Genomic DNA, 113,888 nt, shown 5'->3' on the forward strand with positions numbered 1-113,888 from the left:
CAAGTCACGGGGCAAGAAGGCACAGCCGAAAGGAGAAACAATACCGTCGACGTTAGACTTATCCACAATCGAGTAGCCCGGCTACTCCACCAAAGGTGGGGTCAAAATTAAATGAAAAACCGGGGTCAGGATTTAGTGGAAATCAACAGCAAGGGGCGTACCGCCACCTTGACGGTCTCGTAGCAGCCCGCAAAGCCGCGCTGGCTGCTCAGCTCCTGGTACAGAATGCGCGCGGAGTAATTCACCTGCGCGGCTCGCTGCTCCAGCCAGGGCAGGTGTGCATCGAGCTCGCGCACTCGCTTGACTGAACGCCGGTAAGGCTGCCAGGCCTTCTGCGCCAGCACTGCCCTGACGGTCTTGCGGTCCAGCTCGAACTCCCGCGCGATGGCGGAGATCGCCACCCTCGCGGCCCGCCGCGCATGCACCGCCGTCCACCTCTGTTGGTCTACCACGCATTCCTCCGTGTCGGGTTTGAAACCTTCCACGGTAACCCCCGTCGTGCTGTCGCAGCCCTTGGGCTGCCGCGTGACGCGCTGATCGCTCTTCTTCATTTCCTCTTCCATCTCTGTTTCCTTGGTAAAGATGGGTGGGGAATATTCAAATACCATAACTGGGGATTATTGGATTACCGATGACAAGGACGGCAGTCGCCGAGATGCTCGGTTCTTCATGACGTCTTCGATTGCCTACCGCGCTGTCAGAAGCATCAGTCGCACTCAGCAAACTCTGTGGAAGTGCCGTCCTGACAGGCCTTCGCCAAAAGCAAAAATACTCTGTAATTCAATGACTTAAGAAAGTTTGCTGCTCGTGATTGCGCACTATTTTCGCCAAATTGCTCAAAATTTGCAGGTCGATTTCGTTGGTTTACCGCCTAATTTGATTGAATATTTATCGACTTGCGCTTAAAATTCGAGAGGATTGATTGTTCATTTGCCTGAATTGATTGTTTTGATCGTAAACTTTTGTTGGTTTGCCGAATGATTGATGGCTACAAAGCGGTCAATTCTGGTATCAACTCGATCCGTGCCCGCAAAAAATCGCGAAACGCGCTCATCCTTAAAGCCGGGCACCACTTACTGATCTGGCGGCGGCGACACACTCCTTTTTGTTGGACTGGGGGAGCGTGCGCTGATATGTCTCTATGTCGGACTCTCTCCATTGGCGGCGCCTTTTTCCGTTCTCGATGGGTTTGGGAAAGCCCTTCTTAAAGTACTTATGCCCATCCTTGAATGAATAGGCCAAGGCTGTCATGCTCATGTTTAGTCGACTTATTACTTCTCTGCTGTTTAAAAGGATTTCACCAGATTGCAATTCAGGCGACGAAGAAGCAGCGCCTCTGTCTTGACTCAGATCGCCAATATTGCATTTAAGGTTCTCTATAACTGCTGACGTCACTTGATCCCAAAAAACGTTGGTCCGGTCGAGTAATTCGAGAACTTGATGTCGTTTTATAAACAGACAATCCGCGTTCAATTTTATTGGATGAGGTTTACCTTGGTAGTAAGTTGAAAGATATGAGTTAGCTCCATTGAGCTCACCAACAGAGTCATATGGGGAATAATAAGGAAAGAATATTTTTGAGAAGATGCCAATATAAGCTTCGCCGCTGCGCTGGATACTACGGCAGGCATCTTTATCCAAGTCTAGAAGCTGCAGGTCAGTGTTGTTGTTTGGCTTGGCATTTTCATCCTGTTTCCCGATTCGCTTGACCTCAATACCCCACGGTGCAAGCGTGACGAAAGCCAGTTTTTCTAATTGCTTCAATTCCAGAACGTGATTAACAGTGCACTCCGGGTGATTAAGTTTAATAAGTTCGGCCGCCCGATCAAGTCGTATGTACCCGTCATTCAGAAGTCGCGTTATCGAGTCTTTTGTAATTGTCAGATCGTGCTCTGCTGGTGTTGCAATCAGCTCTGGTATCTTGGCAACTAGTGCGTAAAGATCGTGGCAGGTCAAGGTCAAGTGTGCAGGTTGAAGGCCGTCGAATATTTTCCAGGCCGTGCCAGCAGGCAGTCCACTGCGTTCATCTTGGGGACCGATGCGCTTGTGTTCGCCGTAAAGATCGGTGATGTAGCCCGCTGAAAATTCAGCTATTGCGGCACTGTCTTCTTTATAGATAGTCAAGCAGTCCGCCGTGGTCAATTCTAAAAATTGCGGCCGCAAGAAGTACTCGACCCCGCTATTAAAATCTTGAATGAATGAGCTTCGGACTGTCGCCCCCGGCGGAATAAAACCGAACAGTGGTACGTTTCTTTGTATGGCATGCCGAAGTAAATCCACTGGCGCACAATCCGGTACGCTCGATGAAATCATCTTGAGCGACTGAAAATGCTTTGTTGCCAGCTGGGCTGCCGTGTTTTGGACAATCACTTGTTGCTGGAATCGGCTGACTTTGTCATCGACGCGCAATCTGACTCGTTCGGCAAACAGTAGAAGCTCGCTGTGAGTGATGAGCAGGTCGGCAACAGTAATTGGAATTTCGACAGCCGAACCATCCTTAACGGTTTGCCAACCAACGTGCGACCAATTATTCACGTGATAATTTGGTATCACTTCAACGTGCTGGCCAATCGGACTTGTCCAATAACCTCTCGGAAATAAATTTGAATGGATCAGGCCGTTGCGCTCTATCAAGTCGCAAGCTGAGGGATGTAGCAACAGTAAGTGCGGTCTGCGCTCTTGTAGATATTGCTGTGGGCTGTAGTGCGATGGATGAACCGACACGTCGGGTGGGACTCGCACTACAAAACTGACATCGCCTTGAAAGCCGTGGTTCAGAAGGTTTTCCCGGCTGAATTCTGGGAATTTGGATCTGATGAATCTGAGCGATTCGGCAAACGAGTAGTGCGTTTTGGTCATTAAGGGCGGGGAGCCTGTGTGACCGGTTTTCAATGGCAATTGCGCGGGCGCCTGATCCTGTGTTGCCTGCTTGGACATTCGGGGGCGCAGCATTTTATTCATGGTTGCTCATTACGGGGTACGCGGGCACGTGTCGCTGACGAGTATTTGAGCGAGGTGCCGTTTACGCTTGAGGGCCTAATTTCTCGTTAGCAGTGCGAATCGAGATGATGTCAGGTCGATTTTGGAGGGGTCGGTAAATCCGATGAGGTCTAGGCATAGCCCCAGCCATTCGGTGCTGATTTCTTCTCTAAGGCACCAGTTCAGAAAACCAACCGGCACGATTTCGGTGGAATGATCGCCCGCATCTTCCTGCCACTCGTGCCAGTCCCGCAAAATGCGGCGAGCCTCGGAAAACCGACTATCGCTTGGGTGCAGTGACTTACCATCCAATCCAACCCCTTGATCGGGGATCGCAGTGCAGTCCTGCGGCGCGTCGATGCCTGAAATAAGCAGGGCGCCCATGGCAGGCGTCCATGTCGTTAATTCCAGGAAGTAACGAAGACGGTCATTGATCAGGCTGCCCTGGACGATGGCGTCTGCCAAACTCCGGGGCTTGGAGCCTTGCTGAGGTTTCACATGTGCATTGGCAGGTTTGAATGAACGGTTACCGGGCGCATCGGCTTTCTTTGCCGGCTTTTGGGCCTCAGTTGACCCCGTAGGCGAGGCACCTTGCCTGGCAACGGAGTCCGCGCGGCGAGCGGAGGGGCTCTTTTTGGATGGTGAGCCATTCCTGCCTTTGGCTGCGAGCGCCTGCTGCCACTTCTCAAAGTCTGACAGGAACCACCCGACGGCCCCTCCGTCCAAGCCGAAGCATTTCGGAAAATCCTTGGCGTAACGTGGAGAATTTTTGTCCATCCGATCATAAATTGCTGACTTCGATAGGCCGGTTAGAATTTTTACCGCGTCGAGTCGAATAATCGGTCCTGCCATCCTTAAGCTCCCTTAATTGCGCCAACGGTTACTGCATTTAACCGCGCCACCGTCAGTAGTCCCTGGCTAACGTACCACTAAAAAGACCCGCCGCATTCTTCGCGGTCGCAATGGCTCCCCGTACTTGGTCATTGGTCAGATCAAGCACACGCAGTTTTCCGCCCGCCTCTGCGACAGACTCAATGCGTCCGTAGGCATTGGCGTGAGTTTCGGCGTACAGAGCAAGCCCCTGCAGCTTAGGTAACGCATCAGCCAGGTGGAGGCCATGCGGATCGACAATATTGGCAACCACCGTTCCATCCTCCAGTGTAGAAAAGAAGATGAAGTCCGGGCGAACAATCCCATACTGATCTTCAGAGAGGTAAGCAATACCCAGCGATGACTGTCCAGGTTGTTGGGGGTTGCGATACCAGAAACTGAAGCCTTCTCGCTTCATCTCGGATTCCACCACCTTCATTTCCCAGCTGTTCAGTTCCGCGGGATAGTTGCCCTGCGCATCGCATAACAGGTGGTTTTTATAGGTGGGAAGGGCGGTCTCTGTTTCATTTTCACGGGCCTTCGTCGGTTCGAACCTGCTTTCCGGCTTCACCAGATCCACATCCTGGGGCTCGGCGCTCATCTCCCGGATCTGGCGGTAGGACTCCTGCCGATCGTGCGACAACCCCTTGATGGCACCGTTGTAAGTCGCCAGCCAATCCTTAGCCACTATGTCCGCCTGAGCATCGAAGATGGCCTGCACTTCTGTCACCATGCCAAGTGCCGCGACTGAAACACGAGCTTCGACAAGGGCCTCTTCGAACTCATCAGCATTTTCCGGAGCCGCTTCCCGGTAAGCTATTGCATCGACGTAGGTACGGGATATGTCAGGACTGAATATGCGCGACGCTCGCCGGTAGGCGTCATCAATTACCGCAATGTCGGCTTCCTCCCAGAATTCATCAAAGCTCTTGGATTTGCCTTTCAGGTCGGCCACCAGCGTCTTTCCGTCAACCGTCATCACGGCCTTCCGCTTTGCCTCGATCTTTGCCTTTTCACTTTCCTGGAACTTGTCCAGCACAGCGTGCATGGCTGCATGCGCTTTTTTCCCCGCACCTGCGAGAATGTCATCTGATGCCAGTTCGTGTGCCAACGCCGTCAAGCGTTTAGCGGGTTTGGCCCCGCGTTGCGGGCGGGTCTGCGAGGGGAGAGATTCGAACTTGTCCCACACTACTTGTGGCGCCTTGGGATTCGACTTCATCTCTACAGGGTTGACGAGTACGCGCCCCGTGGGCGCCGGCAAGGTGTCATCGCCTCTCATCAAGGCATCTACTACCTCTCCCACAGTCTTGGCATTGAACTTTGGTAAAAGGCAATCCACTGTATTCAGGCGGTCGTTGCCAGGAATCCGGCGGGCCAGCGGTGAACGCACCATGCGCCCCAGCAGTTGCGTGATATGGGTACGGTCGGTCGCAGTCCGGAATGAAATCATCACTTCTGCGCGAGGGCAGTCCCAACCGGTACTGATCGCGTCCTTGGCAATCAGAACACGCACCCACGTCGATTCCTGCACGCGCTCCGGCGCGATATGGGGAACTTGGCGGCTGCCGAACTGCTGCGTGCTGTGATCTCCAAGGACGTGCGCTACGGCACCACTGGGCAAGGCGGGCCATTGTTGATAAATAGTGTCCAAAGCACGACCGATCTCGTTCGGATCGGGCGTATTTGGTACTTGCAAAACCATCAGCGGAATAACCGTCTGAGGCTCTTCCTGCTGCAGGGCATACTCGGCCCACGCCTCGGTAGACTCCTTCAACTTGTCGGTGGCACGACGCACCAGCACAGTGTCGAAATCTCCGACTTCATTCGGCATGTCCAGGATGATCGTGTCCTTAATCAGCCCTGATTCTTGAACCTTGGCCGAATCCACCACCACATCAGGCAAAGTGATGCGCTTCTGGGCGCCTTCCATGGCCTTCTTAAACCGCTCCACGGTCGCGGAGATGCCCCACACCACCGGAATGCCCGGGACTCCATGCGCCCCGTTGATGAGCCGCTGAACAATGGTGCTCTTGGCGCTTTGGTTCGCGGCACTGAGGTTTCCCATTCCACGATGCGCTTCGTCCAACACCAAATACAGGGTCAGATCAGGGTCCTCAATGGTGTTTCGTATGGTGTCCCAGATCGTGTGCGAGCGTAGGTCGGGCCGCGTTTCCGGCAACAGCGTACCAGCCTTGGCTTCTAACACTTCGGGGTCATGGCCGCGCACAAGCAGGCTGTTCTTGCCCAGCTTCTGCGTATTGAGGAAGTAGACCTTCCCGGCCGCGAATTTGGATTGGTTAAAAGTGGTTTCCACCGGCATTAAGTCGGTGTGGCGAATGCGGTCACTGGCTTCCATCAGGCGAAAACGGGTCTGTTCGTTTAATGAAGGATCGTCGCTGAACCAAATCACCACAGCACCGGGGTCGGCATCAAAGTCGTACTCGTCGTCGCCGTGGAACAGCGCCTCGAAGGCGGCGGCAGCCATCACTGTCTTGCCCGCACCAGTGACAGCGGTCAGTGAAAACGCACTCCTATAGGCGCCGTCATGCCAATCCTTGCGTCCCTTCTTCAAATTGGACAAAGCATCGCGGACTGCATCGCCCTGATAGTCTTTCAACGTGAACTTCATCCCTCATCCCCCTTGTTATTCACCATTGGTGAAGCTGAAATTGCTCAGGTACGACTCGTATAGCCGAACCGGTTCCACCCCAGCTGGAAGGCGGCGGGCGATTGCCTGAAATCGGCGATCATCGTCGGTGACTATGTAGGCGAGACTTAGCTCCTTGACCTTGTTCAAGGCCTTGATGAATGGAGTGGCTGAATCGACTTCCACCAGCAGCCCATATGCCTCCACCACAGCCCATCCCTCGACGGGTAACTTATCGATGCGCTGGCCACGGCTGCCCGCACGCAGCCACAGCAACGGCGCGATGCGCTCGAAGGCGCGGTTGTGGCTGATCGAAACCGGCGTTTCGTAACTCAGGGTGAAGAACTCGGCGTTTTCCTCAAAGCCATCAGCCATCGGGAATTCGTCGGTGAACTTGTAGTCACCCTTGATAGGCTTGCCGTCTAATGTTTTGCCAGTAATCGCCGTGGCTACACGCGGTTTGGTGATGTAATCGCAAATACCGAGCTTTTCCCAATCGGCATCGCCGGGACGAAGGTTTTTCTTACGCAGCGTCTCCTGTTCGCCCGCTGCGACCTCGTTGTTGGTGACGGAAATGCACTGCCGGCGCCCGCCGTCCTGGTGATTCAGACGCATGATGGCGTGAGCAGTGGTGCCGGAGCCAGAGAAGAAATCAAGAATCACAGCTTCCGGCTTTCCCACGACAAAGAAGCGAAGCGCATCTTCGACCGCATATAACGATTTAGGGTATGGAAATTCTCGTCCCGGCAGGAATGAGTCATCCAAAAGGCGAGTTCCATACTGAGTAGCGTCGTGTGAGGTTATTCGCCACTGAGTCGATGGGATTGCTCGGACTGAGTTTCCCTCGTCTTGGCCCTCCACGATGAGGGAACCATCGACACCATAACCAGTAACTTCAACTTCCCCACTCTTAATTTTGTTGTACTCGCCTGGCTTGAGTATTGAAACGGTAAAGCCCTTGGCAATCGACCCTGAAATCCTCACCCGACCTTCTGCAAGCCGTGACTTTAAGGTTGCTGGAGTCCACTGCCAACGGCCCTCGGAAGTATCCTTGCGGATAGGCAGTACGGCTACGGTACCTGGAACGTTCTTCGGCACTGAGATATCATTCGGAAGGGCTTCGCCGATTTTTGCGACCTTCGGTCCTTCGGGATCGATATAGATTGGATAAAAGCAGCCGGGCGAATCTTTTCGGCTAGAGCCTTTTTTTCCAGAACGCTTGAGCAAATCCCATCTAACTACTACATTGTGAGTGCGCCCCTTTGCTGAAACCCACTCGCGGTTAAGTTCTACTCGCTTTGGTCCCGCGCTGCCAAACTTAGCAAAATAGATGTATTCGTCGCTTCGTCCGAAGGCACCAGCACGAGCGACCGCCGCTGGGTTGATTTGCGAACTCACCATTTGAATTCCAGCTTCTGGAAAAGTCTGCTCAAGCAATAAACCGAGCCTGAGATACTCTTTTTCATCAATCGTGACGATGAGCACCGAATCCGCCGGATTCAGCAACTGCTTCGCCACCAGGAACCGCCGCTCCATCATTGCCAGCCATTTGCTGTGACGATACTGGTCATCCCTCTCTACGTAATCGTTGTTGTATTTCCAGTCCTTCGCGCCTGAGTTATATGGCGGGTCTATATAGATCGCATCCACCTTACCGCGGTGCGTGTAGGTCAGCGCCTTCAGGACGTGATAGTTCTCACCATTGATGACAGTGTGGTGCGGCTTTTCACCCCCGCGTTGCACCTTGCCGGTGCTCACCAGACCCGGGTAGATCGTGTCCCGGAACTCAGCCACTACCACGAGGTCAGCCAGCGCTACAGCCTGCGTTTCCACTTCCGCAGCGTGCAGAAGCTCCAGGTCCGCCAATTTGCCGTCATCTGTTTTACGGATATTCTTGACCTGCCACAGCCGCGGGTCGCCTTTCTTCGTCGCTCCCCGTGGCGGCAGCACGCGCACCTTGTCGCCCTTGCGAATGACCCGCTGAGGTAGTTCTACCACCTCCGGGCTGTGGCGTTCAAAGTTCAAACCAAAAGGTAGACGGGACGACAGTACCTTGAACTCGCGGTCCAGATCGGCACCCATTTGCGGATCTCTAGCCTTGGCCTGAGCAATCAAGTCGGTAAGTCGGGACACTTAGGCTCCAATTTTTTATTGTGAATGGCTCAGATCGTCGTCAGCAGAAGATGGTCCTCTCCCGCTTCGACCCTACCTAATGATCTTAACGGTGTATCTACAGACTCTTTGATCGAGGCGAATGGACGCTGAAGGATGCAAACATCAAACCCGAGCTTCAAGGATCGCCATTGACATGTTCCCAGTCCTGTTGCGAAGCGGACGCCATTCGAAAGTTGACAATCGGTCTGACACCTTCATGAATGGCTAGCGTCAGCGCCTCAGATTTCAACCACTTCATTCATTGGTAGAGGCGATGGTAGAAGAAATGAAAAAGCGCCCCGAAAGGCGCTTGTTCATTGACTATCTGGCGGAAAGGGCGGGATTCGAACCCGCGGTGGGTATAACCCCACGCACGCTTTCCAGGCGTGTGACTTAAACCGCTCATCCACCTTTCCGCGAAGCCTCACATTGTAGCAGTGCGCGGCACGTCAGATGGCACTGATCAGTGAAGCGCGCTGTGAAATCGGTGTTTTTCCAGTTGCGCCCGTGTCACGAACTCCAGTGCCTTGAGGTGAGTGGACTCCAGAATCACGGGTGGCGCAAAGCCGGCTTCGAGGGCCTCGCGCCAGCGGTTGGCGCACAGGCACCAGCGGTCGCCGGGCTTGAGACCGGCAAAGCGGTACTCGGGCCGCGGTGTCACCAGGTCGTTGCCCCTGGCTGCTGAAAACGCCAGAAAGTCGCTGGTCACCTTGACGCAGACGAGGTGCGAACCCGAGTCAGACTCGTCGGTGTTGCAGCAGCCGTCGCGGAAATAACCGGTCAGCGGGTCGTAGGAGCAGGGGACCAGCTCCGTGCCGAGGACGTTCATGGCGCTCATGCGTGTGCCTTCTGGGGATGCGGATCAAGCGGCCCGGGTGGACTGCACCATGGTCATGGCCGAGGTGATCAGGGCCGAGACCTCGGTCATGTTGCTGGGAACAATCAGGGTGGTCTTGGCATCGGCGGCCACGCGCGAGTAGGCTTCGACGGCTTTTTCGGCGACCTTGAGCTGTACCGCCATTTCACCGCCGGGCTGGCGGATCGAGGCGGCAATACGTTCGATGGCTTGGGCGGTGGCGTCTGCCACAGCAGTGATGGCGGCGGCCTCACCCTGCGCATTGTTGATGGCGGCGAGTTTTTCACCTTCGGAGCGGGCGATAAAGGCCTCGCGTTCACCGGTGGCGATGTTGATCTGTTCCTGGCGGCGGCCTTCGGAGGCGGCGATCAGGGCGCGTTTTTCACGTTCGGCGGTGATCTGCGACTGCATGGCATGCAGGATTTCCTTCGGCGGCGTCAGGTCCTTGATCTCGTAACGCAGCACCTTGACACCCCAGTTCAGCGCGGCCTCGTCGATGGCGGCCACGACCTGGGCGTTGATGATGTCGCGTTCCTCGAAGGTCTTGTCGAGTTCGAGCTTGCCGATCACGCTGCGCAGCGAGGTCTGGGCCAGTTGCGTGACGGCCACGATGTAGTTGGACGAGCCGTAGCTGGCGCGCATCGGGTCGGTGACCTGGAAATACAGGATGCCATCCACCTGCAGCTGGGTGTTGTCGCGCGTGATGCAGACCTGGCTGGGAACATCGAGCGGAATCTCCTTGAGCGAGTGTTTGTAGGCCACGCGGTCAATGAAAGGGATCAGGAAATTGAGACCCGGTGTCAGGCTGGCGTGGTATTTGCCCAGGCGCTCGACCACCCATGAGTTTTGTTGGGGCACGACCTTGATGCTGCGCGCGATAAAAATGACGGCAATCACCAGGATGACGAGTGCAATTTCCATGAGTTTCTCCGTAAAAAACAAAAACAGGGGCAGCATCAGCTGCCGGGCATCAGACCGTGCACTTTCTCACAGTTTGCCGACCACCAGGCGGTTGCCGTTGAGTTTTCTGACCTTGAAGAGGCCGGGCTGGGGCGCTGCATCATGGTCGGCGAGCTCCACCGTCCATTGGGCGCCGCGGTATTTCACGGTGGCGGTGGCATCGTCGTTCCATTGCTCCACATGCACGGTTTCGCCAATATCCATCTGCACATCCCGGTTGGCATTGGCCTGGGCGGGTTTGGGGCTCTTGCTGCGTTTCCAGTGCCAGGCCACCACGGCGCCGCCGCCGACCACGGCAGCGACCACGATCTGCACCATGACGGAAGCACCCAGATGGGCCGCCAGCGCCGCTGCCGTCATGCCAACGGCCAGCATCAGCAGGTAAAACGTACCTGTGACCAGCTCCAGCGCCACGGCGGCACCCGCCAGCAGCCACCAAATCGTCGAATCGGCCATGGTTGTCATGTCACGTTTCCTTCGTTTCCTAAAAGCTACATTTTGGGCCACAAACATCCCCGGCGAGCATAGAACAGGTTCTTAAACCCGACGGGAAAGGCCAAGCGGACGCCGCTGGCCGCAAATATCCTTACACTTCGGCCCTGATTCGTTTTTTTTGGCAGCTCCAGGCAAAGGCCTTTTGATGAAATTCCGTTTTCCCATCGTCATCATTGACGAAGACTTCCGCTCCGAAAACACCTCCGGTCTGGGCATTCGCGCACTGGCGCAAGCCATAGAAACCGAGGGTTTTGAGGTGCTGGGCGTGACAAGCTACGGCGACCTGTCGCAGTTTGCGCAGCAGCAAAGCCGTGCCAGCGCCTTCATTTTGTCGATTGACGACGAAGAATTCACGCCCGGCCCGGATCTGGACCCCGCGGTGGTGAACCTGCGCCACTTCATCGAGGAAGTGCGGCGCAAGAACCTGGATGTGCCGATCTACGTGTATGGCGAGACCAAGACCTCGCGCCACATCCCCAATGACATCCTGCGCGAACTGCATGGTTTCATCCACATGTTCGAGGACACGCCCGAGTTCGTGGCGCGCCACATCATCCGCGAGGCCAAGAGTTACCTCGAGGGCGTGCAGCCGCCGTTTTTCAAGGCGCTGCTCGACTACGCAGAAGACGGTTCCTACTCCTGGCACTGCCCGGGGCATTCCGGCGGCGTGGCTTTCCTGAAGAGCCCGGTCGGGCAGATGTTCCACCAGTTTTTCGGCGAGAACATGCTGCGCGCCGACGTCTGCAATGCGGTCGAGGAACTCGGCCAGCTGCTGGACCATGACGGCCCGGTGGGCGCCTCGGAGCGCAATGCCGCCCGTATTTTCAATGCCGACCACTGCTTTTTCGTGACCAATGGCACGTCCACCTCGAACAAGATGGTCTGGCACCATACCGTGGCGCCCGGCGACGTGGTGGTGGTGGACCGCAACTGTCACAAGTCCATCCTGCACGCGATCATCATGACCGGCTCGATTCCGGTGTTCCTCAAGCCGACGCGCAACCACTTCGGCATCATCGGGCCGATTCCGAAGGAAGAGTTCGAGCCGGCCTCCATCCAGGCCAAGATCAAGGCCAACCCGCTGCTCAAGGGCGTGGACGCCAAGAAGGTCAAGCCGCGTGTGCTGACCATCACCCAGTCCACCTACGACGGTGTGCTGTACAACACCGAAACCATCAAGGGCATGCTCGACGGCTATGTCGAGAACCTGCATTTCGACGAGGCCTGGTTGCCGCACGCGGCCTTCCACCCGTTTTACGGCAGCTACCACGCGATGGGGAAAAAACGCGTACGGCCCAAGCAGGCCATGGTGTATGCCACGCAGTCCATCCACAAGCTGCTGGCCGGCATCAGCCAGGCCAGCCACGTGCTGGTGCAGGACTCGCAGACCGTCAAGCTCGACAGGCACCTCTTCAACGAGGCCTACCTGATGCACACCAGTACCAGTCCGCAGTACAGCATCATCGCCAGCTGCGACGTGGCCGCGGCCATGATGGAACCGCCCGGCGGCACCGCCCTGGTCGAGGAAAGCATTGCCGAGGCGCTGGACTTCCGCCGCGCGATGCGCAAGGTCGATGAGGAATACGGCGACGACTGGTGGTTCAAGGTCTGGGGCCCCGAGAAGCTGGTGGACGAGGGCATTGGCCGCTCGGATGACTGGATCATCAAGGGCGAGTCCAAGAATGCCAAGGCCGGCGTCAACTGGCACGGCTTCGGCAAGATGGCGACCGGCTTTAACATGCTGGACCCGATCAAGTCCACCGTTGTCACACCCGGCATGGACCTGAACGGCAAGTTCGCCAAAACCGGGATTCCGGCCAGCATCGTGACCAAGTTCCTGGCCGAGCACGGCGTGGTGGTGGAGAAGACCGGTCTCTACAGCTTTTTCATCATGTTCACCATCGGCATCACCAAGGGCCGCTGGAACAGCATGCTGACGGCGCTGCAGCAGTTCAAGGACGACTACGCCAAGAACCAGCCGATGTGGCGCATCCTGCCGGAGTTCTGCCAGAAGTACCCGCGGTACGAAAAAATGGGCCTGGCCGACCTGTGCCAGCACATCCACGCGCTTTACGCCAAGTACGACATCGCGCGCCTGACGACCGACATGTACCTGAGCGACCTGACGCCGGCCATGAAGCCCAGCGACGCCTACGCGCACATCGCGCTGCACAAGACCGAGCGGGTGGAAATCGACCACCTCGAAGGCCGCATCACGGTCGGGCTGGTCACGCCTTACCCGCCGGGCATTCCGCTGCTGATTCCCGGAGAGGTGTTCAACAAGAAGATCGTCGATTACCTGAAGTTCTCACGCGAGTTCAACGCGCAGTGCCCGGGTTTCGAGACCGACATTCATGGCCTGGTTGAAATCGAAGACGCCGACGGCAAGAAGCACTACTACGCCGACTGCGTGAAGGAGTAGGCAAGGCGCCGCCCGCTGCAGCGGCATTCAGGGCCGGGCCGGCGCCATGTCCTCCCGGACCCGCAGGAAGCTCGCAAAGCGCGGCACACCGCTGTCGTTCAGGCCGCGAAAGCGGTAGGTGACGATGCTGCCCAAGGGCGGCGGCTGGCGCCGCTGTTCGTCGCTGAAGCCGGTGCCCAGCTTGAAGCGTTTACCCGGGCGGCTGTTGTCCGCGCCCACGGTTTCGACCAGCAGCGCGCCCAGGGCCGCCGCATGTTTGCCCTGGCCCGGCAGGTGGGCCAGCACGCGGGCTTCCGCATCTTCATGGGTCTTGACCTTGAGCAGGTCGTCATTGCGCAGGCCCTGGTAAAGCGAGGCGCCGCGGTGCAACATCAGTCCTTCACCACCCAGTTTGACGGTTTTGGCCAGCAGGCGCTGGAGTTCCGCATGGCTGGCCACCCGGGACTGCGCCACCGCCTGCACCCAGGGCTGGTCGATGCGGCTGACCACCCCATGGAGCACCGGGATCCGCTCGGAAAAAGTCCCGGCCTGGGTGGGCAGGTCGAACACCATGAAACGCATGGCACGCCACGCGGCGTCGTCCGGGCTTTGCTGGCGCACGGTGGAAACCGCTTTGGAAAATTGGCCCCGGCCGGCCCACAACTCGCCGTCCAGCGGCTGCCTGGGCCAGCCCGCGGTGAACCAGGCCGGGGCGGCGATGCGTTCGCCGCCGCGGGTGAGCAGTTTTTCCCCATTCCAGTAACCACGCACACCGTCGAGTTTTTCACTGACCCAGTAGTCCTGCAGCGCGATGCCGGGGTGGTAGACATTGGCGAGCATCAGCGACGGGCTGGTGCCGGCCGAGGCCGTCAGGGCAGGGGCCAGCAGGGCCGCCCCAGCCAGCAACGCGGGCAGCGCAAAGCGGCGAAGGAAAACGCTGCGCGCGCGGGAGAAGGTGAAGCTGGGGTGTGAAGGTGCCATCATGTCGCTGGATTTACTGCATGATTCATGCCGCTGGCGCCCGAAGCCAGGGCGCGGGCAGCTATCAAAAGTCGTATTGGGGCTTTCCGTTTTTTGTTTCCGGAGGGCGGCTGACGATTGTGCTGCCGGGTCCGGGTTGGGGGCAAGTCTGAACCACTACAAACGCCATTCATGAACACCCTTGATGTTGCTTCCATAGAACAGGCCACCCTGGCCGCCGTGGCGCCCGATACCGTGGAGGCGCACGAAGGCTGGCTGTTGCCGGTCGACCACGGCACCATACGTCGCGCCCGAAGCGCCGTGCCGCTGCAGCATGCACACGCCGAGCCGGGCGTGCTCGGCCGCATCGAGGCGTATTACGCGGCGCACGGCCTTTAGGCAGTGTTTCGGCTGACCACCGCCGACTGTTTTGACAGCCTGCGCCATGAACTGCGCCAGCGCGGCTACAGCGCCGACCAGCCCACGCTGGTGCAGATCGGCACGGTGCCACGTATGCGCGAGGTCTCGTCCCAACCACCCGCAGAGATCGCCATGGCGCCGGATGCCGCCTGGACCGCGCTTTTCCTCGGAGCGGGCTTCGACCCGGTGGACGGCGCCTGCCGGGTCCGGGCACTGGGTCGGGCGCAGGGCTCGGTGTATGCCAGCGTTCGTGAGGGCGGCCAGGTGCTCGCGGGCGGTGTGGCGGCGTTTGGCCACGGCTGGGTCAGCGTCCACGGCATGCGCACCGCCGCAGGCAGCCGCGGGCGCGGACTGGCCGGCCGGGTGCTGGCCGGGCTGGCGGACGCCGCGCAGGCAAGGGGCATGGCGCGGGTCTTTCTGCAGGTGGAGGCAGGCAACACCGCCGCACGCGCACTGTACCGGCGCGCGGGCTTTGACACCGCGTGGACGTATGAGTACTGGCGCCGCGCCTGAGCCGCGGGTTCAGGCCCCGCATGCTCACTTTTGGATAGCTGCTGGCGCCCGTGTATCAAGGGCCCGGGCCGTGTTTGGCTTCAAAAAAGCAGCTTGGGCGTGTGCGGCCGCTGTGTGGCCCCTGGGCCGGTTCAGCTCGCCTCGGGCTCGCGGCCGATGCCGGCCGTGTGGCTGAAGCCGCCGTCCACATAGGTGATTTCGGCGGTCACGCCGGATGCCAGGTCGGACAGCAGGAAGGCGGCCACATTGCCCACGTCCTCGATGGTGACATTGCGCCGTAGCGGCGAGGCCGCAGCCACCATGCCCAGCAACTTGCCGAAGTCCTTGATGCCGCTGGCCGCCAGTGTCTTGATCGGGCCGGCGCTGATGCCGTTGACGCGCATGCCTTTGGGGCCCAGCGACTCGGCCAGGTAACGCACGCTGGCTTCCAGGCTGGCCTTGGCCAGGCCCATGGTGTTGTAGTTGGGAATGGTGCGCTGGGCGCCCAGGTAGGTCAGGGTCAGCAGGGCCGACTTGGGGTTGAGGTGGGGCAGGGCGGCCTTGGCCATGGCCGGAAAACTGTAGGCGCTGATGTCGTGGGCAATCTTGAAGCCCTCGCGTGTCAGGCCTTCGAGGAAATCCCCCGCGATCGCTTCGCGCGGCGCGAAACCGATGCTGTGCACAAAGCCGTCAAAGGTCGGCCAGGTCTTGGACAGGTCCGCAAACAAGGCGGCGATCTGCGCATCGTCACCGACGTCACAGTCAAAAATCAGCTTGGAGTCGAAGTCGGCGGCAAATTCGGTGATGCGGTCCTTGAAACGTTCACCCACATAGCTGAAGGCCAGTTCGGCCCCCTGGGCATGGCAGGCCTTGGCAATGCCGTAAGCGATGGACCGGTTGGACAGGACGCCCGTGATCAACAGTTTTTTGCCGGTGAGAAATCCCGTGGGTGTGCCCATGCGTTGTGCTCCAGTAAGTGCGAGTGAACTGGCCAAGGGCGCGCTGCGTGCATGGCGCTCTTTGCCAACTTAAGTAGTGCAGAATTGTCGCATGCGGGATTTGTTGTTTTTGCGGGCCTTGATGATGGCCGTTCTGGTCTGCCTGGCGCCGGCGTCCTGGGCGGCCCACGCCTACGCGCAGTTCGGCGACATCAAGTACCCGCCGGGCTTCACCCACTTCGATTACGTCAACCCCGCCGCACCCAAGGGGGGAGAGATCCGCATGGTGCCGCCGACCCGGCCCACCAACTTCGACAAGTTCAACCCCTTCACGCTGCGCGGCACCGCGCCCTACGGCATCGGCATGCTGATGATCGAGAGCCTGTTGACCGGCAACGCCGAGGAGCCGACCACCGCCTACGGGCTGCTGGCCGACGACGTCGCGGTGGCGCCGGACCGGCTGTCGGCCACCTTCCGCCTGCATCCCAAGGCGCGTTTTCAGGACGGCTCGCCGGTGCTGGCAGCCGATGTGCTGCATTCGTTCACCCAGTTGACCGGCAAGCTGGCCGCGCCGCAATACCGCAGTATTTATGCCGAGGTCAAGGGCGTGCAGGTGCTCTCCGAACGACTGGTGCGTTTTGATTTTGCGGTGCCCAACCCCGAGTTGCCGCTGGTCGTCGGCGGCATGCCGGTGTTCAGCCGTGCCTGGGGCGGCGGCAAGCCGTTTGACAAAATTGTGTCCGACCTGCCGATAGGCTCCGGCCCCTACAAACCCGCCAGCACGGCCATGGGGCGCGATATCACCTATGTCCGCGACCCGGCCTACTGGGGCGCCGACTTGCCCAGCCGCAAGGGGCAGTTCAACTTCGACCGCATCACCTTCAAGATCTACCTCGACGAAACCTCGCGTTTTGAGGGCCTGAAAGCCGGTGAATACGACTTCATGCGCGAGTTCATCTCACGCAACTGGGCGCGCCAGTACACCGGCAAGCAGTTCACCTCGGGCGAACTCGTCAAGCGTGCTTTCGAAAACCGCAATCCCGGCGACTTCCAGGGCTATGTGTTCAACCTGCGCAAGGAAAAATTCCAGGATGTGCGCGTGCGCCAGGCGATCGGGCTGGCCATGGACTTCGAATGGATGAACCGCCAGCTGTTCTACGGCATCTACAAACGTGTCAACGGCTATTTCCCGAACAGCGAGTTTCATGCCGAGGGGTTGCCCAAGCCCGACGAACTGGCGCTGCTGGAGCCGCTGCGCGCCAGGCTCAGCCCCGCAGTGTTTGGCGCCGTGCCGGTGGCGCCCACCACCACGCCACCGGGCAGCCTGCGGCAGAACCTGCGTCAGGCCCAGGCGCTGCTGCGCGAAGCCGGCTGGACCTACCGGGATGGCGCGCTGCGCAATGCCAAAGGCGAGGCCTTCACGATGGAGTTCCTCAACGACCAGCCCTCGCTGGCGCGCATCGTCGGGCCTTTCCAGAAGGCGCTGGAAAAGCTGGGCATCACCATGACTTACCGGGTGGTCGACTTCTCCCTGTCCAAGCAGAAGATGGACGCGTTCGATTTCGAGGTCACGACCTTGCGGTTGCCGGGCTCGACCGCGCCGGGCAGTGAGCTGCTGGAGCGTTTCGGCTCGGAGGCGGCGAAGACGCCGGGCTCCTCGAATGTCTGGGGCATTGCCGACCCGGCGGTCGATGCCTTGCTGCAAAAGGTGGTCACCGCCAGAACCCGGCCCGAACTGGGCGCCGCCATGCGTGCGCTGGACCGGGTGCTGACACACGGCTTTTACTCGGTGCCACAGTACTACGGCGATGCTTTCCTGATCGGCTACCGGCCTGCGCCTTTTGTTCTTCCTCCCGTGATTCCGCCTTATTACCAGGCCGACACCTGGGCCATGAGCACCTGGTGGGCTTCCAGCACGAACAAATAATGGCCAGCTACATCCTCAAACGCCTGCTGCTGATGATTCCCACCCTGCTGGGGGTGCTGCTGCTGACCTTCGCCATGGTGCAGTTCGTGCCCGGCGGCCCGGTCGAGCAGATGGTGGCGCAACTGCAGGGGCGCGATTCGGGCGGCGAGCGGGCGGCGGCCACCGGCTCCGGCTACCGCGGGCGCCAGGGCCTGGACGCGCAGCGCATCGAGGAAATCAGGGCGCTGTACGGCTTTGACAAACCCGTGCACGAGCGCTTTTTCCAGATGCTGGGGCAGTTCGCGCGGTTTGACCTCGGCAAGAGTTTTTACCAGCACAAGGACGTCTGGCAGCTGGTCAAGGAAAAGCTGCCGGTGTCCATCAGCCTCGGTCTTTGGACCTTTTTCATCAGCTACCTGATCGCCGTGCCGCTCGGCGTGGCCAAGGCGGTGCGTGCCGGCTCGCGTTTTGACTTCGTCACCACGCTGATCGTGCTGGTCGGTTACGCCATTCCCGGCTTTGTGCTGGGCGTGGCGCTGCTCGTGATTTTTGGCGGGCAGCTGCAGTGGTTTCCCTTGCGCGGGCTGACCTCGTCGAACTGGGAAACCTTGAGCTGGGGCGCGCGCATTACCGACTACCTGTGGCACATCACCTTGCCGGTCACGGCCATGGTGCTGGGCAGTTTTGCGGTCACGGCGGTGCTGACCAAAAACTCCTTTCTCGAGGAAATCCGCAAGCAGTACGTGCTGACGGCCCGGGCCAAAGGCCTGTCCGAGCGCCAGGTGCTCTGGAAACACGTGTTCCGCAATGCGCTGATCCCCATCATCACCGGTTTCCCGTCGGCCTTCATCGGCGCCTTTTTCACCGGGTCGCTGCTGATCGAAACCCTGTTTTCGCTCGACGGCCTGGGCCTGCTGAGTTACGAAAGCGTGATCCGGCGCGACTACCCGGTGGTGCTGGGCACGCTGTACCTGTTCACGCTGATCGGTCTGCTGACCAAGCTGGTCTCCGATCTCTGTTATGTCTGGGTTGATCCCCGCGTGAAGTTTGATTGAGTCATGACGGTCCCTGCCTCGCCCCTTTCCGCATCGCCCTCCAGACGGGCCTGGCAGCGCTTCCGGCGCAACAAGCTGGGCTACCGCAGCCTGGTGATTTTCTGCGTGCTGGTGGTGCTGAGCCTGTTTGCCGAGGTCTTGTCCAACGACAGGCCGCTGCTGGTGCGTTACGAGGGGGCGTTCTACTTCCCGCTGGTCCGGGACTATTCGGAGAAAACCTTTGGCGGGGATTTCGACACCCCGACCGATTACCTCGATCCCTTTGTCCGCGCCAAACTCAGGGAAGGGGGCAACTGGTCGGTTTATCCGCTCAATCCCTACGGCCCGCGCACCATCAACTATTTTGCGAAAGAGCCCAATCCGTCGGCGCCGTCGCGCGACAACCTGTTCGGCACCGACGACCGCGGGCGCGACCTGCTGGCCCAGCTGATCTACGGTTTCCGCCTCAGCGTGCTGTTCGGGTTGGCGCTGACGCTGATCGGTGTGGTGGTCGGCATCATCACTGGAGCGGTGCAGGGTTATGTGGGTGGCAAAACCGACCTGGCCTTCCAGCGTTTCATCGAAATCTGGGGCTCCATGCCCGAGCTGTACCTCCTGATCATTTTCAGCGCGATTTTTGCGCCCAGCGTGGCCGTGCTCCTGCTCCTGCTGAGCCTGTTCGGCTGGATGGGCCTGTCCGACTATGTACGCGCCGAGTTTCTGCGCAACCGCCAGATGGACTACGTGCGCGCGGCGCGCGCGCTGGGCGTCGGCAACCTGCAGATCATGTGGCGCCACATCCTGCCCAACAGCCTGACACCGGTGGTCACCTTTCTGCCTTTTCGCATGAGCGCCGCGATTCTGGCGCTGACCTCGCTCGATTTCCTGGGCCTGGGCGTGCCGCCCGGTACACCCTCGCTGGGCGAGTTGCTGAACCAGGGCAAGGCCAACATCGACGCCTGGTGGATATCCCTGTCGACTTTCGCGGTGCTGGTGCTGACCCTGCTGCTGCTGACCTTCATGGGCGATGCGCTGCGGGATGCGCTGGACCCCCGGAAGGCAGATAAATGACGGCCCCCACGCTCCGCACTGACGTGTCGTCGCTGCCCCCCGAGGAGGCTGAACTTGCTCGGGGCGGCCCTTCGCTGCGTTCGACGGCCCCCACGCCGGGCACGGACGTGTCCTGTCTTCTTGAGGTCAACAACCTGCGCGTGTCTTTTGCGGGCAAGGAGGTCATGCGTGGCATCGATTTTTCCATCCAGCCCGGGGAAAAACTCGCGCTGGTCGGGGAGTCGGGCTCCGGAAAAACCGTCACCGCGCTGAGCCTGCTGCGCCTCGTGCAGAACGCTGCCATCAGTGGCGAGGCGGCTTTCGCCGCGCAGGAGGGGCCGGTGGACTTGCTGTCCCTGCCCGAGCGGGCCTTGCGCGGCATCCGCGGCCAGGACATCGCGATGATCTTCCAGGAGCCGATGACGGCCCTGAACCCGCTGTTCACCGTGGGTGAGCAGATCGCCGAAGTCTTGCAGCTGAAAAAGGCCATGACGCCCGTCGAATCTGCGCAGGCAGCTATCAAATTGCTAGCGGATACCGGCATCCCCGAGGCCGCCCGGCGTGCTGGTTCCTACCCGCACCAGCTGTCGGGCGGCCAGCGCCAGCGCGCCATGATTGCCATGGCGCTGGCCTGCCAGCCCAAACTGCTGCTGGCCGACGAGCCGACCACGGCACTGGACGTGACGCTGCGCACGCAGATCCTGGACCTGCTGACCGGGCTGCAGCAGCGCAATGGCATGGCGGTCCTCCTGATCACCCACGACCTGAACCTGGTGCGGCGCTTTGCCGACCGCATTGCGGTGATGGAGGACGGACGCATTGTGGAGACCGGGCCGGTGGCGCAGGTGTTCGACCAGCCGCAGCATGCCTACACCCGCAAGCTGATCGACAGCCGGCCGGTCCGCGACGTGGCGCAGGGCCGGGTCGATCCTGCTGCCGCCGCCGTCCTGCAGGCCAGCGACCTGCGGGTGACGTACCCGCTGCCGATTCGCGGGGTGCGCGGCTGGTTTCGCAAGGGCGAGTTTGTGGCCCTCCATGGCGCCAGTTTCCAGATTCCCGCCGGCCAGACCCTGGGGGTGATCGGTGAGTCCGGGTCCGGCAAATCCACGCTGGCCCTGGCCGCGCTGGGCCTGCATCCGCACCAGGGGCAGTTGCTGGCGGCGGGCCAGGCATGGAGCAAGGATGCCGCCAGCAACAAACGCATCCGCCGCGCGGTGCAGGTGGTGTTCCAGGACCCGTTTTCCTCGCTGTCGCCGCGCATGACGGTCGAGGAAATCGTCGGTGAAGGCCTGCGCGTGCACGAGCCGGGGCTGTCCGCCGGCCAGCGGCGCGCGCAGGTGCTGCAGTCGCTGGCGGAAGTGGGCATGAGCGAAGCGCAGTTCCCGGGGTTACTGCAGCGCTACCCGCATGAGTTTTCAGGCGGGCAACGCCAGCGGCTGGCCATTGCCCGGGCCCTGATCATCCAGCCCCAGTTGCTGGTGCTGGACGAACCGACCAGCGCCCTGGACGTGACCATCCAGAAACAGGTGCTCCAGCTGCTGCAAAAACTCCAGCGCGAGCGTGGCCTGAGCTACCTGTTGATCACCCACGACGTGGACGTGATCCGGGCCATGGCGCACCAGGTCATGGTGCTCAAGGACGGCGAGGTGCTGGAAGCCGGCAGCGTGGACGAGGTGCTGGAGCGGCCGCAACACCCTTACACCCAGACCCTGGTGGCAGCGCAAGTCTGACGGGAATGGACGTCCATCCAGGCTCTTTTTGCTGATTTCGGCGCTTTTTCCGGAATTCGCGGACACCGGCCAAGCGGGCAACGCGTGCGGGTAGGGGCCCCGGCATGTAAACTGCTTGCACAGGCGCCGCCAGCAGGATACAATATGCGCTTCACGACCAAATGGGCGGGTTTTCACCGCCCATTTTTTTTGGGCGTTTGTTTTTGCAACCCCTGATTTTTACGAAGCTGCTTTTTTAGAACTGAATGGCATTACACGAGACGATTGAGCAAACAGTCACGGGACTGGGTTACGAGCTGGTGGACATCGAGCGTACCGCCGGTGGTTTGCTGCGCGTGACGATTGACCAGCCTTATGTCCAGGGTGCCGAGCAGTTCATCAACGCGGAAGACTGCGAAAAGGTCACGCGCCAGCTGCAGTTTGTGCTGGAAGTGGAGGGTGCGGCGTATTCCCGGCTCGAGGTGAGCTCGCCGGGCATCGACCGGCCCTTGCGCAGCGAAAAGGATTTCGAGCGCTTTGCCGGCGAGTTGATCGACCTCACGCTGAAGGCGCCCATCGGGGCGGCAGCGGCGGCCGGATCAGGCGTGTCGGCCAGCCGAAAAAAATTCCGCGGCACGCTTGAACGTGCGGCCTCCGGATGGCAGATTGTGTGGAGCGAAGAGCCCGCCGTCAAACCCGGGCAAAAGGTAAGCAAGAAGAGGATTCCCGCACCGCTGCAGGCGTTGGGTTTCACGCTGGATGAAATAGTGCAGGCGCGTCTGGCGCCCGTTGTTGACTTCAAGGGGCGCCGGCCGAAAAGCGCACCCGCCACAGAGATATAAAAGAAAGGCAGGCTTGTGAAATGAATCGCGAACTGTTGATGTTGGTTGATGCCATATCGCGTGAGAAAAATGTTGAACGTGACGTCGTCTTTGGCGCGGTCGAGCTCGCGCTCGCCTCGGCCACAAAAAAGGTGTACGCAGACGGTGTAGACATCCGCGTGGTGGTGGACCGCGATAGCGGCAACTACGAAACCTTCCGCCGCTGGCTGGTGGTGCCTGACGAAGCCGGCCTGCAAAATCCCGAAGCCGAAGAGCTGGTCAGCGATGCGCGCGACGAGATTGCCGACATCGAAGAAGGCGACTACATCGAAAAGCCGGTCGAAAGCCTGCCGATCGGCCGTATTGGCGCGCAAGCGGCCAAACAGGTCATCCTGCAGAAAATCCGCGACGCCGAGCGCGAGATGCTGCTCAACGACTTCATGTCGCGCGGCGAGAAGATTTTTGTCGGCACCGTCAAGCGCATGGACAAGGGCGACATCATTGTCGAATCCGGCCGCGTTGAAGGCCGCCTGCGTCGCAGCGACATGATTCCGAAGGAGAACCTGCGCTCCGGTGACCGCGTTCGCGCCATGATCATGGAAGTCGACAACACCCTGCGTGGTGCGCCCATCATCCTGTCGCGCACCGCGCCCGAGTTCATGATCGAGCTGTTCCGCCAGGAAGTGCCCGAGATCGAGCAGGGCCTGCTGGAGATCAAGTCCTGCGCCCGCGACCCCGGTTCGCGCGCCAAGATTGCCGTGCTGTCGCATGACAAACGCGTCGATCCGATCGGCACCTGCGTCGGCGTGCGCGGTACCCGTGTCAACGGCGTGACCAACGAGCTTGCCGGCGAACGTGTCGACATCGTGCTGTGGAGCGAGGATCCGGCCCAGTTCGTGATTGGCGCGCTGGCCCCGGCCAACGTGTCATCCATCGTTGTGGACGAAGAGCGCCACGCCATGGATGTCGTGGTGGACGAGGAAAACCTCGCCATCTCGATCGGTCGTGGCGGCCAGAACGTGCGGCTCGCCGCCGAGCTGACCGGCTGGAAGATCAACATCATGACGGCCGACGAGTCCGCTGAAAAGCAGGCGACCGAGACAGACACCAGCCGCAAGCTGTTCATGGAAAAACTCGATGTGGACGAGGAAATCGCCGACATCCTGATCTCCGAAGGCTTCACCAGCCTGGAAGAAGTCGCCTATGTGCCGCTGCAGGAGATGCTGGAGATCGAGTCCTTCGATGAAGACACGGTCAACGAACTGCGCACGCGAGCCAAGGATGCCTTGCTGACGATGGAAATCGCCAGGGAAGAAGACGTCGAAGGCGTTTCGCAGAACCTGCGCGATGTCGAAGGCCTGACGCCCGAACTGATTGCCAAATTGACCGATGCGGGTGTGAGCACCCGTGACGACCTGGCCGATCTGGCCGTCGACGAATTAACCGATATCACCGGCCAGTCTGCGGACGAGGCCAAAGCCCTGATCATGACCGCGCGCGCGCATTGGTTTACCGATGAGGCTGCAGAGCCCGCCGCGCCGGCAACGGCCCAAGAGCAATGATCATGGAGGCCAGCAGGAAAAAAACATATGTCCAGTACCACTACCGTCGCTGAATTCGCAGCTGAACTGAATAAACCCACCGCCACCCTGATCGAGCAATTGACCAGTGCCGGTGTTGCCAAGGCGCAGGCCACGGATCCCCTGTCAGAGGCCGACAAGCAGAAATTGCTGAGTTATCTGCAGGCGGCCCATGGCACCGCCAGTGCCGAGCGCAAGAAAATCACGCTGGTCAAGAAATCGACCACCGAAATCAAGCAGGCCGATGCCACCGGCCGCGCCCGCACCATCCAGGTCGAGGTTCGCAAAAAGCGCACCTTCATCAAGCGCGACGAAGGCTCTGAGCAACCTGTCGAAGAGGTTGCCGCGCCGGTTGCCGCCCCTGAGGTGCCGGTGATCGACAACGCCGAGCTGGTTCGCCGCGAGGAAGAAGCCAGCCGCCATGCCGAGCTGCTGCGCCGCCAGGAAGAAGAACTCTCGGAAAAACGCCGCCTGCGCGAAGAGCAGGATGCCAGGGACCAGGCCCTTGAAAACGAGCGCCAGGCTGCAGAGCAGAGTGCGCTGGTTGCTGCGCAAGCCGCCGAAGCTGCCAAAAAAGTGGAAAAACCCACCATTGGCAAAATCATTCCTGCCGCCAAGGCTGTGCCGGCACCAGCCGAGCCGGACAGCGCCGCTGCGGCGCTGGCGGCTTCAAAAGCGGCTGAGGCCAGTGCCGCCCAGGCGGCCGCCAAGGCCAAGGCCACCGCCGAATTCCAGGCCGACGCCGTGAAGGCGCAGGACCTGCAGGACAGGCGCAAGAAAGCCGAGGCGGAAGCCGCCGGCATTCGCGCCATGATGAATGCGCCCAAGCGTGTTCTGGTGCCCCACGTCGACCCGAAAGCCGTCATCAAGGGCACGCTGCACAAGCCGGCCGTCGTGCCGGGTGCCGCGAAACCGGCAGCGCCGGGCGCCGTGGCAGGGGCTGCGGGCAAGAAGGAAGTCAAGTCGGAGAACCTGTCTTCGACCTGGAAGGACGACGCCGCCAAGAAAAAAGGCGAGATCAAGACCCGCGGCGCGCCTGTCGTGCCGGGTCGCGGCAACTTCCGTGGCGGTCCGCGCGGCCGTCGCAGTTCGGACCGCGATTCGCGTTCCGAGTCCACTTTTGTGGCGCCGACCGAGTTCAAGGTCATCGAGGTGCATGTGCCGGAGACCATCACGGTCGCCGAGCTTGCCCACAAGATGAGCGTGAAGTCCTCCGAGGTGATCAAACACCTGATGAAGCTGGGCCAGATGGTCACCATCAACCAGCCGCTGGACCAGGACACCGCGATGATCGTGGTGGAAGAAATGGGCCACAAGGCGGTCACTGCGTCGCTGGACGATCCGGAGGCTTTTGCCGACGAGGACGTGCAAGGCCAGCAGGCCGAGTTGCTGCCGCGCGCACCGGTCGTGACCGTCATGGGTCACGTTGACCACGGCAAGACCTCGCTGCTCGACTACATCCGCCGCGCCAAGGTGGCCTCCGGTGAAGCCGGCGGCATCACCCAGCACATTGGCGCTTACCACGTGGAAACGCCACGCGGCATGGTGTCCTTCCTGGACACGCCGGGTCACGAGGCGTTCACTGCCATGCGTGCCCGTGGCGCGCAGGCGACCGACATCGTGATCCTGGTGGTGGCCGCCGACGACGGCGTCATGCCGCAGACCAAGGAAGCCATCAAGCATGCGAAAGCGGCCGGGGTGCCCATCGTCGTGGCGATCAACAAGATCGACAAGCCGGGTATCAACATGGAGCGCGTCAAGGGCGAGCTGGTCACTGAAGAAGTGATTCCCGAAGAGTTCGGTGGCGACGTGCCCTTTGTCGGCGTGTCGGCCCATACCGGCGCCGGCATCGATGCCCTGCTCGAGCAGGTGCTGTTGCAGGCCGAGGTACTGGAGCTCAAGGCACCGGTCGATGCGCTGGCCAAGGGTCTGGTGATTGAAGCCCGTCTCGACAAGGGTCGCGGCCCGGTCGCGACCGTGCTGGTGCAGGCGGGTACGCTGAAAGCCGGCGACGTGGTGCTGGCCGGTTCGACCTTTGGCCGCGTGCGCGCCATGCTGGACGAAAACGGCAAGCCGATCAAGACGGCCGGTCCGTCGATTCCGGTGGAAATCCAGGGTCTGACGGAAGTGCCGCAGGCTGGTGATGAGTTCATGGTCATGCTCGACGAACGTCGCGCCCGTGAAATCGCCACCTACCGTGCCGGCAAGTTCCGCAACACCAAGCTGGCCAAGCAGCAGGCTGCCAAGCTGGAGAACATGTTCTCCGACATCGGCGCCGGCGAGGTCAAGATGCTGCCAATCATCATCAAGGCCGACGTGCAGGGTTCGCAGGAAGCACTGGCCCAGTCGCTGCTCAAGCTCTCGACCGACGAGGTCAAGGTGCAGCTGGTGTACTCCGGTGTCGGTGGTATTTCCGAGTCCGACGTCAATCTGGCGATCGCCTCCAAGGCCGTGGTGATCGGGTTCAACACCCGCGCCGATGCCCAGGCCCGCAAGCTGGCAGAAAACAACGGCGTGGACCTTCGCTACTACAACATCATTTACGATGCGGTGGACGAACTGCGCGCCGCGATGTCGGGCATGCTGACGCCGGACAAGAAGGAAGAAGTCATCGGTACGGCCGAGATTCGCCAGGTGTTCAAGGTCAGCAAGATCGGCTCGATCGCCGGCTGTATGGTCACCGCCGGTGTGGTTCGCCGCAACGCGCGCCTGCGGCTGCTGCGCGAAAACATCGTCATCTTTACGGGTGAACTCGACTCGCTCAAGCGTTTCAAGGACGATGCCAAAGAGGTCAAGGAAGGCTTCGAGTGCGGCTTGAACGTCAAGGGCTACAACGACATCCAGGTTGGCGACATGCTGGAGTTCTTTGAGATCCGTGAAGTGGCCAGGACGCTGGAGGCCTGAAGACCCTAAGACTGCCTTGCGGCTGGCGCTTCACGGTGCCGGCCGCCACAAGTCCCCCTATTTTGTATGCGTAAAAAATCATCCACCCCGAATCGCGGTTTTCGCGTCGCCGATCAGATCCAGCGCGATCTGACGGAGCTGATCGCGCGCGAACTGAAAGACCCGCGGGTCGGGATGGTGACCATCCAGGCCGTCGAGGTGACGCCGGACTATGCACATGCGAAAGTGTTTTTCAGCGTGCTGATCGGCGACCCGAAAGAGTGCGAAACAGCACTGAACCAGGCTGCAGGCTTTCTGCGCAACGGCCTGTTCAAGAAGCTGATGATCCACACGGTGCCGACCCTGCATTTCCAGTTCGACCGCACGACCGAACGTGCAGCCGACATGAACGCCCTGATTGCCAAGGCGGTTTCCTCCCGCGCCCAGGACGACTGAGTTCGCGCCGTTTCCCTTGATGACAGGTTCAGGGACAACGGTGCCAACGAAACGCCGGGTCCGCCCGCGCGTTGAGCCTGTCGGAATTTATGACGCAAACTTCTCCTCATCGCCAAAAGATACAGCGACGTCCCGTGCACGGCGTGCTGCTGCTCGACAAGCCGCTGGGCCTGTCGAGCAATCAGGCCTTGCAGAAGGCCAAATGGCTGCTGCGTGCTGACAAGGCCGGCCATACCGGCACGCTCGATCCGCTGGCCACCGGCGTGCTGCCCCTGTGTTTCGGGGCGGCCACCAAGTTCAGCCAGCTGCAGCTCGACGCCGACAAGACCTACGAAGCCGTGCTGCTGCTGGGCCAGAAAACCAGCACCGCCGACGCCGAGGGCGATGTCATCGAGACGCGCCCGGTGCCGGCCATCACGCCCGAACTGCTGGCCGACCTGACGCGCCGCTTCACCGGCCCGCTGGCGCAGGTGCCGCCCATGTATTCGGCCCTGAAGAAAGATGGCAAGGCGCTGTACGAGTACGCGCGCAAGGGCGAGGAAGTCGAGCGGGACGCCCGCCACATCACCATTTACAAGCTGGAAATGGCTCCAGCCCAGGATCCACGGGTGCTGGCAGCTATCAAAATAGTAGTGTCGTGCAGCAAAGGTACCTACATCCGCACGCTCGGTGAAGACATCGGCGAGGCCATCGGCTGCGGTGCCCACCTTGGCTCGCTGCGGCGCCTGGAGACCGGCGGTTATACCGACCGCCAGTGTGTGAGCCTGCCGGCGCTCGAAGCCATGAGCGAGGCGGAACGTGAGGCCTGCCTGTTGCCGGTGCAGTCGCTGGTGGCCGCCTTTCCTTCTGTCACATTGGGCGCCGATGATGCAGGGCGGTTCCTGAGCGGCTTGCGTCGCCGCGGCAGCCCGGGCCAATGGGGGCCGGACAGCGCGATGGTGCAGGTCTATGGCGCCAACCCGCCGGCCTTTCTGGGCTCGGCCCATGTGACCGCCGATGAATTGATCCCCGGGCGCCTGCTCAGCCCGATTGAAATCCAGGACATGCTGCTTGCCAGCCCGTCCCTTGCTTCCAGCCCTGCGGCACCTGCCGCATTGGCCCATTAACCAGTCACCGAATTGAAGTTTTTAGAAAGCGAACCATGAGCCACAAGCAAATCCGAAACATCGCCATCATCGCCCACGTTGACCACGGCAAGACCACCATGGTCGACCAGCTGCTGCGCCAGTCCGGCACCTTTGCCGAACACGAAAAAGTGGTCGACACCGTGATGGACAACAACGCCATCGAAAAAGAGCGTGGCATCACCATCCTGGCCAAGAACTGCGCCGTGACCTGGGAAGGCACGCACATCAACATCGTCGATACCCCCGGTCACGCCGACTTCGGTGGTGAAGTCGAGCGCGCGCTGTCCATGGTCGATGGCGTGGTGCTGCTGATCGACGCGCAGGAAGGCCCGATGCCGCAGACGCGTTTCGTGACCAAGAAGGCGCTGGCACTGGGCCTCAAGCCCATCCTGGTGGTCAACAAGGTGGACAAGCCTGGTGCGCGTCCCGACTACGTGGTCAACGCCGCTTTCGACCTGTTCGACAAGCTCGGCGCCACCGACGAACAGCTCGATTTCCCGGTGGTTTACGCTTCCGGCATCAACGGCTGGTCGTCGATGGAAGAGGGCGCGCCCGGTGAGCAGTGGGGTCCCGACATGTCGGCCCTGTTCAATACCGTGCTCAAGCATGTGCCGCATCAGGAAGGTGATCCTGCAGCGCCGCTGCAGCTGCAGATTTCCGCGCTCGACTTCTCGACCTTTGTCGGCCGTATCGGTGTGGGCCGTATCAGCCAGGGCACGATCAGGCCGATGATGGACGTGGTGGTGATGGAAGGTCCGGACGGCAAGGCCGTCAAGGGCCGCATCAACCAGGTGCTGACTTTCCAGGGCCTGGAACGCGTGCAGACCACGGAAGCCGGCCCCGGCGAAATCGTGCTGATCAACGGCCTGACCGACATCGGTATCGGCGTGACCATCACCGACCCGGTCACACCGATGCCGCTGCCCATGCTCAAGGTCGATGAGCCGACCCTGACCATGAACTTCTGCGTCAACACCAGCCCGCTGGCCGGCCGTGAAGGCAAGTTCGTCACCAGCCGCCAGATCTGGGACCGCCTGCAGAAAGAGCTGCAACACAACGTGGCGCTGCGCGTCAAGGAAACCGACGAAGAAGGCATCTTTGAAGTCATGGGCCGCGGCGAGCTGCACCTGACCATCCTGCTGGAAAACATGCGCCGCGAAGGTTTCGAGCTGGCCGTGTCCAAACCCCGCGTGGTGTACCGGGACATCGATGGCGTGCGCCACGAGCCGATCGAGCTGGTGACGGCCGACATCGAGGAAACCCACCAGGGCGGCGTGATGCAGGCCCTCGGTGAGCGCAAGGGCGATCTGGTCAACATGGAATCCGATGGCCGCGGCCGCGTGCGCCTCGAGTACCGCATTCCGGCGCGTGGCCTGATCGGTTTCACCAATGAATTCCTGAACCTGACGCGTGGTTCCGGCCTGATCTCCAACATCTTCGATAGCTACGAGCCGCACAAGGGCGAGATCGGCGGACGCAAGAACGGCGTGCTGATTTCCATGGACGATGGTGAAATCTTCACCTACGCCCTGGGCAAGCTGGACGACCGCGGCCGCATGTTCGTCAAGGCCAACGATCCGGTGTACGAAGGCATGATCGTCGGTATCCACAGCCGTGACAACGATCTCGTGGTGAATGCCACCCGTACCAAGCAGCTGACCAACTTCCGCGTGTCCGGCAAGGAAGACGCGATCAAGATCACGCCGCCTATCGAATTGACGCTGGAATACGGCGTCGAGTTCATCGAGGACGACGAGTTGGTCGAGATCACGCCCAAGTCGGTCCGCCTGCGCAAGCGTTACCTCAAAGAGAGCGACCGCAAGCGCGCCGGCCGCTAAAAAATCAAAAGGCGGTGCGGGCACTCTAGTGCCTGCCCGCCTTTTTTCTTTTTTTGGGACACCATGAAACTGACACACAGCCGCGCCGTACTTCTGATGATCGCGATCACGCTGATGTGGTCTATTGCCGGCGTGGTGACGCGCCATCTTGAATCGGCCCGCAGTTTTGAAGTGACCTTCTGGCGCAGCTTTTTCACGCTGCTGTCGTTGCTGGTCCTTCTGCCGCTGTTTCAGGGGCGCGCGGTGTTTTCCAGGATCCGCCATGCGGGCCGCTTCCTGTGGCTGTCGGGGGTCTGCTGGAGCATCATGTTCACCGCCTTCATGCTGGCGCTGACCATGACCAGCGTGGCCAATGTGCTGGTGACCATGGCGGTCGGGCCGTTCATCACTGCCCTGGTGGCGCGGGTTTTCATCGGCCACCGCATTCCTCCCCGGACCTGGGTGGCCATTGCCGTGGCGGGTGTGGGCATTGCCTGGATGCACGGCAGCCAGGTGAGCCTGGGCGCCAGCGCGGGGCAACTCGCCGGCACGCTGGTGGCCCTGCTGGTGCCCATGGCCGCGGCCGTGAACTGGACCGTGGTGCAGCGCAGCCAGGCGCATGGCGAAAAAATCGACCTGGTGCCGGCCGTGCTGGTGGGCGCGGCGATTTCCTCGCTGCTCACGCTGCCGCTGGCGTTTCCGTTTGTCGCGACGCCGCATGACATCGGCCTGCTGGCCCTGCTGGGCCTGGTCCAGCTGGCGATCCCCTGCGTGTTGTCGGTGGTTTGTGCCCGCGTGCTGAAAGCGCCCGAGATGGCGCTGCTGGCGCTGCTGGAGATCATTTTCGGCATTCTGCTGGCCTGGGCCGGCGCGGGCGAAGTGCCTGCAGCCAGTGTGCTGACCGGCGGCCTGCTGGTGATCGGGGCGCTGGTCGCCAATGAATTGATGGGATGGAGACAGAGAGCATGAACCAGACAACAACAACACACGTACCGGCCCACAGCGACATCCTGACCGAGGTGCGCGGGGGCGTCGGCTTCATCACGCTGAACCGGCCCAAGGCGCTCAATGCGCTGTCGCTGTCCATGGTGCGCGACCTGTCGGCAGCGCTGACGGCGTGGCGCGACGACGCGGCGGTAGCGGCGGTGGCCATTCGGGGCACCAACAAGGCGGGACGTCCCGGCACGCCGGAAAGCCTGTTCGGCGGCTTTTGCGCCGGCGGCGACATCCGCTTTTTCCACCAGGCCGCGCTGGCCGGTGACCCGGACCTGGACGCGTTTTTCACCGAGGAATACAGGCTCAACCACCTTATCCACAACTATCCCAAACCCTACATTGCCTTCATGGACGGCGTGGTGATGGGCGGGGGCCTGGGGATCAGTGTCGGGGCCAAGGTCCGCATCGTGACCGAACACACCAAGCTGGCCATGCCGGAAACCAACATCGGGTTGTTTCCCGATGTCGGCGGTGGCTACTTCCTGAGTCGCTGCCCGGGCAGTGTGGGGGAGTACCTGGCGCTGACCGGAGCCGTCATTGGCGCCGGCGAGGCGTTGGCGTACGGCCTGGCCGACATCGAGCGGCCCGCTGCCAGCCTGCCGGGTTTGTGGCAGCAATTGGGGGATCAGGCCTTTTCCGGTGTTTCGGCGGTCGAACAATGGATTGCTACTCATTTGATAGCTGATGGTGCCCGTCCTGAAAGGGCTGCAGGCCAAATGGATACCTATTTTTCGCTGGCCCGGGTGAAACACATCGTCGATGCCCTGGAAGCTGCGAAGGATGACGACTGGGCGCAGAAGACCGCTGTCGTACTGCGCAAACGTTCACCGCTGATGCTGCATGTGACGCTGGAGCAGATCCGCCGCGCCCGCAGCCTGAGCCTGGCGGACGACTTGCGCATGGAGCGCGACATGGTGCACCACTGTTTTCACCTGCGCCCCGGCGCGGCCAGCGAAACGGTCGAGGGCATACGTGCGCTGGCGGTCGACAAGGACTACACGCCGAAGTGGAACCCTGCCCGCATTGAAGACGTCAAGCCGCAGATGGTGCAGGCGTTTTTCGCCAGTCCCTGGGCGGCCGAAGCGCATCCGTTGCGCGACCTTCCATAAAACTGTTCTAGCGCTGCTGGTAGCCCAGCTCGGCCAGCCGCAGCAGCTCGTTGCGCGCGACCGGGCCGGAGGTCAGCGGCTGCGCGACTTCATCGCGCGTTCGACCTCGCGCTTGCCTTCGCGGTCCTTGATGGTGTCGCGCTTGTCGTGTTCGCCCTTGCCCTTGGCCAGACCCACCTCGCATTTGACCTTGCCGGCCTTCCAGTGAAGGTTCAGCGGCACCAGCGTGAAACCCTTTTGCTCGATCTTGCCGATCAGGCGCCGGATTTCGTCCTTGTGCATCAGCAGCTTCTTGGTGCGCACCGAGTCCGGCCGGACATGGGTGGACGCGGTCCCGAGCGGGTTGATCTGGCAGCCGATCAGGAACAGCTCGCCGTTGCGGATCACCACATAACCATCGGTCAGCTGCACCTTGCCTTCGCGCAGCGACTTGACCTCCCAGCCTTCCAGCACCATGCCGGCCTCGAAGCGCTCTTCAATGTGGTAATTGAAGGTGGCTTTCTTGTTGTCGGCAATACGCACGGCAGCGGCGGCAGCCTTGGGTGTCAGGTTGATAGCGGGCTTGCCGGTGGATTTTCCGGAAGACGCGGCGGCCGGTTTTTTGGAGGATGCTTCTTTGGTGGCCATGGGTCAGAGTTGAGGGCAGCGTCGGCTAATACAATCGAGCGCAGCCCATGATTGTATGAAAACCGTTCACAAGTCCGTTTTGATCTGGTACAGCGCAGCCGAAATGTTTGCCCTGGTCACCGATGTCGCCAGTTACCCGCAGTTTTTGCCCTGGTGCGACCAAGCCAGTGTGGTCGAGGAAGACGCGCGCGGCATGACTGCCAAGGTGGGCATCGCGTTTGCCGGTATTCATCAGAGTTTCACCACCCGCAACACCCACGTGCCAGACCGACAGGTCTCGCTCAAGCTGGTGGACGGCCCTTTCTCCAAGCTCGACGGCGACTGGGACTTCACCCCGCTGGGCGACGGCAGCCAGCGCGCCTGCAAGGTCGACCTGACCTTGCGCTACGACTTCGACAATGCGGCGCTGGCAGCGCTGGTGGGCCCGGTGTTTGACAAGATTGCCGGCAGCCTGGTCGATGCCTTTGTCAAAAGGGCCGCCCAGGTGTATGGCGAGGCCGCGGTCTGAACGCCATGGTGGCGCTGGACGTTTCGCTGCTGTATTCGCCCGGGCCGCGCCTGGTGCGCGAGTGGCAGGTGACCCTGCCGACCGGCAGCACCGTGGCACAGGCGATTGCAGCCAGCGGCATCCTGGTCGAGTTTCCGGAACTGGCAGCAGGCCGGCTGTGGGTGGGCATCTGGGGGCGCAAAACCAGTTTGCGCCAGGAATTGCACCAGCAGGACCGGCTGGAGATCTATCGCCCGCTGCGGGTGGACCCCAAGATCGCGCGGCGTGAGCGCTTCAGCAAGCAGGGCGCGAAAAAATCAGGGCTGTTTGCCAACAAAAGGGCAGGGGCCAAGGCCGGATACTGAGCGCCGACCGCTGCCTGCCTACTTGCAGTCGCTGTCCACGATGGCCTGCAGGCGCTTGCTTTCCGCTGCACGTGCGTTGTCGTCCATGATCTCGCGCTCGCCTTTGGTGTTGGTGGTCGATATCCGCACGCCGGACTGGATGGTCACCATGGCCTTTTTGGTGCGTTCGCAGTTGTCGGCTCGGGCTTTGGCGACTTTTTCTTCCTCGGCCTTTTTCTTGGCCGCTTCTTCCTCTTCCAGCTTTTTCTTCTTGGCTTCCAGCTCCGCATCCTTGCCGGAAATTTTCGGGGCGTTGGCCTTCACAGCCGGCGTCGCCGTTGCAACGGGAGAAACGGCTTCCGCGGGCTGGGCGGGGGCGACAGCCGCCTTGGCGCCACGCCGGCCACCGGGCTGCTTGAGGATGTCCTTGTCCTGAATGTCACTTGGTGGCGGACGGTCACTGAAAACCTTGCGTCCGTCCTTGCCTACCCACTGCCACTGGGCGGCGGCCGACAGCGCAAAAGTCCAGCCGGCAAGCAGCAGAAGAAGGTGTTTGGGCGTGATTTTCAGTTGCATGGGTTCAGTGTACCGGTAGCGCTCCCGCAGGCGAAGATGAACGCTGTCAGGCGTGGTCTTTTTGTAACGCGGTGGGCAAGACTTTCAGCGCTAGGGTTTGTACCGACCGGCGCGGGTACAATCGTGTTTTTGGAGCCATCCCTATGCGCCTACTCGGCAAAGCGCTCACCTTCGACGACGTATTGTTGGTGCCAGCGTTCTCCCAGGTCCTGCCCAAGGACACCTCGCTTTCCACCCAGTTCTCAAGAAACATCCGCCTGAACCTGCCCCTGGTTTCGGCTGCGATGGACACGGTCACCGAAGCCCGGCTGGCCATTGCCATTGCGCAGGAGGGTGGAATCGGCATCGTTCACAAGAACCTGACAGCGCAGGAGCAGGCCGCCCATGTGGCCAAGGTCAAGCGTTATGAGTCCGGCGTCGTGCGCGACCCGGTGGTCATCACGCCGGAACACACCGTGCTGCAGATACTGGAATTGTCCGAGCAACTCGGCATCTCGGGCTTTCCGGTCTGCGACGGCGGCAAGGTGGTCGGCATCGTGACCAGCCGCGATCTGCGCTTTGAGACCCGTTACGACGTCAAGGCGCACCAGATCATGACGCCGAGCGAGAAGCTGATCACGGTCAAGGAAGGCACGTCAGCCGTCGAGGCCAAGGCCCTGCTCAACAAATACAAGCTTGAACGCCTGCTGGTGGTCAACGACGACTTCGAGCTCAAGGGCCTGATCACGGTCAAGGACATCACCAAACAGACCAATTTCCCCAATGCCGCACGCGACGCCTCGGGCCGCCTGCGCGTGGGCGCGGCCGTTGGAGTTGGCGAAGGCACCGAGGAGCGCGTGGAGGCGCTGGTGCGGGCTGGGGTCGATGCCATCGTGGTCGACACCGCCCACGGCCACAGCCATGGCGTGATCGAGCGCGTGCGTTGGGTCAAGAAAAACTATCCGCAGGTCGATGTGATCGGCGGCAACATTGCCACCGGCGCCGCGGCGCTGGCCCTGGTGGAAGCGGGCGCTGATGCGGTCAAGGTCGGCATTGGTCCCGGCTCCATCTGTACCACCCGCATCGTTGCGGGGGTCGGTGTGCCGCAGATCATGGCGATTGACAGTGTGGCCATGGCGCTGCGCGGCACCGGCGTGCCGCTGATTGCCGACGGTGGCATTCGTTACAGCGGCGACATCGCCAAGGCCATCGCCGCTGGCGCCGGCACGGTGATGATGGGCGGCATGTTTGCCGGTACCGAGGAAGCCCCCGGCGAAGTGATCCTGTTCCAGGGGCGCAGCTACAAGAGCTACCGCGGCATGGGCAGCATTGGCGCGATGCAGCAGGGCAGTGCCGACCGTTACTTCCAGGAAGCCACTACCGGCAACCCGAACGCCGACAAGCTGGTGCCCGAGGGCATTGAAGGCCGGGTGCCCTACAAGGGGTCCATGGTCGCCATCATTTACCAGATGGCCGGCGGCCTGCGCGCCAGCATGGGCTACTGCGGTTGTGCCACCATTGAAGACATGCGCAACCAGGCCGAGTTTGTCGAGATCACGACGGCCGGCATCCGCGAAAGCCATGTCCACGACGTGCAGATCACCAAGGAAGCGCCGAACTATCGGGCAGACTGATCATCCCGATGGCCCGAGGCGTCCGCGAAGGACGCCTTTTCTTTTTTTGCCTGAAACGCCTCTCATGCAGCACCAAAAAATCCTTATTCTCGATTTCGGCTCCCAGGTCACCCAGCTGATCGCACGGCGCATCCGTGAAGCCCACGTGTTCTGCGAAGTCCATCCCTGCGATGTAACCAGCGACTGGGTCCGCGACTACGCCCAGGACGGCAAGCTCAAGGGCATCATCCTGTCGGGCAGCCACGCCAGCGTCTACGAGGACAGCACCGACAAGGCGCCGCAGGCGGTGTTCGATCTGGGCGTGCCCGTGCTGGGCATCTGTTACGGCATGCAAACCATGGCGCACCAGCTCGGCGGCATCGTCCAAAGCGGTCACAAGCGCGAATTCGGCCCCGCCGATGTACGGGCGCATGGTCACACCCAGCTGCTCGAGGGCATCCAGGATTACGCGACCTCCGACGGCCACGGCATGCTGCAGGTGTGGATGAGCCATGGCGACAAGGTCACCGAGCTACCGCCCGGCTTCAAGCTGATGGCAAGTACCGACAGCTGCCCGATCGCCGGCATGGCCGACGAAGAGCGCCGCTTTTACGCCGTGCAGTTTCACCCTGAAGTCACGCACACCAAGCGCGGTGCGGCCATCCTGGAGCGTTTTGTCCTCGATATCTGCGGCACCCGGGCCGACTGGATCATGGGCGACTACATCAGCGAGGCGGTGGAGAAAATCCGCGCCCAGGTCGGCGATGAGGAGGTGATCCTCGGCCTGTCCGGCGGCGTCGATTCATCGGTGGCAGCGGCGCTGATTCACCGCGCCATCGGCGACCAGTTGACCTGCGTGTTTGTCGACCACGGCCTGCTGCGCCTGGACGAGGGCGACATGGTGATGGACATGTTTGTCGGCAAGCTGCACGCGAAAGTCATTCGCGTCGATGCCGCCGACCAGTTCCTCGGCCATCTCAAGGGCGTCAGTGACCCCGAAGCCAAGCGCAAGATCATTGGCCGCGAATTCGTGGAAGTGTTCAAGGCCGAAGCCGGCAAGCTCAAGAGCGACCATTCGCGCCATGTGGCCTGGCTGGCCCAGGGCACGATTTATCCTGACGTGATCGAGAGCGGCGGCTCCAAGAACAAAAAAGCCATCACGATCAAGAGCCACCACAACGTGGGCGGCCTGCCCGAGCAGTTGGGCCTGAAGCTCCTCGAGCCCCTGCGCGAACTGTTCAAGGACGAAGTGCGGGAGCTGGGCGTGGCGCTGGGCCTGCCTTTTCACATGGTGTACCGCCACCCCTTCCCGGGTCCGGGCCTGGGGGTGCGGATTCTGGGCGAAGTCAAAAAGGAATACGCCGATTTGCTGCGCCGCGCCGACGCCATCTTCATTGAAGAGCTGCGCAACTTCATCGACGACGCCACCGGCAAAAGCTGGTACGACCTGACCAGCCAGGCGTTTGCGGTGTTTCTGCCGGTGAAGAGTGTGGGCGTCATGGGCGACGGCCGCACCTACGACTACGTCGTGGCCCTGCGCGCGGTGCAGACCAGCGACTTCATGACCGCCGACTGGGCCGAGCTGCCTTATGCGCTGCTCAAAAAGGTCTCCAGCCGCATCATCAACGAAGTGCGCGGCATCAACCGCGTGACCTACGATGTCAGCAGCAAGCCTCCGGCCACGATCGAGTGGGAATAGGGCGCAGCCCCGCCAGCACCATGCCTGAGCAGTCTTTCCTGCCTGGCTTCGAGGCCGCGCCCCGGCTCACGGACCGGCTGTTTTTCGCCATCTACCCGGACGCGACGACGGCGGCAGAGATTGCAGCGCTCGCGCAGCAACTGCGCACGGAACACGGTCTGCAGGGCAAGCCGCTGAAACCGGAGCGCTTCCATGTCACGCTGCATCACCTGGGCGACCATGACGGGGTGCCGCGGGACTTGGTCGAGGTGGCCCGTGCAGCGGCCGCAAACGTTACGGCCGCGCCGTTTGACATCACCTTCGACCGCGCTGCCAGTTTCACCAGTGCGCCGCGCAACCGGCCGTTTGTCCTGCGCGGCGACGGCGGGCTGGCGGCGCTGGTCGCTTTCCAGCAAAACCTCGGCGAGGCGCTGAAAAAAACCGTGCTCGGCCGCTGGGCCAAGCCAGGCTTCACGCCCCATGTGACGCTTCTTTACGACGATCGCAGCGTTCCCGAGCAGGCCGTGCCGCCGGTTTCCTGGACCGCGCACGAGTTGGTTCTCGTGCACAGCCTGATCGGCCAGACTTTGCATGTGCCCCTGGCGCGCTGGTCGTTGCACGCCTGAATCTCCTAAGCGTCCGGCTTTTTGTCGGATACTTCAGCCTATGTATTTGCCACCCCAGTTCAAGGGTGATCGCGCGCAAGCTCAGGCGCTGATCACCGACCATCCCTTCGCCAGCCTGATCAGCGTGGACGACGCGGGTCTGCCTTACGTGACGCATCTGCCGCTGCATCTGGAAGAACGCGGTGATCAGCTGGTGCTGCTCGGTCATGTCGCCAAACCCAATCCGCATTGGCGCTACCTGCAGGCCAGGCCGCAGGCGCTGGTGACTTTTCTCGGACCACATGCCTACCTGTCGCCCAAGGTCTACCCCGACCTGGCGCGGGTGCCGACATGGAATTACCTGGCCGCGCATGGCACCGTGCAGGCCAGCCTGATCGACGAGTCGCAGGCCAAGGACAGCCTGCTCAAAAAGCTGATTGGCGACCATGAGCCACCGTATGCCGAGCAGTGGCGCGGCCTGGGTGAAGAGTTTGCCCACAAAATGCTGGCCGGCATTGTGGCCTTTGAATTGCAGGTCACCGACTTGCAGTGCAAGCTCAAGCTCAACCAGCACCGGACCGAGTCGCACGCGGCCATGAAGGCCATGTATGCTGCCGGCACGCCCGATGAACAGGCGCTGGCCGGCTGGATGGACCGGCTGGGCATGGGGGCCGCCGCCGATCCCCGCAAGGAGACCTGACATGCGCGCCATCTTGGGTGTTCTGAGCCTGCTGATCGTTGTCGCCATCATCGGTGTGCTGGCGAAAAAACAGCTCTCCCCGGCGCCTGTGAAGGTGGCGCCGGCAGACGCCGGCCTGGCCTTGCCCGCGCCGGCGGTCGACGCCACACCGCTGCAGCAAAGCCAGCAGATTCAGAACCAGGTGCGCCAGTCGATTGAAACCACGATGCAGCAGGCCCGGCCCATGCCGGAAGATAAATAATTTGTATCAAATCGGGCTTGAGCCCTTATGCTACTTGCGCACGATGCTATAAAAAACGAAGCAATCATGAGCGATGCCGACTACATGCAACTGGCGCTGGCGCAGGCCCGGCAAGCCGCCGAAGCGGGCGAGGTCCCGGTCGGTGCGGTGTTGGTGCGCCATGGCCAGGTGATCGCCACCGGCTGCAACAACCCCATCAGCGGGCATGACCCGACCGCCCATGCCGAAATGCAGGCCCTGCGCTCGGCCGCGCAGGCCGGCGGCAACTACCGGCTTGACGAGTGTGAACTCTTTGTCACGCTGGAACCCTGCGCCATGTGCGCCGGCGCCATGCTGCATGCGCGGCTCAAGCGAGTGGTGTTTGGCGCGCCGGATCCGAAAACCGGGGCAGCCGGTTCGGTGATCGACCTGTTCGCCAACCCGCAGCTCAACCACCAGACGCAGGTGCAGGGCGGGGTACTGGCCGGGGAGTGCGGCGCGCTGCTGCAGGATTTTTTCCAGCAACGGCGCAGCGAACAGCGCCAGGAGACAAAACTGAACCATCCCCTGCGCGATGACGCACTGCGCACGCCCGACAGCGCGTTTGCCAATCTCCCGGACTACCCCTGGGCGCCCCGTTACCTCAGCGACCTGCCTTCGCTGGCCGGCCTGCGCCTGCATTACCTCGACGAGGGGCCCCGTGAGGACCTGACCTGGCTGTGCCTGCACGGCAATCCGGCCTGGAGCTATCTGTACCGCAAGATGATCCCGGTGTTCCTGGCGGCCGGGCACCGGGTGGTGGCGCCCGACCTGATCGGTTTCGGCAAAAGCGACAAACCGAAAAAGGACAGCTTTCACAGCTTCACCGGCCACCGCCAGATCCTGCTCGAGTTTGTCGAGCGCCTAGACCTGAAGAACATCGTGCTGGTGGTGCAGGACTGGGGCGGCCTGCTGGGCCTGACCCTGCCGATGGACGCACCTGAGCGTTACCGCGGCCTGCTGGTCATGAACACAACGCTGGCGACCGGCGATGTGCCCTTGTCGCCGGGCTTTCTGGCCTGGCGCGAGATGTGCGCGAAAAACCCCGAGTTCGATGTGGCGCGGCTGTTTGCGCGCGGCAACCCGCAGATGAGCGCCGAAGAGTGCGCCGCCTACAACGCGCCTTTCCCCGATCGGGGCCACCGCGCCGCCTTGCGTGCCTTTCCGGGCATGGTGCCCGAGGCCGAGGACGCGGACGGTGCCGCCATTTCACGCGAGGCCCGCAGTTTCTGGCGCGAACGCTGGCAAGGCCGGACCTTGATGGCCGTCGGTGCGCAGGACCCGGTGCTCGGCCTGCCGGTCATGCAGCAGTTGCAGGCCATGATCCGTGGCTGCCCCGAGCCTTTGGTGCTGCCGCAGGCGGGGCATTTTTTGCAGGAGCATGGGGAAAGCATTGCCCGGCAGGCGGTGCGTTCTCTGGGCGGCTGACCGGCGGCTTCGCAATGGCTGGTCCGGGCAGTGGGATACTTCGTCTCGTGAAAAAACATATCTACATCTACTCCCCCTCCAGCGCCGTGCGCGACAAGACCGCTTTCAAACGCGGCGTGCGGCGCCTGACCGCGCTGGGTTATGAGGTCGAACTGGACGAGGCTGCGCTGAGCAGCCATCAGCGTTTTGCCGGCGACGACGACACCCGGCTCGCCGCGATCGACCGGGCGGCCGCCAGCGACGCCGACGTGGCGCTGATTTCCCGGGGTGGCTACGGACTGACACGCCTGTTGCCGCATATCAACTACAAGGCGCTGGACAAGGCCGTGTCCCGGGGCACACGTTTTGTCGGCTTGAGCGACTTCACGGCCCTGCAGAACGCGCTGCTGGCGAAAACCGGGGCGGTGACCTGGGCCGGTCCAGCGCTCGGCGAGGACTTCGGGACCGAAGGCCAGCCCGACGACATCATGGAAGCCTGCTTTGACGACCTGATCACGGGTCAGGGCGAGGGCACCGGCTGGCGCCTGCCAAAAATCGCTACGAAATCAGGAGCAGACGGCGCCTGGCAGCCGGGGGCTGAAGGCAAATTTGGCGTCAAAAGTGCGGTTTTGTGGGGCGGCAACCTCGCGGTGCTCAGTTCGCTGGTGGGCACCCCCTACCTGCCCCAGGTGAAGGGCGGCATCCTGTTTCTGGAAGAGGTGCATGAACACCCGTACCGGCTGGAGCGCATGTTGACGCAGCTGTTACACGCCGGCGTGCTGGCGCAGCAGAAGGCGGTGGTGCTGGGGCAGTTCACCAACTACAAGCTGGTGCCGCACGACAAGGGGTTCAAATTGGCCACGGTGGTGGCCTGGTTGCAGCGCCAGATCAAGGCGCCGGTGTTGAGCGGCCTGCCGTTTGGCCATGTGCCGACCAAGGTGGTGTTGCCGGTGGGGGCGAAGGTGGCGCTGGCTGTGGAGGACAGGGATGCTTTCCTGCTCTGGGGTCACAACCATTGAACAGGGGAAACGCACCGGGCCTGGCCCGGTGGGCGGCCGACTAGTTGGTCAGCGAACTGCGCCGGGAGCCGAGGCTGCCGGGCAGCAGGCCTTCAAACATCTTGGTGATGCCGCTGACCTTCTGGCGGGCGATGGTTTCGCCCTGCATGGCCGACAGCACGGCCATGACGTCACCGCGGGCATACCAGAGGCCTTGTGCATCCTGGGCGTAGCGCACCCGCAGCGCTATTTTCGGGTAATGTTTTTCGCCGAACTCGCCGAGTTCGTTGAGCATCAGTTGCCGAATGCCTTCGGTACGTTTTTCCAGGCTGGAAGGCGTCACTTCGCCGCCATTGAGCAGACCCAGCAAACTGCTTTTCAAGTCAGGTTTAATCCAGCGCATAGCGTTTGTGCTTTCGATAGTGAGGCGGTGCATAACCGTGCGGTCTGTTAGATTAAGCCTCCACGGTTACAGATGCAAGTTCTATCACGTGACATGGTTAACGTAAAACAACAAATAAATCAATGCGTTAGTAACCAAATGTGATGTTGATTCTTCTGTTACAAACAAAAGTAGTAATTTTCAATTTTCCTGGTTTGAGCATGCAGGGAAAATCATCATGATTTTCTTTGTAATTTATTCACTTCTCGTTGCCCTGTTTTTTCACAAAATTTCCCATTTTTGAGCCTGATATGACTACCTACCCTTCGCACTACATCAATGGCCAGTGGATCAAGGCGCAATCGGCGGAGACCCTGCCGGTGCATGACTCGAGCACCGAGGAAGTCATGGCGACCGTGCCGGCCGGCACAGCGCAGGAAGCCGAACGCGCCGTGCTGGCCGCCCGCGCGGCTTTTGATGCATGGGCCGCTTTGCCCGTCGAAACGCGCGCTGCCTACCTGGACAAGGTCGCGGCCGGTCTGAAGGCCCGCACCGACGAGATGGCGCTGACCATTGCCCGTGAAGTCGGCATGCCGCTGAAAATGGCACGCGCGGTACAGGTGGGCGGACCCACCTGGCACTGGAGCAACTTTGCCAAGATTGCGCGCAATTTCGAATGGGAAAAGAAAGTCGGCAACTCGCTGGTGGTGCGCGAGCCGATCGGCGTGGTGGGCTGCATCACGCCGTGGAACTTCCCGCTCAGCCAGATCACCCTGAAAGTCGCGCCCGCGCTGGCCGCCGGCTGCACCGTGGTGCTCAAGCCCAGCGAGATTGCGCCCGTCAATGCCATGATCCTGGCCGAAATCATTCATGAAGCCGGCCTGCCGCCTGGCGTGTTCAACCTCGTCAACGGCATGGGTCCGGTGGTTGGCGAAGTGCTGGCGACCCACCCCGAGGTGGACATGGTCAGTTTCACCGGGTCCACGCGAGCCGGCAAACGTGTCAGCGAACTCGCCAGCCAGTCGGTCAAACGGGTGGCGCTGGAACTCGGCGGCAAGTCCGCCAGTGTCATCCTCGACGATGCCGACATGGAAGCCGCGGTCAAGGGCACGATCTCGGCCTGCATGCTCAACAGCGGCCAGACCTGCTCGGCCCACACCCGCATGCTGGTGCCGGCCGGCCGTTATGACGAGGTCAAGGCGCTGGCGAAAACCGCGATCGCCAAGTTCAGCGTCGGCCCCAGCCTCGAGGAAACCAGCAAGCTCGGACCTCTGGTCAGCGCGAACCAGCGCGACCGTGTGCTGGGGTTCATCCGCACCGGCATCGAAGAAGGCGCCGACGTGATTGCCGGCGGTGACCAGCTGCCCGCCTTCGAGAAGGGCTACTTTGTGCAGCCCACCATCCTGGGCATCAAGGCCACCGACACCCTGGCCCAGGAAGAAATTTTCGGGCCCGTGCTGGTGGTGATTCCGTACAAGGACGAAGAGGAGGCCGTGGCGATTGCCAACAGCACCATTTACGGTCTTGGCGGCGGCGTCTGGAGCGGCAGCGACGACCATGCGATGAAAGTCGCGCGCCGCATCCGCACCGGGCAGGTCGACATCAACGGCGGCCCTTTTAATGCCAATGCGCCTTTCGGCGGCTACAAGCAGTCGGGCAACGGCCGTGAGGCGGGTGTGTACGGTTTTGAGGAGTTTCTGGAACTCAAGTCGCTGCAGCTCAAGCCGGTCGCGGCCGCCTGATCGCCCGCACCTGATTGCGGGGGCCTGATTCGGTTAGGCTATCTCCTACAACAAGGAGGAGGCAATCATGGTCTGGATCAAACGGTTTTTCTGGGGGCTGCTGGTACTGGTGGCCCTGCTCGCGGCTGCGCTCGCTGTGTACGCCACGCGGGCCTTGCCGGCGCTGGACGGCGAACTCAAGCTGCCCGCCCTGGCAGCGCCCGTGAGCGTGGCGCGCGATGGCGCCGACGTCACCCACATCAAGGCCCAGTCCCAGCGCGATGCCTGGATGGCGCTCGGTTATGTGCATGCGCAGGAGCGTGGCTGGCAGCTGGAATTCAACCGCCGCGTCATGCACGGCGAGCTTTCCGAGGTGGTGGGCGAGGCCACGCTGGACACCGACAAGCTCATGCGCACCTTGGGCATCATGGAAGCGGCCGCGCGCCAGTGGCAGGTGTTGCCGGCCGACGGCAAGGCGGCGCTGCAGGCCTACAGCGACGGCATCAATGCCTTTTATGCCGGCAGCGCGCAGGCGCTGTCGCCGGAATTCCACATTCTGGGCGTCAAGCCGGGCGGTCGGTCGGGCCAGCCCTGGACTCCGCAGGACAGCGTCGGCTGGTCGCTGATGATGGCGCTGGATCTGGGCGGCAACTGGGGCACCGAATTTGCGCGCCTGTCTGCGGCCCGGGTGCTGACGACCGAACAGCTGTGGCAGCTGTTCACGCCTTACCCTGGCGAGGCGCCCGCTTCCAGAACCGACTTCGCCAAGCTGTATGCCGGGCTCGGCATTTACAAAAGCGTGCCGGATGCTATTAAAACAGGAGCTGCTGGCGCAAGTCTGGAAAGGGCTGAAGCCCGATTTGATGCACAAACTCAGCAGGGGATGCGGGGCCTGATGGCGCAGGACATCAATGGCTGGGCGACCGACATCGGCAACGTCGAAGGCAAAGGCTCCAACAACTGGGTGCTTCCCGGCAGCCGCACACGCAGCGGCAAACCCCTGCTGGCCAACGACCCGCACCTGGGCCTGTCGGCGCCGGCCATCTGGTACTTTGCGCACCTGCAGGCACCCGCCGGCAAGGCCGCGGACGGAAGCACCCTGCCTGGCATGAACGTGATCGGTGCCACCTTGCCCGGCCTGCCTTTTGTGGTGCTGGGCCGCACCGACAATGTGGCCTGGGGCTTTACCAACACCGGCCCCGACGTGCAGGACCTGTACCTCGAGCAGATCAACCCCGCCAACCCGCAGGAGTACCGGGTGCCGGGGCCTGCGGGCAAGCCTTTATGGGCGGGGTTCAAGACGCGCCGTGAAACCATCGCCGTCAAGGGCAAGCCGGACGTCAGCCTGACAGTGCGTGTCAGTCGCCACGGCCCGGTGCTCAGCGATGTGCAGAAAGCGCATGGCGAGGTGCTGGACACCGGCAAGTACGTGCTTGCGCTGCGCTGGAGCGCCCTCGAGACGGACAACCTGACGGTGGTGGCGGGCGTGCGCGGCAACCAGGCGCAGTCGGTGGACGACCTGCTGGCTGCCTACGCGAATTACCACTCGCCCATGCAGAACCTCGTGGTGGCCGATGTGGCCGGCAAGGTGGCCTACAAGGCGGTGGGCAAGGTGCCCTTGCGTCAGCCGGACAACGACATCCGGGGCATTGCACCCTCACCGGGCTGGGAGGCGAAGTACGACTGGGCCGGCTGGCTGCCGTATGCCCAGACGCCGCAGACCGACGCGGTGGCCATCGGCAAGAAAGGCTGGTTTGCCAACGCCAACCAGAGCGTGACCCCGCCCGGTTATGACTTCTTCATGGGCCAGGACTGGGTGGCTCCTTACCGCTTTGACCGCATCGAGAAGTTGCTGGGTGACACCCCCCGGCATGATCTGGCCTCCATGCAGAAGATCCAGGGCGACCCCTTGTCATTGGCCACGCTCACGCTGCTGCCGTTGTTGCAGAAGACCGCATCACAACATGTGCTGGCCCAGCAGGCGCAAGCCGTCCTGGCCGGCTTTGACGGCCGCATGCGCGCCGACAGCGCGGCCCCGCTGATTTTTTCGGTCTGGGCCGATGAACTCACGCGTGGCGTGATAGGCGCCAAGCTGGGCGAGGAACGTTTCAAGGCGATGTATGGCAAACGCCATTTTCGCAGTGCCATCGAGGAGATTGTCCAGCGCAATGACGCCTTCTGGTGTGGTGCCGCAGGTTGTGCTGCCCAGTCCACCGCCGCGCTGGACCGCGCGCTCACGCGCCTGCAGGCCAGCCATGGCCAGGTGCCGGCCCAATGGAAGTGGGGCGATGTCCACTACGCGCTGTCGGTGCACCGGCCCTTCGGCAGCGTGCCGGCGCTGGCCCGGGTGTTCGACGTGCGGGTGCCGACGGACGGGGATTCCTTCACCATCAATGTTGGCCAGTACTGGCCCAACGACGCCAAGACCCCGTTCGCCAACCGACATGCGGCCTCGCTGCGCGCCGTGTACGACCTGGCCGATCTGGAGAGCTCGCAGTTCATCTATCAGACCGGGCAGAGCGGTCTGGTGTTTTCAAGCCGCTACCGCGACATGCGCCAGACGTGGGCGGCGGTGGGTTACCGCCCGCTGCAAATGAAGCCGGCGGCCTTTGCCCACCAACTGACGCTGGCGCCTTGACGCCTTGACGCCTTTAGGTTGGCCGGGGCCGGCGGCTCAGGTTGGTTGCTCAGGCTGGCACGGCGTCCACATTGAGCCGGTCCCAATGGCGGTGGCGCGCCATGGCGGCGATCAGGGCCTGCGCAACCTGGCCGTCGGCTGCCTTGCGCGAGTCGCCCAGCAGAATGCCCGCGGTGGGCTCCATCAGCGCGCCGTCCTTGGTATCGAGCGCAAAACCCAGCGTGCCGAGCAGCTGCGCGCCTTCGTTGAGCGCGCAGACGGTCTTGCAATGTTTGTAGGCTTCCAGCACGAAATGCACCGCGTCGCCCAGCTGTGCCAGCGTGGCGGCACTGGCGGCACCGCCCGGGATCACGACCGCGTCGAACATGATGGACGAGGTGTTGGAAAACGTGTGGTCCGCGGGAAGCTGTTTGCCTGACGAGGTGGTGACGTGGCCGAGCTGGGGCGCGACCACCTTGCACTGGGCGCCGGCGTCGAGGAGCTCCTGTTGCAGGCGCTTGAAGCTCAGCAGGTCCACGCCGTCGGCGACCAGAATCGCGACCTTGCGGGTCCGGATGTTGTCGGTGGCCGGTCGGCCAGCCATGCTGAGCGCCGCATCTTCGTCGATGGTCTGTGCGATCCGGTAGTCGCGAAAGCCCAGTCGCCCGGCGGCAGCCTTGGCGTCGGGCGCGTTGATGCCCAGCGGCGCCGCCACCCGGGCGGCCAGCTTGGCATCCACATGCGCGAGGTTGTCGACCATGCGCTGGCGGATGTCCGGCACTTCGACCTTGGACAGTTCAAACCGGAAGGCGGCCACGATGTGGTCTTTTTCGGCCGGGCTCTGGCTGTTCCAGAACAGCGTGGCATGGGAAAAATGGTCGTCGAACGACGGGCTGCGCCGGCGGATTTTCGGGGACTCCAGCGCCTGCGGGTGGGTGTGAAAGCCCTGGGCGCCGCCATCGACGCGAAATTCCGAGCCTGTCGCCAGGGTGTTGGGCTCGTAAGCGACCCGACCCTTGCTGATGCCCTGACGGTGCATGCCGTCGCGCTGGAAGTTGTGGAAAGGGCAGACCGCCTTGTTGATCGGGATCTCGTGAAAATTCGCGCCGCCCAGGCGTGACAGCTGGGTGTCGGTGTAGGAAAACAGGCGCCCCTGCAAGAGCGGGTCGTCGGTGAAGTCGATGCCCGGCACCAGATGGCCGGGGTGAAATGCCACCTGTTCGGTCTCGGCAAAGAAGTTGTCCGGATTGCGATTGAGCACCATCTTTCCGATGAGCTGCACCGGCACGACCGATTCGGGGATCAGCTTGGTCGGGTCCAGGATGTCAAAGCCAAGTTTGTCTTCCTGGCCTTCCTCGATGATCTGCACGCCGAGTTCCCACTCCGGAAAGTCGCCCCTGTCGATGGCTTCCCAGAGGTCGCGGCGGTGGTAGTCGGCGTCTTTGCCGGCGATTTTCTGCGCTTCGTCCCAGGCCAGGCTGTGCACGCCGAGTTTGGGTTTCCAGTGGAATTTCACAAAATGGGCGTTGCCATGCGCATTGATGAAGCGGAAGGTGTGCACGCCAAAACCCTCCATCATGCGGTAGCTGCGCGGGATGGTGCGGTCCGACATCGCCCACATCAGCATGTGGGTCGATTCGGGCATCAGCGTGACAAAGTCCCAGAAGGTGTCGTGCGCGCTGGCGGCCTGCGGCATCTCGTTGTGGGGCTCGGGCTTGAGGGCATGGACAAGATCGGGAAACTTGATTGCGTCCTGGACGAAGAAGACCGGGATGTTGTTGCCCACCAGGTCGTAGTTGCCTTCGTCGGTGTAGAACTTGACGGCAAAGCCGCGTACGTCGCGCACCGTGTCGGCCGAGCCGCGTGAGCCGGCGACCGTGGAAAAGCGCACGAACACCGGGGTTTCCAGCTCGGGATTCTGCAGGAAGCCGGCGCTGGTGAACTGCGTCATCGGCTTGTAGAGTTTGAAAAATCCGTGCGCTGCGGAACCGCGGGCATGTACCACGCGTTCGGGAATGCGCTCGTGGTCGAAGTGGGTGATTTTTTCGCGGAGGATGAAGTCCTCCATCAGCGTCGGACCGCGAACGCCGGCCTTGAGCGAATTGTGGTTGTCCGGAATGTGCAGACCCTGGTTGGTCGTCAGCGTGCTGGCGGTGTCCGCAGTAAAAGCCTGGAGCTGTTTTTGCTTTTCGGTGGCCCCGTTGGAAAGTTTGGGGGCGCTGGCTGTACTGCGCTTGGGTTGCGTCATCTGGGTTCCTTGGAAAACGGTTCAAAAAAGTGAGGACGGGCCGACCGGGCAGGTGGCCTGTGTGGCTGTTGCAGGCTCGCTAACTGGATTCGCAGTCGAGCAGGCGCTCCAGCCCCTTGGCGACAAGGATCACGGCCAGCGTGGCCACCATCGCGACCATCAACCAGGCAATGAGGGTTTGCAGCGGCTCGGCCGCGCCTTCGGGCAAGATGGCCAGCAGGGCGCCCAAGCCGACCAGGGCAGCCACCAGCCAGGCCGCAGGTCCGAAAGGGGAATGCCGCTGGCGCGTGCCCGCTGTGCCGGGAGCGTCGGAGGGAGAGGATGCTGCGAGTGCCATCGGATGTCCTCATGGGAAGGGGCGGTGGAAAAAATACACTGCGGGAAACACTGCGGGAAACATTGCGGGGAAGAGCAGTTCCCACCTTACAAGCCGGGGCGGCGGGGGGCCGTAGTTGCCGGGCGCCAGTGGCTGTAAGGCCAGTCGCGAGCCCCTGTAAGACCTGTCTTACTTCAAAGCGTCGCCCTGCCTGACCACCGTGTACCTTGCAGAAACGTTGTGTCGGGTCCCGCCGCCTTCGCGGCCGCGCCGGGGCTTCCTCCTACAGGGCGACACTGGGCTTTCCCGCAGGCCGGGCCGGCCAGGCCTTTTAAGGTTGAAAAACTGCGAGAAAAGCAAGAGAACCCATTTATTGACTGAACCGGAACTCACCCGGAGAAAGCGTCCTGATGATCACGAACCGCAACGAAGAACAAAACGCAGTGCCAGCAGCGCCATCGCGGCCGCTGAATGAAGACGTGCTGCAATCGGCCGAACAGGCGGTGTTGAGCAACCCCGCTTCGGACGGGATTCTGGCCCCCGCTGGCCAGGACGCGGCAGCACCGGGTGTGCTGGCGCGTTACCGCGAGTCGCTGGCCGGCCAGGTGGCCCGCAGGCCGGCTCAGTCCGCCCTGCTCGCGCTGGCGGCAGGTGCCCTGGCCGCAGCGGCGCTGCGGTCCGTGGTCAGCCGCCGCAGGCGCCACCAGCAGTCATGACTCTTCATGCCACGCTTCGTTCCTGGAAGGCCCACGTACCACCGGACAGCCCGCCGCCGGTGATGCCGCCAACCCCGGAGCCGCCGCCCGAAGTGATCGACTTGCCGCCCGGTGAGCCCGTCCAGCCGGTGCGCGAGCCGGGCCAGGTGAGTCCGGCTCAGGCCTGAGGCGGCCGGGACGACAATTCGCGGATCGCGTTGCGCGCCTCGTCGCCTTCGGGAATCGGTTCGCCGCTGTCACGCCACTGCACCGCGGCCTTGAAGCCTTCGGCTTGGGCGTAACGGCGAAACCACAGGCCCTCGGGATTGTGGCGCGTGATGCCATCGAACACGGTGGCCATCATCTGCGTCTGCTCCAGCCCCATGGTCAGCATCACCTGGTTGACCACCATCTTGTGCATGGCCAGATGTGAACGCGGTACGCCTGCGATGCGTTGTGCGAGTTTCAAGGTGGCCGCTTCCAGCTGGTCGGGCGGAACGCTTTCGTTGGCCAGGCCCCAGTCGGCGGCCTTCTTCCCGTCGATGGTGTCGCCGGTGAACATCAGCTGCTTGGCGCGTGTGGCACCCAGGCGGTAGGTCCACATCGCTGTGGTGGGGCAGCCCCAGACGCGGGTCGGCATGTAGCCGATGCGTGCATCGTCGGCCATCACCAGCAAATCGCAGCACAGCGCAATGTCGCTGCCGCCGGCCGCGGCGTAGCCGTGGACCTTGGCAATCGTCGGTTTCGGGCTGCGCCACAGGCTCATGAAATCTTCGGTGTTGCGTTTCATGTAGGCGTAGTCGACCATCGGGTCCCAGGGGAACTGCTCCTGCTGGCAGGGGTGGTCGATCTGGCCTTCGCCAAAGTGGTTGAGGTCGTAACCGCCGCAAAACCCCTTGCCCGCGCCTTCGACAATGATCACGTGGACCTCGTCCTCGGCTGCCGCCCAGTCGATGGCGGCGCGGATCTCGCGCGGCATGGCGTCGTTGATGGCATTGAGCCGCTCCGGCCGGTTGAGCAGCAGGCGCGCGATGCGCGGGTGCGCGGTGTCTTTCTCGATGCGCAGGGTGCTGAATTCGGGCATGTCTTGTCTCCGGTGTTGTGATGAAAACCATCATAGCCAAGGGTGCCCTGGGCGCCACGACGAACAGGGTCGGGTTGCAGCGTCAACTGGTTGCGCCTGCAACCAGTTGGCCTTATAGTTGTGTCCGCAACCAAATAAAGACCTGCCCATGACTTCCAAGATTCCCCCTTTCCCGGACCGCGTGCCGGTGCTGATTGCCGGCGGCGGCCCGGTCGGCCTCACCCTGGCCGCGCTGCTCTCGCGCTACGGCATCGACTGCCTGGTGGTGGAGGCCGATGAGGCTTATTGCAGCGGCAGCCGCGCCATCTGCATGTCGCGCCGCTCGCAGGAAATCCTCGGCTGGGTCGGCGCCGACAAGCCGCTGGTGGACAAGGGCCTGTCCTGGGTCGGCGGGCGCAGCTACTGGCGCGACGCCGAGGTGCTGCATTTCCAGATGCCCAGCGAGCCGACCCAGCGTTTTGCGCCCATGGTCAACATCCAGCAGTTTTATGTGGAGGAGTTTGCGCACCGCGCCGGTACAGCGCAGATGGACGTGCGCTGGTCCAGCCGCGTGACGGCACTGCGCCCGCTGGCGGATGGCGCCGAGGTCGAGGTGCAGAGTCCCGCTGGCACCCACACCGTGCGCGCCGACTGGGTGGTGGCTTGCGATGGCGGGCGCAGCACCGTGCGCGAGCAGCTCGGCCTGCAGCTCCAGGGCACGCAGTACGACGGCAAATACGTGATCGTCGACATCGTGCAAAAAACAAAAAGGGCGGTCGAGCGCCTGGCCTGGTTCGACCCGCCGTCGAATCCTGGCTCCACCATCCTGATGCACCGCCAGCCCGACGATGTCTGGCGCATTGACTACCAGATCCGTGACGACGAAGACCCGGTCGAGGCGGTCAAGCCCGAAAACGTGTTGCCGCGCGTGCAAAGCCATTTGCGCATGATCGGCGAGGACGAGCCCTGGGAACCGCTGTGGATCTCGATCTACAACGCCAAGTGCCTGAGTCTGGACAGTTACCGCCACGGCCGGGTGTTTTTTGCCGGCGATGCCGCGCACCTGGTGCCCATCTTCGGCGTGCGCGGGCTCAACTCCGGGCTGGACGATGCCGGCAACCTGGCCTGGAAGCTGGCCGCCGTGATCGAGGGCAGGGCGGCCGACAGCCTGCTCGATTCGTACTCCACCGAGCGGATCCATGCCGCGCGCGAAAACATTGCCTACGGCGCCAAGAGCACCGAATTCATGGCGCCGCCCAACTTTGCCTTCAAGTTGATGCGTGAAGCCACCTTGCGGCTGGCACTCAGCGACGACAAGGTGCGCTCGCTGATCAATCCGCGCCAGTCCTTGCCCATCACCTATGTCGATTCAGCGCTCAATATGCCGCAAGCCGGTGCGTGGGCCAGCGATCTGGCCGCGCCCGGCGCGCCCGCGCCCGAGGCCCTGCTGGCCGGCCCGCACGGCCCGCTGCACCTGACCCAATGTTTTGGCCGGGACCTGCTGTGCCTGGTGTTTGCCGACGGCGCCTTGCCCGATGCGCTGCGCGATTTGCCGGACCATGGCGTGGCGGTGCTGGCGATCGAACCCGATGCCGACACCCTGGGCCAGGCGCGCCAGCGTTACGGCCTGCCCGACGCCGGTGCCGAGGCCCTGGTGCTGGTACGCCCCGACGGTTATGTGATGGGCCGCTGGCGCGGCCTGGACCCGGCGCCGCTGCTGGCCGCCTTGGAACTCAAAGGATTCGCTGTATGACCGATGCCGACCTTGACCGGAGTTATTCCGCCCTGTGCGAAGCCCTGGCGCAGGCGGGCGAGGCCCGGGCACCGCTTCTGCTGGCGATGCTGAGCCTGTCGCTGATGAGCCGCTTCGAACGAGCCGACCAGGTGTTGCCGCTGATCGCCAACGCGCAGAAACAGTGCGCTGCCGGGGCCAGTGATGCCGCGTAAATCGCCCGGTACGCCGCGGCTGGACGAGTTCCTGAGCTACCGGCTGCACCTGGTCAACAAGCTGACCGACAAGTTCAGCAGCGACGCCTATGCCGACGAGTTTGGGCTGCCCGTCGGCGAGGCACGCTGTCTGGCGGCCATCGGCAACTTTGCGCCGCTCTCGGTGATGGAACTGGCCGCCAAGGCCAATCTCAACAAGGGCCAGGCCAGCCGTGCGGCGCAGTCGCTGGTGGACCGCGGCCTGGTGCGCAAGGAGGCCAGCACCACCGACGGCCGCGGCGTGGTGCTGACGCTGACCAAGGCCGGCCAGAGCTTGTGGAGCCGCGTGATGGCGCTGATTGCGCGGCGCAATGAGGAAATTTTTGGCTGCCTGTCGGTCACGCAGCAGCAGCAGCTGGGCCGCATGCTGGACCGACTGATTGCCCATGCGCGGGCCTGAAACAGTCGTTTTGAGGCCGAATCGGGCTGTTTCGGGTTGATTCGAGGCGCGAAGTACCCATGTAAAGAGCACAAGCGGGCTTAAAACCTTAAAATCAAAGGTTGCCCTTTTAGGTCCTCTTCAGGTCCCCATGAACGCCCCCATCGACGTCTCCTTCTTCGCGCGCGCCGCCAAACCGCTGACCAGCTACCGAAAGTACTGGGCCAGCCGCTTCGGCACGTCGAAATTCCTGCCCATGAGCCGGGCCGAGATGGATGTGCTCGGCTGGGACAGCTGCGACATCATCATCGTTACCGGCGACGCCTATGTGGACCACCCGAGCTTCGGCATGGCGGTGATCGGCCGCATGCTCGAAGCCCAGGGCTTTCGCGTCGGCATCATCGCGCAGCCCGACTGGCAAAGCGCCGACCCGTTCAAGGCCCTGGGCAAACCGAACCTGTTTTTCGGCGTGACCGCCGGCAACATGGACTCGATGATCAACCGCTACACCGCGGACCGCAAGATCCGCAGCGACGACGCCTACACACCCGGTGACATCGGCGGCAAGCGGCCCGACCGCGCCGCCATCGTTTATTCGCAGCGCTGCCGCGAAGCGTACAAGGACGTGCCCATCATCCTGGGCGGCATCGAAGGCTCGTTGCGCCGCATCGCCCATTACGACTACTGGTCCGACAAGGTACGCCGCTCCATCGTGGTCGATGCCAAGTGCGACCTGCTGCTGTACGGCAATGCCGAGCGCGCGATTGTCGAGATTGCCCACCGCATCGCTGCCAAGGAGCCGGTCGCGGCCATGACCGACATCCGCGGCACGGCCTTCATCCGCCGCACCGGCGACGAAACCGCTCAAGGCTGGTTCGAGATCGACTCCACCAGCGTGGACGCGCCGGGCCGGGTCGAGGCGCATGTCAATCCCTACCTGATGATTTCGGAGCAGGCCAAAGAGCAGGGCGCCAGCTGCGCGCGTGAGGACGAAGCGGCTGAGGTCGCTGCACAGGCCGAATCGGCAGGAAGCACCGCCGTCCAGGCAATCATTCGTCCTGAGCCTGTCGAAGGGGATCCCAAAGCTTCGACAAGCTCAGCCCGAACGGACCTGGGGTCCACCATCAAGCCACTGACCTTCGTGCCCAACCCCGCCTTGTCCCACATGCAGGGCAAGATCAAGGTCCCGCCACGTGACCGCTCGGTGATCCGCCTGCCGTCTTACGAGCAGGTCAAGAGCGACGCCGTGCTGTACGCCCACGCCAACCGCGTGCTGCACCTCGAAACCAATCCCGGCAATGCCCGCGCGCTGGTGCAGGCGCACGGCGAAGGCGCCACCGCGCGCGATGTGTGGATCACGCCGCCGCCGATTCCCTTGACCACGGCCGAGATGGACTATGTGTTCGACCTGCCGTATGCCCGCGCCCCGCACCCGGCCTACCAGGACGAGAACGGCAGCCATGACGGCGCGACCAAGATCCCGGCCTGGGAGATGATCCGCTTTTCCGTGAACATCATGCGCGGCTGCTTTGGCGGCTGCACCTTCTGCTCCATCACCGAACACGAAGGCCGCATCATCCAGAGCCGGTCTGAAGATTCCGTGATCCGCGAGATCGAGGCGATCCGCGACACCGTCAAAGGGTTCACCGGCGCGATTTCTGACCTGGGCGGTCCCACCGCCAACATGTACCGCATCGGCTGCAAGTCGCCCGAGATCGAGGCCGCCTGTCGCAAGCCCAGCTGCGTCTACCCGGGCATCTGCCAGAACCTCAACACCGACCACAACCCGCTGATCAAGATGTACCGCCGCGCGCGGGCGCTCAAGGGCGTGAAGAAGATCCTGATCAGCTCCGGCCTGCGTTATGACCTGGCCGTGCAGAGCCCGGAGTACGTGAAGGAACTGGTCACGCACCACGTTGGCGGTTATCTGAAAATCGCGCCCGAGCACACCGAGCAGGGCCCGCTGACCAAGATGATGAAACCCGGCATCGGCAGCTACGACAAGTTCAAGCAGATGTTCGAGAAGTACAGCCTCGAAGCTGGCAAGAAGCAGTTCCTGATTCCTTACTTCATCGCCGCCCACCCCGGCACCAGCGACGAAGACATGATGAACCTGGCGATCTGGCTGAAGAAAAACGGCTTTCGCGCCGACCAGGTACAGACCTTTTACCCGTCGCCCATGGCCACCGCCACGACGATGTACCACACCAACAAAAACCCGCTGCGCAAGATCACGCGCGACAGCGAGACGGTGGACATCGTGCGCGGGGACAAGCGGCGACGCCTGCACAAGGCCTTCTTGCGCTACCACGACGCCAACAACTGGCCGCTGCTGCGCGAAGCGCTCAAGGCCATGGGCCGCGCCGACCTGATCGGCAACGGCAAGCATCATTTGATCCCGACCTTCCAGCCCATGACCGACGGCGGTTACGTCAGCGCGCGCAAGAAGAATTCGACCACCGTGGCGCTCAAACCCGTGACGCCCGTCAAGGGCCGCATCCTGACCCAGCACACCGGCCTGCCGCCACGCGACAACGGCTCGGGCAAGTCCGGCGGCAAACCGTTCGCGCGCAAGGCGCGATGAAGCCGGAGACGGTCGTCCGGCCCATGCGGGCAGAAGACATGGCCTTGGTGCTGGAGATTCAATCCCGCTGCTACGACGAGACGAAGCTGGAGTCGGCGCAGTCGTTCCTCGCCAAGCTGAGGGCATCCCCGACCTCGTGTTTTGTTGCTCTGGTACCCGACGGCCTCGCTGGTTATCTCGTTGCGGTACCGGCTGAAGCTGGCAGCCCTCCGCCCTTGAATGCTCCGTCCTTCTCCGCTCCGTCCACGGCAGACGCTCTCTACTTGCACGATCTCGCGATACACCCTGCGGCACGAGGCACGGGTGTGGCGGTCGCACTCATTGAAGCCTATTTTGAAGCCCTCAAGCAACTGAAGGTTCATTTCGCCTGCCTGACAGCGGTCAACGACTCGACCTTCTTCTGGGAGCGTTATGGTTTTCGGGTGGCGGCGCCGACCGGCTCAGCTGCCGGGCACATGGAGACCTACGGTGAAGAAGCCCGATACATGAGCAGGCCCGTGAGTGCTTGAAGGGTATCTGCGCAACTTCGCCTGCCTGATCAAAGTGTCCGGGGCTGTGCCGGCCCAAAGCTTCACCAGTGAAACCAGCGACTGATCCAGCTGGCTTGCAGCCGGTCCGTCATGGCAGTTTGCGGGATGTCGTTAAGAAAAATTTGCCTTCAGCCCTTATTCGACGGGCACCGACAGCTATAAAAAACGTAGCGATTCGATTTTGCTCTTGATGGGGCGGGGCATGCCCTGGCTGCTGGCCGAGCCGCGGGATGCAGGCACCGTGGCCGCCCGTGCCTTGGTGGCTTATGGTGTGGAGCTGGCTGGCAGTGCATCGTGGCGGCGTGTGTCATGAGCGCCCCCGCTGCCGGGTTCCCGGATAAGATCTCAGCTGCCAGGTCAAGCCACATGAACCATGGCGCGAAGCAAGGGGAGATCACATGCTGCCAGTGTGCGTACAAACTGTCTTTGTCCCAGACCTCGATGAGGCTGTCCGTTTTTATTCGGAAGGCTTGGGGTACGAGGTCAAGGCAACTCATGGCCCTTGCATCGTTCAGCTGAGAACCGGCTCGACCACCTTGATCCTCGAGAAGATCGAAGCCGGCTCGCAGCCTGCCTCGCCGGCCACCGTTCTTTCCTTCCAGACGGAGGAGATCCGCGCCGCGATGCGCAGAATCGTTGAAGCTGGCGGTGAATTGCTGCACTCAGAACCCAAGAGGTGCCCGGTAGGTGTCGTTGTCATGTTCAAGGACAGGGCCGGCGTGTTGTACCAGTTGCTCCAGTTCGATGCGGGGTGACGCGTTGGAAGGTATTGCAGTGATCAACACGTGGGCCTCACTGCTTTGCTGGGTTTGTGGGTAAATTTAATCGTGCGGAATAAACAAAAAATGTCTGTAAAACGAATCGCGACAAGCGCTTAGGCTGCTGGTTTTTCCGGATTAATCCGCAGCCGCCAAGTTATACCGCAGGTTTTGCGGTCTAAATTACGTTAAATCTCATGAAAACTTATGGGTATCCCGCAGGCGCGCCTCTAAACGAAGAGGGACTGGTTGAGCTGACAGAAGTCTCTTTCCAAGCGGACGCAGGGACCATACGGCGCATTGCAAAATTCCTGCTGAAGCAAGCGGACGAAATGGACGCGACGAGCAACGGCTTTTGTCACGCTCACGCCCAAGATGAAGACCGTCCGTGGCCGGAGGATTGGCCAGATGTCATCGTTGTGGGAGCGGGTTCAACATGAGATTTAACAGGTCGTTCGAGCCGACTTGCAACGGCTGGTCACTCCAGGCCCCCATTTCATTCTGGGCCTTCCGTGTCCAGCCGTCGCTCGCGGCTCAACTTCAACGTTATAGCCTCATATGAAGAAACTCCTCGCCGCCGTTATTTGCTCTGTGTCACTTTTGGCGTCTGCGCAAGACAGAGGGGTCGGGATCGCGCTAGAGCGATTCGCCACGATCGCAGGTGGTTGGTGGCTGAATCAGCGTTGCAAGACTCTCACGCCGGAAGAGACGTCAGCCTTCGCGCAAGACCTCGCGGTAGTTAACGCCTCACTTGCCGCTACCCTTGACGCACCAACGGTTCTCCGGCTGCAAGGATCGGCGAAAAGGGGCTCTGAAGATCCACGCTACCAGTCTTGCTCGGAAGAGGTGCGCGAGATTGTGAAGTACACCGCGTCAGCTGTGCGTGCGTGGTCGATGGATATTCGGCGGGCAGTGCTTGAAGGCGCAGCAAAGCTGCCTGGCCCGCGGTGATCTATAACTGGTCGTTCGACGCGGACACGCATCGCCATCGCGCCTCCGGGTGCGCGGGTAGGCTTTCACACTACGGCGCGCTGTCGATGCGCGCCGGTCAACTCCAACGTTAGGCCTTGCGGGAAGCTATGCGAGCTCTTGCCATACTGATTGCTGCGGTCGCGGGCCTTGTCGCTGGTGGATATCTGTTTTCTCGAAGCATTCCTCGCTCGTTTTTGGCGTTCTCAAGCTGCGAGCAACGTTGCTACAAGCCAAGCGATCTTGCTGGACTGCTTGCATCGGCCGGGATTCAAAGTGCGTCAGCCTTGGTTCCAAGCGTTGGTGAATCGGATCAATGTGTCGCGATACAACACCCAAAGCCCGAGGGCCGGTTCCACTTCGTTCTATTCCCTAAGCGCGACGTGCGAAACATTCTTGAGCTTCAGCCTGAAGATGGACCGTTCGTTCTCGGTTGTTTTTCCTTGGCACGCGAGCTCGCCAAACAGCGAGATATGGCCAACTATCGTCTCTACACCAACGGGCCTGCCCTCCAACATGTCACCTACCTTCACTTCCATTTGGTCGCGAAGTAGCTGCGCCAGGCCTAACCCTTCCATCGAGCGGAGGTCAACCGGCAAGCCGGTCGCCCCCGCTCATGTCAAACGTTAAACCGCTAGCCACTCGATGAAATTGCATTACCTACTTATGCTTGTTGCGGCGCTCGGCTCCCAGGCCAATGCCACGTGTCCGCTCTTCGACGGGATCAAGTACAACGGGCAAACTCTCACGGTATATCAACACACTCGGGACGAACTGCACCCGCACGTCCCTTTTACGAGGCAGCTGGATTTCGAAACCTCGACCTGGTGTCATTGGGGAAGCGCGTTGAGGTCTAACTCCGACGTTAGGCCTCGGAGTCGTCGCAGTGGTGACACTTTGTCGCAGTGCTGACAGCCATCGCCGGAGCATGCGCCTAGATTGCCACTCACTGTTCACTTCAGGAGTAGCCCCATGGAGCAATCAAGCGACGCACTGGCTCAACTTCGAGCCATCAACGCTGCGGCAGCATTCAACCGCTGGTGCGGTATTGAAGTAGTGGCGGCCGAACCCGGAAGCGCAACCATCGCGATGCCCTGGCGCGCAGAGGCCGGTCAGTACTCAGGCTTCCTCCATGCCGGGCTGGTCGGCGCGCTCATCGATACCGCTTGTGGTTTCGCCGCCGTAACCCTGGTGGGAAGGGTCCTAGCCTCTCACTACTCGGTCAACTGTCTGCGGCCAGCCGTCGGAGAGCGCTTTGTCGCTCGAGCAAAGGTTGTCAAGCCTGGCAAGAACCAGGTTTTCACCTCGTGCGAACTGTTTGCCCATTCCGGAGGCAGCGAGAAGTTGGTCGCCACAGGCGAGACGCTCCTGCTAGTCGTCGCCACAGGGACAGAGGCCTGACTCAAACGCTAAAACCTCACGTCTATGGCCAAACGCACCATCTCCAAACTCAAGAGCCTCATTGCTGAGGATCGGGTGCAAAACGAGAGTTCCTATGTTGGTGCGGCTTGGTTTCTCTGGGGGCTGGGACTTCTCGCTAGCGGCGTCGTCACATTCATGTGGCTTGTATTCGGCCTTGCCGCTTCTGCCGGGGCTGACAGTTCATCGTTTTTGTGGCGTACCGTCGCGGCCGCTGGTGTCTCGTTTGTTGGGTCGGTGGTTGCACTATCCCATAGATACCTGTTGCTCGGAGTTGCGCTAATCTGGGCACTGCTGCCGCTCATTTACTTTCTCCAAACTTCTGGAAGGTAGCTGAAAATTCGCGCCCTCACGCCTTCGAACGACCGGTTTAACTGCTTGCTTGGTATGGACATGCAAGAGCGGTACGCCGCTTCGCGGCTAGTGTTGCATGTCGGGCAACGTCAACGTTAGGGTATACAGATGCTTTCCTCCCTCCTTGCCATCGCGCTACTCCACTGGGCCGTTCTTCTGGTGCCCGGGTTCAACGTCGTTTTGCTCGCTCAGCTCGCTGGCGGTCAAGGTCGCGCGACGGCGCTTGCAGCCGTTGCGGGAATGACCACCGCCACACTCGCATGGGCTTCGCTGGCGGTTTTGGGCATTGGTGTCGTGTTCTCCACCCAGCCCATGTTGCGCCAGGCGGCGCAGATCGCGGGTGGCTTGTACCTGCTGTACCTGGCCTTCAATCTCTGGCGTTCGGGCACTTCGGCGGCTTCGGTGCCGCAGGGCACCATGAGCAACAGCGCGGCGTTTCGCGTGGGCTTCATGACCAGTGCACTCAATCCGAAAATCGCGCTGTTTTATGGAAGCGTGTTCGCCACGGCGTTGCCGCCGTCGCCGTCCTGGGTGCATGTCGCCAGCGCGGTCGCCCTTGTCTATTTCAACTCCGTCGTCTGGCACACCAGCCTCGCCGTGGCCTTTTCGCAAAAGGCCGTCCAGCGCGCTTACTTGCGCAACTTCGCCCGCCTGACCAAGGTTTCGGGGGCTGTGGTGGGCGCCTTCGGGCTGCGGCTGATCGTGGGAACCTTGCAGGAACTGCGCGCCCGCGTGCCTTGAAGTGCCAGCTGGCCATCCGTCGGAAGGGCATGCTCCCGGGGCGTGGCGGTCGACGTCAGTCCGGGGATGAGCTCGGCTACGATACGACGCACCACCCACAGAGGAGAGAACATGCAACCGTTAGCTGGACGCTCGCTTGCCTTCATTGCCGCCACCTTGCTCTGCATGCCACTGGCCGCGCAAACCCAGGCGGGGCTATGGCCCACGCAGCAGTGGGCCATGGCCACACCGGAAGAGCAGGGCATGGACTCGGCGGCGCTGGCGGCGCTGGTGGACTTTGGTGCAGCCAACGAGATGGACAGCCTGGTGGTCACGCGGCATGGTCGCCTTGTGGCCGAGGCCTATTACGCGCCTTTCAAGCCGGGCATGCGGCACAAGCTCAATTCGGCCACCAAAGGTGTGGTGGCAACGCTGACGGGCATCGCCATCCAGCAGGGCAAGCTGGCCGGCACCGACCGCCCGGTGCTGGAATTTTTTGCAGACCGCTCCATCGCGAACGTGGACGACCTGAAAAAGGCGATGACCGTGCAACACCTGCTCGACATGACCTCCGGCCTGGACTGGAAGGAGCCGCTGACGGACCAGCGGCCTGATTCGTTGTTCGAGATGCTGCGCAGCCCGAACTGGGTGCAGTTTGTGCTGGACCGGCCGATGGCGCAGGCGCCGGGCACGGCCTTCAATTACAGCAGCGGCAACTCGCAGCTGCTGAGCGCCATCCTGGCGCGCCAGACCGGCATGGCCGTGCCTGATTTTGCGGCGCAGCAGCTGTTCCGGCCGCTGGGCATTTCCGGCGAGCAGTGGCGCAAAGACCCGCAAGGCATCGCCACCGGAGGGTTTGGTTTGTACCTGCAGACGCGCGACATGGCCAAGATCGGTTACCTGTACCTGCGTGGCGGCGAATGGGAGGGAAAACAAATTCTCCCGCGCAGCTGGGTGGACCGGGTCTACCAGGCCAAGGTGCCGATGATGCTTTCCGCCACCACCGACCTGCGTTACGGCGACCAGTGGTGGACCCTTCCCGCGCGCAAGGCCTACATGGCGGTGGGCTACCACCGGCAGATCATTCTGGTGCTGCCGCAGACTGGGGTGGTTGTCGCCTTGACCGGACGCAAAAACTACCCGATCGACCAGATGCTCGATCTCGTCGAGCGGGCGGTGAAGTCCGGGCAGGCGCTGGCCGCCAACCCGGCCGGCAGCGCCTTGCTGGCAGAGCGCGTCGAGGCGGTGGCCCGCGAAAAGCCGCTCGCCGCAGCCGCGCCGGCCCTGGCCCAAGGCATTTCAGGCAAGACCTACCGCCTGGCGCCCAACAACCTGGGCGTCAGGGAGTTCACGCTGCACCTGGGCGCAGCGCCGTCGTACGAGATCGTCAGCTTTGTGGCACGCGGCAGCAGTGACACGAAAAAAGTGTCGCTGCCGCTCGGGCTGAACGGCCAGTTCGCGCCGGCCGACGCCACCGACGGTGCCGCCTTGGTCAGCAAGGCCAGCTGGACCGGCCCCGACACCCTGACGGTGGTGGTGCGCCAGCCCGAAGAGGCAGAGACCGTGCGCTACGTCCTGAAGTTCACCGGCAAGCAGGTGGCGGTGACCCATCACAACGCGTTTGGTTTTCAGCAGAACCTGACCGGTGAAACCAGCGATTGACAGGACCGGAGGGAAGGTCGCTACGTGCGATGCGCTCCCTGGTAGGGCATGGATGTCGTTGCGGACTTGATCCGCAATCCATGCGCGACGCCCTCGCCAGCAGGTTCTCGCAGCATGGATCCCGGGTCAGGCCCGGGATGACGCGCGAAGGCAGGGCGGCAAGGGGTTTGCATACTTTTGAATGAAATCAGCCTTCAGCCCTTATCTGACGGGCGCCAGCAGCTATTAAAACAGGAGCGAATCGTCATTCCATCCGCCCGCCACTACGCTGCCTTTGACCTTCCACAAGCCCGGGCCGGCCGGTGCAGGCGAGAATTCAAGTTTTGAACTGACCATGCTCGGACTTCTGCCTTCCTTTCTTCGTGGCGTGATTGCGCTGATTCTGCTGGTCATCAACACGCTGTTCTGGTGCACGCTGCTGTTTGCGGCATCGCTGGTCAAGCTGGTGCTGCCTTTCAAGGCGGTGCGTGTGCGCATCGACCCGCTGCTCAACGCGATTGCCACTGCCTGGATCGCCTGCAACAGCGGCTGGATGCGGCTGACCCAGCGTACCCAGTGGGACGTGGCCGGCGTGGACGCGCTGCGTTACGAGGGCTGGTACCTCGTCAATGCCAACCACCAGTCCTGGGTCGACATCTTTGTGCTGCAGCATGTGCTGAACCGGCGCATTCCCATGCTGAAGTTTTTCCTCAAGCAGCAGCTGATCTGGGTGCCGGTCATCGGCTTGGCGTGGTGGGCGCTGGACTTTCCCTTCATGAAGCGCCACACCAAGGCCGACCTGCGCAAACACCCCGAGCGGCGCCTGCAGGACCGTGAAGCCACCAAACGCGCCTGCGAGAAGTTCGCGCTGGTGCCCACCAGCGTGATGAACTTCGCCGAGGGCACCCGTTTCACGCCCGCCAAACACGCGTCGCAGGCTTCGCCTTACCGGCACCTGCTCAAGCCCAAGGCCGGCGCGCTCGCGCTGGCGGTCAACGCCATGGGTGAAAAATTCCACTCGCTGATCGACGTGACCATCGTTTACCCGGCCGGTGCGCCGTCGTTCTGGCAGTTTCTCTGCGGCCAGGCACCGAAGATCATCGTGCGCGCGCAGCAACTGCCGATTCCTCCCGAGTTCAGCGAGGGCGACTACGCCGCCGATCCGGTTTTTCGCATGTCCTTCCAGCAGTGGCTCGGCGACCTGTGGGAGCGCAAGGACCAGCAGATCGGCATGTTGCTGGGGCAGGGCTGAGCTTCCCCGGCTGAGCTTCGGCCTACAAGAAAAAACTGCTTCCCGCCCTTGTTTGGCGTGCGCTGGCAGCTATCAATTCAGGAGTTCAGGAGTTTCTGACAGGCCCCGGCGGCAGACCGTTTGCTCAGGCCGGCGCCGCGCCGGCGGGATGCGTCCCGGCGAGCACGCGCTTCAGGGTCTGCAGCACCTCGGCGTTCGGGGTCTGGGCTTTGACCAGCACCGCAGCAAAGCGCGCGGCCTCGGCACGGCTCAGCGCCGTGGCCGAGAACACCACCACCGGCGGTGGCTGGTCCAGCGCCTCGACGTCGGCCAGCACCTCCCAGCCCGACGCACCACGCAAGTCCAGGTCCAGCAGCACCAAATCGAAGCGCTGCTGCCGCAGCCGGACACGCGCTTCCTCGGGCGAGGCCGCAAACTCGAAGACGGCGAAGTCTTGGGCAATGGCGGCCGTGATGCGCTGCATGTCGAAGTCGTCCTCGACATGCAGGATGCGCGGTTTGCCTTCGGCCATGCTGCCGATGGCGTGGCGAAGGGCGAGCACCAGCTGGTTCTCGTCGATCGGCTTGTCCAGCCAGTCCGAGACGTTCAGCGGCAGGCTGTTGCATTCGATGCGTTCTTCGTTGGCCGAGGCCGAGACCACAACGATGGGCAGATCACGCGTGTGTTCCTGACGGCGCAAGGTGAGGACCAGAGTGACGCCGTCCTGGTCGGGCAGCTCCAGGTCCACCGTCATCGCGGCGTAGCTGTTTTTTTCCAGCAGATCCAGTGCCATGGCGGCGGTGTAGGCCCGGTCCACGTCAAAACCGCCTTTTTCCAGCATCAGGCCGATCAGGTGGGCAATGTCGCGGTCGTCTTCACACACGAGGATGCGCGGGCGGGTGCTGGCCGGCGGGTTGGCGGCCAGCGTTGCCACGGGCTGGTCGGCCGGTTGCACCCATTGCGATTGCGGCAGCTCGAAGAAGAAGGTGGTGCCGGCCCCGGCTTCACTTTCGAACCCCATGGTGCCGCCCAGGCGTTCGATAATGGCTCTCGAAATATTCAGGCCCAGCCCGGTGCCGCTGTTCTGGCGCGTGTCGGACGAATCGGCCTGCGAGAACTTCTGGAAGATGCGCTTGCGAAACTCATCCGGAATGCCGGGGCCGCGGTCGCGTACTTCCACCCGCACGCCCTGGCCGGCACGCAACACATGCACTTCCACCGTGCCACCGGGGGGTGAAAATTTCATGGCATTGGACAACAGGTTGGTCACGACCTGGGTCAGGCGGTCGCTGTCCGCGCGGACGTGCAGGGTCTCGTCGGTGCAGAACAGCTTCAGGTGCACGTTTTTCGCGGCACCAAAACCCTCGTTGGCGGCCAGCGCCTGCGCCAGCAGGGGTTTGATCGCCAGCTCCTGCAGATCGAGCTGCATCTTGCCGGATTCGATCTTCTCGATGTCCAGGATGTCGTTGATCAGGCGTATCAGGCGCTCGCAGTTGTTCTTGGCAATCTCCACCAGCAACTTGACGGCGTCAGGCAGCTGGCCGGCCACACCGCCGGCGATCAGGCCCAGCGAGCCGCGGATGGAGGTTAGCGGTGTGCGCAACTCGTGGCTCACGGTGGAGACGAACTCGCTCTTGATGCGGTCCAGGCGTTTGAGCTCGGTGACGTCGGTGGCCAGCGAATAAAAGCCGATGACCCGGCCCTCGTCATCACCTTCACCATACCGCGGGAAGTAGTTGACGACGTAGTCACGCGGGTCGCCGCGCGGGTTGTTCCGGGTGCGTTCGTACACCACCGGGTAACCCGCCATGACCTGTTCAATCTGCGGGATCGTGGCTTGATAGATTTTCTCGCCCAGGACTTCGCGCAGGTGTTTCCCCTCGATCTGCTCCGAGGGCAGCCCCAGCGCCTCTTCGTAGGCCCGGTTATGAAAGCGGAAGCGCTGCTCCGCATCGACGTAGGCAAGCAGGGCCGGCAAGGTGTCGGTGATATCGCGCAACTGCGTTTCGCTGTTGCGCAGCAGGGCATTGGCATCCCGCGCGGCTTTTTCCGAGCCAACCAGTTTGCGCACCAGCGGCGCCACCAGAACGTTGAGCAGCAGCATGCCAACAATCGCCAACGCTGCCAGCAGGGGCAGGATGTACTTGAGCTGCGAGAAGATGGGGGCGTACAGCTCCTTCTGGTCGATTTTGAGAACCATCCCGAAACCGAAAGGCGCAATCGGCGCGTAGGATGCCACCACCTGTTCGCGCCGGTAGTCCCGGGCGACGATGATGCCGGTCTTGCCGAGCAGGGCGTGGTTCATGGGCAGGGCTTTGCCCTCGACGATGCGCGCAATGCGTTTGAACTCCGTACCGGACAAGCGCCCCAGAAAACAATCCATGTCCTTGCCACCGTCGTTCAGCGGCGCGCAGATCGCGAACTCGGCACTCTGGCCGATGGCGGCCACATCGCCAAAGACCCGGGTCAGCAAGGGCAGGGAAGTCTCCGTCCTGACCTCGCCCACGCGAAGGCCTTGGGCGTCGAGAATGTCCAGGTGCGTCTGGACAATGAATTTGCCGTTCCACAGCAGGAAAGCGCGGTCCTTCTGGCTCAGCAGGACGTGTTGCTCGCCACTGCGCGAAAAACTGCCTGCGCGGGCCACTTCACGGCCCCCCGCGTCATGAAAGGACAGGCCATTGAAGCCGGTGGGCAGAAACGAGGTGGCAGCCCGCTGCATCGCCAGCGTTGCCGCGGCGTCGTCCGGCGTGGACCCAAGCACTTGCAGGGTCTGCACCAGGAAAGGACGCGTCGCCACGGTATGCGCGTCGGTCAGGGCCTGGTTGGTCTGGCTTTCAAACAGGCGGGCATTGCTTTGCAGTGCTGCCTGCAGGCCGCGGCTGAGAACAGATTCTGTCTGTCGCTCCATGACGGCATACACGGCGAAACCTGCTGCCAGATTCGCCGCCAGAAGGATGATCCCGCCTATCAGGCAGATCCAGCGGTCTTGACGCATTGAAAACAAGGGGTTCTCTCTCCGTGTCGGGAATTCGATTATCCAGCGTAGCCGCGGTTGTGCAGCGCCTTCGCACGCAAAAGCGTGTCAGGAAAAGCGCCGGTTTGGCGTTTTTGGGGCCGTCCCCCTCCGGCGGGGGAGTCCGGACTTCGGCTGGTCCTCGTTATGATCTTGCCCGGCATCTCCTGCTTTCTGCCCCCGCCGACCGTCATGCATCAGGCCGCACCTTGCTCCCACCGCGTGACTTCCCCTTATTTTTTGATAGCCCAGCCTCCCTGCCGGGAGGGCTGGCGACGTTTTTTCCACAGCCATCCCTGACGAACTCACCATGAACATCACGGTCAACCCAGAACTGCTTGCCTACATCGACCCGCTGACCACCGACGAACGCGAGGCCCTCGAGCGCAGCCTGCTGGCCGAAGGCTGCCGCGACGCGCTGGTGCTGTGGGGCGATGTGCTGGTGGACGGCCACAACCGCCACAGCATCTGCACCCGGCACGGGATCCCGTTCCATACGGTGCAGAACAGCCGTTTCAAATCCATGGACGACGTGCACCTGTGGATGATCGACCAGCACCTGGGACGGCGCAGCGTGTCTGACTTCCAGCGCGGCGTGCTGGCCCTGCGCAAAAAGGACATCCTGGCGGCACGCGCGCACACCACGGCGGAAGCTTCTCCTGCAGCAGGCCAGGCCACTGACACGCCGACCCCGGCACCCGAACCGCTGCTGACGCGCGACGCGGTGGCCAAGGCCGCGCGCATCAGCAGCAACACCATCAGCCAGATCGAGAAGATCCAGAAGTCGGCCGCGCCGGAGCTGATGGCCGCGGTGAAGTCCGGCACGATCTCCATCAACGCTGCTGCCAGCGTGGCCACGCTGCCGGTCGAAGCGCAAGTGGCCGCCGCCGCCGGTGGCCGCAAGGAGCTGCAGCAGGCCGCCCGCCAGGTGCGCGAAACCCGCGCCGTGGCCCGCACCGAACCCGAGTCACCCGAAGGCGTGATCGCACGGCTGCGGCAGACCATCAGCGAACTGATGGCGGAAAATGCGGCGCTCAAGGCGCAGTTGGCCGGTCAAGGCCGCTGAGCCGTGCGCACCGCCGAGTTCGACCCTCATCGGTTTTGTTATGAGTCAAAATGGCCTCCAGCCCTTATGCAGCGGGCGCAGGTAGCTATCAAATAAAGAGCATTTTGGCGTCACCAGCCCTGCCACACCAGCCAGCCGCCCAGCACCAGCAACCCGCCCAGGAAGCAAGCACGGAAGCCGTTCTGGCTCAGTTCGTCGCGCAGGGCCTGGCCCAGCCACATGCCCAGCATCGCAGGCAGCAGCATCAGCAGTGACTGTGCCGCCGAGTCGGCATTCAGGTGGCGGCTGCCCGCCAGCGTGACGGCCAGCGCGAGCGTGGAGACCGTGAATGACAGGCCCAGCGCCTGGGCCATCTCGTCCTTCTTCAGCCCCAGCGCCTGCAGCCAGGGCACGGCCGGCAGCACAAACACCCCGGTCGCCGCCGTCAGCAGGCCGGTCAGCGTGCCAATGAGGCCGGACAGGCCCGCTTCCCGCTTCGGCCTGGGAGGCGGCAGGCGCCAGCCCGCCAGCATGGCCAGCGCATAGGCGACCAGGCTCAGGCCCAACCAGAGCATCGCGTGCCCGCCCGGTGTGGCCATCCAGCCGCGCCCCAGCCAGACGCCCAGGCAGACGCCCGCCATCATGGGCCACAGCCGCCTGAGCAGCGCCCGCAGGTGCCCGCCGCGCGACATCTGCCACAGGTTGGTCACCAGCGCAGGCAGCACGAGCAGGGCGGCGCCTTCCGCCACCGGCATCATCAGCCCCAGCAGACCCATGGCCACCGTCGGCAGGCCCATGCCCAGCACGCCCTTGACGCCGCCCGCCGCGAGAAAGACAAAACTCACCAGCATGAACTCGTGGACGTCGGGGACAAACATGGATGCTCCTGGGGAATGCGGCCTTGCAGTGTGGCCCCGTGCCATCGCCCTGACCATCTGTCTTTGCTTGAGGTAGGCTCAGCGCTGTGTGTAGCCACCGGTGACCTCAATGCGTTTTGACTGGACCGACCTTCAGCTTTTTGTGCATGCCTGCGAGGCCGGCAGCATGACGGCCGCCGCCGGGCGCTCGCACCTGACGCTGGCCGCCGCCAGCGCACGCCTGCGCGGCATGGAAGAGCAGGCCGGTGTGGCCCTGCTGCTGCGCCACTCACGCGGCGTGCGGCCCACGGCGGCCGGCGAAGCGCTGCTGCGCCACGCCCACGCCGTGCTCGGTCAGATGGCCCAACTGCGCGGCGAGCTGGCCCTGCATGGCCGCGGTGCCCTCGGAAAAATCCACCTCATGTGCAACACCTCGGCGCTGGTGCAGCACCTGCCGCCGCTGCTGGCGGCCTTCCTGCGCAAGCACCCGTCCATCGACACCGTGGTGGAGGAAAGCGCCAGCCCCCTCACCGTGCAGGCGGTGAGGCAGGGCGCCACCGACATCGGCATTGCGTCCGATGCGGAAGACATGGCCGGCCTGCAGACAGCTTTTTTCTGCAAAGACCCGCTGGTGCTGGTGCTGCCGCGCGGGCACGTACTGGCGCGCAGCCGCTCGGTGGCGTTCGAGCAGGTGCTCGATCTTGAGCTGGTGGGCTACAGCGCTTCCAGCGCCTTGCACACCTACCTGAGCCTGCAAGCGGCACAGCTGGGCAAGCCCATGCGTGTTCGCGCCAACCTGGGCAGCTTTGACGCGATGTGCACGTTGGTGGAGCAGGGGGTTGGTGCGGCGGTGGTGCCTGCTGCTGTGTTGGGGCGAGGTAGTGGGAACGGGTGGCTCACTGTGCGTCCCCTATCGGATGGGTGGGCCAAGCGATCGCTGGTGTTGTGTGCGCCGATGGATCTGGTGGAGGCGCAGCCGGCTGGGAGGTTGTTTGAGTTTTTGAAGATGGCTGCTAGAGATGAGGAATCGCTCGTCAAAAATATGTGACGAGTAGATCAAAAAAATTTACGAGACAAGGCGGCTCCTTTTTTTGAATGACATCCTCAAACAGCTTGGGATGGCCGTAGGGCGCTATCTCTGGCAATATCCAAAAATGAACCCTCTAGAAATACTCCTCTCTACCGTCACTACATCAGCACTGATTGGCGTAGTGCTTTTTCTAGCGCGGAATCTAATTACTACACGCCTTGCCAAATCTGTTCAGAACGAGTTTGACGCCAAGTTAGCGGGACTTAATAGTCGTCTTCGGATTAGCGAAGATTCTCTTAAAGCTGATTTGCAAAGAAAGGAAGCCGAAATACTGGCCTTACAAAGTGGTGCTATGCAGAGTCGATTGAGCAGACTCGTAGCGATTGACAAACGTAGGCTTGAAGCAGTTGATCAGTTATGGGACGCCGTCTACGACTTGAGCTTTGCTAAGGCTACTGCTGGATCAGTGTCAATACTTAAGCTGGAAGCCATCGGAAAGGAAATTGAGCGGAATCCTAAGGTCAAAGAGATTTTCGCCGTGTTCAAGATCGATGAAGCTAAATACTCGGCGGCGGGAAAGCTAGCACAACGGGCAAGGCCCTTTATTACGCCAGTCGCGTGGGCGTACTTCGCAGCATATCAAGCAATTCTCATGTATGCAGTAGCTCTTATAAAAATACTCCAGATCGGGATTGATCCCACGAGATTTATGGATAGTAAGAGCTTGATAAGTTTAATCACGGCAGCTCTTCCACATTGCACCGAATACATTGAAAAGCATGGACCAACTGCAGCCTACTACCTTCTCGATCAGCTGGAAAATAGCTTGCTAGAAGAACTCAAGCGGATGCTTGATGGAGGAACTACAGACCTGGCAGAGGTGTCACGTGCCCAGCAGATCCTTGTCGAGGTATCGAGAGTAAATCGCGAGGTTAGCGAATCGCAATCCTCCGCTTCGTCAGCGGCTTGACGAGAGCGAGAGTAGAAATGATGTTGGCTCTCTGTGACGCTCACTTCGCTCACTTCGATAACCCTGACAAATTGCTTGCTGGCAACACGGGGGCATTTACCAAAAGGTCCGCCAGGTTCTTTCGTTCAGCGAGTGATATCGATCCTACGTCTGAAGATGTGCCGATAGCCTTAATGGCTGCTGATGTCGCGTCGATTCGCAGATTACCGAGATCCTGCTTTGAGCCGAGATCGCCCAACAAAACGTAGTAGCCAGGTTTTCCTTCCACTTGTACTACTCTGGGTTGAAAGTCCTTGGTTGTACTGGTAGAGAGAATTTTCTGCATTTTTCAGACTGTATTCAGTGCCTTTTCTTTGCTCGCAGTACTTCCAATGACATACGCATACGGCTCATTGAGCTCTCCTCGGCCAACAGCAGCGGCAAGGGCGTTTGCGAATGACGGTTTTAACGAGGCGGCCGACAAAACTTCGACCTTGAGATTGGTGTTCAAATTGCTTGGTGCGTTTTGAGGTGGAATAACAAGCTGTGCGTTGGCTGCTGGCAATGGCAGCCATCCAAGTGAAGGGATGTTCGCGGACCTACGTTGCTCGGTATCAATGCTCTTGACCGGCTGATTTGCGATTGCCAGCAGGACCGAAGGGGCCAGCAAGCCCAAAATGAAAGCACTGCGCCGCACCTTTGCGGGCGATAGTTCATGATCGGCTAGAAACACTGCCGCCACGCTGCCAAGCAACATATAGCAGAAGTATGTGAGGTAACCGGCGTATGCCTCAACCTGTGCCACGCCGAACAGAAAAAATCTGGCGTCAATTAGCTTTAGCAATGCGAGGGCTAGTCCCCCAATAGCACCTATGACACCTTTTTGCCACCAAGTTAGTTCCTGCATAGGGTTTCCTAGAAGTTGTAGGCAGTGTTTATCAGAGTAGTTCACACTTCGCATCCTCAATTTGGAGGAGATTGGATGAGACTTGGTTATCATTTTGTCTATGCATCTCCAACTCTCTCCCCCTTCCGCCTGACTCGCACTGCACCCGGTCTCCCGCCGGGTCGCGCATGCGGCCGCGCTTGTTCTGCTCAATGAACAACAGCGCGTGGCCATGAGTTGACGCGCCTGCCTGCCTTTCTCTTCTTTCCTCTGGCTGCAAACAGCCTGGCAGCAGGCGCACGGATGGAGATCTTTTTTCATGAATTCCCGAACATCGGCCGCTTTGGCCTGGGGTGGCGTCCTGCTTGCAGGCGTCTTGTGGGGTGTGGGCGCGCTGGTCGCCCAGTCGGTGATGGAGGGCGGCGGCATGTCGCCGTTCAGCCTGTCTTTGGCGCGGTTTGCGCTGGGTTTGCCGCTGTTGTGGTGGTGGCATTGGCGGCAGGTGGCTGCCACGCCGGCCGCCGGTCAATGGCGGCATTTGCCGTGGCGGGAGAGGGCGCTGATTGTTGTCACCGGCCTGGCGATGGCGATGAACGTGACCTGCTGGTTCATGGGCGTCAGCTACATCGGCGCGGCCTTGCCGACGGTGATTTCGATCTGCTGCGCGCCGGTGATGGTGGCGCTGCTGTCGGTATTGCGCGGGTATGAGCGGGCTAGTGGGCAACTGCTGGCGGCGCTGGTGCTGGCGCTCGTGGGTGTGGCCTTGATCGTTGTGCCGGAGGAAGCCTTGGTCTTGCCGCGCAACTACGCGGCGGGCCTGGCATGGTCGTTTGCCTCGGCCGCCTTGTACTCGCTGGTGGTGCTGGGCAATGCGCGCATGCCGGCGCATGTGCCGGCCGTCAGTGCCTCGGCCTGGGGCATGGCGGTGGCCGCGCTGCTGATGCTTGTGCTGGCCGGCGCGCAGGGCATCACCTGGCCGCGCGACGGCACGGCCTGGCTGCAGGTGGCTTACACCGGCGTGGCCACTACGTCAGTCGCTTACCTGGCCTTTGCCTGGGGCGCGCGTCGGTTGTCACCGACGGCTGCCGTCCTGGGCACCTTGATTGAACCGCTCGTCGCAGCGCTGGCGGCCGCCTGCCTGTTTGCCGAACCACTCACAGCGCGGCAGGGCTTAGGCGGCTTGTTGCTGGGCGCGGCGATGGTTCTGCTGGCGCTGCGGCGCTCAGGCTAGTGGCTCGGCTCACGTCCCGATGGATCAGGGTGATGCCTCTTTCAACGAGGCTCTTTGCTGTACTTCCGAATGAGGGCCTGCATCACAGCCTGGTAATTTTCATTGGCATCAAGGGCCGAGGCCATGCGTGGATTCTTTTATAGCTTTAGCATTGTGGAGAATCCATTCAGCCAGGCCTCGAACTTTGCGCATGGGACGCCCTTTTTGGCAATGTTTTCCTGAGCATGGGTTTGCTGAATTTTGATGCTTTCAGAAACAATCATGTCCTGCTCTGCCGGACTGGCGCCGCGTCTTTTGGCTTCGCTGCGTATGGTTTCAATAGACCTGCGATAAAGGCCATGATTTTTCTTCTCCCATGCTGCAAGCGTTTGCTGGCTGGGTGTCCCGCGCCTCTCACAGTGCGCCGAGCTTTGTTTTGCGTATTCGAAGTACAGCAGGTTCTCGGCTGCTTCGCTCAATGTCAATGCCCATGACGAATGAGCGCTGACAAGCAAAGCCACAAGAAGAAAAATTCTTTTCACTGATACCTCCTGGTGGTTCGTATTGAAGTTGTCAGGCGTTTTCGAACTGGAGAAGCTCGTGCAATACGCCTGCCGTGTCTTTGAACCTGACGAATACACCGACCGGGCACTTCTGAGGTGAGCTGTGCAACAGCTCGCCTCCCGCGTCGTCGACGCTGCGCATTGACGCCTGTGTATCTTCGGTCTGGAATGCCAGAACGGTTGTCGGGGTGGAGGGCTGCTCCCCAGGTTCAGTCTCCTGCAGAAGCAGGGCCACTGATCCGGTCTTGAGCTGCACGATGCAGGGGCCGTAGGTGGCCTTCACTTCGTACCCGAGGGCGTCCGTATAGAAGCGAAGCGCCTCTTGCAGCTTGGGCACGTAAATCGTCTGTACGCATACCGGCAACATTTGTGTTCCTCCCATTTTGCGAAAGCTCGTGTCGTTTGTTCTGCGTGAATGTACACGGGCCTAGTCCCAGAACGGCCTCGCCTGCCGGGCCAGCAAGTCGCAGGCCTGCTGGCAGGCCTGCACATGCACCTCGCGGCGTGCGCTGAGCCAGCCGGCGCCGAACAGGGCGCGCGGGTCGTGGCCTGACAGGCCTTGCCAGACCTGCAGCGCCGCCACTTCGTCGTGGTAGATGCCCAGCGCGTCCTGCAGCGGCTTGAGCGCTGCCAGGTAGGCGGCGGCCTTGCGTCTGGCGAACAGGGGCTGCGCAAACTCGGCCAGGTAACGCAGGCGTTTGACGCGCTTGCGCAGGGCGTGTTGTTCGGCCTCGGGCAGGGCGGTGAACTGGCTGCCGCGCGCCAGCACCTGCTTGTGCAGGCGTGCCAGGCGTTGGCGCAGGAATTTTTTCGGCGCTTTATCGTCGGGCGCAGACACGGCTTCATCAGCGGGCGTATGCACAAAACCGATCAGGCCCAGCAGCGCCTGCTGGAAAGCCGGCGCGCGCACCACCTCGGCAGGCGTGGGCAGCGCGCCCAAGGCGCCTTGCCAGTCCACCGGGGGACCGCCTGCGGCTTCGATCTGGCCCTGCAGTTTGCCGAGCAGGTAGTCGCGGTCGCGGTGCTGGCCCAGTTCGCGAAACACGCCGGCCAGCACGGCCTTCCATTCCTCGCCCGGATCGCCCCAGCCGCCGGCAAGGGTCTCGAGAGCCTGCAGCGCGGTGCGCAAGCGGCGCAGACCCACGCGCAGCTGGTGAATGGTTTCTACCGCGATGCAGCCGGCGGCCACGTCGCTGGCATTGGCCAGCACCTGGTTCAGGCAGGTGGCCACCACGGCGGCGGCCACGTCTCGGCCCGAGGCGTGGCGGGGAAAGCGCAGCGCTTCGGCGCCCACGGCCGCGCCGAAATCATGGGCGAGCGCCAGGCGCTCGCCTTTCTGGGACTTGCTCACGCTGCTGAGCCACAGGCCATGCCGGAGGCACCAGGTGGTGGCCAGTGCCACCGCGCCGGCGGCCGGGCCCTGCTTGAGTTCGAGCTCCAGCTCGCGCACCGGCAGGCTTCTGTCGCCGGCGGTGATGTGGCCTTGGTCCAGCGCCAGCTCGACCAGCGCGCCGCGCGCCCGCACGGTGCGCGTGAGGCGAACCATGTCGGTCGCGTAGACGAGGCTCAGCTCGGGCGCCGCCGCATCGGACTGGTGTTTTTTCAGGGCCTGGCGGATGCGCTCGCCGACCGGCGTGCCGTCGTGGCGCGACAGCTCGGGCAGGGGAGCCGTCCGGCTGCCGAGCGCGACGTTGTGTTCGAGCCGCTCCAGCGGCCGGCTGCCCGGGGCCTTGGCGGTCTGCACCCATTGCCGTCCTTCCTTGCGCAGGCGCAGCACCACGCCCTGCGCCGCCAGTGCGCGGTCGGCCGTGTCGAAGTAGCGCGCCCGCAGGCGCTGGGTGCGCGTCATGCCGCGGCGCAGCGCCGCTTCCACCGCAGCGAGCCGGGCGGGCGGGATGTCAAGCTTGAATTCGAACTCGGTCATGGTGTGGCCTGCGGCAAAGCGGTGCCTCCATCCTACGCCCCGGGCGCCGGGCAGGGCTGTATCCGGCGGTGTTGCGCCGGTTTATGAAACCATATCGGCATCCAGCCCTTATCTGGCATGCGCAAGCAGCTACATATTCAATAGCATACGCTGGAGCGTTTCGTGACCCACCCAGGCTGCCAGAACAATGAAGTGGACCGCCACACTTGCCCAGTAGCTTGCGCGGAACGACGCCTTGCTGGATTTGTGGCGCAGCAGTTGCTGGGCGAACCAGGCTCCTGGCCAGCTGCCCAGCAGGCTGAACAGGTGCAGCGTGTTTTCTGCCGTGCGCCAGCGACCCTGTTGCGCTGCGTATTTGTCGAGCCAATAGACGAAGAAGGTCACGAGGTTCAACAGCAGCGCAGCGGGCAGCACCAGCAGCGGAAGCCGGCCTGCCCACACGCCCCATGCGAGCAGTGCGCCCCAGGTCAGCAAGAGCAGCAGGAGAGGGCCGGCGGGCACCGATGGGGAGGGTGCACGCGAATGACGCGGGTTTTGTGGTGGCCTGCCATGGGCCGTGGACGTGCGACGACCCGCTGGCGGAGCTGGCTGGTGTGCGCGAGATGCTGACAACGATTGCCCGGGTGTATGCCTGCTGTGATCTGTCGTCTGCACGGCCACGGCGCGTGGACCCTTGCCGCCCACGTGTACTTCCTCGAAGCTCACCGCCAGCCCTTCGCGCGGAGGAAGTGCGCCCCGAAAGTCCTGCTTGTGGAAAAAAACATCGGCACCGGACGCTGGGCTGCGGATGAAACCAAAGCCGCGTGTTGCATCCCAGCGCGCGACCGTTCCCTGTTTTCTCATGGACTGCCCGGTTGATGAATCAATCGACCAGCGTGTGCAACGGAATGTCTTTTTCCGATGCCAGCTGGTCCAGCTGCGCACGGGTTTGCGTGCGCATGAACGCCGCGATTGCTTCGTGCGTGGCGGGTGCAAACATGGCGCGGATGTCTGCCGCTTCCACACCCGCGGCCGCACACAGGGCGGCGGCGAAATGCGGCTCCAGCGCGGCCACCGCCACACGGCCGTCCTGGCAGGGGTAGACCCTGTAGCCGGCATGCGCGCCGCCGACAGAACCGCTGGGCTGCGTCAGGCCCCATAGGCGCGGCAGCGCCAGGTAGGCCGCGGCATCGGACAGGGCCACTTCGATGAAGGCCCCGCGCGGATGCGGGTCACCCGATCCGGCATACGGCTCCAGCCGCTGCAGGGCCGCCTGCAGCACGGCTTCGCTGGCCATCAGCGAGCCGCTCATGTCGGCGTACAGCGTAGCGGGCAGCTCCAGCCCGGGCACCAGCCCGTTGTCAGCCAGGTAGGTCAGGTCGTGGCCGGGTTCCTCGGCGCGCGCGCCGGGGGCACCGACGATGGCGACATGCGACAGCGCGGGGTACAGCGTGTGGATTTTTTTCCAGCCCAGGCCCAGCTTTTCAATGGCGGACGGGCGAAAGGAGGTCAGCAGCACGTCGGTTTTTTCAAGCTCGCGGTGCAGCGTCTTCTGGCCGGCTTCGGTTTTCAGGTCGGCGGTCAGCACCTTCACGCCTTCATGCAGTTGCGCGTAGGCCGGTTTGTTGTACAGGCCCATGGGGTCGCCCGAGGGCGGCTCGAGCTTGATGCAGGTCGCGCCCATCTGCCGGCAACGCATCAACGCGGCCGGGCCGGGCAGGTTGAGCGCCAGGCTCAGGATGCGCAGGCCGCGCAGGGGTTGGAGGGCAGGGTGTTTGGAGGGCATAGGGGCGGGTGTGAAGGTGGACGGCAGGAAAACAGGAAAAAAGGCGGACGGCGGGCGTGCTGGCAATTTACCCTAAATGGTGCGCGCTTCGCCGAACCGTCGGCAGGCCCTGCGGCCTGGAGCTGAAAGATGGCGCTGTATGTCGTAATAATTTATGTTTTACAGTAATTAATTATTGTTTAACAGATATTTAAGGCGATAATGCAGGCCTCAAGCCTAGGGAGTCCTCCATGAAAAATGCATTCGCCGCAAGCACCCTGGCACGTCCTGACGTGCAACGCCTGAACAGTGCCTTTGCCTGGGTTTGTGCCCTGTTGGCGGTGGCCTTGCCGCTGGCTGTGCTCTACCAGTTGGTGACCACGCCGACCGAGGGTTTGCTGCTTCGCTCAGGCGTCAGTCTGTCGACGCTGCAGGTGGCCATGCTGGACGTGGAGCTGTGGCAACGCGTTCTGGCCGTGGTGCTGGGCATGGTGCCGGTGTGCTGCGCATCCTACGGGCTGGTTTGTGCCATGCGCTGTTTTTCGGGGTTTTCCCAGAGCGAGTATTTCAGCCTGCGCAACGTGCGTTATCTGCGCGGTTTCGCCGCGGGCGTTTTTGCCTCGGTGGTGACGGGTTTTTTTGTTTCCATGGCCATCAGCGTGGTGTTGACCCTGGGCGCACCGGCGGGCCAGCGCGCGCTGGCCATGGGCCTGGGCAGCAATGAGCTGCTGACGCTGCTGTTTGCCGGCATGGTGTGGCAGATCTCTGCGGTCATGGCCAAGGCCGTGGCCCTCGCTGAAGAAAACGCGCAGTTCGTCTAGTTAGTCAGTCAGCTCTCTCGTGTCCATCGTCGTCAAACTCGACGTGATGCTGTCGCAGCGCAAGGCCAAGTCCAAAGACCTGGCCGCCTACGTCGGCATCACCGAAGCCAACCTGTCACTGCTGAAGCAGGGCAAGGTCAAGGGCGTGCGTTTCGATACGCTGCTGAAAATCTGCGAGTTTCTCGACTGCCAGCCCGGCGACCTGCTGGTGCATGAGCCCGATGGAGGCTGACGCGAGCTGTTGCGCCGGCCTCAGTTGCCGAAATCGAGCGGCAGGCCGACGTAGTTTTCAGCGACCGAACGCGCGCCGGTCTCCGAATGGACGATGTAGTCCAGCTCGGCGTCCTGCAGCTTCTGGCCGATGGGACCGTTTTCCGGGAAGTGGTGCATCAGGCTGGTGAACCACCATGAGAAACGCTCGGCCCGCCAGATGCGCTTGAGGCAACGCTCGGAATAGGTGTCGATGCCGGTTTCGGTTTTGTCGGCGTAGAACTCGATCAGCGCACTGGAGAGGTATTTCACATCGGTGGCGGCCAGGTTCAGGCCCTTGGCGCCGGTGGGCGGCACGATGTGGGCCGCGTCCCCGGCCAGGAACATGCGTCCGAAACGCATGGGCTCGGCGACAAAACTGCGCAGCGGGGCAATGCTTTTCTCGATCGATGGGCCGGTGACGAGTTTGTTGCGGCCATTGGCGTCCAGGCGCAGGCGCAACTCGTTCCAGAAGGCGTCGTCCGACCAGGCTTCGACCTTGTCGGTCAGCGGCACCTGCAGGTAGTAGCGGCTGCGCGTGGCGCTGCGCTGCGAGCACAGCGCAAAGCCGCGCGTGCTGTTGACGTAGATGAGTTCATGGTGCACCGGCGGGGTGTCGGAAAGCACGCCCAGCCAGCCGAAGGGATAGACCTTTTCGTACTCGGCCACCGCGCCTTCGGGCACGCTGGCGCGGCAGACACCGTGAAAGCCGTCGCAGCCGGCGATGAAGTCGCATTCGATCTCGTGCGTCTGGCCGTCTTTCTCGTAAGTCACGCGCGGCCTCTTCGTGTCGAAGTCGTACACGGCCACGTTACCGGCTTCGTAAATGGTGGTCAGGCCGGCCGCCTGGCGTGCGTCCATCAGGTCGCGGGTGACTTCGGTCTGGCCGTACACCATGACGTTTTTGCCGCCGGTCAGGCCGTTCATGTCGATGCGGTGGCGCTCGCCCTTGAACAGCATGTCGAAACCGCCATGCACCAGGCCTTCCTGGTGCATGCGCCGGCCGACGCCGGCTTCGTCGAGCAGGTCGATACAGACCTGCTCCAGCACGCCGGCGCGAATGCGGCCCAGCACGTAGTCGCCGCTCTGGCGCTCGACAATGACCGCGTCGATGCCGGCCTTGTGCAGCAACTGGCCGAGCAGCAGGCCGGAGGGGCCTGCACCGATGATGGCAACCTGGGTACGCATGTCTTTCTCCACTTCGTTTTGACTGAGTCGCTAGCGTAGGCGTGATGCCTGGCGACTGCCAGACGGCCACGCGGGCGGTGCACGATCTGCAGGCCATTTGTGCGATGATCGCGCAATGAGCAGAAATTCGCCACCCTCCGAGCCGATGGGCGCGGTCCTCCAGACCAGCCGGCCCATCGCCAAGGCCGACATGATTGAAGGCATGGCCAAGGGCATGGCCGTGCTGGAGAGTTTTGACACGCAGCGCCAGCGACTCAACGCCACGCTGGCCGCCGAACGTGCCGGCATCACCCGCGCCGCGGCGCGCCGCCACCTGCTGACGCTGGCGCACCTGGGTTACCTGGAAACCGACGGCAGCTATTTCTGGCTGGCACCCAAGGTGCTGCGCTTTTCAGGCAGCTACCTGGCGTCGGCGCGTCTGCCGCGCGCGGTGCAGCCGACGCTGAACCGGCTGGCGGCACAGACCCAGGAGTCGTTCTCGGCCGGGGTGCTGGACGGCGACGAGGTGGTGATCGTCGGTCGCAGCGGCTACGAATGGAAAAACGGAACCGGTGGTGCGGTGCGCGTGCTGGCCTACGGCCTGCACCTGGGCGCGCGCCTGCCGGCCCACGCCACCTCCACCGGGCGGGTGCTGCTGGCTGCCAAACCCAAAACCGGCCTGACGCAGTGGCTCAAGGGCCGCACCCTGCCGCGCCTGACCACCCGCACCATCATCGACATCAAGCAGTTCCGCGCGGTGATCGAGCAGGTGCGCACCGACGACTGCTGTCTGGCGGTGGAAGAACACGAGCTCGGTGTGCATGCGCTCGCGGTGCCGCTGCGCAACATGCAGGGCCGGACCGTGGCCGCGCTCAATGTCGTCGCATCACCGCAGCGCTTGAGCGCCCAGCAGATGCAGCGCGACCTGCTGCCGCTGCTGTTCGACGCGGCGCGGGAGCTGCGGCCGCTGATGTAGCCGCGTGGCAGGGCGTCAGAACATCAGGCCGCTGTCGGCAGCGTGAAGAAAAAAGTCGCGCCCTGTTCCGGCGCCGACTCGGCCCAGATGCGGCCGCCATGGCGGGAAATCACGCGCGCCACCGTGGCCAGGCCGATGCCGGTTCCCGCGTACTCCGCGACATCATGCAAGCGCTGGAAGGTGCCGAACAGCTTGTCGACGTACGCCATGTCAAAGCCGGCACCGTTGTCGCGCACAAAAAAGGCGCCGCGCGGCGACTGCCGGCCCACCGAGATTTCGGCGTTGGAACAGCGCGCGCTGAATTTCCAGGCATTGCCCAGCAGGTTTTCCATCACGGCGTGCAACAACCGGCTGTCGCCATGCACCAGCAGGTCCGGCTCGACGCTGAACACCACATGGCGCGAACGGTCGGCGGACTGCAGGCGCGCGAGAATCTCGGTGCTGATGGCGCTCAGGTCCACCAGCTCATGCTGGAGGGCCTGCCGTGCCACATGGGCCAGGGACAGCAGGCCTTCGATCAGGTGCCCCATCTTGTCGACGCCGGCCTGGATGCGGGCCAGGTAGTGCTGGACCTTCACGGACTCCTGGCCCCGCAGTTCATTGAGCAGCAGTCGGCTGAAGCCGTCCACCGTGGTCAGCGGTGAGCGCAGGTCGTGCGAGACCGAGTAGGAAAATGCTTCGAGTTCCGCGTTCGACAGCCGCAAGGCGGTTTCGGTCGCCTTGATTTCCGTGATGTCCACATCGATGCCGACCCAGAACATCTCCTCGCCGGCTTCGTTGAGCACCGGTGACACGCGGTAGGACATGAGGCGGTAGCTGCCATCGGGTGTGCGCAGGCGCCGTGTGCCGGCGTGGGGCGTGCGCGTCTGGCGGTGGCCATGCCATGCTTCGAGCATGCCCGGCAAATCGTCCGGATGCACCAGACCCATCCAGGCCGTGCCGTGCCAGTCGGGTGGTGCGCCGCCGAAAAGTTCGTACCAGGCCTGGCTGACAAAGGTGGCATTGCCCTCCGGATCAATCGTCCAGATCGGATACGGTGCCTGTTCGGCCAGCGCCCGGAGCAGGGCTTCCTGGCGTGAGAGTTCGCGTGTGCGTTGCGCGATTTTTTCCTCCAGCCCGCTGTTGAACTCCCGGACCTGGGCCAGCAGCTTGACGTTGTCGATCGCGATCAGGGCCAGTTGGGCGAGTTCGGTGACGACGTATTCGTCCTGCCGGGTGAAGTCGCCCTCCAGTTTGTCCGACAGCTGCAGCAGGCCGACGTTGTTGCCGTCCCGTCCCGTGAGCGGCACGGCGAGCCAGCCGTTCATGGCAGGGTGCCTGTCTGCGTAGCTTCCAAAGCCGCGCCAGCGCGGATGAGCTACAAGTTCGGCCTGGGTCAGGCGCAATGGCTGGTTGGTTTCGCAAACGACCGCATAGATACCGCTACCGTCGGGCGGTTTCATCAAATTACGGTACCCGGCATATTTATCGGACAGCGACAGCGCCGTGATGCTCTGGGACCAGTCGCTGCCTTGTGTCAGGCTGACAACGGACTGATGCGCACCGATGATAGTGCGTGCCTGATCCGCCACCTCCTGCATGACCGCCTCCAGCGTGTGGTGCTGGGTGATGGTCTGTGCCGCCTCTGCGGCACGCTGCAGGGTTTGCAGATGAGCCTGGACTTCATGCTCGGCCTTGACGCGTTCGGTGACATCCTGCAGCGCTCCCTGCATGCGGATGATGGTGCCGTGGCTGTCCCGCACGGCCTGGCCCATCGAGCGCACCCAGATGTGGCGGCCGGTGCCGCTCACCATCTCCAGTTCGACATCGAAGGGCGTGCCCTGCGTCAGACAATCCTGCGCCACCTGCGCAGCCAGCGCCCGCGAACCCGGCGCGCAGAGTTCGATGGCTGTCTCGATTGTGGGGGCACTGCCTTCGGGCAACTCCAGTACATGGGAGGCTTCACTTGACCAACTGAAACGCATCACGGAAATATCAACCGCCCAGCCACCCAGCCTGGACAACTGCCCCGCCATGCGCACCAGTGCAGTTTGGGCATGCAGCGCAGCTTCAGCCTGTTTCAGGTCGTCAATGTCGGTGGCGGTGCCGTACCACGAGACAATGCGCCCGGCGTCGTCACGGTTGGGAATCACCCTTGCCAGCTGCCAGCGGTAGGTGCCGTCAGCGCACAGCAGGCGGTGTTCGTTGTGAATGCCTTGCCCGCTGTCGATGGCAAGGCGGAAATCCTCGGTTGTCCTGTCCAGGTCATCCGGATGCACACGCGTGAACCAGCCGCCCTGGAGTGAAGCCTCCACCGGCTGGCCAGTGACGTGGGTCCATTGGTCGTTGACGAACGCCATGTGTCCGCTTGCATCGGTGATGAACACGATTTGCGGCATGGCCTGGGCCAGCTGGCGAAAGCGCAGCTGGGTACGTGCCCGTTGCTGGGCATACCGGTAGAGCAGCATAGACAGCAGGACGACCGCGGCCGTGGCAGCCAGCCAGATCAGCAAGGTCAGCGCGGCAAAACGCTTCCAGGGCGCGAGCACCTCGTCGTACGGGGTGCCAACGTAGATCACCAGCTCGGGATACGGGCCGAGGGCACGGTAGGCAATCATGCGGACCTTCCCATCAATCGGACTGGTGGCCTGGTAGACGCCTTGCGCGCTCCTGGGGAGCTGTTCGGAAAACAGGGGCAGGTCGGGAAAGGCCTTGCCCATGACGGCGTCGTCCATCGGGCTGCGCATCATCAGCACCCCGTCCCGGCGGAACAGCGCAATCGCGCCGCCGGCGCCCAGGTCCACTCCGTGCCAGAGCCTGTCGAAATAGGGCGGCTCCACGGCGGCCACGATCACGCCCGCGAAGCTGCCGTTCGCCGCCCGCAGGGGCCTGGACGCACTGATCAGCCAGCTGCCGGTGGAACGGCTGCGTACCGGCGTGCTGATGTGGAAACCCACAGACGGGCGCTGCTGATGGATCTGGAAATGCTCGCGATCGGCCAGCTTGACACCGATGTTGCCGAGGTCCGAGTCGAAAACAATATGGCCGTTGGCATCCAGCACCCAGATGGCCCGCACGAAGGGGAGGGTGCTCAACTGCTCGCGGAGCATGTTGCGGGCCGAGTGTTCGTCCAGCCGTTTTTCTTCCTGCAGCGCCTGCAGCCGGCTGGCCGCAAGTTGCAGGCGCTGGTCCACGGTCTGGAAGGAGCGGCCGGTTTGCTCCTCGATCACCTGCACCAGCGACTGGGTCAGTTTCTCCCCGGCGCGCAAGGCGTCGCCGCGAAGGTAAAAGAGGGCGATGGCCACTGCGCAGGCGGAAACCACCACCAGGGCGCCCGTCAGCCAGGCGATCGGACGGCCGATCGAGTCCTGCGCAGAGTCTGCGTGCGTCAGCGATTGCCGGAGCGGCGCATCAACTTGCCAGGGCCAACGCATGCATCCAGCCTTTCAGTGGGGCCGGACATGATGCCCGGTGTGGGCCATGATGCCATGTGGGTCGAACTTTGTCGATTGCGACCGGCCCTTGTTGCTGCGCCTGGGGCCGGCTGTCCCGCTCTGTTTTATTGCGGGTTACTGTGCCGGGGAGTCAGACACCCAGGTATTGCGTGAGCAACTCCGGCCGCGCATGCAGGTCGGCCGAGCTGCCTTCAAACACCACCTCGCCCTTGACCAGGATGATGTTGCGGTCGGTGATCTGGGTGACATGTTTCCAGTTCTTGTCGACGATCACGCTGCTGATGCCGCTTTCGCGAATCACGCCGCAGATGCGCCAGATCTCGCGCGCAATCAGCGGTGCCAGGCCTTCGGTGGCTTCGTCGAGGATCAACACATCGGGGTTGGTCATCAGCGCGCGGCCGATGGTGAGCATCTGCTGCTCGCCGCCCGAAAGTTGCTGGCCGCCGTGGCCCAGGCGCTCTTTGAGCCGGGGGAAGGTCTCCAGTACCCGGTCGTAGGTCCAGTCCCGTTGTCCGCGGGTGCCGGCGCGCGCGGCCATCTTGAGGTTCTCGACCACGCTGAGGTTGCCGAAGATGCCGCGGCCTTCGGGAACGTAGGCGATGCCGAGTTGGGAAATTTCGTAGGGCGCGCGGCCCAGCATCGGCCGGCCCATGATGGCCAGGCTGCCCGTACGCGGCTTGACCAGGCCCATGATGCTTTTGAGCAGGGTGCTTTTGCCCATGCCGTTGCGACCCATCAGGCCGATGGTTTCGCCGCGTGCGACGGAAAAGTTGACGCCGCGCAGGATGTGGCTGGCGCCGTAGTAGGTGTGGATGTCTTTGGCATCGATCAGCAGGTCGGCCATCAGTGTTCCTCCCCCAGGTAGGCGGCCTGCACGCCGGCATCGGCCCGGATTTCGGCGGGTGTGCCGCTGGCAATCACCTGGCCGTTGACCATGACCGTCAACCGGTCGGCCAGCGCGAAGACCGCGTCCATGTCGTGTTCGACCAGCAGGATGCCGTGGTCGGCCTTGAGCTTGAGCAGCAGCGCGACCATGCGTTCGGCCTCGGCCACGCCCATGCCGGCCAGCGGCTCGTCGAGCAGCAGCACCTGCGGCTCGGTCGCCAGTGTCATGGCAATTTCAAGCTGGCGCTGCTCGCCATGGCTGGTGGCACCGGCGATCGCCTGTTTACGGTCTTGCAGACCGGAAAGCTCGATGGCCCTTTCTGCACGGGCATTGACCGCTCTTAAATGAGTAGCATGGCTGAGCCAGTGCAGGGCATGCGGCTGGCGCGACTGCGCGGCCAGGCGGACGTTTTCCCAGACCGTGAAGGGCAGGAAGATATTGGTCTTCTGGTAGCTGCGGCCTAGGCCCTGGCGCGAGATTTTTTCCGGGTTCCAGCCGGTGATGTCGCGCTCGCCGAGCCGCACGGAACCCGAGGTGGGCGGCAGGTCGCCCGAGAGCAGGTTGGTCAGCGTCGATTTGCCGGCGCCGTTGGGGCCGATCACGGCGTGGATCTGCTTGCGCTGCAGATCCAGCGAGACGTCGCTGACGGCGGCCAGGCCGCCGAAACGCTTGGTCAGGTTGCGCGCGGAGAGAAGGATCTCACTCATCGCCAGCTCCCCTGCGTTTGCCAAAGCGCTCGACCAGGCCCAGGATGCCGCGTGGCGCAAAAGTCACCAGGAGCACGATGAACAGGCCCATCCACAGCTGCCAGTGTTTGCCGAGGTTGACGCTGCCGACCTGCGGCAGGTCCTTGAAGACATGCAGCAGGTATTCGAAGGCGAAGGCACCAACAATCGCGCCGGCGAAGTTCCCCATGCCGCCGAGAATGACCATCATGATGGCGTGCGCGCTCATGTGAAAACCCATCAGTTCGGGGTTGATGTAGCCAGTCTGTGTGCCCCACAGGTAGCCTGCCAGGCCGGCCAGCGCGCCGGCCAGGGTGAAAGCCGTGAGTTTGTAGCGGAAGGTGCCGAACCCCATGGCACGCATGCGATGTTCGTTGACGCGGATGCCGGCCAGCGCGCGGCCGAACGGGCTCCACAGCAGCCGGCGCAAAAAGGCGTAGACCACCAGCATCACGGCCAGCGTGAAGTAATACAGCGTTCGCTTGTTGTCCAGGTCGAAGGGCATCCAGCCGAACAGGGTGGTGTCGGGCTTGAAATTGATGTACAGCCCGTCCGAACCGCCCAGCACCTTGTTGTCGAAAAACAGGAAGAACACCATTTGCGCAAAGGCCATGGTGACCATGATGAAGTAGATGCCGTGGGTGCGAACGACGAAAAAACCGATGATCAGCGCGGCCAGCCCCGAGGCCAGCACCGCCACCGGCAATGTCCACCACAGGCTGACGGCTTCGCCCTGCGGCATGAGGAAGGCCAGCGCGTAGCCCGCCAGGCCGAAGTAGGCGGCATGCCCCAGCGAGACCAGGCCAGTGACACCCTGCAGCAGGTCCAGGCTCATGGCAAAAATCGCCATGATCATCATGCGTGTGACCATCTGGGTGTAGAAGTCGGTGCCTGCAAACGGGAAGGCGACGAGGGCGACCAGGCCCAGTGCCAGCGTGACCTGCACGCCGCGCGGCAGGACTTCGAGATTGGCTTTCATCGTGCTCATTGCTTGAACAAGCCTTCCGGCTTCCAGAGCAGCACCGCCGCCATCAACATGTAAACCAGCATGCCCGCCACCTGCGGCAGCAGCACCTTGCCGAAGGTATCGACCAAGCCCACCAGCAGCGCAGCAATCAGTGCGCCGCGCACCGAGCCGATGCCGCCGATCACCACCACCACAAAACACATGATGAGCACCTGCGAGCCCATGTTGGGGTAGACGCTGGCGATCGGCGCGGCGATCATGCCGGCCACCGCGGCCAGGGTCACGCCGAGGGCAAACACCACGGCGTGGATCAGCTTGATGTTGATGCCCAGGGCACCGGCCATGTCGCGGTTGAAAGCGCCGGCGCGGATCTTCATGCCCAGCCGGGTTTTGGAGATCAGCAGGTACAGGCCGACCGCCAGCGCAATACACACGCCGGACATGAACAGGCGGTAAACCGGGTAGGACAGGTTCTCGGTCAGCGGGATCGACGCGCTGAGCAGTTCGGGAATCGGCACGCCATGGACGTCGTCGCCCCAGACAATGGAACGCAGCTCCTCAAAGATGTAGATCAGGCCGAAGGTCAGCAAGACCTGGTCGAGGTGGTCGCGCTGGTAGAAGTGGCGAAACAGCAGCCACTCCAGCGCCAGCCCGAAAATCGCCGACAGTGCGGCCCCGCCGAGGATGGCCAGGGTCAGGCTGCCGAAAGTGGCACTGAGCGACCAGGCCAGGTAGGCGCCCAGCATGTAGAAGCTGCCGTGGGCGAGGTTGACCACGCCCATGATGCCGAAAATCAGCGTCAGGCCGGCGGCCAGCATGAACAGCAGCAGGCCGTACTGGACGCTGTTGAGCAGCTGGATGAAAAAGTTGGCGAGATCCATCGAGGCTTGTGTGTTCAGGGAAAGAGGTTCGTCCTGTGCGTGGGTTCATGCAAGGCCGGTTCCAAAAAAACGGGAGGTCCGAGAACCTCCCTCTTCTTTGCTCAAGAAATTGCTCGCATGGGTCTGAAGCCACCTGGCCGCAGAACCGGCTTGGCCGGGCCGCGGGCGCATCCTTCGACAAGCTCAGGACGAGCGCGGGAGCTCAGCCCATCTTGCAGCCGGCACCGGAGTCGGCCAGCGCCTTCGCGGCCACGCCGATCACCTTGTTTTCCTTGTTCTCGACCTGGCGCAGGTAGATGTCCTGCACCGGGTTGTGGGCCTTGCTCATGGTCCACTTGCCGCGCGGGCTGTCGATGACCGCCGATTCCATGGCCTTGTAGAGCGCCGGCTTGCTGTTCAGGTCGCCCTTGACCGCATTGGCCCCCTGGACCAGCAGCAGGCCGGTGTCATAACCCTGCACCGCGTACACATCGGGCTGCATCTTGAAGCGGCTGGCATAGGCGGTGCGGAAAGCCTTGTTGCGCGGCGTGTCCAGCGAGTCGCTGTAATGCATGGTGGTGATGATGCCGTCGGCTGCGGGGCCGGCGGCGTCCAGCACACCTTCGGTCAGGAAGCCCGAGCCGTACAGGGGAATCTTGCCTTTCAGGCCGGCCGCGGCGTAGTCGCGGATGAACTTGGCAGCGCCACCGCCGGCAAAGAAGCAGGCCACGGCGTCGGGCTTGAGCGCGGCAATTTCGGTCAGCAGCGCCTGGAACTCGACGTTCGGGAAGGGCAGGCCCAGTTCCTTGACGATGGTGCCGCCGGCCGCGGTGTAGCTTTCCTTGAAGCCTTCAAAGGCCTCGTCGCCGGCAGCGTATTTCCAGGTAATCCAGACGGCTTTCTTGTGACCGCGGGCGACCATGGCCTGGCCCAGCGCGCGGGTGGGCTGGGAGTTGCTGAAGGAGGTGCGGAAGACGTTGGGTGCGCACAGGCCGCGGGTGGCGGCGTGCACCCCGGCGTTCGGAATCAGGCTCAGCACGCCGGAGTCGCGCGCCACTTTCTGGATGCCCATCTGCACGCCCGAGTGCACGGTGCCGACCAGCACATCGACCTTGTCGCGCTGCACCAGCTTGCTGGCGTTTTCAATACCTTTGGAAGGCTCGGACTCGTCGTCCACCTTGAAGTATTCGATCTCGCGGCCGCCGAGCTTGCCACCCTGTTCGTCAATCGCCATGCGGAAACCATTTTCAATCGCCACGCCGAGCTGCGCGAAGGTGCCGGTGTAGGGCAGCATGAAACCCACACGCACCTTGCCCGATTGCGCCCGTGCCATCTGGGGGAGCAGCAAGCCGGTGGAGGCTGCGCCGATCACGGCCGCGCTCTGGCTCAGGATCAAACGACGTGAAGGAAGGCGTGAGGTCATGGATAACTCCTGGTTGGAACGGAAGGCGATGCGCCGGAAGGCTTCAATGGTACTGGGGGTCTGCGCCCGATACCCTAGTGAAAAACCCGAGATTGAGGATTAAATTGTTTACATCTAAAGCAATTAACTTGCCAGCCTGCCGCTGCAAGCCTCAAGCCATGCCCTGGCGCAGCTTGAAGCGCTGGATCTTGCCGGTCGCGGTTTTGGGCAGCTCGTCCACAAACTCGATCCAGCGCGGGTACTTGTAAGGAGCCAGCTGCTGCTTGACGTGCGCCTTGAGGTCGTCGGCCGAGGCGGCCTGGCCTTTCTTGAGCACCACAAACGCCTTGGGTTTGACCAGCTGGTCGGCATCGGCCAGACCGACCACCGCCACTTCGAGTACCGCCGGGTGGGTCATCAGCGAGGCCTCCACCTCGAAGGGCGAGACATAGATGCCGCCGACCTTGAGCATGTCGTCGGTGCGGCCGCTGTAGGTGTAGTAGCCATCGGCATCCACCGTGTATTTGTCGCCGCTGCGTGTCCACTCGCCGGCAAACGTGGCCTTGGTCTTGGCGCGGCTGTTCCAGTACATCAGGGCCGAACTCGGCCCCTGGATCTGCAGCTCGCCGATCTCGCCGACGCCGCACTCACGGCCGTCATCACCGACGATGCGCAGCGCATAACCGGGCACGGCCTTGCCAGTGCTGCCGTAACGCACTTCGCCAGGCCGGTTGCTCAGGAAAATGTGCAGCATTTCGGTTGAACCGATACCGTCGAGGATGTCGCAGCCGTATTCGGTCTCCCACTTGGTGCCGATGCCGGCGGGCAGGGCCTCGCCGGCGCTGGTGCAGACGCGCAGCTTCAACGCAGCCCGGGGCGGGCGGGCCGGGTCCGCCAGCAGGGAGGCGTACAGCGTGGGCACGCCGTAGAAGATGGTGGGCTGGTGCTCTTTCAGGATGCGAAAGACCTCGGCCGTGGTCGGGCGCGCCGGCAGCAGGATGGCGGTGGCGCCCACGCTCATCGGGAAGGTCAGGCCGTTGCCCAGCCCGTAGGCAAAAAACAGCTTGGCCGCGGAATACACCACGTCCGACTCCCGGATGCCCAGCACGCCGCGGCCGTACAGCTCGGCGGTCTGGATCAGGTGGCTGTGCAGGTGCACCGTGCCCTTGGGCGCGCCGGTGGAGCCGCTCGAATACAGCCAGAAACAGGCGTCGTCGGCGCAGGTCGGCGCTATGGTTTTGGTAGCTGCCTGCATCCGCACCATCTGGGCCAGGCTCGCATGCGGGGTGGCATCTTCGGCGCCTGCGACGATCACGCTGCGCAGTGTGGGAATGCTCCCGATCAGCGGCGCAAACGCGGGCAGCAGGGCCTGGGACACGATCAGGCCCTGGGCGCGCGAGTCGCGCAGCATGAAGTCGAAGTCGGGCGTGGTCAGCAAGGTATTGGCGGCCACCGGCACCACACCAGCCAGGATGCAGCCCAGAAAAGCCACCGGCCATTCAGGGGTGTCCAGCATGGCCAGCAGCACGCGGCTTTCGGGGGCGAAGCCCTCGGCGCGCAGCGCATTGGCAAAACGGTGCGCCTGTTCGTCCAGCTCACCGTAGCTCAGCGTCGCACCGCTGACGGCATCGATGAAGGCCAGTTTCTCGGGACGGCCGGTGTTGCGTGCCAGCAGGTCATGGGCGGCGTTGTAGTCGCGGGGAATGTCGACGCGAGGGGGGCTTACCGAATGGTCGGCGCGGCTCAGGTTCATGGGGTCTCCGGATGCTCTATTTTTTATAGCTGCCTGCGCCCGCCACTATTGGGCTGGAGGCTGTTTTCAGTAGAACTCAGGCAGTTTCGGTACTGGGCGTGCTGCTCAGTGCCAGCGCCAGCCACTCGCGGCACCAGGCGGCACCCTCGGTCTCGGGCAGGGTGCCGGCGCTGGCGTCGTGGCACCAGACCTCACCGATACGCTGCGCGCCCAGGCCCTGCAGGCGCTCGTCGAACTTCTTGCCACCGAAACAGAAGGTCTGCAGGTAGGTGCGGTCGCCCAGGGCGATCACGCCGTAACGCACATGGCCCAGGAATTTGGGCTGGGCATCGAGCGAGTCATAGAGCAGCCGGGCGTTGTCCGGCACATCCCCCTGGCCGTAAGTGGAAGAGCAGATGAGATATATTGCATCTTCTTCGGCGGTGCCGTCAAAGACACTGATGTCCAGGCCGTCCATCAACTGCACCTCGATATCACTGACAAGATCGGCGCAATCCATCTGGATGGCTTGGGCAACATAGTCGGCCGTGCTGGTCATGGTGCCCACGAGAATTTTGAGTTTCATCAGTGATCTCCGAAGAAAGATGCAATAAACTGCTTGACAAGTGATTTGTGTGAAGTATAGTGCAATATTGATTTAACGCAAACTTTTTTCAAATAACGCAGATGTCCAACGTCGAATCCTTATCCGAACAGGCGAACAAGGCCACGCTCGCCGAGCTGGGTGCCCGGGTGCGAGCCTGGCGCGCCCGCCGTGGCATGACGCGCAAGGCCCTGGCGAGCGACTCCGGCCTGAGCGAGCGTTTCCTGGCCGACGTGGAAAGCGGCAAGGGCAATGTCTCGATCAACTCGCTGGAAGCGGCGGCCCGCGCGCTGAACATCTCGATTCTGGAACTGCTGCAGGACGCACCGCGTCCGGCGCTGGCCCGTGTCCAGGGGCTGCTGGGCCGGCTCGACGACACCCAGCTGGACCAGGCCTACGCGCTGCTCGGCAGCACCTTCGGCCTGAGCGATGCACTCGGCCGTGAGCGGCGCATTGCCCTGATCGGTCTGCGCGGGGCGGGCAAGTCCACGCTGGGCCTGAAGCTGGCCACCGAGCGCGGCGTGCCTTTTGTCGAGCTCGACCGCGAGATCGAACGTGAAGCCGGCACCAGCATGAACGAAATCCTGCTGCTGCACGGGCAGGCCGGTTACCGCCGCTACGAGCGCCGCGCGTTGTTCCGCATCGCCGAGGACCATGCCGACGGCGTCGTCATGACCACCGGCGGCAGCATCGTCAGCGAGCGCGAAACCTTTGATCTGCTGCAAAGCCGCTTCTACTGCGTCTGGCTCAAGGCCAGCCCGGAAGAACACATGGCACGCGTGGTGGCGCAGGGCGACATGCGGCCTTTTACTGCCACCCGCGGCGCCACCGACGAGGCGATGGAAGACCTGCGCCGCATCCTGGCCAGCCGCGAAGCGCTGTATGCGCGCGCCGACGCCGTGGTCGACACCGCCGCCCGCACCCTCAAGCAAAGCCTGAAAGACCTGGAACGCGCTGTTCCGCAGGTCGCAGGCGCATGACAACTGAAACAAAGGAGACCCCGATGAACGCCATGACCGAACCGCTGTTATTCAAGCAGGTGATCGAAGGCCAGGAGCGCGAGCTCGTGAGCTTTGCCACCCATCCGACCAAGTACCAGCACTGGACCCTGAGCGTGGAGGGCGACATTGCCCGCCTCAAGCTCGACATCAATGAGGACGGCGGCATCAAGCCCGGCTACAAACTCAAGCTCAACAGCTATGACCTCGGTGTGGACATCGAGCTGCACGACGCGATCAACCGCATCCGTTTCGAGCATCCTGCCGTCAAGGTGGTCGTGTTCGAGTCGGGCAAGGAAAAGATCTGGTGCTCGGGCGCCAACATCTACATGCTGGGCCTGTCCACGCACGGCTGGAAGGTCAACTTCTGCAAGTTCACCAATGAAACCCGCAATGGCCTGGAAGACTCCTCGCGCCATGATGGCCTGAAAGCGATTGCCGCCGTGACCGGTGCCTGCGCCGGCGGCGGCTACGAGCTGGCGCTGGCCTGCGACCGCATCGTGATGGTCGACGACCGCAGTTCCACCGTGAGCCTGCCCGAAGTGCCGTTGCTCGGCGTGTTGCCCGGCACCGGTGGCCTGACTCGCGTGACCGACAAGCGCAAGGTGCGCCGCGACCTGGCCGACATCTTCTGCACCACCTCCGAAGGCGTGCGGGCCGACCGCGCCAAAGACTGGAAGCTGATCGACGCCTACGCCAAGCCGCAGCAGTTCAGCGCCTTGCTTGCTACGGAAATAGAAGCGCTTCGCGCACAGTCCACAAGGGCTGCAGCCTCAAAAGGCATTGAACTGACGCCGCTGAAGGTGGTCATCGACGATGCCGGCTACCACTACAGCGTGGTCGATGCGCAGTTGGACCGCGAAAGACGCATTGCCACTCTCACGGTCAAATCACCGGCTACCGCCATTGAATCCACACCCGAGACGATTGAAGCCGCTGGTGCCAACTGGTACCCGCTCAAGCTGCAGCGCGAACTCGACGACGCCATCCTGAACCTGCGCACCAACGAACTCGAAGTCGGCACCTGGGTCATCAAGACCCAAGGCGACGCCGGCCAGGTGATCCGCATGGATGAGGTGCTGGCCAAACTCAAGGACCACTGGCTGGTCAAGGAGACCACAGGCGCGCTGCGCCGCACGCTGGCGCGGCTGGACGTGACCAGCCGCTCGCTGATCGCGCTGGTCGATGCCGGCTCGTGCTTCGCCGGCACGTTTTACGAACTGGCCCTTAGCTGCGACCGCATCTACATGCTGGACCTGCCGGATTCGCCCGACGCCGCGCCCACGCTGCAACTGAGCCCGGCCAACTTCGGCTGGTTCCCGGCCGTCAACCACCTGACCCGGCTGCAGACCCGGTTTTATGAAGACGACGCCACCATCGCGCAGCTGCAAAAACTCGGTGACAGCCCGCTGCGTGCCGACCAGGCACTCGAGCTGGGCCTGGTGACCCTGAGCCCCGACGACATCGACTGGGACGACGAGATCCGCATCATGCTGGAAGAGCGTGCGTCCATGTCGCCCGACGCCATGACCGGCATGGAGGCCTCGCTGCGCTTTCCCGGCAAGGAGACCATGGAAACGCGCGTTTTCGGGCGGCTCAGCGCCTGGCAGAACTGGATTTTCATCCGCCCGAATGCGGTCGGCGAAGAGGGCGCCCTCAAATTGTTTGGCACCGGTAAAAAAGCGAAATTCGACTGGAAAAGGATTTAACACCATGAGCACCATTGACCTGCAAGCCCTGATTCCCAACAACGTCAACCTCGGCGAAAACCGCCAGCTGCAGCGTGCGCTCGAGCACTGGCAGCCGGCCTTCATGAGCTGGTGGGACGAAATGGGCCCGAGCGACTTCAATGCCAAGGAGGTCTACCTGCGCACCGCCGTCGGCGTGGACGCTTCCGGCTGGGCCAGCTACGGCTACACGCCCATGCCCGACTACCGCTGGGGCATCTTCCTGGCCGACCAGGAAGAAAACCGGAAAATCGGCTTTGGCGACCACATGGGTGAAGACGTCTGGCAGGAAGTGCCGGGCGAGTACCGCAGCGCCTTCCGCCGCCTGATCGTGACCCAGGGCGACACCGAGCCGGCCTCGGTCGAGCAGCAGCGCCTGCTGGGCCACACCGCGCCCAGTTTGTACGACCTGCGCAACCTGTTCCAGGTCAACGTCGAGGAAGGTCGCCACCTCTGGGCCATGGTCTACCTGCTGCACGCCCACTTCGGCCGTGATGGCCGCGAGGAGGCCGAAGAGCTGTTGGCGCGCCACAGCGGCGACGCCGACAAGCCGCGCATCCTGGGCACCTTCAACGAGCCCATGGACAACTGGCTCAGTTTCTTCATGTTCACTTACTTCACCGACCGCGACGGCAAGTTCCAGCTCAAGTCCTTCGCCGAAAGCGCGTTTGATCCGCTGGCGCGCACCACGCGTTTCATGCTGACCGAAGAAGCGCACCACATGTTTGTCGGCGAGACCGGCATCGGCCGGGTGATCAAACGCACGCTGGAAGTCATGAAGGAGCTGGACACCGACAACGTGGACACCCTGCGCAAGGCCGGCGTGATCGACCTGCCGACCATCCAGAAATTCATGAACTTCTGGTTCACCTCCTCGCTGGACCTGTTCGGCTCCGAGGCTTCGTCGAATGCCGCCAACTACTTCAGCAACGGCATCAAGGGCCGGCCTGACGAAGCCAAGTTCGCCGACCACGTCGAACGCGACAGCGAAATGACGATTCAGGTGCCGGACGGCAAGGGCGGCCTGAAGAACGAAACGATTTCCACGCGCAACGGCATGAACGAGATCACGCGTCTCGAGTACGTGAAGGACTGCAATGTCGGCGTGACACGCTGGAACATGGCGATCAAGCGCGCCGGCGTGGATTTCGAGCTGAGCCTGCCGAACTCGCGTTTCCGCCGCAGCGTCGGCGCCTGGTCGGCCGCCCACACCGATCCGCAGGGCAACCCGATCAGCGCCGCCGAGTTCGAGGCGAAAAAAGACGCCTGGCTGCCGACGGACGAAGACAAGACCTTCATCCACAGCCTGATGCACCGTGTCACCGAACCCGGCAAGATGGCGGGCTGGATCGCACCGCCGGATCGCGGGATCAATGCCAACGCCGTGGAGTACGAATACGTGAAGCTGTGATCTAAAGTTTCGGACTCAGACCTGAGCCAACAAGCCCCGGGCGCGCATGCGCTGCGGGGCTTTTTTGATGCATCAACTGATCAGGGCGCCGCGCTCCGTGAGCAGATCCCGCAGCAGAGATCGGTGGCAGCGCGCCTCGTTCTCGCAATAACAACCCATCGCAAAATTTGTCTGGTGCGACAAGGCCGCCAGCAGGTCCAGGTTGTGGCTGACATCGGGTTCGTTCATTTCGGCGCGGTATTTTTTGCTGAATACGACCCAGTCCTTGTCGGTCTCCACCGACTGGCCAAGCTTCATGGTTTCGGCGCTGGGCGCCAGGTTGGGGTACCAGACGTCGTACCAGTCCTGCGTGGCGAATTCACTTTTGGGTACGCCGCGTGGCGGTCGGCGTACCGTGCCTATGCGCAGACCTTCGCCAGCCTGCCGGGCCGTGCCCAGTCTCACGATGCTTACCCCCATGGGAGCCTCCTGTTGGATGGTGTTTCAGGGCTGCCATTGTGAAACCTTTTGCGCTGCCCCCCGGCCTGTCCTGGTGCTTGCGGAGGCTGCCTCTGCAAATAAACGGAGCGAGGCGCAAAGTTGGGCCTTGTTCGGGCTATAATATTTGACTAGTCGGAGTGTGGCGCAGTCTGGTAGCGCACCTGGTTTGGGACCAGGGGGTCCAAGGTTCGAATCCTTGTACTCCGACCAAGAATCCAATGAAAAAGCTCACTCTGTGGGCTTTTTTCATATCTGCCCGTAGCTCAGTTGGATAGAGCATCAGCCTTCTAAGCTGAGGGTCGGGGGTTCGATCCCCTCCGGGCAGACCAATGCTCCGTGCATTGCGTCCCCCCATCCTCCCCATTTTTATCGTTAGACCGTCTCAGGCGTCGCCTTGCAGCCGTGCGTAAGGCGCCTTGTCACGCCGATGCGTTGCGAAATCGCGTCGCCCTGACTGCCCGGTGCGTGGTGGATATAGGCCCAAAGTCATAGATCGCTCAAAGTGAATTGTCGAAAATTCATTCTTTAGCATAAAAAATGTTGACTTGTAAAAAAATCACCAAGTGCATCGCCATTTTTCCAACAAAAGTCACATTTAGATAAATAAAATTGCATAAAAGATACAAATAAAGTCTGCCAAAAGGGACGGAACAGGTGGTCCGGCACGCTGGAAATGCGGCTTTCCCGCCTTTGCCATCAGGTGGGGCTTGTTCAGGCTGGGCATGTTGAGGGTGTTCCATTAACCAAGGAGTGATCATGAAATCAGAGAATTTTTCGACATTCAATCGCCGTGCAGTACATACAGCGCTGGCTTCAGCTCTGGCTCTGGGCATGGCGGGGCACGGCAGCAATGCGCACGCCGCAAGTGCCTCGAACGATGCCACCGCGACGGTCGTGGCACCGATTGCCATTGCCGCCACCAATACCTTGCGCTTTGGATCGTTTTCCACCAGCGCGGCTGGACAAACGGTGACGATCAACGCAAACACCGGCGCACGGACCAACAGCGGCGCGCTGCTTGCCACCTCGACCACCGGTCGGGCCACGTACAACGTCACCGGTGAAGGAGCCCTGACCTATGCGATCACTTTGCCGAGCAACGGCACAGTGAACATCACGACAGGTGCAGCGGATGCAACCCGAACCATGGCGGTGAGCGACTTCACCAGCTTCCCCGCCACGACCGGTACATTGACCGCAGGCGCGCAGACCTTGGGGGTGGGCGCAACCATCACCACTGTTACCGGCCAGGTGGCCGGGGCGTACACCGGAACCTTCAACGTTACGGTTGACTACAACTAAGTTACCCGCGATCCCGGTGAGCGGGGCCGTTCCGTTGACGCTCACAGGCGTCTGAATGCGGTGGGCACCGGTCAGGTTTTGTGGTTTTTCGGAAAAGTGGCCTCACTACAGACGGCCCCGCATCACAACGGGGTTGTCGAGAAATGCCTGCGATGAAAACGCTCCGCCTCCTGTTTGCGCTGGCCTGCGCGACCACCATCGCATCCACGGGTTGGGCGCAGACGCTAGCGGCCAACCAGTCGCTGGCCTTTGGCAGCTTCGCTCCCGGTGTCAGCAGCGGAACGGTCACCATCAGCCCCGCCGGGGCTCGCAGTTCGGGGGGTGGCGTGTTTCTGGTGTCCTCCGGTGCGGGAACTGCTGCGTCGTACACCGTGGGCGGTACCAGCAGTGCGACCTACGCCATCACCTTGCCGTCGAACGGCGAGGTGGTGTTGACGAGTGGTCCGAATTCCATGGCGGTCAACAACTTCTCGAGCAGTCCGGCGGGCACGGGTGTGATTGGCGGCGGAGGAACACAAACGCTGAGCGTGGGAGCCACGCTGAGCGTGGGAAGCAACCAGGCCACCGGCAGCTACAGCGGCAGCTTCAACGTCACGGTTGAGTACAACTGACAAGCCACGTTTCATGAAAAAACGAGGAATCCCGGCATGACACCTTTTACATTTTTTGTCCGTCCAGCACCAGCGGGTCTCGCGGGCCTGTTGACGCTGCCGATCCACTTCGTCCTGCGATGCCTGGGCTGGCTCGCAGGGATGGGCTTCATATGTCTGGCTGCGTCGCCTGCATCGGCAGACCTGATGCTGTTTCCCACGCGTGTCGTGTTTGAAAAAAACCAGCGGGCTGCCCAACTGGAACTGATCAACAACGGACAGGAGAGCACCACGTACCGTGTCCACCTCGTGAACCGGCGCATGAACGAAACCGGTGAGTTCACCGCGGCAGACCCCCCTTTGCCCGGCGAGCAGTTTGCCGATGCCTTGCTGCGTTATTCGCCGCGGCAGGTGGTGCTGGCCCCCGGTCGCGGCCAGACCATCCGCATCCTGTTGCGCAAACCGGCCGACCTGCCAGCGGGCGAATACCGCTCGCATCTGCAGTTTGATCTGGTTCCCGAGGTCACGGGCGCCAGCAGCATTGACGCCCAGGGGTCCAAGCCGGGCCCGGGTGAAGTCGGTGTCCAGCTGAGGGCGCTGGTGGGTGTGTCGATTCCGGTGATCGTGCGTCACGGTGAAACATCGGCCACTGTCACGCTGTCCGGGCTGGAACTTCCCAAACCTGCCGCCGGCCAGCCCGTGATGCTTGCCGCCGTGCTGCAGCGCAGCGGGAACCGCTCCGTGTATGGCGACCTGGTGGCGACCTTCACCCCGCAGGGCGGTATGCCGCAGGAAGTCGGGAAAGCAGGCGGGGTGGCCGTTTACACGCCCAATGCCCTGCGCCGTATCCGGTTGGAGCTGCAGCCCCCAAGCGGGCTGGTGCTGGCACGGGGCAACCTGCGCTTGAGCTACCGGGAGCGTCCCGAAGCGGGCGGCAAGTTGCTGGCCGAAGCCGCCATCGACTTGCCCTGACCGGGACTCCGGTTGCGCGCCACCCATGACGCAGCCGCTTTCATCATGAGGGGCCACATCTTTTTCCGCGGTCTCGCCAGCGGGGTCGCGATGCGCCCCCGCCGGACAACGGTGCTTCTCTCGGTGGTGTTGCTGGTATGGTTGCCGGGCATGGGGATCGCCGCCACGACGATCAATGCAGCCTCTGTGGAAAGGGACAGTGCCCGGACCCGACTCGTGCTGGAGTCCCGGTCGGAGCTGCGCTTCAGCCTGTATATCCTGCGTCATCCCGGGCGTGTGGTGCTGGAGCTCGAAGGGGTGGAACTCAATGCGGTGCTGGCCGGTCTGGTAGGTCAGATAGGCGCCGATCACCCTTACCTGAAACCTGTTCAGATCAGGTCGTCCCCTTCGGGCGCAGAAGCCGTCCTGCTGGAATTCGGGCTCAAGGAAGAGGCAGAACCCAGCATTGCCTCGCTCAAACCCGAAGCGGGGCGGGGCTATCGACTGGTACTGGATGTTGCACCCCTTGCACCTCATTCAGCATCTGCCGCTGATTCTGCGGTTCGCGAGGCTGCGGACCAGACCCGCCCACCGCCGATGCCGGTGCCGGTGGCCACCGACGCAACAGAGCCGGTTTCAGCGTCGGGGCCTTTGCGCCGTGCCGATGAACAAAATCTGGTGTTGCTGGAAGTGCAACTGGATGAACACGTGCTGACCGATGCCATTACGACCTACCAGGCTGGCCGTGAGACATTTCTTCCACTGGGCGAGCTGGCCAGGCTGCTGACGCTGGCCATTCGCACGCAAGCCGAGCAGGGCACCGCCGACGGTTATGTGCTGAGCGAGGCTCGAGGTTTCAACCTGGATGTCGCGCAGGGCAGGGTCACTCTGGCCGGTCAGAGTCAGCTGTTTGACCGGACGCTGGTTCGCCTGCAGGGCGACGACATCTATGTCGCGGCTTCGCTGCTGTCGCGCTGGTTGCCGCTGGATTTCGAGGTGGACCTGTCCAGCCTGACGCTGCGGGTCAAGCCCAGGGAGCGCCTTCCCTTGCAGGATCGCCTGGAGCGTGAGCGCCGGGCAGGCCGGTTGGGTGCCCGTCCCGGTTACGAAGACCCGGGCTATCCACGCGTGGACATGCCTTACCGCCTGCTCGGTGTGCCCTTTATCGACCAGACCTTCGGGATGGGCCTGCGAACCGGCAATGGCAGCCGGCAAACCAGTGCCAGTTACACCGCCTACCTGACGGCCGACCTGCTGGGCCTGGAATCGGCATTTTTTGTCAGCAGCACCCGCCAGGACCCGTCGCCGGACGTGCGTTTCACGCTGGCACGCCACGATCCCGATGCGGGTCTGCTCGGCCCGCTGCGCGCCCGGTCGGTGATGTTCGGCAGCGGCGTCTCCGCCCCCAGCGTGAGCAATATTGCCGGCCGCAGTGCAACCGGCCAGGGGTATGGGCTGACGCTCAGCAACCGACCGATCACCCAGCCGACCAGTTTTGACCGCCATACGCTGCAGGGCGACCTCCCGCCCGGCTGGGATGTGGAGCTGTATTTCAACGAGGCCCTGGTCGGTTTCCAGAGCTCGCGGGCCGACGGCCGCTACAGCTTCGACGACCAGCCGCTGGCCTATGGCCTCAATGAATTTCGCCTGGTGTTTCACGGACCTCTGGGCCAGCAACGGGTGGAGCGGCAGAGTTTTTTGCTGGAGCAATCCAGCACCCCCCCCGGCGCGTTTTATTACAACCTCGCCCAGCACCAGGACAAGGCGGGCCATTCGCGCTCGGTGGCCCAGTTCGAGTGGGGCCTGAACAAGTACCTGACCGCGACCGGCGGCTTGGTCCGTCTGCCATCATCTGTGACTACCGGCAGCACCACCGCGGCGGCCACCGGCTTCGCCGGTACGGACGGGCAGCTATACAGCAACCTGGGGCTGCGTGGTTTCTGGAATTCCTTCATTCTCAGCAGCGACTTTTACCGCTCGCCCAATGGCGGCCTGCTCAATGAGTCCGGGCTGAAAACCCGCGTCGGACCTGTCTCACTGAGTTACAGCCACCTGCGGCTCAAGGACTTCTACAGCGAGCTGTTTTTACCCACCGCCGATCCTTTGCGCACACGCGACAAGTTGCGGCTGGACGGTGCCATTCCGGCCGGCTGGTTGCCACGCTTGCCGGTGACTGTCGAAGTACAGCGCGAGCAGTTTCAATCCGGCCTCAGCAACCTGGCCCTGACCGGGCGCGTCGCCGCCTATGTCAGGGGCACATCGGTGGCCAATCAGCTGACCTGGCAAAACTCGGGCGGCTCGACCACGGCCAGCGGCGCCCTGCAACTGAGCTACCGCGTCGGGGTCACCGGTCTGAGTGGCCAGTTGGGCTACCTTCTCAAACCGCACGCGAAACTGGACACCGTGGTGCTTTCGGGCGACAGGCGGCTGGGCGAGGGCTACCTACTCAACCTCGGCGTGGTGCGCTCCATCAGCAGCCGGGAGACCCTGTACACGGCAGGCCTGAACAAAAGCCTGGGCAATTACGGGCTGGGACTGAGCACCAGCTATTCCAGCAAGGGCGTGTTGACCGTGGGCGTGCAACTGTTTATTGCCATGGGCCGGGAGCCACGCCAGGGACAGTGGCGTTTTGACGCGCTGCCCAAAGCCGACAGCGGTGCCGCGTCGGCGCGGGTTTTTGTGGACAGCAATGCCAACGGCACCATGGATGCCGGCGAAGAAGCGGTTGAAAACGCGGCGATCACCGTCAACGGCAGCCGGGCGCCGGTGCGGACCGATGCCGCGGGGATTGCCTGGCTGGACCGTTTGCCGACGCGGCAGCATGTGGACCTGGCTGTCGATACGCAGACACTGGAGGACCCCTATTGGGCGCCGCAGCGCAAGGGGGTGCGTGTGGTGCCGCGTCCCGGTCATGTGGCGGAAATAGACTTCCCCATCATATTGACCAGCGAAATCGATGGCACGGTATACCTCGTCGAGAACAATACACGGCGCGGCATCGGCGATGTTGTGATCGAATTGCTTGACAGCAACCGGCGGGTCATCACTACAATCAAAACCAGTTCAGACGGCTACTTCATCGTTCCGGCCATCCCTCAGGGCCGCTACTTTGTGCAGGTTTCTCTGGAGCAACTGAGGCGGTTCGGTCTGGTCGATCCGGGTGTGCGTGAGATCACCATCCTGCCCGACGGAAAATTCATCAACGGCGTGGATTTTCTGCTGCGAAAAATGCCGGCTGGAGCGGAGTCCGGTCTTCCTCGCGAGGAGCATCATGAAAAAAAATGACGGGCGGCAAAAACAGTCCCGGACAGCCATCGCTTCGGCGCTCCTGGTGGGTGGCCTCGCCCTGACGAGCGGCAGCAGCCGGGCCGCCACGGCGGTGGGCACCGCCAGCGCGACGGTGGTGGGTTCGGTGGCGGTCATTGTCACTGTCCCCGCACCCGTGCCCCCCCCTGCCGTGGTCGCACCGACCCCGGCCTTGTCGGGGACCGTCTTCAAGGTGGAGAGCTTCACAGAGAGCCTCTCCACCAGCGGCCCTTTGCTGCGTGTGGGGGGGGCGCCTCCCGCTGGCACCGGTGGGAGCGGCGTCCAGTCGGGCGGGGCGACGGATGGTGGAAGCGCAGCGCAAGGCGCCACGGCTGCCCAGGCCGGCGCAGGCGCCGCGCCGCCAGCGGCCGGTACCGCGACCGTCAATGTGACGCGCAAGGCCGATGGCTCCCTGTCCGTCAGCGGTGGCTCAGGCCTGACAATTGCCGTGTCGCAACCGGCCAATGGTGCGGTCAACATCGAGTACAACTGACGCGGCCGCGGCGGCCATCGCGCCTGCGCCTCTGGCGCTTTGATACTTCGTCTTGTCAAACAGGATCTGGCTGGCCTTGTCGCCGGTGATGGGGCGGTGCAGGGCGGCCAGTGCCCTGACACCGCGCTGCACGGCCGGCCGGGCAGCGATGGCATCAATCCATTTCTTGAGGTGCGGGTAGTCGGCCCTGGTGATGCCATGGTTTTCCCAGTTGCGCAGCCGCGGGAAGATGGCGATGTCGGCAATCGCGTACTGGTTGCAGGCGATGGGCTTGCTGCCCGCCAGCTGCTGGTTCCTCACACCGCAAAGCCGTCGGGTGGCGTCGGTGCAGCGATCGGTCGCGTAGTCGATTTTCCCGGGCGTCTACTGGCGGACCAGCATGGTGCGAACCTTGTGGCCGTGGGGTGTGGGCCGGGAATGGACTTTGAGCATGGACGCAAGCTTTGGAACTATGATGACAAAGCGCCTGTCCGCGCCCCTTGCTGGGCGGGCGTACAAGTTCTCAAGCACTTTTTTAGAAAAAGCCGGAATCATGTTCGAGCGCCTGAAAAAAGTCTTTGTGCGAAGCGAGACCCAGCCGCTGGCAGCGGCAAGGCCCGACCCGGTGTCGGAGTGGGCCAGCACGCACGGCTTCGGTTACGCCAGCCAGGGCAAGGGCGCCGGTTTTGTGCTGACCGGCAAGGTACACGGCAAGAGCTGGAAGCTGGAGAGCGGGGCTGCATCACGCGACTACATCGTCGGCGAGGAGCTTCGCGCCCGTGCAGCGCTGGACATCAACGAGGATGCGGCGGTGCTCATCATGAACCGGCCGCTCAAGGAATCGCTGGAAAAACGCGCCTACGCGATTTACACCGACACGCTGCAGACCACGGCCGACCCCAGCCTGCCCGAGGAAATGCGCTGGCTCGCGATGTATGACGAAGTCGGCTGGAGCAGCGTGGTACCCGAATTCTGGGAGCGTTACACCGTGCTGGCCGACCGGCGCGAACATGCCTTGGCATGGCTGGACAACAACCTAGTCGAATTGCTGCTCCACTGGCCCGCGCCGGGCCTGGATGTGCAAACCCCGTTTATCCTGATGCTGCTCCGCGGCAAGGCCTATCTGCGCATGCAGTACAGCCCACCCAGCATCGCCACGTTGCAACATGCCGCGATCGTGTACACCAACGCCTGTGAATCGGCAGTGGCTGGCCTGTCGACGGACATTCCCCTCTGATTCAAGTCAAAAATGGCTGAAGCCCAATAACTGCGGGCGCAATCAGCTATTATTTTCATAGCTGATCAGCGCCCGGTTTTTCCTGTCAGCTGCCGCGGGTGATAGGCATCTCGACTTCGCCGGGCATGGCCAGGTGTTTGGCCAGTTCCAGCTTGGCCAGCGACGTGCGGTGCACTTCGTCAGGGCCGTCGGCCAGTCGCAGGGTGCGCTGGTGGGCGTAGGCATAGGCCAGCGGGAAGTCATCGGACACGCCACCACCGCCATGCGCCTGGATGGCCCAGTCAATGATCTGGCAGGCCATGTTGGGCGCGACGACCTTGATCATGGCGATCTCCGCCTTGGCGACCTTGTTGCCGACGGTGTCCATCATGTACGCCGCTTTCAGCGTCAGCAACCTGGCCTGGTCGATCATGCAGCGTGCGTCGGCAATGCGTTCGTGCCAGACCGACTGGCGCGCCACCGGCTTGCCGAAAGCGACACGGGTGTTCAGACGCTTGCACATCAGTTCCAGCGCACGTTCGGCAATGCCGATGCTGCGCATGCAGTGGTGGATGCGTCCGGGGCCAAGGCGGCCTTGCGCAATTTCAAAGCCGCGGCCTTCGCCCAGCAGCAGGTTGGTGGCCGGCACACGCACGTTGGTCAGGCGCACCTCCATGTGGCCGTGCGGTGCATCGTCGTAGCCGAACACGCTGAGCGGACGGATCACGGTAATACCTGGTGCATCGGCCGGCACCAGAATCATGGACTGCTGCTCGTGGCGGCCCGCGTCGGGGTTGGTTTTTCCCATGACGATGTAAATCGCGCAGCGTGGGTCGCCGGCGCCGGACGACCACCATTTCAGGCCGTTGATCACATAGTCGTCACCGTCACGCACGATGCTGCACTGGATGTTGGTGGCGTCGGACGAAGCCACTTCGGGCTCGGTCATCAGGAAGGCGGAACGGATCTCGCCCTTGAGCAGGGGTTCCAGCCAGCGGTCCTTGTTGGCTTCCGAGCCGTAACGGGCGATCGTTTCCATGTTGCCGGTGTCGGGCGCTGAGCAGTTGAAGATCTCGGGCGCAAACGGCACGCGACCCATGATTTCGCACAGCGGCGCGTATTCGAGGTTGGACAGGCCTTCGGGTGCGCGCGGCGAATGCGGCAGGAACAGGTTCCACAAGCCCGCAGCGCGGGCCTTGGGTTTGAGCTCCTCGATGATGGTGGTCGGAATCCATGGGTTGCCCTTGGCGCGGTTCTCGGCAATCTCGCGGAAAAAACGCGCCTCGTTCGGGTACACATGCTGGTCCATGAACGCCAGCAGGCGGGCCTGCAGCTCTTGTACCTTGGGGGTGAAGTTGAATTCCATGTAGCTATCTCCTGGGTAAAGGTTTGTTTTAGCCGGGCTTGTGGCCAGACTGGCTTTTTTGCGCAAAATCCCATGCCATGCGGGCCAATGCAGGCGCACCTTTGGCAGAGGCGACGGCCTGGGCACTTGCCGCGGTGCCGGCTTCGACCCGCTTGGCGATGCCCTGCAAAATGGCCGCGAGCCGGAAGAGGTTGTAGGCGAGATAAAAATTCCAGTCGGCCTTGATCAGCTCGGGGCTGGCAAAACCGGTGCGTTCGCAATACAGGCGGATGTACTCGGCCTCGGTCGGAATGCCCAGGCTGGCCACGTCCAGGCCGCCTATGCCGCGGAAAGCGCCCGGCGGAATGTGCCAGGCCATGCAGTGGTAGCTGAAGTCGGCCAGCGGATGACCGAGTGTGGAGAGTTCCCAGTCGAGCACGGCCAGCACACGCGGCTCGGTCGGGTGGAACATCAGGTTGTCGAGCCGGAAGTCGCCGTGCACGATGGAAACCATGGATTCATCGCGGGCGCTGGCCGGAATGTTGGCCGGCAGCCAGGCCATCAGCTGGTCCATCTCGGGGATGGGTTCGGTGATGGAGGCGGTGTACTGTTTGCTCCAGCGGCCGATCTGGCGCTCGAAATAGTTGCCGGGCTTGCCGTAGTCGGCCAGCCCGCGCTCGGCGAATTTCACCTTGTGCAGCGCGGCAATGACACGGTTCATCTCGCGGTAGATATCGCCGCGCTGGGCGTTCGTCATGCCGGGCAGGGCCTGGTCCCACAGCACACGGCCCTCGACAAACTCCATCACGTAGAAAGCGCGGCCGATCACGGCCTCGTCTTCACACAGGCAGTACATCTTGGCGACTGGCACGTCGGTGCCCTGCAGCCCGGTCATGACCTTGAACTCGCGCTCGACCGCATGGGCAGAAGGCAGCAGTTTGGCGACCGGCCCCGGCTTGGCGCGCATCACATAGGAGCGATGCGGCGTGATCAGCTTGTAGGTCGGGTTTGACTGGCCGCCCTTGAAGATTTCGGCGCTCAGCGGCCCCTGGAAACCCGGCAGGTGCTTCTCGAGGTAGGCGCTCAGCGCGTCCATGTCGAAAGCGTGCTGTCCCGTCACCGCGCGGGTGCCCAGGAAGTGGTCAAAGTTGCTCATCGCTTTATTTTTCCAGGTCGGCTTCAGAAATGCGCATCAGCGCCTCGCGGTTGCGCACCACCAGGCCGCCCGGTTCGATGCGGATGGCGTCCTCGCGCTCCATGGCCTTGAGTTCCTGGTTCACGCGTTGGCGCGAGGCACCCAGCAGCTGCGCCAGTTCTTCCTGCGCCAGTTGCAGGCCGATGCGCACTTCGCGTCCGTCGCTCAGGCTGCTGACGCCGTAACTGCGCACCAGGTGCAGCAGCTGTTTGGCCAGCCGTGCGCGCAGGGGCAAGGTGTTGAGGTCTTCCACCAGACCGTAGAGCTGGCGGATGCGGCGCGCGTGCAGACGCAACATGGCTTCGTACAGCTCCACATGCGCCGCCAGGATTTTCTTGAAGTCGGCCTTGGCCACACACAGGATGGTGGTATCGCCATGCGCGTAGGCGTCGTGCGTGCGCCGGTCGCCGTCGAAGATCGCCACATCGCCAAACCAGATACCGGGCTCCACATAGGTCAGTGTGATCTGCTTGCCCGAGATCGAGGTCGAGCTCACGCGAACTGCGCCCTTGGCGCAGGCAATCCATTGTTCCGGCGGGTCGCCGCGGGCGGCGATCAGTTCGCCATCCTTGAAACGTTGGACGTAAGCGCATCGAAGTATGTCGTGCCTGAGTGAGGGGGATAGGGAGGAAAACCAGCGGCCACCGTTGATGGCCTCTCTTTCGTCTATCGTAAGAATGGGATCGTCCATGGCCTGTCTTTTGGGTGACTCACAAGAGCGCTATTGTCGCGCCAGCGACGCCACCACAGATCTCCATCTGTCGCCTCGGTGTCCCGGCCGCCGGCCCCGTGCGCCAGCACGGCCGGCGCTCCCGCGGCCGCTCAGTCGTAGACCGGCGCGCGCTTTTCCAGAAAGGCCGCAATGCCTTCGCCGCCATTGGGATGGTGCAGGTTGCGCACGAAATGCCCGCGCTCGGCGTCCAGCTGCTGGCTCAGGGTGTTGGCCTGTGCGTCGTTGATGAGTTCCTTGATGCTGGCCAGCACGTTGGGCGCGCGCGCATTGAGCGTGTCGGCCAGTTTCAGAGCCTCGCTGAGCGCATCACCGGCGGCGACGCTGCGGTTGACCAGGCCCAGCGCCTGCAACCGCGGTGCACCTATGCGTTCACCACACATCAACAGCTCCGCGACCAGCGCGCGCGGCAGAGCCCGGCTCAGCGCCCAGCTGCCGCCGCCGTCGGGCGACAGCGCGACGCTGCTGTAAGCCATGACAAAGACGGCATTGTCTGCCGCGACCACGAAGTCGCAGGCCAATGCCAGTGAAAAACCGGCTCCGGCCGCGGCGCCCTCGACCGCTGCAATCACCGGTTTCGGGAAGGTGCGTATCGAGTCGATCCAGCTGTGCAGGCCGTTGATGCTCTGCGCCTGAACCTCCATGGGCAGTTGTCGGTTGCCCTGCAGGCGGTGCAGGTTGCCGCCAGCGCAGAAGTTGCCGCCTTCGCCGGTGATCACCACACTGCGGATCTCGGGGTTGTTCTCGGCGGCGTTCAGCGCCTCCACGCCCGCGGCGTAGATTTCCGGGCCGAGTGCATTCTTGAATTCGGGGTTGCTCAGGGTCAGCACCAGGGTGGCGCCGTCGCTGGTGCTTTTCAGTGCGCCTGCCATGTCAGGACTCCTGATGCGTGAGGCTCAAGCCAATCGCGCCGCGGCGGCGCAGCCACGGGGAAGGGCGGTAACGCGGATCGCCGTACACGGTCTGCATGTTGAACAGCACTTCGAGGACGTTGGTGGGACCGTAACGGTCGCCCATGGCCAGCGGGCCCATGGGGTAACCCAGGCCCAGCGTGACGGCGGTCTCCAGGTCTTTGGGGCTGCAGATGCCCTGCTGGCAGATGTCGCTGGCGATGTTGACAATGGCGGCCACCACGCGTTGCGTGACAAAGCCGCCGCTGTCGCGGATCACGCTGACGGCCTTGCCGTCGCGCGCAAACAGCGCGTGCGCGGCGTCGCGCATGTCGCGGCGGGTGGCAGGGTTGGTGGCCAGCACGCGGCGCTTGCAGGCCGCGTCATCGATCAGCATGTCGATTCCCACCGTGCGCGCGGGGTCGAGCCGCTCGACCACGGCCACGGTGGTGATGTCAAAGCCCAGCGGCGCCACCAGCACCAGTGCATTCATCGAAGGGGATGCGCCGGTCTCGATGCTGGCACCAAGGTTCTTGAGCAGTTGCAGCAGCTCCGATCGGCGCGCCGCCCGGGGTGACACCCAGACCGGGGGCATCTCGGCCACCACGGGCACGGGCGGCTCCGCAGGGATTTGCGCGGCGCCGTCGGTGTAGCGGTAAAACCCTTCGCCGGTTTTGCGGCCCAGCAGGCCACCGGCCAGGCGCTGCGCGGTGATCACGCTGGGCCGGTAGCGCGGTTCCTCGTAATACTGGTGGTACACCGATTCCATCACCGGGTGCGAGACATCAAGCGCCGTCAGGTCCATCAGTTCAAACGGCCCGAGCTTGAAGCCGGCCTGGTCCTTGAGAATGCGGTCGATGGTGGCGAAATCGGCAATGCCTTCACTGACAATGCGCAGGGCCTCGGTGCCGTAGGCCCGCCCGGCGTGGTTGACGATGAAGCCCGGTGTGTCCTGGGCCTGCACCGGCGTGTGGCCCATCTGCCGCGCGTAGTCGGCCAGCGCGCCGCAGGTTGCAGCTTCCGTCTTGAGGCCGGCAATCACCTCGACCACCTTCATCAACGGAACAGGGTTGAAAAAATGGTAGCCGGCAAAACGCCCCGGGTGCTTGAGTCCGGCGGCAATGGCCGTGATGGACAGCGACGACGTGTTGCTCACCAGAATGGTTTGTCCGGAAACAACAGTTTCCAGTGACAAAAACAGTGACTTCTTCACATCCAGACGTTCTACAACCGCTTCGATCACGAGGTCGCAATCGGCCAGATCGTCAAGGGTGTCGGCACGCAGCAGGCGGGCTTTGTGGGTGGTGGACAGCGCGCCGTCGAGGCGGCCCTTGTCCACCAGTTTGTCCCACTGCGCCGCCAGCGCGTCGCGCGCCTTGTCGGCTGCACCCGACTGGGTGTCGAACAGCTTGACGGTGCTGCCCGCCTGAGCGGCGATTTGTGCGATGCCCCGGCCCATGGCGCCCGTACCAACCAGGCCAACAGTTTTATAAAGAGGTTTCATGGAAAAGTATTATCCAGCAGCCCGGACCGCGCTCAACATCCTGCAGGAGAGGCGTTCGCAGGGCTTGTGTCGTTTGCGTGGTCCCGGGGTGCGAGTTAGACTTGTGCGTCGGTCCTGTCCACGATGGTGCGCAGACGTGGCAGCAGGCCTCGGGACTGTGTCTCTTTTTCATCCCAGTGAGCTCTGTCTGTACCTTTCGTGTGTGCCGGACATGCCAGAATCAGCCAAGTGAACACCTTTTTGCATCCGCTCCACCACCGTGCCCTGCTGACAGGGGGCTTGTGGCTGTGTCTGTCGGCGGGTGCTTTGGCCGTCACACTGGGGCCCAGCACCCGCTCCGCCGTGCTGGGTCAGCCGCTGGACCTGTCCATGCAGCTGATGCTCGACGCAGGCGAGGACCCGCAGGCTCTGTGTCTTGAAGCCGATGTTTTTTACGTGGACAAGCCGCTCGACAAGGCCAGTGTCCGGATATCGCCGGAAAAGGGCGCCACTGCCCAGGACTGGGTGGTTCATGTCCGCTCTGCGACACCTGTCGAAGGACCGGTGGTCACCGTGCACCTGCGTGCCGGGTGCCTACAAAAAACCATGCGTCGTTATGTCGTGCTGGCGGCAACCAAACCGCGCGCGGCAGGGGCCCCCATGCAAACCGCGCTGGCGGCGGCCGATCCCCGTTCATTGACGGGGGGGGCGACCCCGACGGAGCCGGCGCCGGCTGGCGGGACAGGGGACAACAAGGTCCAGACGCTGGAAGCCGAGCTTCGCCAATTGCGCGCAGACCTGATGCGCAACCAGGCGGCGCTGGCCGAAAGCCGGCTCCAGCTCGAGCAGGCCGAGAGCGCGCGATTTGGCAAGGTGGTGGTGTATGGCCTGGCCGCACTTTTTTCCATCGCGGTCATGGGACTGCTTTTTCTCTTGTACCTCCGCTCCACGGCCCAGGGGGCGCCCACCGCCTCCTCATCCGAGCACAGCACTTTCAGTCCGGAATCCGGCCTTTCGACAGGCGTGACCCTGGCCGCTGCAAGCCGGTCCGCCGAGCTCGAAGGCCAGGAATCCCTGTTCGACGGGCTGAGGCGCGCGTCCCGTTATCCGGCGGCCGAGTCCATCCCGTCGCTGCCGCCGCGCGACCGGACCAGCTTCTCGGTCAGCGTGCCTTTCGTTCCACGTACCGTCAAGGTGCCGGAACTGTTCGACCTTCAGCAGCAGGTGGAATTTTTCACCTCCTTGGGGCAGCAGGCCAAGGCCATCGCGCTGCTTCGCAAGCATCTGGTCGACAACGTCAAAACCAGTGCACTGGTTTATCTGGACTTGCTGGATCTTTACCACCAGACCGGCAATGTGGCCGATTACGAGGATCTGCGTGACGATGTCAACAAGGTCTTCCACACCCGGATCCTGCCCTTTGACCGCTACGTGGCCGCCAGTGCGGGGGGCTCTGCCTATGCCGCGGTTTTGTTGCGCATCCAGGCCGCATGGCCGACGCGGCAGGTCTTCAAGATCATTGAAGAGGCCCTGTTTCGGGAGCCGGGGGACGGTGCAGAGGTGCTGGCCCTGGAAGAGTATCGCGAACTGTTGCTGCTGTATGCGGTGGGCCGCGAGATCATCGAGCTTGAATCCGGCCCGGCAGGCCGCGGCGGCGACACCCAGTGGCCCGATCTGGCGATGCAGCCGAGGTCCTCGCCGCGCCTGGGTCTGGACATCGACCTGACCCAGCTGTCCGGCGGCAGCGACAGCAAGCCTGCGGTCAGCCCGGCCACGGCCAGGACTTCGTCGGCGGGGCGTGATTCCCGAATGGAACCTGCACGGGCCGACTCCCCCGCCAGCCTTGCAGAACTGCTGCACACGGCACGGCGCCGGGACGGCCAGCGTGCCGGTGCGGCCTCCATGGCCTCGCCGTTGTCGATTGCGCCCAACTCCGTGCGGCCGACGGGACTGGATTCCCTGGTGGACTTTGATGACTACGACACGGGTTATCGGCCCGACGATTTCGACAAATCCCGACCCTGACCGTGCGGGTCTCGAACCACCTGCCACCGGGGCCGTCGGCGCTCGCGGCCTTGCGTTCCTTGACCTTCAGCGCCGTACCTGCAATGCCCCGGGGTTGACGATGTTGGTGGGCGTGCCCTTGATGAAGTTGACCACGTTGTCGAAGGCAGAGCTGAAATACATTTCGTAGCTTTCCTGTTCCACATAACCGATATGCGGCGTGCAGATGCAGTTTTCCAGGCGCAGCAAGGCATGGCCCTGCAGGATCGGCTCGGACTCGAACACATCGACAGCCGCCAGTCCCGGGCGCCCGCGGTTCAGGCCGGCAATCAGTGCTTCGGGTTCGATCAGTTCGGCGCGTGAGGTGTTGACCAGCACGGACGAGGTTTTCATCTGCGCCAGGTCTTCCAGGGTCACTGCCCCGCGTGTGTCGTCCTGCAGCCGAAGATGCAGGCTGAGCACATCGCTGTCCCGGAAAAACTCGCCCTTGGAAAGGGCCACCTCATAACCGTCGGCCTGGGCGCGCGCGCGCGAGGCCTGGCTGCCCCACACCAGAACGCGCATGCCGAAAGCCCGGCCATAACCGGCCACGATCTGGCCGATCTTGCCGTAGCTCCAGATGCCCAGGGTCTTGCCTTTTAGGACCGAACCGATGCCGAAGTTGGGCGGCATCGAGGCGTTTTTCAGGCCGGCCTGCTGCCAGGCGCCGTGCTTGAGGTGTGAGACATAGTGGGGAATCCGACGCATGGCGGCCATGATCAGGGCCCAAGTGAGTTCTGCCGGCGCGGTGGGTGAGCCTACGCCCTCGGCGACGACAATGCCACGCTCGGTGCAGGCGCCGACATCGACATGGCTTCCGATGCGGCCGGTCTGCGCAATCATCTTGAGCTTGGGCAGTTTTTCAATCAGTTGACGCGGCAAATGTGTTCGCTCACGGATCAGCACGACCACATCGGCATCCTTGAGCCGCACGGAGAGCTGGCCGATGCCCTTGACGGTGTTGGTATAGACCTTGGCCTGATAAGCGTCGAGTTTCGCGGCGCAGGCGAGCTTGCGCACCGCATCCTGGTAGTCGTCAAGGATCACAATATTCATGCCGATATTGTGCCTGCAAGTTTTCCCTGGGAGACGCGCGGCACGGGCATGAAGGCGTGTAGCGGTCCCGCAAAGGAACGCAAAGGTGCTTCCCTGCTGCCGACGGCCGCGCGGCAACGGTGCTGACAGCGGTTTTTACGGCCTGTGACAGGACAGGCTGCGGGGTACCCGACCCGCCAGGCTCTTCAGGAGGACGGGACCGCAGACTCTTTTTGGGCCATGCGATCGAGTTCGGCGCAGACATCGGCCATGCGGCCCGAAATGACCATGCGGCCGGCGCACGAGGGGCTCACACCGGCCTCGAATTCGCGGACGATTTTCAGCCGGCGCGGCGACGTGGCCTTGGCCACGGTTTGACAAGGCTTGTGGGCTGCCAGTGACGCGTGGCGGGCGCTGACGGTCATGACTTTGAGGGCCACTGGCAATTCACCTGTTGGCTGACACCGTGACGCCGCGACAAAGGCAGGCAAGGGGGTCACTGGTGGTGTGGGCCGGAGCAAAGCGGCGAGCGCCTGCAGTGGCGAGAGCAGCACGGACAAAAGGGGTGAAAGAGCGGGTGAACGTGAAAAAACGGCGATTCCCATGAGAACTCCAGAAGTAGAGGTAAACACAGGCAGGATTGCAAACTGAACAACCGCCGCACCAGGGTGTTGGTCCACGCGACCAAACGCCCGCCACCTGTTGCGCGGAAAAAAATAGGCAGTCCCTGCATGCGCACTGCCCGGACCATGGCTACATCAGCATGGTGTTGCGTATCAGGCCCACCGCCAGGCCCTCGATCTCGAAGGCATCGCCGGGCTCGACCACAATGGTTTTGAAGTCGGGGTTTTCGGGCAGCAACTCGATCAGGTTCTTGTTGCGGCGGAAACGCTTGACGGTGACGTCATCGCCCAGGCGCGCCACCACGATCTGGCCGTTTTTGGCTTCCTTGGTCTGCTGCACGGCCAGCAGGTCGCCATCCATGATGCCGGCATCGCGCATGCTCATGCCGCGCACCTTCAGCAGGTAATCGGGCTGGCGCTGGAACAGGCTGCTTTCGAAATAGTAGGTGTGGTCCACATGCTCCTGCGCGAGAATGGGGCTGCCAGCAGCAACCCGCCCCACCAGAGGCAGGGCGAGTTGGGCCAGGCTTTGCAACGGCAGGGAAAACTGTTTGATGCGTGACTCGTTGATGGAGCGCAGGGTGTCGCTGCGCAGGCGGATGCCGCGCGAGGTGCCGCTGACCAGTTCGATCACGCCTTTGCGGGCCAGCGCCTGCAGATGTTCCTCGGCGGCGTTGGCGGACTTGAACCCGAGTTCATTGGCAATTTCGGCCCGCGTGGGCGGAGCGCCGGTGCGGGCGATGGCGCTTTGGATCAGTTCAAGTATTTGCTGCTGGCGTGCAGTCAGTTTGGGCATTTCGGAAAAATCGTTGAAGCTGCTCATCACGGGGCTCCTTGTCAAACAGGGGGTTCCATCGTCCAGAATGGGGTGACGACCCTTGGTGAACTGTTTTAATAACCAGTAGCTGTATTTTCATCCAGTTTTTTAAAGAATGCAAGTTTCAACGCTTATGAACAGAAAAATTGTGATTCTGGGCACCGGCGGCACGATTGCCGGCACCGCCGCCAGTGCGTCGGACCATACCGGCTACACCGCCGCGCAGGTGGGCATATCCCAACTGGTCGAAGCGGTGCCGGGCCTGGCTGAGGGTTCCTGCGATCTGGTGACCGAGCAGGTGGCGCAAATCGACAGCAAGGACATGAGTTTCGCGGTCTGGGCCCGCCTCGCCGCGCGGGTCAGCCACTTCCTGGCGCAGCCCGATGTGCAGGGCATCGTCGTGACCCACGGCACCGACACGCTGGAGGAAACCGCCTGGTTGCTGCACGCGTTGCTCCATCCCGGCAAGCCGGTGGTGCTGACCTGTGCGATGCGCCCGGCCACGGCGCTGGCACCCGACGGCCCGCAGAACCTGCTGGACGCCGTGGCCGTCGCCGCGCATCCCGGTGCGCGCGGCGTGCTGGCCGTGTGCGCAGGCGTCATTCACGGCGCGCCGGACGTGCAGAAGGTGCATACCTACCGGCTCGATGCCTTCAGCTCCGGCGATGCCGGGCCGGTCGGTTA

General features: G+C 62.6%; 101 protein-coding genes, 3 tRNA genes and 2 pseudogenes (1 of these 106 running past the window's edge). 59 read left to right on the forward strand and 47 right to left on the reverse strand.

Going from position 1 to position 113,888, the window contains the following annotated elements; genetic code table 11:
* Positions 1 to 125: 125 nt before the first annotated feature.
* The 9 genes from AAG813_RS01465 to AAG813_RS01505 form a co-directional block, all read right to left on the reverse strand.
* Positions 126 to 563, reverse strand: a complete 438-nt coding sequence (locus AAG813_RS01465) for a hypothetical protein (RefSeq protein WP_341911102.1) — start codon at positions 561 to 563, stop codon at positions 126 to 128.
* A 493-nt stretch (positions 564 to 1,056) separates the two neighbouring features.
* Complete coding sequence (locus AAG813_RS01470) at positions 1,057 to 2,961, reverse strand: hypothetical protein (protein ID WP_341911104.1); 1,905 nt, start codon at positions 2,959 to 2,961, stop codon at positions 1,057 to 1,059.
* A 75-nt stretch (positions 2,962 to 3,036) separates the two neighbouring features.
* Entirely contained in the window at positions 3,037 to 3,831 is a 795-nt protein-coding gene (locus AAG813_RS01475) for an AlpA family phage regulatory protein (RefSeq protein ID WP_341911106.1), read from the reverse strand.
* Positions 3,832 to 3,883: 52 nt separating this feature from the next.
* Positions 3,884 to 6,478 carry a DEAD/DEAH box helicase family protein gene (locus tag AAG813_RS01480; RefSeq protein ID WP_341911107.1) on the reverse strand — a complete coding sequence of 865 codons (2,595 nt, stop codon included), beginning with the start codon at positions 6,476 to 6,478 and terminating at the stop codon, positions 3,884 to 3,886.
* Positions 6,479 to 6,493: 15 nt separating this feature from the next.
* Positions 6,494 to 8,578 carry a DNA methyltransferase gene (locus AAG813_RS01485; protein WP_341911109.1) on the reverse strand — a complete coding sequence of 695 codons (2,085 nt, stop codon included), beginning with the start codon at positions 8,576 to 8,578 and terminating at the stop codon, positions 6,494 to 6,496.
* Between the two features lie 398 nt (positions 8,579 to 8,976).
* Positions 8,977 to 9,066 (reverse strand) — tRNA-Ser (locus tag AAG813_RS01490).
* 47 nt (positions 9,067 to 9,113) lie between these two features.
* Positions 9,114 to 9,488 (reverse strand): DUF2237 domain-containing protein, encoded by a 375-nt coding sequence (locus tag AAG813_RS01495; RefSeq protein ID WP_341911111.1) that lies wholly within the window; start codon positions 9,486 to 9,488, stop codon positions 9,114 to 9,116.
* A gap of 24 nt (positions 9,489 to 9,512) precedes the next feature.
* Positions 9,513 to 10,427, reverse strand: coding sequence for a stomatin-like protein (locus tag AAG813_RS01500; protein WP_293594981.1), 915 nt, complete (start codon positions 10,425 to 10,427; stop codon positions 9,513 to 9,515).
* 66 nt (positions 10,428 to 10,493) lie between these two features.
* Complete coding sequence (locus AAG813_RS01505) at positions 10,494 to 10,931, reverse strand: NfeD family protein (protein WP_341911115.1); 438 nt, start codon at positions 10,929 to 10,931, stop codon at positions 10,494 to 10,496.
* Between the two features lie 175 nt (positions 10,932 to 11,106).
* On the opposite strand from AAG813_RS01505, the gene AAG813_RS01510 reads away from it, so the two are divergent.
* Positions 11,107 to 13,383 carry an arginine/lysine/ornithine decarboxylase gene (locus AAG813_RS01510; RefSeq protein WP_341911116.1) on the forward strand — a complete coding sequence of 759 codons (2,277 nt, stop codon included), beginning with the start codon at positions 11,107 to 11,109 and terminating at the stop codon, positions 13,381 to 13,383.
* Positions 13,384 to 13,410: 27 nt separating this feature from the next.
* Here the strand turns inward: AAG813_RS01510 and AAG813_RS01515 are convergent, their stop codons facing one another.
* Positions 13,411 to 14,346 carry a DNA ligase gene (locus AAG813_RS01515; RefSeq protein WP_341911118.1) on the reverse strand — a complete coding sequence of 312 codons (936 nt, stop codon included), beginning with the start codon at positions 14,344 to 14,346 and terminating at the stop codon, positions 13,411 to 13,413.
* Between the two features lie 168 nt (positions 14,347 to 14,514).
* Between AAG813_RS01515 and AAG813_RS01520 the strand changes: the two genes are divergently transcribed.
* Complete coding sequence (locus AAG813_RS01520; RefSeq protein ID WP_341911120.1) at positions 14,515 to 14,721, forward strand: hypothetical protein; 207 nt, start codon at positions 14,515 to 14,517, stop codon at positions 14,719 to 14,721.
* 3 nt (positions 14,722 to 14,724) lie between these two features.
* Positions 14,725 to 15,255, forward strand: a complete 531-nt coding sequence (locus AAG813_RS01525; RefSeq protein WP_341911123.1) for a GNAT family N-acetyltransferase — start codon at positions 14,725 to 14,727, stop codon at positions 15,253 to 15,255.
* A gap of 131 nt (positions 15,256 to 15,386) precedes the next feature.
* Here the strand turns inward: AAG813_RS01525 and fabI are convergent, their stop codons facing one another.
* Positions 15,387 to 16,193 (reverse strand): enoyl-ACP reductase FabI, encoded by an 807-nt coding sequence (gene fabI / locus AAG813_RS01530; RefSeq protein ID WP_341911125.1) that lies wholly within the window; start codon positions 16,191 to 16,193, stop codon positions 15,387 to 15,389.
* Positions 16,194 to 16,284: 91 nt separating this feature from the next.
* Here fabI and AAG813_RS01535 point away from each other — a divergent pair, with 91 nt between their 5' ends.
* The 12 genes from AAG813_RS01535 (at position 16,285) to AAG813_RS01590 (ending at position 32,660) form a co-directional block, all read left to right on the forward strand.
* On the forward strand, positions 16,285 to 18,099 hold the full coding sequence (locus AAG813_RS01535; RefSeq protein WP_341911127.1) for an extracellular solute-binding protein: 1,815 nt from the start codon (positions 16,285 to 16,287) through the stop codon (positions 18,097 to 18,099).
* Entirely contained in the window at positions 18,099 to 19,133 is a 1,035-nt protein-coding gene (gene yejB, locus AAG813_RS01540) for a microcin C ABC transporter permease YejB (protein WP_096698866.1), read from the forward strand. The genes AAG813_RS01535 and yejB overlap by 1 nt, the downstream gene beginning before the upstream one ends.
* A gap of 3 nt (positions 19,134 to 19,136) precedes the next feature.
* A complete protein-coding gene (locus AAG813_RS01545) occupies positions 19,137 to 20,183 on the forward strand; it encodes an ABC transporter permease (RefSeq protein WP_341911130.1) in 1,047 nt (348 codons plus the stop codon).
* Positions 20,184 to 20,347: 164 nt separating this feature from the next.
* Positions 20,348 to 21,892 carry a dipeptide ABC transporter ATP-binding protein gene (locus AAG813_RS01550; RefSeq protein ID WP_341911599.1) on the forward strand — a complete coding sequence of 515 codons (1,545 nt, stop codon included), beginning with the start codon at positions 20,348 to 20,350 and terminating at the stop codon, positions 21,890 to 21,892.
* Positions 21,893 to 22,137: 245 nt separating this feature from the next.
* Positions 22,138 to 22,713, forward strand: coding sequence for a ribosome maturation factor RimP (gene rimP, locus AAG813_RS01555; protein ID WP_096662239.1), 576 nt, complete (start codon positions 22,138 to 22,140; stop codon positions 22,711 to 22,713).
* Between the two features lie 20 nt (positions 22,714 to 22,733).
* Complete coding sequence (gene nusA, locus AAG813_RS01560) at positions 22,734 to 24,254, forward strand: transcription termination factor NusA (RefSeq protein WP_341911133.1); 1,521 nt, start codon at positions 22,734 to 22,736, stop codon at positions 24,252 to 24,254.
* Positions 24,255 to 24,281: 27 nt separating this feature from the next.
* Positions 24,282 to 27,176 (forward strand): translation initiation factor IF-2, encoded by a 2,895-nt coding sequence (gene infB, locus AAG813_RS01565; RefSeq protein WP_341911134.1) that lies wholly within the window; start codon positions 24,282 to 24,284, stop codon positions 27,174 to 27,176.
* Positions 27,177 to 27,242: 66 nt separating this feature from the next.
* Positions 27,243 to 27,611, forward strand: coding sequence for a 30S ribosome-binding factor RbfA (gene rbfA, locus AAG813_RS01570; RefSeq protein ID WP_077594385.1), 369 nt, complete (start codon positions 27,243 to 27,245; stop codon positions 27,609 to 27,611).
* Between the two features lie 89 nt (positions 27,612 to 27,700).
* Positions 27,701 to 28,717 (forward strand): tRNA pseudouridine(55) synthase TruB, encoded by a 1,017-nt coding sequence (gene truB / locus AAG813_RS01575; protein WP_341911138.1) that lies wholly within the window; start codon positions 27,701 to 27,703, stop codon positions 28,715 to 28,717.
* A gap of 35 nt (positions 28,718 to 28,752) precedes the next feature.
* Entirely contained in the window at positions 28,753 to 30,576 is a 1,824-nt protein-coding gene (typA, locus tag AAG813_RS01580; RefSeq protein WP_341911140.1) for a translational GTPase TypA, read from the forward strand.
* 63 nt (positions 30,577 to 30,639) lie between these two features.
* Positions 30,640 to 31,524, forward strand: coding sequence for a DMT family transporter (locus AAG813_RS01585; protein WP_293594994.1), 885 nt, complete (start codon positions 30,640 to 30,642; stop codon positions 31,522 to 31,524).
* Positions 31,521 to 32,660: an enoyl-CoA hydratase/isomerase family protein gene (locus AAG813_RS01590; protein WP_341911143.1), complete on the forward strand. Its 1,140-nt coding sequence runs from the start codon at positions 31,521 to 31,523 to the stop codon at positions 32,658 to 32,660. The genes AAG813_RS01585 and AAG813_RS01590 overlap by 4 nt, the downstream gene beginning before the upstream one ends.
* Positions 32,661 to 32,732: 72 nt before the next feature.
* On the opposite strand, the gene smpB is transcribed toward AAG813_RS01590, so the two are convergent.
* Positions 32,733 to 33,287 carry an SsrA-binding protein SmpB gene (gene smpB, locus AAG813_RS01595; RefSeq protein ID WP_240523512.1) on the reverse strand — a complete coding sequence of 185 codons (555 nt, stop codon included), beginning with the start codon at positions 33,285 to 33,287 and terminating at the stop codon, positions 32,733 to 32,735.
* Between the two features lie 55 nt (positions 33,288 to 33,342).
* Between smpB and AAG813_RS01600 the strand changes: the two genes are divergently transcribed.
* Together AAG813_RS01600 and AAG813_RS01605 are read left to right on the forward strand one after the other, a co-directional pair.
* A complete protein-coding gene (locus AAG813_RS01600; RefSeq protein WP_341911148.1) occupies positions 33,343 to 33,795 on the forward strand; it encodes a type II toxin-antitoxin system RatA family toxin in 453 nt (150 codons plus the stop codon).
* Positions 33,796 to 33,800: 5 nt separating this feature from the next.
* The gene (locus tag AAG813_RS01605) at positions 33,801 to 34,139 is read left to right on the forward strand and encodes an RnfH family protein (RefSeq protein WP_341911150.1); all 339 of its coding nucleotides are present in this window, start codon (positions 33,801 to 33,803) and stop codon (positions 34,137 to 34,139) included.
* A gap of 18 nt (positions 34,140 to 34,157) precedes the next feature.
* On the opposite strand, the gene AAG813_RS01610 is transcribed toward AAG813_RS01605, so the two are convergent.
* A complete protein-coding gene (locus AAG813_RS01610; protein WP_341911152.1) occupies positions 34,158 to 34,694 on the reverse strand; it encodes a DUF4124 domain-containing protein in 537 nt (178 codons plus the stop codon).
* Between the two features lie 143 nt (positions 34,695 to 34,837).
* Between AAG813_RS01610 and guaB the strand changes: the two genes are divergently transcribed.
* From guaB to AAG813_RS01645, 7 genes are all read left to right on the forward strand, one after another.
* Positions 34,838 to 36,307, forward strand: a complete 1,470-nt coding sequence (gene guaB / locus AAG813_RS01615) for an IMP dehydrogenase (protein ID WP_341911154.1) — start codon at positions 34,838 to 34,840, stop codon at positions 36,305 to 36,307.
* 64 nt (positions 36,308 to 36,371) lie between these two features.
* A complete protein-coding gene (gene guaA / locus AAG813_RS01620; protein ID WP_341911156.1) occupies positions 36,372 to 37,985 on the forward strand; it encodes a glutamine-hydrolyzing GMP synthase in 1,614 nt (537 codons plus the stop codon).
* A gap of 20 nt (positions 37,986 to 38,005) precedes the next feature.
* Positions 38,006 to 38,590, forward strand: coding sequence for a 2'-5' RNA ligase family protein (locus AAG813_RS01625; protein WP_341911159.1), 585 nt, complete (start codon positions 38,006 to 38,008; stop codon positions 38,588 to 38,590).
* Positions 38,591 to 38,630: 40 nt separating this feature from the next.
* Positions 38,631 to 39,269 (forward strand): FMN-binding negative transcriptional regulator, encoded by a 639-nt coding sequence (locus AAG813_RS01630; protein WP_341911161.1) that lies wholly within the window; start codon positions 38,631 to 38,633, stop codon positions 39,267 to 39,269.
* A gap of 1 nt (position 39,270) precedes the next feature.
* On the forward strand, positions 39,271 to 39,510 hold the full coding sequence (locus AAG813_RS01635; RefSeq protein WP_341911163.1) for a hypothetical protein: 240 nt from the start codon (positions 39,271 to 39,273) through the stop codon (positions 39,508 to 39,510).
* A 66-nt stretch (positions 39,511 to 39,576) separates the two neighbouring features.
* Positions 39,577 to 40,956 (forward strand): tRNA adenosine(34) deaminase TadA, encoded by a 1,380-nt coding sequence (gene tadA / locus AAG813_RS01640; protein WP_341911165.1) that lies wholly within the window; start codon positions 39,577 to 39,579, stop codon positions 40,954 to 40,956.
* A 14-nt stretch (positions 40,957 to 40,970) separates the two neighbouring features.
* Positions 40,971 to 41,954 carry an LD-carboxypeptidase gene (locus tag AAG813_RS01645; protein ID WP_341911167.1) on the forward strand — a complete coding sequence of 328 codons (984 nt, stop codon included), beginning with the start codon at positions 40,971 to 40,973 and terminating at the stop codon, positions 41,952 to 41,954.
* A gap of 40 nt (positions 41,955 to 41,994) precedes the next feature.
* Here AAG813_RS01645 and AAG813_RS01650 read toward each other — a convergent pair whose 3' ends face one another.
* On the reverse strand, positions 41,995 to 42,315 hold the full coding sequence (locus AAG813_RS01650) for a hypothetical protein (RefSeq protein ID WP_240523514.1): 321 nt from the start codon (positions 42,313 to 42,315) through the stop codon (positions 41,995 to 41,997).
* Between the two features lie 311 nt (positions 42,316 to 42,626).
* Between AAG813_RS01650 and AAG813_RS01655 the strand changes: the two genes are divergently transcribed.
* Positions 42,627 to 44,057, forward strand: a complete 1,431-nt coding sequence (locus AAG813_RS01655; RefSeq protein WP_341911169.1) for an aldehyde dehydrogenase family protein — start codon at positions 42,627 to 42,629, stop codon at positions 44,055 to 44,057.
* A gap of 67 nt (positions 44,058 to 44,124) precedes the next feature.
* Positions 44,125 to 46,674: a penicillin acylase family protein gene (locus tag AAG813_RS01660; protein WP_341911172.1), complete on the forward strand. Its 2,550-nt coding sequence runs from the start codon at positions 44,125 to 44,127 to the stop codon at positions 46,672 to 46,674.
* A gap of 49 nt (positions 46,675 to 46,723) precedes the next feature.
* Here AAG813_RS01660 and AAG813_RS01665 read toward each other — a convergent pair whose 3' ends face one another.
* Positions 46,724 to 48,901, reverse strand: coding sequence for a catalase (locus tag AAG813_RS01665; protein WP_341911174.1), 2,178 nt, complete (start codon positions 48,899 to 48,901; stop codon positions 46,724 to 46,726).
* 79 nt (positions 48,902 to 48,980) lie between these two features.
* Positions 48,981 to 49,238 carry a hypothetical protein gene (locus AAG813_RS01670; RefSeq protein WP_341911176.1) on the reverse strand — a complete coding sequence of 86 codons (258 nt, stop codon included), beginning with the start codon at positions 49,236 to 49,238 and terminating at the stop codon, positions 48,981 to 48,983.
* Between the two features lie 389 nt (positions 49,239 to 49,627).
* Between AAG813_RS01670 and AAG813_RS01675 the strand changes: the two genes are divergently transcribed.
* Together AAG813_RS01675 and AAG813_RS01680 are read left to right on the forward strand one after the other, a co-directional pair.
* Complete coding sequence (locus tag AAG813_RS01675; protein WP_341911178.1) at positions 49,628 to 49,933, forward strand: hypothetical protein; 306 nt, start codon at positions 49,628 to 49,630, stop codon at positions 49,931 to 49,933.
* Positions 49,930 to 50,100 (forward strand): hypothetical protein, encoded by a 171-nt coding sequence (locus AAG813_RS01680; RefSeq protein ID WP_341911180.1) that lies wholly within the window; start codon positions 49,930 to 49,932, stop codon positions 50,098 to 50,100. Before AAG813_RS01675 ends, AAG813_RS01680 begins: the two co-directional genes overlap by 4 nt.
* On the opposite strand, the pseudogene AAG813_RS01685 reads toward AAG813_RS01680, so the two are convergent.
* Positions 50,091 to 50,999: pseudogene (locus AAG813_RS01685) on the reverse strand (crotonase/enoyl-CoA hydratase family protein); the annotation flags it as partial. The gene AAG813_RS01680 and the pseudogene AAG813_RS01685 sit on opposite strands and share 10 nt — an antisense overlap.
* 145 nt (positions 51,000 to 51,144) lie before the next feature.
* Here AAG813_RS01685 and AAG813_RS01690 point away from each other — a divergent pair.
* From AAG813_RS01690 to AAG813_RS01740, 11 genes are all read left to right on the forward strand, one after another.
* On the forward strand, positions 51,145 to 52,728 hold the full coding sequence (locus tag AAG813_RS01690) for an FAD-dependent oxidoreductase (protein WP_341911182.1): 1,584 nt from the start codon (positions 51,145 to 51,147) through the stop codon (positions 52,726 to 52,728).
* Positions 52,725 to 52,922, forward strand: coding sequence for a hypothetical protein (locus AAG813_RS01695; RefSeq protein WP_341911184.1), 198 nt, complete (start codon positions 52,725 to 52,727; stop codon positions 52,920 to 52,922). Before AAG813_RS01690 ends, AAG813_RS01695 begins: the two co-directional genes overlap by 4 nt.
* Complete coding sequence (locus AAG813_RS01700; RefSeq protein WP_341911186.1) at positions 52,912 to 53,361, forward strand: MarR family winged helix-turn-helix transcriptional regulator; 450 nt, start codon at positions 52,912 to 52,914, stop codon at positions 53,359 to 53,361. The genes AAG813_RS01695 and AAG813_RS01700 overlap by 11 nt, the downstream gene beginning before the upstream one ends.
* A gap of 130 nt (positions 53,362 to 53,491) precedes the next feature.
* Positions 53,492 to 55,924 (forward strand): YgiQ family radical SAM protein, encoded by a 2,433-nt coding sequence (locus tag AAG813_RS01705; RefSeq protein ID WP_341911188.1) that lies wholly within the window; start codon positions 53,492 to 53,494, stop codon positions 55,922 to 55,924.
* Positions 55,925 to 55,947: 23 nt separating this feature from the next.
* Complete coding sequence (locus tag AAG813_RS01710; protein WP_341911190.1) at positions 55,948 to 56,433, forward strand: GNAT family N-acetyltransferase; 486 nt, start codon at positions 55,948 to 55,950, stop codon at positions 56,431 to 56,433.
* A gap of 419 nt (positions 56,434 to 56,852) precedes the next feature.
* Entirely contained in the window at positions 56,853 to 57,209 is a 357-nt protein-coding gene (locus AAG813_RS01715) for a VOC family protein (protein WP_341911192.1), read from the forward strand.
* A 1,944-nt stretch (positions 57,210 to 59,153) separates the two neighbouring features.
* The gene (locus AAG813_RS01720; RefSeq protein WP_341911194.1) at positions 59,154 to 59,582 is read left to right on the forward strand and encodes a PaaI family thioesterase; all 429 of its coding nucleotides are present in this window, start codon (positions 59,154 to 59,156) and stop codon (positions 59,580 to 59,582) included.
* Between the two features lie 24 nt (positions 59,583 to 59,606).
* Positions 59,607 to 59,933, forward strand: a complete 327-nt coding sequence (locus tag AAG813_RS01725; protein WP_341911196.1) for a hypothetical protein — start codon at positions 59,607 to 59,609, stop codon at positions 59,931 to 59,933.
* 129 nt (positions 59,934 to 60,062) lie between these two features.
* Positions 60,063 to 60,695 carry a LysE family transporter gene (locus AAG813_RS01730; RefSeq protein WP_341911198.1) on the forward strand — a complete coding sequence of 211 codons (633 nt, stop codon included), beginning with the start codon at positions 60,063 to 60,065 and terminating at the stop codon, positions 60,693 to 60,695.
* Positions 60,696 to 60,806: 111 nt separating this feature from the next.
* Positions 60,807 to 62,336: a serine hydrolase gene (locus tag AAG813_RS01735; protein ID WP_341911200.1), complete on the forward strand. Its 1,530-nt coding sequence runs from the start codon at positions 60,807 to 60,809 to the stop codon at positions 62,334 to 62,336.
* Positions 62,337 to 62,670: 334 nt separating this feature from the next.
* Positions 62,671 to 63,567 carry an acyltransferase gene (locus AAG813_RS01740; RefSeq protein WP_341911202.1) on the forward strand — a complete coding sequence of 299 codons (897 nt, stop codon included), beginning with the start codon at positions 62,671 to 62,673 and terminating at the stop codon, positions 63,565 to 63,567.
* A gap of 124 nt (positions 63,568 to 63,691) precedes the next feature.
* Here AAG813_RS01740 and AAG813_RS01745 read toward each other — a convergent pair whose 3' ends face one another.
* Positions 63,692 to 66,541, reverse strand: a complete 2,850-nt coding sequence (locus AAG813_RS01745; RefSeq protein ID WP_341911601.1) for an ATP-binding protein — start codon at positions 66,539 to 66,541, stop codon at positions 63,692 to 63,694.
* A 328-nt stretch (positions 66,542 to 66,869) separates the two neighbouring features.
* Between AAG813_RS01745 and AAG813_RS01750 the strand changes: the two genes are divergently transcribed.
* The gene (locus tag AAG813_RS01750; RefSeq protein ID WP_341911204.1) at positions 66,870 to 67,625 is read left to right on the forward strand and encodes a hypothetical protein; all 756 of its coding nucleotides are present in this window, start codon (positions 66,870 to 66,872) and stop codon (positions 67,623 to 67,625) included.
* A 110-nt stretch (positions 67,626 to 67,735) separates the two neighbouring features.
* Here AAG813_RS01750 and AAG813_RS01755 read toward each other — a convergent pair whose 3' ends face one another.
* Complete coding sequence (locus tag AAG813_RS01755) at positions 67,736 to 68,482, reverse strand: sulfite exporter TauE/SafE family protein (protein WP_341911206.1); 747 nt, start codon at positions 68,480 to 68,482, stop codon at positions 67,736 to 67,738.
* 109 nt (positions 68,483 to 68,591) lie between these two features.
* On the opposite strand from AAG813_RS01755, the gene AAG813_RS01760 reads away from it, so the two are divergent.
* Positions 68,592 to 69,509, forward strand: coding sequence for a LysR family transcriptional regulator (locus tag AAG813_RS01760; RefSeq protein ID WP_341911208.1), 918 nt, complete (start codon positions 68,592 to 68,594; stop codon positions 69,507 to 69,509).
* Between the two features lie 43 nt (positions 69,510 to 69,552).
* Positions 69,553 to 70,461: a hypothetical protein gene (locus tag AAG813_RS01765; RefSeq protein WP_341911210.1), complete on the forward strand. Its 909-nt coding sequence runs from the start codon at positions 69,553 to 69,555 to the stop codon at positions 70,459 to 70,461.
* 49 nt (positions 70,462 to 70,510) lie between these two features.
* On the opposite strand, the gene AAG813_RS01770 is transcribed toward AAG813_RS01765, so the two are convergent.
* Together AAG813_RS01770 and AAG813_RS01775 are read right to left on the reverse strand one after the other, a co-directional pair.
* The gene (locus tag AAG813_RS01770; protein WP_341911212.1) at positions 70,511 to 70,786 is read right to left on the reverse strand and encodes a hypothetical protein; all 276 of its coding nucleotides are present in this window, start codon (positions 70,784 to 70,786) and stop codon (positions 70,511 to 70,513) included.
* 3 nt (positions 70,787 to 70,789) lie between these two features.
* A complete protein-coding gene (locus AAG813_RS01775; RefSeq protein ID WP_341911214.1) occupies positions 70,790 to 71,347 on the reverse strand; it encodes a hypothetical protein in 558 nt (185 codons plus the stop codon).
* A gap of 298 nt (positions 71,348 to 71,645) precedes the next feature.
* Here AAG813_RS01775 and AAG813_RS01780 point away from each other — a divergent pair, with 298 nt between their 5' ends.
* The gene (locus AAG813_RS01780; protein ID WP_341911216.1) at positions 71,646 to 72,557 is read left to right on the forward strand and encodes a DMT family transporter; all 912 of its coding nucleotides are present in this window, start codon (positions 71,646 to 71,648) and stop codon (positions 72,555 to 72,557) included.
* A gap of 137 nt (positions 72,558 to 72,694) precedes the next feature.
* Here the strand turns inward: AAG813_RS01780 and AAG813_RS01785 are convergent, their stop codons facing one another.
* The 6 genes and pseudogenes from AAG813_RS01785 to AAG813_RS01810 all read right to left on the reverse strand — a co-directional run bounded on the left by AAG813_RS01785 (position 72,695) and on the right by AAG813_RS01810 (position 76,788).
* A complete protein-coding gene (locus AAG813_RS01785; protein WP_341911218.1) occupies positions 72,695 to 73,078 on the reverse strand; it encodes a hypothetical protein in 384 nt (127 codons plus the stop codon).
* 31 nt (positions 73,079 to 73,109) lie between these two features.
* Entirely contained in the window at positions 73,110 to 73,436 is a 327-nt protein-coding gene (locus AAG813_RS01790) for a VOC family protein (RefSeq protein WP_341911220.1), read from the reverse strand.
* Positions 73,437 to 73,526: 90 nt separating this feature from the next.
* Positions 73,527 to 75,023, reverse strand: coding sequence for a CHAD domain-containing protein (locus tag AAG813_RS01795; RefSeq protein WP_341911222.1), 1,497 nt, complete (start codon positions 75,021 to 75,023; stop codon positions 73,527 to 73,529).
* A gap of 129 nt (positions 75,024 to 75,152) precedes the next feature.
* Complete coding sequence (locus tag AAG813_RS01800) at positions 75,153 to 75,524, reverse strand: DUF1294 domain-containing protein (protein ID WP_341911603.1); 372 nt, start codon at positions 75,522 to 75,524, stop codon at positions 75,153 to 75,155.
* A 156-nt stretch (positions 75,525 to 75,680) separates the two neighbouring features.
* A pseudogene (locus AAG813_RS01805) lies at positions 75,681 to 75,866 on the reverse strand (cold shock domain-containing protein); the annotation flags it as partial.
* Between the two features lie 19 nt (positions 75,867 to 75,885).
* Positions 75,886 to 76,788, reverse strand: coding sequence for a CoA transferase (locus AAG813_RS01810; protein WP_341911224.1), 903 nt, complete (start codon positions 76,786 to 76,788; stop codon positions 75,886 to 75,888).
* A 230-nt stretch (positions 76,789 to 77,018) separates the two neighbouring features.
* Between AAG813_RS01810 and AAG813_RS01815 the strand changes: the two genes are divergently transcribed.
* Positions 77,019 to 77,588 carry a DUF2975 domain-containing protein gene (locus AAG813_RS01815; protein ID WP_341911226.1) on the forward strand — a complete coding sequence of 190 codons (570 nt, stop codon included), beginning with the start codon at positions 77,019 to 77,021 and terminating at the stop codon, positions 77,586 to 77,588.
* A gap of 19 nt (positions 77,589 to 77,607) precedes the next feature.
* Positions 77,608 to 77,820 (forward strand): helix-turn-helix transcriptional regulator, encoded by a 213-nt coding sequence (locus AAG813_RS01820; protein WP_341911229.1) that lies wholly within the window; start codon positions 77,608 to 77,610, stop codon positions 77,818 to 77,820.
* A 20-nt stretch (positions 77,821 to 77,840) separates the two neighbouring features.
* Here AAG813_RS01820 and pobA read toward each other — a convergent pair whose 3' ends face one another.
* Complete coding sequence (gene pobA / locus AAG813_RS01825; protein WP_341911230.1) at positions 77,841 to 79,025, reverse strand: 4-hydroxybenzoate 3-monooxygenase; 1,185 nt, start codon at positions 79,023 to 79,025, stop codon at positions 77,841 to 77,843.
* 115 nt (positions 79,026 to 79,140) lie between these two features.
* Between pobA and AAG813_RS01830 the strand changes: the two genes are divergently transcribed.
* Complete coding sequence (locus AAG813_RS01830) at positions 79,141 to 79,980, forward strand: IclR family transcriptional regulator C-terminal domain-containing protein (protein ID WP_341911233.1); 840 nt, start codon at positions 79,141 to 79,143, stop codon at positions 79,978 to 79,980.
* A gap of 23 nt (positions 79,981 to 80,003) precedes the next feature.
* Here AAG813_RS01830 and AAG813_RS01835 read toward each other — a convergent pair whose 3' ends face one another.
* From AAG813_RS01835 to AAG813_RS01870, 8 genes are all read right to left on the reverse strand, one after another.
* A complete protein-coding gene (locus AAG813_RS01835; protein ID WP_341911235.1) occupies positions 80,004 to 83,393 on the reverse strand; it encodes a PAS domain-containing protein in 3,390 nt (1,129 codons plus the stop codon).
* Between the two features lie 151 nt (positions 83,394 to 83,544).
* A complete protein-coding gene (locus AAG813_RS01840; protein ID WP_341911237.1) occupies positions 83,545 to 84,258 on the reverse strand; it encodes an ABC transporter ATP-binding protein in 714 nt (237 codons plus the stop codon).
* Positions 84,258 to 85,007 carry an ABC transporter ATP-binding protein gene (locus tag AAG813_RS01845; RefSeq protein ID WP_341911239.1) on the reverse strand — a complete coding sequence of 250 codons (750 nt, stop codon included), beginning with the start codon at positions 85,005 to 85,007 and terminating at the stop codon, positions 84,258 to 84,260. Before AAG813_RS01845 ends, AAG813_RS01840 begins: the two co-directional genes overlap by 1 nt.
* Complete coding sequence (locus AAG813_RS01850; RefSeq protein WP_341911242.1) at positions 85,000 to 86,013, reverse strand: branched-chain amino acid ABC transporter permease; 1,014 nt, start codon at positions 86,011 to 86,013, stop codon at positions 85,000 to 85,002. Before AAG813_RS01850 ends, AAG813_RS01845 begins: the two co-directional genes overlap by 8 nt.
* The gene (locus tag AAG813_RS01855) at positions 86,010 to 86,873 is read right to left on the reverse strand and encodes a branched-chain amino acid ABC transporter permease (protein ID WP_341911244.1); all 864 of its coding nucleotides are present in this window, start codon (positions 86,871 to 86,873) and stop codon (positions 86,010 to 86,012) included. Before AAG813_RS01855 ends, AAG813_RS01850 begins: the two co-directional genes overlap by 4 nt.
* Before the next feature lie 202 nt (positions 86,874 to 87,075).
* A complete protein-coding gene (locus AAG813_RS01860; protein ID WP_341911246.1) occupies positions 87,076 to 88,275 on the reverse strand; it encodes an ABC transporter substrate-binding protein in 1,200 nt (399 codons plus the stop codon).
* A gap of 151 nt (positions 88,276 to 88,426) precedes the next feature.
* A complete protein-coding gene (locus AAG813_RS01865) occupies positions 88,427 to 90,007 on the reverse strand; it encodes a benzoate-CoA ligase family protein (RefSeq protein WP_341911248.1) in 1,581 nt (526 codons plus the stop codon).
* 76 nt (positions 90,008 to 90,083) lie between these two features.
* Positions 90,084 to 90,572 (reverse strand): flavodoxin domain-containing protein, encoded by a 489-nt coding sequence (locus tag AAG813_RS01870; RefSeq protein WP_341911249.1) that lies wholly within the window; start codon positions 90,570 to 90,572, stop codon positions 90,084 to 90,086.
* A 101-nt stretch (positions 90,573 to 90,673) separates the two neighbouring features.
* Between AAG813_RS01870 and AAG813_RS01875 the strand changes: the two genes are divergently transcribed.
* From AAG813_RS01875 to boxB, 3 genes are read left to right on the forward strand one after another with little or no spacing between them, the layout of a single operon-like run.
* Entirely contained in the window at positions 90,674 to 91,570 is an 897-nt protein-coding gene (locus AAG813_RS01875) for a helix-turn-helix transcriptional regulator (protein WP_341911251.1), read from the forward strand.
* Between the two features lie 23 nt (positions 91,571 to 91,593).
* Complete coding sequence (gene boxC, locus AAG813_RS01880; protein ID WP_341911253.1) at positions 91,594 to 93,297, forward strand: 2,3-epoxybenzoyl-CoA dihydrolase; 1,704 nt, start codon at positions 91,594 to 91,596, stop codon at positions 93,295 to 93,297.
* Positions 93,298 to 93,301: 4 nt separating this feature from the next.
* Positions 93,302 to 94,726 (forward strand): benzoyl-CoA 2,3-epoxidase subunit BoxB, encoded by a 1,425-nt coding sequence (gene boxB, locus AAG813_RS01885; protein WP_341911255.1) that lies wholly within the window; start codon positions 93,302 to 93,304, stop codon positions 94,724 to 94,726.
* A 72-nt stretch (positions 94,727 to 94,798) separates the two neighbouring features.
* Here boxB and AAG813_RS01890 read toward each other — a convergent pair whose 3' ends face one another.
* Positions 94,799 to 95,185, reverse strand: a complete 387-nt coding sequence (locus tag AAG813_RS01890) for a DUF488 family protein (RefSeq protein WP_341911257.1) — start codon at positions 95,183 to 95,185, stop codon at positions 94,799 to 94,801.
* Positions 95,186 to 95,339: 154 nt separating this feature from the next.
* On the opposite strand from AAG813_RS01890, the gene AAG813_RS01895 reads away from it, so the two are divergent.
* Positions 95,340 to 95,416 (forward strand) — tRNA-Pro (locus AAG813_RS01895).
* 42 nt (positions 95,417 to 95,458) lie between these two features.
* Positions 95,459 to 95,535: transfer RNA gene (locus tag AAG813_RS01900), tRNA-Arg, on the forward strand.
* A gap of 189 nt (positions 95,536 to 95,724) precedes the next feature.
* Here AAG813_RS01900 and AAG813_RS01905 read toward each other — a convergent pair.
* A complete protein-coding gene (locus AAG813_RS01905) occupies positions 95,725 to 95,964 on the reverse strand; it encodes a hypothetical protein (RefSeq protein ID WP_341911259.1) in 240 nt (79 codons plus the stop codon).
* Between AAG813_RS01905 and AAG813_RS01910 the strand changes: the two genes are divergently transcribed.
* The 5 genes from AAG813_RS01910 (at position 95,963) to AAG813_RS01930 (ending at position 101,848) form a co-directional block, all read left to right on the forward strand.
* Positions 95,963 to 96,508 carry a DUF4402 domain-containing protein gene (locus AAG813_RS01910; protein ID WP_341911261.1) on the forward strand — a complete coding sequence of 182 codons (546 nt, stop codon included), beginning with the start codon at positions 95,963 to 95,965 and terminating at the stop codon, positions 96,506 to 96,508. The genes AAG813_RS01905 and AAG813_RS01910 overlap by 2 nt on opposite strands.
* A 152-nt stretch (positions 96,509 to 96,660) precedes the next feature.
* A complete protein-coding gene (locus AAG813_RS01915) occupies positions 96,661 to 97,119 on the forward strand; it encodes a DUF4402 domain-containing protein (protein WP_341911263.1) in 459 nt (152 codons plus the stop codon).
* Between the two features lie 36 nt (positions 97,120 to 97,155).
* Positions 97,156 to 98,070 carry a molecular chaperone gene (locus tag AAG813_RS01920; protein WP_341911265.1) on the forward strand — a complete coding sequence of 305 codons (915 nt, stop codon included), beginning with the start codon at positions 97,156 to 97,158 and terminating at the stop codon, positions 98,068 to 98,070.
* 45 nt (positions 98,071 to 98,115) lie between these two features.
* Positions 98,116 to 101,334 (forward strand): hypothetical protein, encoded by a 3,219-nt coding sequence (locus AAG813_RS01925; RefSeq protein WP_341911267.1) that lies wholly within the window; start codon positions 98,116 to 98,118, stop codon positions 101,332 to 101,334.
* Positions 101,321 to 101,848: a hypothetical protein gene (locus AAG813_RS01930; protein WP_341911269.1), complete on the forward strand. Its 528-nt coding sequence runs from the start codon at positions 101,321 to 101,323 to the stop codon at positions 101,846 to 101,848. Before AAG813_RS01925 ends, AAG813_RS01930 begins: the two co-directional genes overlap by 14 nt.
* Here AAG813_RS01930 and AAG813_RS01935 read toward each other — a convergent pair.
* Complete coding sequence (locus AAG813_RS01935; RefSeq protein ID WP_341911605.1) at positions 101,786 to 102,199, reverse strand: glutathione binding-like protein; 414 nt, start codon at positions 102,197 to 102,199, stop codon at positions 101,786 to 101,788. The two genes, AAG813_RS01930 and AAG813_RS01935, sit on opposite strands and share 63 nt — an antisense overlap.
* 181 nt (positions 102,200 to 102,380) lie before the next feature.
* Between AAG813_RS01935 and AAG813_RS01940 the strand changes: the two genes are divergently transcribed.
* On the forward strand, positions 102,381 to 103,064 hold the full coding sequence (locus AAG813_RS01940; protein ID WP_341911271.1) for a hypothetical protein: 684 nt from the start codon (positions 102,381 to 102,383) through the stop codon (positions 103,062 to 103,064).
* 85 nt (positions 103,065 to 103,149) lie between these two features.
* Here AAG813_RS01940 and AAG813_RS01945 read toward each other — a convergent pair whose 3' ends face one another.
* The 5 genes from AAG813_RS01945 to AAG813_RS01965 form a co-directional block, all read right to left on the reverse strand.
* Positions 103,150 to 104,409, reverse strand: a complete 1,260-nt coding sequence (locus AAG813_RS01945) for an acyl-CoA dehydrogenase family protein (RefSeq protein WP_341911273.1) — start codon at positions 104,407 to 104,409, stop codon at positions 103,150 to 103,152.
* 28 nt (positions 104,410 to 104,437) lie between these two features.
* Entirely contained in the window at positions 104,438 to 105,544 is a 1,107-nt protein-coding gene (locus AAG813_RS01950; protein WP_341911275.1) for a phosphotransferase, read from the reverse strand.
* 4 nt (positions 105,545 to 105,548) lie between these two features.
* Positions 105,549 to 106,274 carry a Crp/Fnr family transcriptional regulator gene (locus AAG813_RS01955; RefSeq protein ID WP_341911277.1) on the reverse strand — a complete coding sequence of 242 codons (726 nt, stop codon included), beginning with the start codon at positions 106,272 to 106,274 and terminating at the stop codon, positions 105,549 to 105,551.
* Positions 106,275 to 106,405: 131 nt separating this feature from the next.
* Entirely contained in the window at positions 106,406 to 107,185 is a 780-nt protein-coding gene (locus AAG813_RS01960) for an enoyl-CoA hydratase (RefSeq protein WP_341911279.1), read from the reverse strand.
* Between the two features lies 1 nt (position 107,186).
* Positions 107,187 to 108,707, reverse strand: a complete 1,521-nt coding sequence (locus AAG813_RS01965) for a 3-hydroxyacyl-CoA dehydrogenase (RefSeq protein WP_341911281.1) — start codon at positions 108,705 to 108,707, stop codon at positions 107,187 to 107,189.
* Between the two features lie 228 nt (positions 108,708 to 108,935).
* Here AAG813_RS01965 and AAG813_RS01970 point away from each other — a divergent pair, with 228 nt between their 5' ends.
* Entirely contained in the window at positions 108,936 to 110,711 is a 1,776-nt protein-coding gene (locus AAG813_RS01970; RefSeq protein WP_341911282.1) for a hypothetical protein, read from the forward strand.
* Between the two features lie 66 nt (positions 110,712 to 110,777).
* Here AAG813_RS01970 and AAG813_RS01975 read toward each other — a convergent pair whose 3' ends face one another.
* The 3 genes from AAG813_RS01975 to lexA form a co-directional block, all read right to left on the reverse strand.
* A complete protein-coding gene (locus AAG813_RS01975) occupies positions 110,778 to 111,785 on the reverse strand; it encodes a D-2-hydroxyacid dehydrogenase family protein (RefSeq protein ID WP_300520641.1) in 1,008 nt (335 codons plus the stop codon).
* 185 nt (positions 111,786 to 111,970) lie between these two features.
* A complete protein-coding gene (locus tag AAG813_RS01980; protein ID WP_341911286.1) occupies positions 111,971 to 112,369 on the reverse strand; it encodes a hypothetical protein in 399 nt (132 codons plus the stop codon).
* A 148-nt stretch (positions 112,370 to 112,517) separates the two neighbouring features.
* On the reverse strand, positions 112,518 to 113,210 hold the full coding sequence (lexA, locus tag AAG813_RS01985) for a transcriptional repressor LexA (protein ID WP_176491238.1): 693 nt from the start codon (positions 113,208 to 113,210) through the stop codon (positions 112,518 to 112,520).
* 127 nt (positions 113,211 to 113,337) lie between these two features.
* On the opposite strand from lexA, the gene AAG813_RS01990 reads away from it, so the two are divergent.
* Positions 113,338 to 113,888, forward strand: partial view of an asparaginase gene (locus AAG813_RS01990; RefSeq protein ID WP_341911290.1) — the 5' portion only. 409 nt of this gene lie beyond the right edge of the window; the window shows 551 of its 960 coding nt (coding positions 1-551); it begins with the start codon at positions 113,338 to 113,340; the stop codon falls past the right edge of the window.

This window comes from Polaromonas sp. YR568, assembly GCF_943371715.1.
In the GTDB taxonomy this organism is placed as follows: Bacteria; Pseudomonadota; Gammaproteobacteria; order Burkholderiales; family Burkholderiaceae_C; genus Polaromonas.

Coding starts and splice junctions, on each gene's coding strand:
- AAG813_RS01465 (WP_341911102.1), bottom strand. CDS start 563: ATGGAAGAGGAAATGAAGAAGAGCGATCAGCGCGTCACGCGGCAGCCC.
- AAG813_RS01470 (WP_341911104.1), bottom strand. CDS start 2,961: ATGAATAAAATGCTGCGCCCCCGAATGTCCAAGCAGGCAACACAGGAT.
- AAG813_RS01475 (WP_341911106.1), bottom strand. CDS start 3,831: ATGGCAGGACCGATTATTCGACTCGACGCGGTAAAAATTCTAACCGGC.
- AAG813_RS01480 (WP_341911107.1), bottom strand. CDS start 6,478: ATGAAGTTCACGTTGAAAGACTATCAGGGCGATGCAGTCCGCGATGCT.
- AAG813_RS01485 (WP_341911109.1), bottom strand. CDS start 8,578: ATGGGTGCCGATCTGGACCGCGAGTTCAAGGTACTGTCGTCCCGTCTA.
- AAG813_RS01495 (WP_341911111.1), bottom strand. CDS start 9,488: ATGAGCGCCATGAACGTCCTCGGCACGGAGCTGGTCCCCTGCTCCTAC.
- AAG813_RS01500 (WP_293594981.1), bottom strand. CDS start 10,427: ATGGAAATTGCACTCGTCATCCTGGTGATTGCCGTCATTTTTATCGCG.
- AAG813_RS01505 (WP_341911115.1), bottom strand. CDS start 10,931: ATGACAACCATGGCCGATTCGACGATTTGGTGGCTGCTGGCGGGTGCC.
- AAG813_RS01510 (WP_341911116.1), top strand. CDS start 11,107: ATGAAATTCCGTTTTCCCATCGTCATCATTGACGAAGACTTCCGCTCC.
- AAG813_RS01515 (WP_341911118.1), bottom strand. CDS start 14,346: ATGATGGCACCTTCACACCCCAGCTTCACCTTCTCCCGCGCGCGCAGC.
- AAG813_RS01520 (WP_341911120.1), top strand. CDS start 14,515: ATGAACACCCTTGATGTTGCTTCCATAGAACAGGCCACCCTGGCCGCC.
- fabI (WP_341911125.1), bottom strand. CDS start 16,193: ATGGGCACACCCACGGGATTTCTCACCGGCAAAAAACTGTTGATCACG.
- AAG813_RS01535 (WP_341911127.1), top strand. CDS start 16,285: ATGCGGGATTTGTTGTTTTTGCGGGCCTTGATGATGGCCGTTCTGGTC.
- yejB (WP_096698866.1), top strand. CDS start 18,099: ATGGCCAGCTACATCCTCAAACGCCTGCTGCTGATGATTCCCACCCTG.
- AAG813_RS01545 (WP_341911130.1), top strand. CDS start 19,137: ATGACGGTCCCTGCCTCGCCCCTTTCCGCATCGCCCTCCAGACGGGCC.
- AAG813_RS01550 (WP_341911599.1), top strand. CDS start 20,348: ATGCGTGGCATCGATTTTTCCATCCAGCCCGGGGAAAAACTCGCGCTG.
- rimP (WP_096662239.1), top strand. CDS start 22,138: ATGGCATTACACGAGACGATTGAGCAAACAGTCACGGGACTGGGTTAC.
- nusA (WP_341911133.1), top strand. CDS start 22,734: ATGAATCGCGAACTGTTGATGTTGGTTGATGCCATATCGCGTGAGAAA.
- infB (WP_341911134.1), top strand. CDS start 24,282: ATGTCCAGTACCACTACCGTCGCTGAATTCGCAGCTGAACTGAATAAA.
- rbfA (WP_077594385.1), top strand. CDS start 27,243: ATGCGTAAAAAATCATCCACCCCGAATCGCGGTTTTCGCGTCGCCGAT.
- truB (WP_341911138.1), top strand. CDS start 27,701: ATGACGCAAACTTCTCCTCATCGCCAAAAGATACAGCGACGTCCCGTG.
- typA (WP_341911140.1), top strand. CDS start 28,753: ATGAGCCACAAGCAAATCCGAAACATCGCCATCATCGCCCACGTTGAC.
- AAG813_RS01585 (WP_293594994.1), top strand. CDS start 30,640: ATGAAACTGACACACAGCCGCGCCGTACTTCTGATGATCGCGATCACG.
- AAG813_RS01590 (WP_341911143.1), top strand. CDS start 31,521: ATGAACCAGACAACAACAACACACGTACCGGCCCACAGCGACATCCTG.
- smpB (WP_240523512.1), bottom strand. CDS start 33,287: ATGGCCACCAAAGAAGCATCCTCCAAAAAACCGGCCGCCGCGTCTTCC.
- AAG813_RS01600 (WP_341911148.1), top strand. CDS start 33,343: ATGAAAACCGTTCACAAGTCCGTTTTGATCTGGTACAGCGCAGCCGAA.
- AAG813_RS01605 (WP_341911150.1), top strand. CDS start 33,801: ATGGTGGCGCTGGACGTTTCGCTGCTGTATTCGCCCGGGCCGCGCCTG.
- AAG813_RS01610 (WP_341911152.1), bottom strand. CDS start 34,694: ATGCAACTGAAAATCACGCCCAAACACCTTCTTCTGCTGCTTGCCGGC.
- guaB (WP_341911154.1), top strand. CDS start 34,838: ATGCGCCTACTCGGCAAAGCGCTCACCTTCGACGACGTATTGTTGGTG.
- guaA (WP_341911156.1), top strand. CDS start 36,372: ATGCAGCACCAAAAAATCCTTATTCTCGATTTCGGCTCCCAGGTCACC.
- AAG813_RS01625 (WP_341911159.1), top strand. CDS start 38,006: ATGCCTGAGCAGTCTTTCCTGCCTGGCTTCGAGGCCGCGCCCCGGCTC.
- AAG813_RS01630 (WP_341911161.1), top strand. CDS start 38,631: ATGTATTTGCCACCCCAGTTCAAGGGTGATCGCGCGCAAGCTCAGGCG.
- AAG813_RS01635 (WP_341911163.1), top strand. CDS start 39,271: ATGCGCGCCATCTTGGGTGTTCTGAGCCTGCTGATCGTTGTCGCCATC.
- tadA (WP_341911165.1), top strand. CDS start 39,577: ATGAGCGATGCCGACTACATGCAACTGGCGCTGGCGCAGGCCCGGCAA.
- AAG813_RS01645 (WP_341911167.1), top strand. CDS start 40,971: ATGGCTGGTCCGGGCAGTGGGATACTTCGTCTCGTGAAAAAACATATC.
- AAG813_RS01655 (WP_341911169.1), top strand. CDS start 42,627: ATGACTACCTACCCTTCGCACTACATCAATGGCCAGTGGATCAAGGCG.
- AAG813_RS01660 (WP_341911172.1), top strand. CDS start 44,125: ATGGTCTGGATCAAACGGTTTTTCTGGGGGCTGCTGGTACTGGTGGCC.
- AAG813_RS01665 (WP_341911174.1), bottom strand. CDS start 48,901: ATGACGCAACCCAAGCGCAGTACAGCCAGCGCCCCCAAACTTTCCAAC.
- AAG813_RS01670 (WP_341911176.1), bottom strand. CDS start 49,238: ATGGCACTCGCAGCATCCTCTCCCTCCGACGCTCCCGGCACAGCGGGC.
- AAG813_RS01675 (WP_341911178.1), top strand. CDS start 49,628: ATGATCACGAACCGCAACGAAGAACAAAACGCAGTGCCAGCAGCGCCA.
- AAG813_RS01680 (WP_341911180.1), top strand. CDS start 49,930: ATGACTCTTCATGCCACGCTTCGTTCCTGGAAGGCCCACGTACCACCG.
- AAG813_RS01690 (WP_341911182.1), top strand. CDS start 51,145: ATGACTTCCAAGATTCCCCCTTTCCCGGACCGCGTGCCGGTGCTGATT.
- AAG813_RS01695 (WP_341911184.1), top strand. CDS start 52,725: ATGACCGATGCCGACCTTGACCGGAGTTATTCCGCCCTGTGCGAAGCC.
- AAG813_RS01700 (WP_341911186.1), top strand. CDS start 52,912: ATGCCGCGTAAATCGCCCGGTACGCCGCGGCTGGACGAGTTCCTGAGC.
- AAG813_RS01705 (WP_341911188.1), top strand. CDS start 53,492: ATGAACGCCCCCATCGACGTCTCCTTCTTCGCGCGCGCCGCCAAACCG.
- AAG813_RS01710 (WP_341911190.1), top strand. CDS start 55,948: ATGCGGGCAGAAGACATGGCCTTGGTGCTGGAGATTCAATCCCGCTGC.
- AAG813_RS01715 (WP_341911192.1), top strand. CDS start 56,853: ATGCTGCCAGTGTGCGTACAAACTGTCTTTGTCCCAGACCTCGATGAG.
- AAG813_RS01720 (WP_341911194.1), top strand. CDS start 59,154: ATGGAGCAATCAAGCGACGCACTGGCTCAACTTCGAGCCATCAACGCT.
- AAG813_RS01725 (WP_341911196.1), top strand. CDS start 59,607: ATGGCCAAACGCACCATCTCCAAACTCAAGAGCCTCATTGCTGAGGAT.
- AAG813_RS01730 (WP_341911198.1), top strand. CDS start 60,063: ATGCTTTCCTCCCTCCTTGCCATCGCGCTACTCCACTGGGCCGTTCTT.
- AAG813_RS01735 (WP_341911200.1), top strand. CDS start 60,807: ATGCAACCGTTAGCTGGACGCTCGCTTGCCTTCATTGCCGCCACCTTG.
- AAG813_RS01740 (WP_341911202.1), top strand. CDS start 62,671: ATGCTCGGACTTCTGCCTTCCTTTCTTCGTGGCGTGATTGCGCTGATT.
- AAG813_RS01745 (WP_341911601.1), bottom strand. CDS start 66,541: ATGCGTCAAGACCGCTGGATCTGCCTGATAGGCGGGATCATCCTTCTG.
- AAG813_RS01750 (WP_341911204.1), top strand. CDS start 66,870: ATGAACATCACGGTCAACCCAGAACTGCTTGCCTACATCGACCCGCTG.
- AAG813_RS01755 (WP_341911206.1), bottom strand. CDS start 68,482: ATGTTTGTCCCCGACGTCCACGAGTTCATGCTGGTGAGTTTTGTCTTT.
- AAG813_RS01760 (WP_341911208.1), top strand. CDS start 68,592: ATGCGTTTTGACTGGACCGACCTTCAGCTTTTTGTGCATGCCTGCGAG.
- AAG813_RS01770 (WP_341911212.1), bottom strand. CDS start 70,786: ATGCAGAAAATTCTCTCTACCAGTACAACCAAGGACTTTCAACCCAGA.
- AAG813_RS01775 (WP_341911214.1), bottom strand. CDS start 71,347: ATGCAGGAACTAACTTGGTGGCAAAAAGGTGTCATAGGTGCTATTGGG.
- AAG813_RS01780 (WP_341911216.1), top strand. CDS start 71,646: ATGAATTCCCGAACATCGGCCGCTTTGGCCTGGGGTGGCGTCCTGCTT.
- AAG813_RS01795 (WP_341911222.1), bottom strand. CDS start 75,023: ATGACCGAGTTCGAATTCAAGCTTGACATCCCGCCCGCCCGGCTCGCT.
- AAG813_RS01810 (WP_341911224.1), bottom strand. CDS start 76,788: ATGCCCTCCAAACACCCTGCCCTCCAACCCCTGCGCGGCCTGCGCATC.
- AAG813_RS01815 (WP_341911226.1), top strand. CDS start 77,019: ATGAAAAATGCATTCGCCGCAAGCACCCTGGCACGTCCTGACGTGCAA.
- pobA (WP_341911230.1), bottom strand. CDS start 79,025: ATGCGTACCCAGGTTGCCATCATCGGTGCAGGCCCCTCCGGCCTGCTG.
- AAG813_RS01830 (WP_341911233.1), top strand. CDS start 79,141: ATGAGCAGAAATTCGCCACCCTCCGAGCCGATGGGCGCGGTCCTCCAG.
- AAG813_RS01835 (WP_341911235.1), bottom strand. CDS start 83,393: ATGCGTTGGCCCTGGCAAGTTGATGCGCCGCTCCGGCAATCGCTGACG.
- AAG813_RS01840 (WP_341911237.1), bottom strand. CDS start 84,258: ATGGCCGACCTGCTGATCGATGCCAAAGACATCCACACCTACTACGGC.
- AAG813_RS01845 (WP_341911239.1), bottom strand. CDS start 85,007: ATGAGTGAGATCCTTCTCTCCGCGCGCAACCTGACCAAGCGTTTCGGC.
- AAG813_RS01850 (WP_341911242.1), bottom strand. CDS start 86,013: ATGAGCACGATGAAAGCCAATCTCGAAGTCCTGCCGCGCGGCGTGCAG.
- AAG813_RS01855 (WP_341911244.1), bottom strand. CDS start 86,873: ATGGATCTCGCCAACTTTTTCATCCAGCTGCTCAACAGCGTCCAGTAC.
- AAG813_RS01860 (WP_341911246.1), bottom strand. CDS start 88,275: ATGACCTCACGCCTTCCTTCACGTCGTTTGATCCTGAGCCAGAGCGCG.
- AAG813_RS01865 (WP_341911248.1), bottom strand. CDS start 90,007: ATGAACCTGAGCCGCGCCGACCATTCGGTAAGCCCCCCTCGCGTCGAC.
- AAG813_RS01870 (WP_341911249.1), bottom strand. CDS start 90,572: ATGAAACTCAAAATTCTCGTGGGCACCATGACCAGCACGGCCGACTAT.
- AAG813_RS01875 (WP_341911251.1), top strand. CDS start 90,674: ATGTCCAACGTCGAATCCTTATCCGAACAGGCGAACAAGGCCACGCTC.
- boxC (WP_341911253.1), top strand. CDS start 91,594: ATGAACGCCATGACCGAACCGCTGTTATTCAAGCAGGTGATCGAAGGC.
- boxB (WP_341911255.1), top strand. CDS start 93,302: ATGAGCACCATTGACCTGCAAGCCCTGATTCCCAACAACGTCAACCTC.
- AAG813_RS01890 (WP_341911257.1), bottom strand. CDS start 95,185: ATGGGGGTAAGCATCGTGAGACTGGGCACGGCCCGGCAGGCTGGCGAA.
- AAG813_RS01910 (WP_341911261.1), top strand. CDS start 95,963: ATGAAATCAGAGAATTTTTCGACATTCAATCGCCGTGCAGTACATACA.
- AAG813_RS01905 (WP_341911259.1), bottom strand. CDS start 95,964: ATGATCACTCCTTGGTTAATGGAACACCCTCAACATGCCCAGCCTGAA.
- AAG813_RS01915 (WP_341911263.1), top strand. CDS start 96,661: ATGAAAACGCTCCGCCTCCTGTTTGCGCTGGCCTGCGCGACCACCATC.
- AAG813_RS01920 (WP_341911265.1), top strand. CDS start 97,156: ATGACACCTTTTACATTTTTTGTCCGTCCAGCACCAGCGGGTCTCGCG.
- AAG813_RS01925 (WP_341911267.1), top strand. CDS start 98,116: ATGAGGGGCCACATCTTTTTCCGCGGTCTCGCCAGCGGGGTCGCGATG.
- AAG813_RS01930 (WP_341911269.1), top strand. CDS start 101,321: ATGAAAAAAAATGACGGGCGGCAAAAACAGTCCCGGACAGCCATCGCT.
- AAG813_RS01940 (WP_341911271.1), top strand. CDS start 102,381: ATGTTCGAGCGCCTGAAAAAAGTCTTTGTGCGAAGCGAGACCCAGCCG.
- AAG813_RS01945 (WP_341911273.1), bottom strand. CDS start 104,409: ATGGAATTCAACTTCACCCCCAAGGTACAAGAGCTGCAGGCCCGCCTG.
- AAG813_RS01950 (WP_341911275.1), bottom strand. CDS start 105,544: ATGAGCAACTTTGACCACTTCCTGGGCACCCGCGCGGTGACGGGACAG.
- AAG813_RS01955 (WP_341911277.1), bottom strand. CDS start 106,274: ATGGACGATCCCATTCTTACGATAGACGAAAGAGAGGCCATCAACGGT.
- AAG813_RS01960 (WP_341911279.1), bottom strand. CDS start 107,185: ATGGCAGGCGCACTGAAAAGCACCAGCGACGGCGCCACCCTGGTGCTG.
- AAG813_RS01965 (WP_341911281.1), bottom strand. CDS start 108,707: ATGAAACCTCTTTATAAAACTGTTGGCCTGGTTGGTACGGGCGCCATG.
- AAG813_RS01975 (WP_300520641.1), bottom strand. CDS start 111,785: ATGAATATTGTGATCCTTGACGACTACCAGGATGCGGTGCGCAAGCTC.
- AAG813_RS01980 (WP_341911286.1), bottom strand. CDS start 112,369: ATGGGAATCGCCGTTTTTTCACGTTCACCCGCTCTTTCACCCCTTTTG.
- lexA (WP_176491238.1), bottom strand. CDS start 113,210: ATGAGCAGCTTCAACGATTTTTCCGAAATGCCCAAACTGACTGCACGC.